Genomic DNA, 115,343 nt, shown 5'->3' on the forward strand with positions numbered 1-115,343 from the left:
TTTAGTTAAGTAAATATAATTAACTGTTAATTTCCGTCATCTCAGCCCGTGCGCACGGTAAGATTTGAGTTAAGGATAATAAAAGCTGATGAATGGACTGTAAACCGGAGGGCCAGTTTGTATCTCTCTAGGATAAGTGACTTAGCGTAAACGGGTTGAAATATCGCTATATAATTCCAGAAAAACACCAAAAACGAATCATAACAAAACAATCATTGAGCAAAAAATAGACCAAACTGCGATAAGCCCAGTAAGTTCTAATGTACATAGAAATAAACTATGTAACCAAATATTTCAGCTTAAGAGGTTATCGCAACCACATGATTTAAAATAAATAAAATAGAGAATTTAAGCTACCCTCTACTAGCAGTGAAATTATCGGTCTAATTCATCAGTGCATTTAACTATTTATCATGTAATTACTAGTTATTAATATTGATAAATATGCTAACCAACTGTAAGTTTTACGTTTTTCCTGTGTGGTACAGGAGCAATATAATGATTTCGTAAAAAAGCAAATACAACAGAAATCACCATATCGTTCAAAAAACACAAAGATCAACAGCCCTAGCGCATTCAAATTTATGTCTTAGGCTCAATTCTTAACTATTTTTAATATTGAGGTTGCGTATGAGCGCCTATTTAGCGTTAACTAGTGGGCTAGAATCGATTCAACTTTTTATGTTATGTGAATTGCAAAATTAAAGGGGTAGATGTGAAATTAAAGGCAAAAGGGTTTCTATTTGATTTAGACGGTACGTTAGCGGATTCACTCGCAGTCGTTGAACGTTGCTGGTGCAAATTTGGTGAGCGTATTGGTAAAAGTGCGGACGAAGTTATTAGCTATATTCATGGTAAACCCGCAATGACCAGTTTGCGCCATTTTTTACCCGAGGCGAGTGATGAAGAAATTATGGAATACTTCCATTGGCTAGAAAAAATGGAAAGCGAAGATGTGGAGGGCGTTGTTGCTCTACCCGGCGCTATTGCTTTGCTGACGCGTTTAAATGAAATTGGTGCACCGTGGGCAATTGTCACCTCTGGTACTGTACCAATTGCTCATGGGCGTCAACAAGCGGCAGGGTTACCAGAGCCTAAACATTGGGTAACATTTGAAAAAGTGTCCAAAGGTAAGCCTGACCCAGAGCCGTTTTTACTTGGTGCCCAAGCACTTTCTTTTCCTGCAAAATCCTGTATTGCCTTTGAAGATGCACAAGCAGGCATCCATTCAGCATTAACAGCCGGTTGCCAAGTGGTGGCAGTCCATGCACCAGAAGGGATGCCTCGTCGTGATGAAATTCAAGTAATTGTGAGTTCATTGGAACAAATTTCCGTTATGGGACCTGACAATAATGGTGATTATGAACTTTTCGTGTCTAATTTGACTTAATGGTGATTTAATCAAAGAAATTCTCCGTAAAACATGCTTAACTAAATAAAATTCTTAGCAATGTTTTTTTTCGTCGAAAGGGGATATTTTGAACGGAGAATTGCTGTGGGTCTTAACCCTTCTATTGATTGCGATAGTTCTATTTACCACAAATAAAATTCGCATGGATGTGGTCGCGTTACTTGTCATTGTCGCGTTTGTGCTGAGCGATACCTTAACGCTAGAACAAGCTACCGCAGGTTTTGCTGACCCCAACGTCCTGCTAATTGCAGCATTGTTTGTTATTGGTGATGGACTTGTTCGCACAGGGATAGCCTATCAAATGGGAGACTGGCTTGTTCGCGTTGCAGGAAGCAGCGAAAGCAAAATGCTGGTTTTCTTAATGCTCACCGTCGCTGGGTTAGGGGCTTTTATGAGTTCCACAGGAGTGGTGGCTATCTTTATCCCCGTCGTATTAAGCGTTGCATCACGCATGAAAACGTCCCCTAGCCGGTTGATGATGCCATTAGGCTTCGCAGGGCTTATCAGTGGAATGATGACACTGGTGGCCACGCCACCGAATATGGTAGTGAATAGTGAGTTAGTACGAGAGGGGATCAAAGGCTTTCAATTTTTCTCTATTACCCCTATAGGCATTCTCATTTTATTAGCCGGTATTGCCTACATGTGGCTAACAAGGCGTTGGCTAGGCAGTAATGAACCCGACAAACTCCCTGAGCGTTATCGACGTACTTTCCGTGATTTAATTCGTGATTACAAATTGACGGGTAGAGCTCGCCGCCTTGCTATCCGAAAAGGTTCGCCACTCATAGGCCATACGCTTGATGAACTGCATCTTCGCTCCCGTTATGAAGCTAACGTGGTTGGGATAGAGCGTTGGCGTAAATTCCGTCGCGTGATGGTGAGTGCAACGGGGGGAACCGAGCTACGCGAGCGGGATGTTTTATTAGTCGATATATCCGTGAGTGATGACGATTTGCGCCAATTTTGTAGCGAGCAACTTCTTGAACCGATGATTTTACGGGGAGATTATTTTTCAGACCAATCACGTGATGTGGGAATGGCTGAAGTGTCGATGAACCCTGATTCCGAACTATTGGGGAAATCGTTGAGGGACATTAAATTTCGTACTCGTTATGGTTTGAACGTTGTTGGTATTCGTCGAGATGGCAAGGCACTGGATGGAAAGCTAGTTGATGAACCGCTTAGGTTAGGTGATATTTTATTAGTTATTGGTGATTGGAAATTGATCCGAATTTTATCGACTAAGCCGCGTAATTTTATTGTATTGAACCTAGCTGCTGAAGTCGAGGCTGTTGCACCCGCTGCGTCTCAGGCTCCTCATGCCTTGTTTTGTTTGGCGCTAATGGTCGCGATGATGGTGACCAATGAAATTCCTAATTTTATTGCAGCACTTATTGCCTGTTTGCTAATGGGGAAATTTCGTTGTATCGATATGGAAAGTGCCTATAAGTCAATTCACTGGCCTAGTATTATCTTAATTGTTGGGATGATGCCTTTTGCGCTAGCATTACAAGAAACAGGGGGGATTGCGCTTGCTGTCGATGCGTTAATGAAAGTGGCTGGTGGGTTAGGGCCGCACGTGATGTTATTGTGCCTGTTTATTTTGTGCGCCACTATTGGCTTATTTATTTCCAATACCGCAACAGCGGTGTTAATGGCGCCGATTGCCATTGCGGCGGCGCGTCAAATGGAGGTTTCACCACTTCCTTTTGCCATGATTGTTGGGATAGCCGCATCCGCTGCCTTTATGACCCCAGTTTCATCACCAGTGAATACCTTAGTTTTAGGGCCTGGTGGGTATAAATTTGCTGATTTTCTAAAAATTGGTGTACCGTTTACTATTATCGTAATGTTAATTAGTATTTTGGTCGTACCGGTATTATTTCCCTTTAATTAATTTTTGTTATTTATAATTTCAAAATTACCATCAATAACGAATGAAAAGCAAATCGTTATTGATGGTTTTCTATTAAAAAAACGTAAGCGTTAATATTTATTCGTTTTTTCATTTGATAAATGAAATGCTAGCTTATTTCTGACAAATCAATGTGAGGAATATATAATATGAATAAAGAAACTGCTACACCGGAAAGGTATTATTTGGGCTTGGCAACATTTGAAAACTTTTGGGGGGAAGACTTAAGTTCTGTTGTCATTGAGCACTATGTTAATAACCTTAGTAATAGCAGAACGAAAAAATATCCCAGTTCACAAACTTTGTCTAATATTGCAAATAAAGCAGTTATGAAAGATATTTTTGCATTTAAATATGAGCTCGGTATTAATGATTCATATGATTACTGGGTAGTTGAAATAACAACTAAAAGTGGCAAAAAATATCGTACAAAATCGAGTTTTTATTGTTCTATTACCTTTGAAGATAAAGGAAAAGTGGTTTTGGGGGTTAATGGGGACTTTAAGCGGCTGTATGTGCATTTTCCGTCATCGTCTGACTGTTCTACGGCATTTAACGAAGTATAATTAATAACTGCTTATGCAGAGTAGGAATATTTATTATTCCTACTAAAAAAATTAATTACTGATTTCATCAAGGGAAAGTTTAAAACCTGGGACAAATTTTTCCATAAAATAGTCCATTTCAGGGCTTTTCCTTTCTTCTAATATTTTCTCTAGGCGTTTTTTTGCAAGTTTAAATTCACTATTACCCGCGGAAAGCTCTTCTAAACATTTTAAATAAGCGCACAATGAGTCAGCTTGTTTAACCAATGAATGTTCTTCATCAGTTTGTAAATCTTCAATAATTAGTTCACGGAAGTCATCTTGCAGTTCTTCTGGTAGCATTTCGAGTAATTTTTGTTGGGCGAACTTCTCTATTTTTTTGTATTCATGAGCAATTTGCTGATTATGATATTTAATCGGAGTTGGTAAATCTCCAGTGATAACTTCGCTCGCATCATGGTACATGGCTAACATGGCTATTCGTTCTGCATTAACCTGACCGCCGAATCGACGATTTTTGATGATAGCAAGAGCATGGGCAACCATAGCCACTTGTAAGCTATGTTCCGAAACGTTTTCAGTTCGTACATTGCGCATTAAAGGCCAGCGGTGAATGAGTTTCATTCTAGCAAGGTGGGCGAAAAAGTAGCTCATAAGTCCTCTTCTGTGGTGTCTGCAAACAACTAAAATTATAACGGAAATAATGTGGTAGTGATATATTTTTATTGTTTTTTAATAAGTTACTAGTTCGTAATTATTTATTAATATTTATTTTCATATTAAGATGATCATAATAATATAATCAGGATTTGACTTTAATTTAACTGTTATTTTAATTGTGTTGAATTATAGAATCAAAAAAATATAATGAATGTTCAATTCAAAAATAAAGAGGCAATATGAAATATTTTCCATTTATATTATTGGGCTTTTTCCTGGTGGCAATTTATTTTATTTCTATTATTTGATTATCAGAATAATACAGTCTATTAATGATGACTCGATTTAGAATAAAAAAGCCTCCGGAGTAGGAGGCTTTTACTTTATGTTTGATAAAATTCTTATTGGCGATAACCTTCAAGGAAACGGCCGAATTTATTAATCGCCATTTCAAGGTCATCTGCATAAGGTAATGTGACAATTCTAAAGTGATCGGGTTCAGGCCAGTTAAATGCGGTACCTTGAACTAATAACACTTTCTCTTGTAACAATAGGTCTAAAATCATTTTCTGGTCGTCATAGATATTAAATCGTTTAATATCTATTTTTGGGAACATATACAGAGCACCTTGTGGTTTGACGCATGAAACGCCCGGTATTTGGTTGATCAACTCCCATGCACGATTACGTTGCTCATATAAACGCCCACCTGGTTGAATAAATTCACTGATACTTTGGTAGCCTCCGAGTGCAGTTTGAATAGCATGCTGCATTGGAACGTTAGCACACAGGCGCATCGAGGCCAGCATTTCTAAACCTTCAATATAGCTTTTAGCATGCTTTTTCGGGCCGTTTAATACCATCCAACCTTGGCGAAAACCAGCGACGCGATAAGTTTTAGATAAACCATTAAATGTGATGGTTAATAAATCTGGAGCGAGGGCGGCAATAGAGTGATGTACAGCATCATCATAAAGAATTTTATCGTAGATCTCATCAGCATAAATAATAAGATTGTGCTGGCGAGCCAATTCGACAATTTCCATTAACAGATCTTTACTGTAGACCGCACCGGTTGGGTTATTTGGGTTTATGACCACAATACCACGCGTTCTTGGGGTGATTTTTTTGCGAATGTCTTCAATATCAGGCATCCAACCTTGTTGCTCATCACACATATAATGAACGGCTTTCCCACCTGAAAGGGAAACCGCAGCGGTCCATAATGGGTAATCAGGCGCAGGCACTAACATTTCATCACCATTATTAAGCAGCGCTTGCATGGCTTGTACGATTAATTCAGAAACGCCATTACCAATGTAGACATCTTCCACGGTCATTTCATGAATACCGCGAGCTTGGTAATGCTGCACAATCGCTTTACGGGCAGAATATAAGCCTTTTGAATCACAATAACCCTGAGAACTAGGCAGATTACGCAAGACATCAACTAGGATTTCATCTGGGGCTTCAAAACCAAATGGGGCCGGGTTACCAATATTGAGCTTGAGGACTTTGTTGCCTTCTTCTTCTAGGCGTTTAGCTTCTTTTAAGACGGGCCCACGAATGTCATAGCAAACATTATCGAGCTTACTGGATTTAGTTAGATTATTCATAGTTTTCTCATTACCCTAAGGGTTATATTGGTCGAGCCGGCGTTATTCCTTTACTCTACTCCTCCCTCAGAAGCTTTTGAAGATGCAAGGTTATTTTTGGTGTAAAAGGTTGGTTTACGCTTAAATGTAATGTTTGGTATCTTATTATATGGTTTAAGTTAGCTGTATGTTCCTAAAATATAGCATTGTGTGGATTATAATTTTAACATTTATTGATGTTTTGGAGTATAAAAAGTAAAAAAGCAGAAAAACAGAGGAAAAAGGAAAATTTGTATCAAAATGTAATATTAAGCATTGAATCATTAAAATAGACATGATTTTTTTGCTGTAATAGCCTTTTTTTATAATAATTAGTGTGATTTTGTTAGTAATATTGATTGTTTCGAGTCATTTTTATTAACAAAAAGTGTTACTTAAAATTGTAACTAATTGATATATATAACTATAGGTAAATAGTGAAACGAATTTTATAATGTGCTTACATTAAAATAATTGTGATTACATTAAATATGTTACTATTTAAGCGTGTTCTAGAAAGCGCTTTGTTAGTTTGTTTTTTAGGAAAACATCCCCTTTTTATTAAAATTATTTGATTTTTGGAAGTATGCTATTTGCACACGTGCTCTATCAATTATAAATGATGAGCAGGGTGGAAAAGTAAAATAATTAGAAGTTATTGCAGATCTATGGATTAGAAATGCACTCGCTTAGTAGTCGCTATAAACTCGCTGATTCTCATGGAGGAGAGCAGAAACACCAGGTAACATAAAATTATATAAGAGAATGAACGATGATAAATTCCAATCGTCCCATCATGAACCTAGATCTTGATTTGCTACGTACTTTCGTTGCTGTCGCAGATCTTAATACATTTGCAGCTGCAGCTGCAGCCGTTTGTCGAACACAATCTGCTGTGAGCCAGCAAATGCAACGTTTAGAACAATTAGTCGGTCGTGAGCTTTTTGCTCGTCATGGACGAAATAAACTGCTTACCGCACATGGATTGCAATTACTTGGCTACGCAAGGCAAATATTGCGCGCCAATGACGATGCAACGGCATCATTAACTTATAATGACGCTGATGGTGAATTGCGCATCGGTGCATCTGATGACACCGTCGATATCCTATTACCTTTCTTGCTTAATCGTATCGCGTCTGTCTATCCAAGAATTGCAATTGAAGTACGCATTAAACGAGCTCAGTTTATTGAGTCAATGCTTGATAACCATGAGATAGATCTTGCATTAACAACGGCAAGAATTAGCCACCATCCTAAAACGGCTTTAAGAACCGTGCCTGTTTTGTGGCATAGCGCACCCGATTTTCAATTGCGTCCGAATGAGCCGATCCCATTAGTTGTTATGGATGAAACTAACCCATATCGTAAACTTTGTACTAGTGCCCTTGATGATGCAGGTTTGTCATGGCATGTTGCTTATGAAGCGGCTTCTCTGCCTGCTGTTCGTGCAGCAGTTAATGCGGAAGTAGGGGTAACTGCAAGGCCAATGGAAATGCAAAATGCAGATTTACGTATTTTGAATGAAGCTGATGGGTTACCACGTTTACCTGATATTCAGTATTGGTTATATAAAAACGCAGACGAACAAAAAGATTTTGTTCTGACGGTATTCGGTGCGATTGAAAACAAAAAAATTCCTTATGTGGCAGCCTCAGCAAGTGAGTTGATGGATAGCAACGAGGAAAGTAATTAAGTTAATCGATTCATCTGGTTGCTTTAATCGCAATATCTAATCGATTTATTGTACTGGCGGTAATTCCAATTATCTTGGGATTGCCGTTTTTTTATATCATTTTTGTTAGTTTATTACTGAATCACTTGTTTGTGATCAATGTGTTATTGGCTGTGTACAAATAAAATCAATGTGTTAATCGCAATCTAAAGAAGGCTCGTGTGGCGACTGAGATAGCTATTTTTGGTTAAATGGTTAACGCACGGGTAGGTTAAGTTGTTAGATAACAGTTTAACGGATTCGTTGGTAATAACTGAAACGATTATTTCATGCAGTGGAACTCAATTTTCAATATTGGGAAACGGTATCGAGAAATTTGTTTTTATGCATGTTTAAATAATGTCCAGTGATATCCTTAGTAGGATATCGAGTTCAAATTTATCGATTTTTTATTAATTTCCGCTCATAAAAAAAGCAAATAACCACTTAATAAGTATGGTTAAATAAGAAAGACCATGAAATAATTGTGATGTAGCTGGCATAACCTGAATTTCATTGTTTGGTTAACAATTTGTTATGTTATTAACAATGTTTTTTTATTGAATAGATAAAATAGCGCTGTAATGTCAGTTAGTTACTTGAAGTAATGCGTTAAAAAGAGTTACAAAGACTTAAAGTTAAATTGAATGCTATGTAAACAAATTGAGTACTTTTTCAATAAAAGTGTGCGTTAGATCAAATAAAAAGAGCAATTTTTCATCTGTTAAGACAGGTTTTTCCTGAGATAATGGTGTAGTAAAAACGAATAATCAGTTAAACTAGTTTGCGTGTTTACTTGAGTATCATTACACTGACACGTTTTAGCAGATTATGAGTACTTTTTGTTGTTCTGTTGTTTTCAAAGTGTGAAGTTTTTGTAACAAATACGGGTTATTTTACTTAGTTTAAGTGAAATAAATTGTAATGAGAGAGGACAAACCAAACGCAGTCAACAGGCTGATTTAAGTTTGGTGATATTTTAGTTTGTGATCAATTTTGGTCTTTCTTCTCGATTAACTGGGCAATTGTGGTGCAATACTGCCGTGATGTAAAAAAGAGCAGCTAACACACCATAAGTAATGAGTAAGCAACGAGTATGTCTACATCAATCCTAGCGTTAGCCCATAACTGGGCGTTTGCGATATTCCTTATCGGCACTATCGGTCTTTGTGCTTTCATGTTGGTCGCAGGTCACTTTCTAGGTAGCCGCGCCAAAGCCAGAACAAAACATGTTCCTTATGAGTCAGGTATCGACTCGGTCGGTAGTGCACGTCTCCGCATGTCTGCTAAGTTTTACTTAGTTGCCATGTTTTTCGTTATCTTCGATGTTGAAGCCATGTTCTTATTTGCATGGTCAGTCGCCATCCGCGAAGCCGGTTGGGTAGGTTTCATCGAAGCCGCGATCTTTATTTTGGTATTGTTGGCGGGACTGTTTTACCTCGTCCGCGTTGGGGCATTGGATTGGACTCCAGTCCGTTCCCGCGGAAAAGTAAAGCATCCTAGTGAAGTTATTAAAATCAGCAATCGTCATCCGCAGTAAAAAGCGAGGCATTATACAATGGATTATACGCTCACCCGCATAGATCCGAACGGTGAGAACGACCGTTACCCACTGCAAACTCAGGAAATCGTTACCGATCCACTGGAGCAGCAAGTTGAAAACAGTGTTTACATGGGAAAACTTTCTCATGCACTTCACGATGTGGTTAATTGGGGGCGCAAAAACTCTCTATGGCCATATAACTTTGGTCTTTCATGTTGCTATGTAGAAATGGTGACTTCGTTCACGGCTGTTCATGACGTTGCCCGCTTTGGTGCAGAAGTACTGCGTGCTTCACCTCGTCAAGCCGATTTCATGGTAGTAGCAGGTACTTGTTTCACAAAAATGGCACCTGTTATTCAACGTCTGTATGACCAAATGCTTGAACCAAAATGGGTAATTTCCATGGGTTCATGTGCCAACTCTGGTGGTATGTATGACATTTACTCTGTTGTACAAGGCGTCGATAAATTTATTCCTGTGGATGTGTATATCCCAGGTTGCCCACCGCGTCCAGAAGCCTATATGCAGGCTCTGCTTCTGTTGCAAGAATCTATCGGTAAAGAGCGTCGACCGCTGTCTTGGGTTGTTGGAGACCAAGGGGTTTACCGTGCCAATATGCAATCAGAAAGAGAAAGAAAGCACGGTGAACGTATTGCAGTGACAAACCTGCGTACACCAGACGAAATTTAAGGCTTAAAGCCATACAGCGTAACAGAGCAATGTTGTTGCGAAATAATAAACCTGATCAAGCGTTATGGTGAAGAATGATGACAGATCAGATAGCGCAAGCGAGTAGTAACCAGCCAGGATGGCAGACACAGGATCACTTAAACGACCCTGTGCTTCTGGAACTGCGCAATCAATTTGGGCCGGATGCCTTTTCTGTTCAAGCAACTCGCACTGGTATGCCAGTGCTTTGGGTGCGTCGTGAACAGTTACTGGAAGTGGTCGATTTCCTAAAGAAATTACCAAAACCGTATGTCATGTTATTTGACTTACATGGGGTAGATGAACGTCAACGAATTCACCGTCAAGGTCTGCCAGAAGCAGACTTTAGTGTTTTCTACCACCTCATCTCTATCGATCGTAACCGCGATATCATGTTAAAAGTCGCTCTTAATGAGAAAGACTTAAATGTGCCTTCTATTGTTTCCCTGTTCCCGAATGCGAATTGGCATGAGCGTGAAGTGTGGGATATGTTCGGCATAACGTTCCAAGGTCACCCGAATTTACGCCGTTTATTAATGTCACCAAGCTGGGAAGGTCACCCACTGCGTAAGGATTATCCTGCGCGTGCGACTGAGTTTGACCCTTTTGTTCTGACTAAGCAGAAACAAGATCTGGAAATGGAAGCCTTGACTTTCAAACCAGAAGAGTGGGGCATGGCACGTGGAAATGAAAACGAAGATTTCATGTTCCTGAACTTGGGGCCAAACCACCCATCCTCACACGGTGCGTTCCGTATCGTGCTGCAATTGGATGGTGAAGAAATTATCGACTGTGTGCCCGATATCGGCTACCACCACCGTGGCGCTGAAAAAATGGGTGAACGCCAGTCGTGGCATAGCTACATTCCTTACACTGACCGTATCGAGTACCTCGGCGGTTGTGTGAATGAAATGCCATATGTGTTGGCCGTTGAAAAACTGGCTGGCATTGAAGTGCCGGATCGCGTGAAAACCATTCGTGTCATGTTGTCTGAATTATTCCGTATCAACAGTCACTTACTGTACATCAGTACGTATATCCAAGACGTTGGTGCGATGACCCCTGTCTTCTTTGCGTTTACCGACCGTCAAAAAGTCTACAACGTCATTGAAGCAATTACCGGTTTCCGTATGCACCCCGCATGGTTCCGTATCGGTGGTGTTGCGCACGACTTACCGCGTGGTTGGGAAAAACTGCTTCGCGAATTATTAGACTGGTTGCCAAAACGTTTAGAGTCTTATGTGACTTCTGCACTGAAAAACTCCATCTTAAAAGGTCGCTCTATTGGGACAGCCATGTACTCAAAAGAAGAGGCGCTGGCATGGGGTGTAACAGGGGCTGGATTACGTGCAACAGGCGTTGATTTTGACGTGCGTAAATGGCGTCCATATTCAGGTTATGAAAACTTTGAGTTCGATATTCCTATCGCTCACAACGGTGACTGTTATGACCGTGTGATGATCAAAGTAGAAGAGATGCGCCAGAGTATTCGTATTCTTGAGCAATGCTATAAGAATATGCCAGAAGGTCCTTTCAAAGCTGACCATCCATTGACAACTCCGCCACCAAAAGAGCGCACGTTGCAGCATATCGAAACCCTGATCAACCACTTCTTACAAGTGTCTTGGGGGCCGGTGATGCCAGCAAATGAGTCATTCCAGATGGTTGAAGCGACGAAAGGTATCAACAGCTACTACTTAACCAGTGATGGCAGCACAATGAGCTACCGTACGCGTATTCGTACGCCAAGCTACGCTCACTTGCAGCAAATTCCTGCCGTGATCAGAGGTAGTTTAGTTTCAGACTTAATCGTCTATCTGGGTAGTATCGATTTTGTAATGTCGGATGTGGATCGCTAACCATGCATAATGAACATAACGAAAATGAGAAGCACAACGAGCTCAATGTCGTGAATGTGTTTGAACCGCAAGTCAATCATGGCTTTGTCTTAACAGAGAAAGAGCGTGAAGAGATTGAAGGTGAGAAACACCATTACGAAGACGCACGTGCTGCCTCAATTGAAGCACTGAAAATTGTGCAAAAAAACCGCGGTTGGGTTGAAGATGGTGCGATCCATGCTATCGCTGACGTCTTAGGTATCCCAGCCAGTGATGTTGAAGGGGTGGCGACATTCTATAGCCAAATCTTCCGCCAACCAGTGGGTCGCCACATTATTCGCTATTGCGACAGTGTTGTTTGCCATATTACAGGTTATCAGGGCTTAGAAGCTGAAATAATTAAACAGCTGAATATTCGCCCTGGTCAAACAACAGCTGATGGCCGCTTTACATTGCTGCCGACCTGTTGCCTAGGTAACTGTGACAAGGGTCCAACGATGATGATCGATGATGACACTCACAGCTACGTGCAGCCTGAAAATATTCAAAAATTACTGGAGCAGTATCCATGACAAATTCTGTTAATCCAGTGATCCGTACTGCTGAAACTCATCCTCTAACATGGCGTTTGCGTGATGACAATCAGCCTGTTTGGTTAGATGAGTATCGCAGTAAAAACGGATACAAAGGTCTTGAGCGCGCGCTCAAAGGCATGGCACCCGATGAAGTTGTGAACCTCGTAAAAGACGCTGGCCTGAAAGGGCGAGGCGGTGCGGGCTTCTCAACAGGTCTGAAATGGAGCCTGATGCCAAAAGACGAAAACATGAAACTGCGTTACTTTTTATGTAATGCGGATGAAATGGAACCGGGCACCTATAAAGACCGTTTATTGATGGAGCAACTCCCTCACTTGTTAGTTGAAGGGATGATCACGGGCGCTTATGCACTTAAGGCCTACCGTGGTTATATCTTCTTACGGGGTGAGTATGTTGAAGCCGCGCAAAACCTGCGCCGTGCCATCGAAGAAGCCAAAGCGGCGGGTTTATTAGGAAAAAATATCCTCGGTTCGGGTTTTGATTTTGAACTGTTTGTCCACACCGGCGCTGGGCGTTATATCTGCGGTGAAGAAACCGCACTGATTAACTCTTTAGAAGGCCGCCGTGCTAACCCGCGTTCTAAACCACCATTTCCTGCAACATCAGGTGCTTGGGGTAAGCCAACTTGCGTTAATAACGTCGAAACCATTTGTAACGTGCCTGCTATTTTAGAGCACGGAGACCAATGGTATATCGATTTAAGCGCCGGTAAGAGTAAAGACGCGGGTACTAAATTAATGGGCTTCTCTGGCCGTGTGAAAAATCCGGGTCTGTGGGAATTGCCATTTGGTACAACGGCACGTGAAGTGTTGGAAGATTACGCAGGTGGTATGCGTGATGGACTGAAATTAAAAGCATGGCAGCCGGGTGGGGCAGGGACAGACTTCCTAACCAACGACCACCTCGACTTACCAATGGATTTCGAAAATATTGCCAAAGCAGGAAGCCGTCTTGGTACTGCATTGGCGATGGCGGTTGATCATGAAATCAACATGGTTTCTTTAGTGCGTAACTTAGAAACCTTCTTTGCTCGTGAATCCTGTGGTTGGTGTACGCCGTGCCGTGATGGTCTGCCATGGAGTGTGAAAATTTTACAAGCGCTGGAAAAAGGAGAAGGGCAGCCGGGGGATATTGAAACCCTAGAGCAGCTGTGCCGTTTCTTAGGACCGGGTAAAACTTTCTGCGCTCACGCACCGGGTGCGGTCGAACCGCTACAAAGTGCCATCAAATATTTCCGTGATGAATTCGAAGCGGGTATCTCGCAAAAAGATCTGCGTAACATCGTGCAGATTGCAGGTATCCAACCCAACCTGCTGAAGCAGCGTTGGTAATTATTTAGCGATTGAGCAACCGCTAAAGAGATTTTTCACGAAGAACGTATTTTTGATTAACGCCTGCTTTATGCGGGCCTTTGGGAAGCATGCTGACTATGGCTACAATATATGTAGACGGCAAAGAATATGACGTAAACGGGTCTGAAAACCTGTTACAAGCCTGTCTTTCTCTCGGGCTAGATATTCCTTATTTTTGCTGGCATCCGGCGCTGGGAAGCGTTGGCGCTTGCCGCCAGTGTGCGGTTAAGCAGTATCAAAACGCAGATGACACACGCGGTCGCCTAGTAATGTCTTGTATGACACCCGCAACGGAAGGTACCTACATCTCAATTGATGATGAAGAAGCCAAACAATTCCGTGAAAGTGTCGTGGAATGGCTGATGACCAACCACCCTCATGACTGCCCAGTCTGTGAGGAAGGGGGGAACTGTCACCTACAAGATATGACGGTAATGACCGGTCATAACATGCGTAAATATCGTTTTACGAAACGGACTCACATTAACCAAGACCTCGGTCCATTTATTAGTCATGAAATGAACCGTTGTATTGCGTGTTATCGCTGTGTTCGTTACTACAAAGATTATGCAGATGGCACGGATTTAGGGGTTTATGGGGCACATAACTATGTGTATTTCGGTCGTACTGAAGACGGTACACTGGAAAGTGAGTTCTCCGGTAACTTAGTTGAAGTTTGTCCTACCGGGGTATTCACCGATAAAACCCACTCTGAGCGCTATAACCGTAAATGGGATATGCAGTTTGCCCCCGGTATCTGCCAGCAGTGCAGTATCGGTTGTAATACTAGCCCCGGTGAGCGTTATGGTGAAATCCGCCGCATCGAAAACCGTTATAACGGCTCGGTAAACCACTATTTCCTGTGTGACCGTGGTCGCTTTGGTTATGGTTACGTCAACCGTAAAGACCGCCCTCGCCAAGCCGTACTCAATAAAAATGGCGTTAAGCAGGTCATTTCGGCTATCGAAGCGATGCAAAGTGGTGCGCAAATTATCAATCAAGCGAAAAAAGTGATTGGTATCGGTTCTCCACGCGCTAGCGTTGAAAGCAACTATGCATTACGCGCATTAGTTGGAGCAGAAAACTTCTATTCCGGTATTTCTGCGGGAGAGCAGCGTCGTTTAGCATTAATGCAAAATATTCTGCAAAACGGCGGTATCTATACGCCAACACTGCGTGAAGTAGAAGGCTATGATGCGGTACTGGTACTGGGTGAAGATTTAACTCAGACAGGTGCACGTATGGCGTTATCTGTACGCCAAGCGGTGAAAGGTAAAGCTCGTGAGATGGCGGCAGCGCAAAAAGTGGCTGACTGGCAAATCGCGGCAATCATGAATATTGGTCAACACGCAAAATACCCACTGTTTATTACCAATGTTGATGATACGCGTTTAGACGATGTGGCTGCCTTCAATTACCGTGCTCCAGTGGCTGACCAAGCGCGCTTCGGTTTTGCTATCGCCAATATGATTAATGGCGAAGCCCCTGCGGTGAATGATTTACCCGCAGACTTAAAAGCCAAAGTTGAAACCATTGCTCAAGCATTAGCCAGTGCGAAAAAACCATTAATTATCAGTGGTAGCCATAGTGCAAGCGAGGCAATGATCCAAGCGGCCGCTAACGTGGCATTCGCATTGAAAGCGAAAGGTGCGAACGTTGGGTTATCTTACTTAGCGTCTCATGCAAATAGTTTCGGTCTGGCAATGATGAATGCACAGCCATTAGACAGCGCTTTAGCTCGCATAGAAGCGAACGAAGCGGATGTGGCTATTGTTATCGAAAACGACCTGTACCGTCACAGCAGCGTGGATGCAGTCAATAGCGCATTAGCGAAATTGAGCCACTTGATTGTAGCGGATCATCAGCAAACCGACATCATGGATAAAGCAACATTAGTTCTGCCAGCAGCAAGTTTTGCTGAAGCAGACGGTACGTTGATTAACCAAGAAGGTCGTGCACAGCGTTTCTTCCAAGTCTTCGACCCAACGTATTACGACAAAGCTATCGTGATGAACGAAAGCTGGCGCTGGATGCATTCACTGCAAACTGAAGCGCAAGAGCGTGATGCGGATTGGTCTCAACTTGATCACGTTATCGCTGATTGTGTTGCCGCAATGCCACAATTCTCAGGTATGGTTGATGCCGCACCAAAAGCGTCTTTCCGTATTCGTGGTCAAAAACTGGCGCGTGAACCACATCGTTACAGTGGCCGTACAGCGATGCTAGCAAATCAATCTGTCCATGAACCTCGTCAACCGCAAGATATTGACTCTCCATTTGCTTTCTCAATGGAAGGGAACAACAGCCCAACCGCGCCGCGCCAGCAAATTCCATTTGCATGGGCACCAGGTTGGAACTCACCGCAAGCCTGGAATAAATTCCAAGCCGAAGTGGGGGGGCACCTGTTATTTGGTGACCCGGGTATCCGTTTGTTCAATTCAACAGAAGGTAAATTGGCTTACTTCACTGAAATTCCAGCGGCTTATCAAGCTAGCGAAGCGCAGTGGGTCGTCGCACCTTATTACCACCTGTTTGGCAGTGATGAAATGTCACAGCGTTCAGAGGTGATCCAAGAGCGTATGCCTGAGCCTTATATCATGCTGAACACGCAAGATGCTGCGGCACTGGGGCTGTCAGCGGGTGCTAAAGCTGAGTTTAGCCATGCAGGTCAAGCGTTTAACTTGACTGTTCGCCTCAGTAATCACCTGTCTACCGGTCAAATTGGCTTACCGCTAGGAATGCCAGGTATCGCACCGTCAATGGCTGGCGTGTCAGTCAATAATCTGCGGAGGGGAGCATGATGGATTGGATTTCTCCTGAAGTGATGGAAGTATTAATTTCCATCCTTAAATCTGTCGTCATTTTATTGGTTGTTGTGACTTGTGGGGCATACATGAGTCTGGGAGAGCGCCGTATTCTCGGTCTATTCCAGAACCGTTATGGTCCAAACCGCGTTGGCCCGTTTGGGATGGGCCAGTTAATCGCCGACATGTTCAAAATGCTTTTTAAAGAAGACTGGATCCCACAGTTCGCGGATAAGAAAATCTTTACGCTAGCACCAGTTATCGCATTTTGTTCATTGTTCCTTGCATTTGCAATCGTGCCTGTCAGCCCGACTTGGCACGTAGCAGACTTGAACATTGGGATTCTATTCTTCCTGATGATGGCGGGTCTAGCGGTCTATGCGGTGTTATTCGCGGGTTGGTCAAGTAATAACAAATACTCATTATTAGGTGCGATGCGTGCGTCAGCACAAACCGTGAGTTACGAAGTATTCTTAGGCCTTTCTTTAATGGGTGTGGTTGCACAAGCAGGTTCATTCAACCTGATTGATATTGTGAACTCCCAAGAAGGCATGTGGAACATTATTCCTCAATTCTTTGGTTTTGTGACTTTTGCGATAGCGGGCGTTGCGGTATGTCACCGTCACCCGTTTGACCAACCAGAAGCAGAACAAGAGATTGCGGATGGTTACCACGTTGAATACTCAGGGATGAAGTTCGGTCTGTTCTTCGTTGGTGAGTATATCGGTATCGTAACGGTTTCTGCACTGATTGTGACGCTGTTCTTTGGTGGCTGGCATGGTCCATTCCTGCCGTCATTCTTGTGGTTTGCTATCAAAACTGGCTTTTTCATGATGATGTTTATCTTGATCCGTGCCTCTTTACCGCGTCCACGTTATGACCAAGTGATGTCTTTCGGTTGGAAAATTTGCCTGCCGCTGACACTGCTTAATCTGCTGGGTACTGCAGCAGTGATTTTATACAACGCTCAGTAAGGGGTGATTGAACCATGACATTGAAAGAGTTATTGGTCGGTTTCGCCACCCAAGTACGTAGTATTTGGATGGTCGGCCTACATGCGTTCGATAAACGCGAAACGCAAATGTATCCAGAAGAGCCGGTTTATCTGCCACCCCGTTACCGTGGTCGTATCGTGTTGACGCGCGATCCAGACGGTGAAGAGCGTTGTGTTGCATGTAACTTGTGTGCGGTAGCTTGCCCTGTGGGTTGTATCTCACTGCAAAAAGCTGAACACGAAGATGGCCGCTGGTACCCTGAATTTTTCCGCGTTAACTTTTCGCGCTGTATTTTCTGTGGTCTGTGTGAAGAGGCTTGCCCTACCACGGCAATCCAATTAACACCTGATTTTGAAATGGCCGATTGGAGACGTCAGGATCTGGTTTACGAGAAAAATGACCTGTTGATTTCAGGTCCGGGTAAATATCCTGATTATAACTTTTACCGTAAATCAGGTATGGCGATTGCAGGTAAAGACAAAGGTGAAGCGGATAACGAAGCGAAACCTATCAACGTCAAAGACCTGTTGCCATAAGGAGCGATATTCATGGAATTTACATTTTATATCGCCGGTCTAGTTGCCATTTTAGCAACTTTAAGGGTGATAACGAATACAAATCCGGTGCATGCACTGTTGTATCTGGTTGTTTCTCTGCTGGCTCTGTCAATGGTGTTTTTCTCCCTCGGCGCGTATTTTGCTGGAGCGTTGGAAATCATCGTTTATGCAGGTGCCATCATGGTCCTGTTCGTGTTCGTCGTGATGATGCTCAACCTAGGACGTTCTGTTCAAGAACAAGAGCGCGCTTGGTTGACGCCGAAAAACTGGATTGGTCCTGCTGTGTTATCCGCAGTTTTATTGGCTATCTTAGTTTACGGCATCACCTCATTGTCATATCAAGAAGGCATTGAGGGCACCATCATTGGGGCGAAAGAAGTGGGTATTAGCTTGTTCGGGCCTTACGTTCTGGCTGTCGAATTGGCGTCACTGTTACTACTAGCTGGTTTAGTTGTCGCATTCCACGTTGGACGTGACCGTAAAGAAAACGGTGCTGATCTTGTCAGTATCGCGAAGGCGGAGGAGCAAAAATGATACCTCTAGAACATGGTCTGATTTTAGCGGCGATTTTATTTGTGATGGGGCTTAGCTGCCTTGTTATTCGCCGCAATCTGCTTTTCATGCTGATCGGACTGGAAATCATGATTAACTCAACTGCACTGGCATTTGTGGTTGCAGGGAGTTTTTGGGGGCAGCCAGACGGCCAAATTATGTATATATTGGCAATTACATTGGCTGCAGCGGAGGCGAGTATTGGATTGGCGTTGTTACTGCAACTCCATCGTCATCGTCAGAACCTGAATATTGATAAAGTCAGTGAGATGCGCGGATGAACCTACTCTATTTAACTATTCTGTTGCCTTTACTGGGGTCGGTGTTGTTAGCCTTCTCCCGTGGACGCTGGTCAGAAAACGTTTCGGCCATTATTGGTGCGGGGTCGGTCGGCTTAGCGGCCATCGTCGCATTCTATGCTGGCAATGAATTTTTAGCTCAAGACGCTGGTAGCGTGTTCATCCAACCTCTGTGGACTTGGATGTCTGTCGGTACCTTTAATATCCCATTCACCCTAATGTTAGATGGTCTATCTCTGACCATGTTAGGTGTGGTAACGGGTGTGGGCTTCCTTATTCATGTATACGCTTCTTGGTATATGCGTGGTGAGGAAGGTTACTCACGTTTCTTCGCTTACACTAACCTGTTTATCGCGAGTATGGTGGTCTTAGTCCTCGCTGATAACATGATGCTGATGTATCTCGGTTGGGAAGGGGTAGGGCTGTGCAGTTACCTGTTGATTGGTTTCTATTATACCAATCCAGAAAACGGTAAAGCCGCAATGAAAGCGTTCTTTGTCACGCGTATCGGTGATGTATTCCTCGCAATTGGTATGTTTATCCTGTGGAATGAGCTCGGCACATTGAATTTCAGCGAAATGGCGGTGTTAGCACCTCAGAAATTTGCTGAAGGTTCGAGTGCGATCAATTGGGCAACCTTAATGTTATTAGGTGGCGCAGTCGGTAAATCAGCACAGTTACCATTGCAAACGTGGTTGGCAGATGCGATGGCGGGTCCTACGCCAGTTTCAGCATTGATCCACGCCGCAACCATGGTAACGGCCGGTGTGTACTTAGTGGCTCGTACCCACGTTCTGTTCTTATTAGCGCCAGAAGTTTTACATCTAGTTGGCGTTGTGGGCGCAGTGACATTAGTACTGGCAGGGTTTGCTGCACTGGTTCAAACCGATATCAAGCGCGTGCTTGCTTATTCCACGATGAGCCAAATCGGTTATATGTTTTTGGCTCTCGGTGTGCAAGCTTGGGATGCTGCGATTTTCCACCTGATGACGCACGCTTTCTTTAAAGCACTGTTGTTCCTGTCAGCAGGTTCTGTCATTTTGGCATGCCACCACGAGCAAAATATCTTCAAAATGGGCGGATTGCGTAAGCAAATTCCATTTATCTACGCTGTGATGTTGATTGGCGGAAGCGCACTGGCAGCATTGCCATTGTTTACTGCTGGTTTCTACAGTAAAGATGCCATTTTGTGGGGTGCGCAGCTTGATGGACAAACTGTATTGTTGTGGGCAGGTATCCTCGGTGCATTAATGACCGCAATTTATACCTTCCGTATGATTTTCATCGTGTTCCACGGTGAAGCAAAAATCAAAGCGCATAAGGTTAAAGGCATCACTCACACATTACCACTGGGCATTTTGGCTATCCTTGCAACGTTTGTTGGTGCATTAATCCATCAACCACTCGAAGGGGTATTCCCTGCAGAAGCGGCTGGCAGTGAAGACGGTAAAGTCTTACTCGAAGCGATTTCTGGCGGGTTTGCTATCGCTGGTCTATTAATTGCGGTATTCCTCTACCTGTTTAGACGTTCAATAGTCGATGCTATCGCGAAAACTGCGGTGGGTCGTTTCTTCAGCGCATGGTGGTACCAAGCGTGGGGCTTCGACTGGCTGTATGACGTAGTCTTTGTAAAACCGTTTAAAGGTATTGCATGGCTACTGGAAAGCGATCCGATTAACTCTCTGATGAATATCCCTGCACATCTTTCACGTTGGGCAAATAAAGGGCTTGCAGTGAGTGAAAACGGCCAAATCCGTTGGTATGTTGCCTCGTTGGGGCTGGGTGCAGTGCTGATTCTTGCTCTGCTGCTTTTGGTTTAATTAAGGGACACATTGCGCCATGCTATTACCCTGGCTAATACTCATTCCCTTCATCGGAGGCCTGCTAAGCTGGCAGGCTGACCGGTTCAGTCATCGCGCACCGCGCTGGATTGCACTGGCGACGATGGGAATAACATTAATACTCTCCGTGCAATTGTGGTTAGAAGGGAATTACTCTCTTGTTAATCCACAAGGGATTCCACAATGGCAATCTGTTTTCTTTATGCCGTGGATCCCTTCACTGGGAATTGACTTTCATTTAGCTATTGACGGTTTATCACTGCTGATGGTCGTATTAACGGCTATCATGGGGGCTTTCTCGATTCTGAGCTCTTGGAGTGAAAACCAGAAGAACCAAGGTGCGTATCACTTTAACCTGCTGTGGATTATCACAGGTGTGATGGGGATTTTCACCGCGGTTGACTTGTTCTTATTCTTCTTCTTCTGGGAGATGATGCTGATCCCAATGTACTTCCTGATTGCCAATTGGGGGCACAAAGGGTCAGAAAACAGACAACATATCAAAGCTGCGACTAAGTTCTTTATCTATACGCAAGCAAGTGGCTTGATCATGTTGGTTTCCATCATTGGATTGGCACTAGCGAATTACAATACTTCAGGCGTATTAACATTCGATTATAACCAACTGTTAGGCGCAGAACTGTCTAGTAACGTTGCGTTTATGTTGATGTTAGGTTTCTTTATCGCCTTTGCCGTTAAAATGCCACTGGTTCCTTTCCATGGTTGGATGGCAGATACCCAAGAACAATCGCCAACAGCGGGTTCCGTGGATATCTCCGGTATCATGCTAAAAACCGCAGCATACGGCCTGTTACGCTTTACTTTGCCTCTGTTCCCTGAAGCCTCTATCCAGTTCACGCCAGTGGCGATGACGCTGGGTGTGATCAGTATCTTCTACGGCGCATGGTTGGCGTTCAAACAAACGGATATCAAACGTTTGGCAGCGTACAGTAGCTTATCCCATATGGGCTTTGTGACAGTCGCTATTTACGCGGGTTCAACCTTGGCTTACCAAGGTGCGGTGATTCAAATGATCACCAACGGTTTGTCCGGTGCGGCACTGATTATCATCAGTGGTCAACTGTATGAACGTACGCAAACGCGTGATATGCGTATGATGGGTGGATTATGGAAACGCATTAAATGGTTACCAGGAATGTCCCTGTTCTTTGCTGCGGCAACGCTAGGAATGCCAGGTACAGGTAACTTCATTGGTGAATTTATGATCCTGTTTGGCAGCTTCAGCCAATTCACGTTAGTGACTTGTATTATGGTCTTTGGTGTGGTGTTTGCGTCTATCTACTCACTGTGGATGATGCAACAGACCTACTACGGTACACCTAAGTCTGAAAAAGAAATGAAAGGGTTAACGGCGCGTGAGTTTGGTGTGCTGCTGGCTCTGGCTGTATTACTGGTTATCATCGGTTTCTACCCGCAACCAATTTTAGATACATCAATTGGTTCGATGGAAACATTGCATAACCTGTATTCTGCTTCACTTACAACATTAGGGCTGTAATTCGCCATGACAATAACTCCTCAAGAACTGATCGCAATACTACCACTGATGATCGTCGGGTTGACGGCGGTGGTTGTGATGCTGTCCATTGCGTGGCGACGCGATCACCTTACCAGTGCCGCGCTGACAGTATCTGGCTTTGTTATTGCGTTGCTTTCACTGATTTGGGTAGCCGACGGCTACCTAATGGATGTGACTTCGCTTATTCGTGTTGATGGCTTTGCGCTGTTCTATAGTGCATTAGTCCTGATTGCAGGTATCGGTACCAGCATCTTTGCCTACCACTGGCTGGAAGGTTTTGGCGACAATAGAGATGAATTCCACTTGTTAGTTGCTATCGCGGTGGCAGGTGGTGTGCTGTTATCTATGTCAAACCATATGGCGTCGATGTTTATCGGTATTGAGCTGATTTCATTGCCACTGTTTGGCTTAGTTGCCTATACCTTTGAGCGCAGTCGCACATTAGAAGCTGGGATCAAGTACATGCTGTTATCTGCAGCAGCGTCTTCATTCCTGTTATTCGGAATTGCGTTACTGTATGCGGAATCGGGTAGCTTAAGCTTCGCAGCTGTTGGTCAAAGTCTTTCTGATAACCAAATTCACGCCCCATTAGTGATGATTGGTTTCGGTATGCTCATTGTTGGTTTTGGCTTTAAACTGTCACTGTTTCCATTCCAACTGTGGACACCAGACGTTTATCAAGGTGCGCCTGCACCTGTATCAGCTTTCTTAGCAACGGGTAGTAAAATCGCTATCTTTGCCGTATTAGTGCGTATCTTTTTGGAAGCACCAATTGCCAACAGCAATACGTTAGCGATTGTGATTTCAGTGATTGCCATAGCATCTATCTTGTTTGGTAATTTACTGGCTATCACACAAAAAAGCGCAAAACGCTTGCTGGGTTACTCATCTATCTCGCATATGGGTTATTTACTCGTTGCCCTTGTTGCGTTACGTATCGACCCAGTAGCGTCACAAGTGACTATCGCAATCTACTTAGTGGGTTACTTGTTTGCAAGCTTAGGCGCATTTGGTGTTGTGAGTATCGTTTCCAGTCCTTATCGTGGTGATGACCAGGATGATTTCAGTGCATTCCGTGGGCTGTTCTGGCATAAACCCGTTCTAGCAACGGTAATGACTGTGATGATGCTGTCGCTGGCGGGTATTCCAATTACATTAGGATTTATTGGTAAATTCTATGTGATTGCATCTGCGGTGAATGCAGAGTTATGGTGGTTAACAGGAGCTGTAGTGGTTGGTAGTGCAATTGGCTTATATTACTACCTAAGCTTTATGGCTAGCCTATATAGCCGCGATGCAGAACATGCAGAACGTTATACAGGCCCTGAAAAAGCAACGTTAGGGACCGTTGTTGCTGTTATTTGCGCCATTGCGGTTATTGTCTTTGGTGTATGGCCACAACCTCTTATTGATATGACATCAACAGCACTTGCTGTGATTAACTAATAGGCTAAAATTTCCTATAGTTGATAAACCGGCTACTTTTGAGTAGCCGGTTTTTTTTAATCAGGTAACTGACGCTGATATTGGTATTCCATATCATCTAAAAAAGACATTAGTACTTGGCTTGCGGTATTGATCTTTTGAATATTTACTGTTTTTTCAGACGATTTTTCATTAATAAAATGGCACCATTCCCACCAATAATTCTTAATGAGGCCTATCTGAGTAATAATTGATAATTTATGTGAATCTATAGCGGTGATTTGTTCTGATAAGAGCATGAGTTGAGAAAGCTTAAATATTGTTTTATCAATGTGATTAACTTCTTCCTTTAATTCTAAAATTTGGTTTCCTAAATCTAGCCTGACCTCTACAAGTTGCGCAAATTCTAAACCATCATCAATGACTGATAATAAATTTTTAATAAAAGCAATGGCTGACTTTAATATTTGCTTTTTATTTGTTGGCATATCAATTGAGTCAATTAACTCATCATTTAACAAATGTTTTTTTAAGAAATCAGTGATTTTAGATTTTAAGATGATATCTTCTGCTGCGGTAATAACGGAGTGTTGCTGATTGATTTCGTTTATTTTTAGCATTTTACTATTTTTGGATGTGACTAGGAGTTCTTTTTGTTCTGCGTATTGCTGTAGTTTATGTTGGTTGCTTTCTTCCACATGAATGAGTGATAGAGAGTCGGTGGTGTAACTGAATTTGGTAATTATTCTTTCTAGCTCTAATTTAAAATCAATTAAATCTTCAATAAAGCTTGTGACTAAAATTCCGTCAGGTATATTTGTATTTTCACTATTTAATTCACTTTTTAAAATATAATTTAATTTTATTTTTAGCTTCGGTATCGAGTTTCTGATTGTTTCATTTATATTGAAAGTCTTACTTGCAATTTTTTGTATCTTTCCGTGTATGATAAAGTCATAATGTATTATATTTTTATTAAATGCGGAAATTTCATTTGACATATGCCTTAACTGATAAATATCAATGGAGGGCAATATCGGTAAATCAAGCTTATCTTGCATATGAGTACCTTTTATTGAGGGGGGGTGCTATTTGGTTGAATTTGGTCAAATAACGTTATTAAATGTGTAGAGTATTCTTGAATGGTATACCAGGATGTAACAATTCGTTTGAAATGAGTAATGAATTTAATAAGTTTATCAGCGTTATTGATTTTTTTGAAAACCTCGATTGATTGGGTTATTTCAGTTAGGAGGACAAGCCACATATAATCTAAATGGTCAACGGCTAACCGTGCATCTTTAAAGAAACCATCGATTTTATGGAGGTTAATTTGAATATCAAAGATAACTTTTTTGATGAGTTCTTCTTTGTTAATTTGATCGTTAATTGATTTTATTTCTGCTAATGTTTCATTTTTTCTTGCTCGAATTTTTTCAGCTTTCGAGCCAAAAATACTACCAGTAATAATGAGACCGATGACACCACCTGCTAAGCCGGTGAAGCTGAGTTTTACAAAATGTGAATACTCTTGTTCTAATTGCTGTAGTTCCTGTTTTTTCGTTTTAAGTAATTCTTGTAAGTAGGTATCTGTAATTTCATTATCAGTAGTTTCAAGTTGATTATATAGCCCTTTAATATTAAACAATAATGATTCAACGTGTTGATAATTAGATAGATACCCACCTGTAATATGTACTCTAAAATCTGAAATGATATTTTTAATATTACTTGTCTTAATGGATTGCTCCTTAATATCATCTTTAATTAATTGTAAGATATTAGTTAGTTCAGTCGCTATTTGTTGGTCATCGCTTTGATAAAATATTTCATCTAACTCACTTTCATTAATATCATTCAAACTGTCTGATACTCTTTTCAATATAGGCATATGGTTTATATATTCAATAATCTGCCCTCCTGTATGTATAATGTTTCGGCTAGCTAGAGATAGGTTGACAGATTGCTCTTTAACATGTTGCTCGACATTATCCCAGGTATTGGCATGATCTCGAATATTGATAATGGTATTAATTAATTCGTCTGTATCTATTGGTAAAGTGGTTGATGAGGTAATACCAAACCATTTTAGAATATCATTTTTTTTCCAAGGCAAAGAAAGAGAGAAGTAAACATGGCGATGTATGCTAATTAAATCGTCTAATGTAAAAATACCGACTTCGCGGGTTGAAAGAGCATCTTGATTCGTTAATAAAGCTAAGGTTGTATGGCCTATATGCTCTTTTTCAATAATTCTGTCGTAATTTTCTTTTGTATTCATTTTAAAATCCATGTTGATTAAGTTAAGGATTGAACACTAATTTGTATTAGCACTATTGTATGGTTGAGTTACCTATTTATTGTAAATGAAAATATAAATTTCATATTTGTTAACCTACTAGAAATTGGCTGAAAGTTTTATACTAAAAAATGAAAAACAGAGCTAAAAAATAGCACTTTGAACAAGTCAATACATGTTTAAAATATTATTTTGTATTATATATATTTAGAAATCATCTATAGTGATACTAAATTAAATAACGCATAACAATATGATGATAATTAAAATTTACGGTGGTTTTACTTTTTAGGGCTAAATAGAATTGTAATGGAATATAGGTTTGCAGATTAAATATAACTATGTTTCAAAATGGAATTCTTATTGGATAAAAATGAAGCAATTTCGAGAGGAAGGAAAGAAGAAAGGGGATAAAATCACATTTTCAATTAATTAAATGAATGGAATGACGTGTAATATATATAATAAGCTATACTATCAACAACCTGAACCTCTATTCGTGTAACAAGGTTGGTTTTGATGTGATTTCTCTTGGCTATCGTCATTTGGGGCATAAGCGATAATTATAGTGATGTACTAAAAACAATTTGTTTATTGCAGATAATCTGTTTTTAGTGCTGAACCGGTGACATAGCATTTACTGTTAGTCATCAATGTATTAAAAAATGGTTTTGCGCTATATAATAACGCGTAGTGAATTTGTGTGATGTAGCAGTGGGAATCTAAAGTGAACTATAAAAAAATTGATCAACTGATAACTGAAATTTTGGATCATTTGTCTACATTGACACTAAAAAACCAAGAGTTTATTCGTTTTGTTTGGCAATTGGATGCGCAGACCGCTTTCCCTGGTCTTTCATGGCTATCAGTGCAAGAAAGCTACCCTCAATTTTACTGGTATCAACGGACGGGAGCTGAAGAATGTAGTGCTCTTGGCATGGTGAAATCTTTTGATTCGATAGATAAGGCTCAAGCTTTTTTATCGCAATACCCTGATATACCAGAAATGCGCCTATGGGGGCTTAATGGGTGGAATGCCGTCGGGGATGGGATCCCTGACGAGATAAAACGTCAAGCAACATTTTGTTTTTTACCTCGTATTGAAATTCATCGACTACGTTCAACGATTAACGTTAGTATCAATATAGAAGGTGAAGAAGATCGCTTAAATGCCATTCATCTTTTACAGCAATTAAAACCCGCTTCTCAAGTGACATTGGCACTGAATGCGGATATTACTGCGCAAGAACATATTCCTACTCATGATGAATGGTGCCGTTTATTAAATTGCGCTATTGATGATATGAAGTCAGGGAAAATGGAAAAAGTGGTTATGGCAAGGGAAACAAAACTCACCCTGTCTAAGCCTATTGCGGTTGCTCAGTTTTTAGCACAAAGCCAGCAAGTGAATCATCATTGCTACCATTTTATGATGGCCTTCAACGCGCATTCTGGTTTTATTTCTTCAACCCCCGAGCGTTTATATTTACGTCAAGATGGCCAATTAAATTCTGAGGCCTTAGCGGGAACCGTCGCTAATGACCCTGATGATGCAGTCGCAGCAGAGTACGCTAAATGGTTGATGGAAGATAAAAAAAACCAACATGAAAACTTAGTGGTTGTTGATGATATTTGTCAACAATTGCAAGGGGCGGTGACTGGGGTAGATGTGTCTTCAGCAAAAGTTATTCGTTTAAGAAAAATTCAACACCTTTATCGTTCAATTGTTGCGACGCTAATCACCCCTTCTGATAGCGATTGTTTACAACGCCTCCAACCTACCGCAGCCGTGTGTGGTTTGCCACGAAAAGTCGCTCGGCAATTTTTAGCCAAAAATGAACCTTTTTCTCGCGGCTGGTATGCAGGAACGGGTGGTTTTATGAGCTTAAATAAAAGTGAATTCGCGGTATCTCTACGTTGTGCGCAAATAGAGGGTGCACAGGTCTCATTATATTCAGGCGCTGGTATTGTCAGTGGCTCAGACCCAGAGCAAGAGTGGATAGAAATTGAAAATAAAGCGGCTGGGCTAAAGTCTTTATTTGAAAATAACGAAAAACCATAAAATAAAAATGGTTATTTTCTTTTTTATTTCAATTAGTTCATCAAAAATTGTCCTGAGATCAAGAAATTTATTTCAGCCAGTCTAAACTAATTGATAACTAATAATTTGCTGAGCATATTATGTCGAATTCTGCTTTTAACCTCCGTTGGGCTGAAGTGATAATCGAAGCACTGTCTCGCCACGGAATGAAACACATCTGTATTGCGCCTGGTTCGCGCTCAACACCCTTGACCCTTGCGGCAATTAACCATGGTAAATTGCATTGCCATACGCATTTTGATGAGCGTGGTTTAGGGCACCTAGCTCTAGGTTTAGCAAAAGCCAGTCATGAGCCTGTAGGGGTTATCGTTACCTCTGGTACAGCTGTTGCAAACCTTTACCCTTCATTAATTGAAGCCGGTTTAACAGGGGAAAAGGTGATTTTTCTTACCGCTGACAGACCGCCAGAATTGATTGATTGCGGTGCTAATCAAGCTATTCGGCAAACACATATTTTTGCGTCTCACCCCTCTCAATCATTAATGTTGCCACGGCCGACGCAAGATATTTCAGCGAAATGGTTGGTCACCGCGATTGATAATGGCATGAACCAGTTACACCATGGTGGCTTTCATATTAATTGTCCATTTGCAGAGCCACTATATGGTGAAATGGATGGGGAATATGAGTGGCAGCAAACACTTGGAGAATGGTGGAATTCTTCTCACCCGTGGTTAACGGAGCCATTAACCCATTCCGTCGCATTGGTTGCGGATTGGTATTTTTGGCGTCAGAAAAAAGGCGTTGTGATTGCAGGGCGAATGACAGCGAGTGAAGGGGAGTTAGTTGCAAAATGGGCACAGGAACTTGGATGGCCAGTACTCGGTGATGTGCTGTCTCAAACCGGACAACCTTTTCCATGTGCCGACTTATGGCTACAACATCCAGAAACTCAGTCTATTTTAAAAGATGCGGAATTAGTCGTTCAGTTTGGTTCAAGCTTAACGGGAAAACGGCTCTTACAATGGCAAGCCAATTGTGAGCCGCAAGAGTATTGGATTATCGACTCAATACCTCAGCGGTTAGACCCAGCCAATCATAAGGGAAGAAAATTAACCTGTTCAATCAAGGGTTGGCTAGATAACCATCCTGCACAGCCGAGAAGCTTGTGGTGTGAGTCGCTGCCCACTTTAGTGCAAAAAACTCAACACCATGTGCGCCAACGCTTACAAGCGCAGTTTTCAGAAGCCGCAGTTGCACACCAATTACCTGAACTGCTACCTCCACGAGGCCAACTATTTGTTGGCAACAGCTTAATTGTCCGTTTGGTAGATGCACTAGCACAACTTCCATTGGGCTATCCTGTTTATAGTAACCGGGGCGCGAGTGGTATTGATGGTTTGATTTCTACCATGGCAGGTGTTCAACGGGCAACAGCACGGCCAACATTGGCTATTGTTGGGGATATTTCTGCATTATATGACTTGAATAGTTTGGCTTTGTTGCGTGAGCCTTCAGCGCCCACCGTTCTGATCGTGGTGAATAACAATGGTGGGCAAATTTTTTCTATGTTACCTACACCAGACGAAGCAAGACAAAACTATTACTGTATGCCGCAAAATGTCAGTTTCGAGCCCGCGGCGAAAATGTTTGGTTTACAATATTGTACGCCGACAGACTGGACAACACTAAAAAATACCGTTCAACAATTTTGGCGCCGTCAACAGGGCACATTGCTGGTGGAATTGCAGGTGGCAAGTGATGAAGGCGCCCGTACGTTAAAACAACTATTGAATGAAGTTGTGGAACTGTAATGTTATCTGCCCATAGACATAATTCAGTCTCATCTGCTCCTTGGGTCATCTGGCTGCATGGCTTGTTAGGTAGTGCCGATGACTGGCTACCAGTGATTGAACAAACACGTGCTTTTCCATCGTTAGCGGTGGATTTACCAGGGCATGGCGGTTCTCACTCAGAGCCATGCCAAGGTTTTTCACATTTTGATCAACAACTCAGCGCTCTTTTACAGTATCATCAAATTAATGAATACTACTTGGTTGGCTATTCACTCGGTGCTCGGTTAGCGATGCATTTTGCCTGTCACTATCAGCCTAACGGATTATTAGGTCTAGTGATTGAGGGGGGCAATGTGGGATTAGTCAATGAACAAGAACGAGTTGCTCGGGCGGCTAATGATAAGGCATGGGCACAACGTTTTCGTTCAGAACCCATCGAAGAAGTGTTAGATGATTGGTATCAACAAGCTGTATTTGCTGATTTGTCGACCACTCAGCGCCAACATTTAATTCAGTTACGTCGGCAAAATAACCCGCACAGTATTGCTGCTATGCTAGAAAATACATCATTAGCAAAGCAACCTTTCTTGGCGGACAAATTGCATCAATTGACCTGTCCTTATCGTTATTTTTGTGGCGAAAAGGATAAAAAATTTCGAAGCGTTTCGCAACAATATGAATTGCCGTTAACGCTAATTGAAAATGCAGGGCATAATGCGCATCGGGAAAACCCAATGGGCTTTGTAGCTGCACTACACCATTTTTTATCACACTGTGGTTAAAGGAATCTGATAATGATTTATCCAAGCGAAGAAAAATTATACGCACCAATTGAATGGCAAGATTGCTCTACAGGGTTTGAAGATATTCGCTATCATAAATCTCCTGAAGGGATTGCAAAAATTACGATTAATCGCCCAGAAGTGCGTAATGCTTTTCGTCCACAAACCGTGAAAGAAATGATCCAAGCTCTATCTGATGCACGCTATGATGACCAAGTTGGAACTATCATTTTAACGGGTGAAGGTGAAAAAGCATTTTGTGCCGGTGGTGACCAAAAAATTCGTGGCGACTACGGCGGGTATCGTGACGAAAGTGGTACTCATCACTTAAATGTATTAGATTTCCAACGTCAAATTCGTACTTGTCCAAAACCTGTGGTGGCAATGGTCGCCGGTTTCTCTATCGGTGGTGGTCATGTGTTACATATGATGTGTGACCTGACTATTGCTGCAGATAACGCAATCTTTGGCCAAACCGGTCCAAAAGTTGGCTCATTTGATGGTGGCTGGGGTGCGTCTTATATGGCACGTATTGTTGGGCAGAAAAAGGCACGTGAAATCTGGTTCCTGTGCCGCCAGTATAATGCACAAGAAGCGTTGGATATGGGGCTGGTTAATACTGTCGTTCCTTATGCTGACTTAGAAAAAGAGACTGTGCGTTGGTGTCGTGAAATGCTAGAGAACAGCCCAATGGCATTACGTTGCTTGAAAGCCGCCTTGAATGCAGATTGTGATGGTCAGGCTGGCCTGCAAGAGCTCGCAGGTAATGCCACTATGTTGTTCTATATGACAGATGAAGGGCAAGAAGGCCGTAACGCCTTTAATGAAAAACGTGCTCCAGACTTCTCTAAATATAAGCGTAATCCATAATGCGTAAAGCCCGTATTTATTCGTTCAGCCTGCCGATGGAGGCAGGCGTTATCCTTCGCTATCAGCGACTAAAAACGCGTGATGGGCTTTTAGTCTGTTTACAAGATGGGGATAATGAAGGTTGGGGAGAAATTTCGCCTCTACCTGAATTCAGTCGTGAAACATTAGAAGAAGCAACCGCAGAAACTATTAAGCGACTGAATGAATGGGTGAAAGAAGGCAAAATTTCTAATAGTTTATTACCCTCTGTGGCTTTTGGGTGCAGCTGTGCTCTAGCGGAGCTGGCAGGGGAGCTTCCTGAACAAGCTGATTACCGCAAAGCGCCTTTATGTAGTGGAGATCCTGACGATTTAATCTTAAGCCTTGATGCAATGGAAGGTGATAAAGTCGCTAAGGTTAAAGTCGGTCTATATGAAGCGGTACGTGATGGTATGGTGGTTAACCTGTTACTAGAGGCAGTTCCAGAACTGAAACTGCGTTTGGATGCGAATCGCAGTTGGACCCGAACAAAAGCCGACGGTTTTGCTAAATATGTTAATCCAGACTACCGTAGTCGTATTGCGTTTTTAGAGGAGCCGTGTAAGACCCGTGAAGAGTCACTGCAATTTGCAGCAGATACTGGCATTAGTATTGCTTGGGATGAAAGTGTACGTGAAGAAGGCTTTATGGTAGAATCGCAGGAAGGGGTTTCTGCGATAGTCATTAAACCGACCCTGACAGGTAGCTTGTCATATTGCCGCTATTTAGTGGAAGAATCACATCGCTTAGGGTTACAAGCTGTGATTAGCTCATCCATTGAAAGTAGTTTTGGTTTAACACAACTTGCTCGTGTAGCGCATTGGCTAACGCCAAATACCATTCCAGGCTTAGACACGGTATCACTTATTCAATCTCAATTGGTACGGCCTTGGCCACAATGTGATATTCCGCTTCAGCAGTTAGATGATTTAACGCTTGTATGGCAGAGTTAACACAATTTAAAGATTGGCCTTGGCAACACTGGGCCAATCTTCGTCCGAACTCAATCGCTCTAGTCACAGAGTCCCAAAGTATGACTTGGGAAAGTGTAAGCCAACAAATTACTGACCTTAGAACTTACTTTTTAATGCAAGGCGTAGAGCAGAGGCAGTGTATTGTTTTACATGGAAAAAATTCAGTTGAATTATTACTGAGTCAGCTGGCACTTATTGCTTGTGGGGCTCGTGTTTTACCATTAAATCCCCGCCTCCCAGAACGGTTGTTAGCAGAATTATTACCTCATCTTAATGTTAGCTCAGTTATTGATTTTACTGATGAATCAAATCTGTTAGCAAATTATCGTAATTTAGATTATCAACTTTATTACCATTTTATTAGTGATGAAGAGGTTGCTCCGGTTATTTTTCAAGAGGTTATTCAGCAGCCCGCTACGTTGATTTTAACATCGGGATCGACAGGCCTACCTAAAGCCGCTGTTCACAGTATCGCTGCGCACTTAAATAGTGCAGCAGGTGTTGTTAATCTGATGAATTACCAGCAAGGAGATTGTTGGTTACTATCGCTGCCGTTATTCCATGTATCTGGTCAGGGGATTGTTTGGCGCTGGCTTCTTAAAGGTGGCTCACTTGCGGTCAAAAACCTTCCTTTGGCTCAAGCATTGCATGAGGTCACTCATGCCTCTTTAGTTCCGACCCAGTTATGGCGTTTATTAAATGATAAATCAGTGACTAATATCGCATTGAAAGCCGTTTTATTGGGAGGAGCGAGTATCCCTTCAACCTTGACGGATCTGGCTCAACAGCATGGTATTGCTTGTTGGAGCGGCTATGGGATGACAGAAATGGCATCTACGGTTTGTGCGAAACGGGCAGACGGTAAAAAAGGTGTCGGTTTACCCTTAAAAGGCAAGCAAGTTCGTCTTGTGGATGATGAAATTCAAATTCAATCAGACAGTCAGGCTCTGGGTTATTGGTTTGATGGGCAACTTCACCCATTAAATTGCCTAGATAACTGGTTTAAAACCAATGATAAAGGGGCTTTTATTGATGGGGAATATCAGGTTGTTGGTCGTCTAGATAATTTATTTATTAGTGGCGGGGAATGTGTTCAACCCGAAGATATCGAATCAGTCATAAATTCACATCCTGATGTCAGCCAAAGTTTTATTATACCTATTGATGATGTGCAATTTGGGCAACGTCCTGTCGCGGTTATTGAAGCAAATGAGTCAGTGGATTTAAATCAGCTGGCGGATTGGTTAAAAGATAAACTCGCTCCATACCAATATCCTATGGCATTTTATTATTTAGACCCTGAATTGAAAGCAGGGGGAATAAAAGTGTCTAGGCAACAAGTGAAGAAGTGGTTGTTAGCGAGAATAAGAGAATAGGGCGAAATAGTGGCGGGGTTATCCCCACCACTTAATGACTTACACTATTTTAGTGCTTTTAACGCTTTTTCAACACCCGCACCGTATTCAGGGTGAACTTGTTTAAATAACTCGATTTGGCGCACTTGTGTGGCTTCAGTCGCGTCAATCAGTTCACCGGCAATACGTTTAAACATACGTTGGTGCTCGGCATCATCTAACAACTCATATAATGCACGTGGCTGGCTGAAATAATCTTGGTCTTCGCGGTGATCCCAATGGTCAGCAGCACCTTCAATAGATAATGGTGGTTCGCTAAAGTCCGGTTTTTCTTGGAATAATCCGGCTTCATTTGGCTCATAGGTCACATGGTTGCCGCTATTACCGTCAACACGCATTGCCCCATCACGGTGGTAATTATGGAACGGGCAACGTGGGGCGTTTACTGGGATTTGGTGATGGTTGACACCAAGACGATAACGATGAGCATCGCCATAAGAGAACAGGCGGCCTTGTAACATTCTATCTGGCGAGAAACCAATACCCGGAACCACGTTAGCAGGGCTAAAAGCGGCTTGTTCTACGTCAGCAAAATAGTTGTCTGGGTTACGATTAAGTTCAAAATAACCGACATCAATTAATGGATAATCTTTGTGTGGCCATACTTTGGTTAAGTCAAATGGGTTATAAGGAACTTGAGAAGCTTCTTTTTCTGGCATAATTTGCACTTGCAAATTCCAGCGTGGGAAATCCCCTTTCTCGATGGATTCAAACAGATCTCGCTGTGAACTTTCTCTATCTTTACCCACTAACTGCTCAGCTTGTTCATCAGACAGATTTTGAATACCTTGTTGGCAACGGAAATGGAATTTGACCCAGAAACGTTCATTGTTACTGTTGATGAAACTATATGTATGGCTACCAAAACCATGCATATGACGGTAACTTTGTGGGATACCACGGTCACTAGCATCAATGGTTAACTGGTGTAAAGATTCAGGTAATTGGGAGAAAAAGGCCCATTTATGTTCCATTGTACGCAGGTTAGAGCGAGGGTCACGTTTAACTACGTGGTTTAAATCAGGGAATTTTAATGGGTCACGGAAATAGAATACAGGGGTGTTGTTACCCACCATATCCCAGTTACCTTCTTCAGTATAAAACTTTAATGCGAAGCCACGAATATCACGTTCTGCGTCGGCAGCTCCACGTTCGCCTGCAACGGTAGAGAACCGAGCGAACATTTCTGTTTTTTTCCCTACTTCAGAGAAAATTTTTGCACGAGTATAGCGGCTAATATCATGGGTTACGGTAAAGGTACCGAAAGCACCAGAACCTTTTGCGTGCATACGTCTTTCAGGGATTACTTCACGGTCAAAATGGGCAAGTTTTTCTAAAAACCAAACATCCTGTAATAACATTGGGCCACGTTTACCCGCTGTCATGACATTATTATTATTGGCGACTGGGGCGCCTGAGGCGGTAGTAAGGCCTTTCTTTTTCATCACAATGCTCCTTTGTTTGGATTAAATGACTACACAAACCTAACTAATAAGTTAATATTTTGTAAAAAATAAAAAACACGACTACAATAAACTTGTAATTCAGTATAGTTATTATGGAATTGATTATCTAATTAATATAACCAATTACTGTGATTACAAGTAAAAAATACGTATTTATCGCACTTTTTTGCACTAAAATTTTTGATGCGTGAAATTTTGTAATGAATAACGAGGGCTTTTATCGAGGCTATAGCGTAAATCTAGGTAAGAATGGCTGAAAATAGGGTGAGATTCGCGTAATATCCATAGGTAATAATATCAAGAGGATAAAATAATGCGCAAATTATTATTATTGGCAGCAGCGATGTCACCATTATTCGTAGGTACTGCACATGCAGTTTCAGTTAGTGCACAAGCAGGTGAACATTTTACTGAGCTGTCTGCAGGGTTAGGTAACCAAAATGCAGGATTGGCATTTAACGGCTCTTGGGCTCGTAGTGACCATGATGGGCAAATGGGTAGTATTGGTGCGACATTTGGCTTACCTATTGGGCCTTTTTCTGCATTTGTAGGGGGTAAAGGGCTATATCTATCACCTGATCACAATAGTAATGGTGCTGCATTAGCTGTTGGTGGTGGGTTAAATTGGCAGGCTTTGCCTTCACTCAATATTTACGGTGAAGCTTATGGTGCTCCAGAGCAACTGACTTCAGGCAGCAAATCGTACGTCGAAGCTAAAGCCGGTGCACGTTATACGGTATTTAAGCCTTTATCTATTGATGCGGGATATCGCTTAATTGAAATGAAAGGGACACATGGTCATAGTAGCGATAAAGTTGCTGATGGCTGGTATGTAGGGGCTGGCCTTTCATTCTAACAGGGTTATCTTGTTCATAATGCCCCTAGGCGTACATTATGTGTACGCCTAGGGCGAATTTGATGATGTAAACTTAGTTGAGTATTTTTTAAAATAATTGGTTAAACTTTTAGCTGCTTATCCATAGCTATTTACTTCAGTTTTTATTGCATTACTTTAATGACGTCAGCTCATCACGGCTCAATCCGGTGCTTTTCATAATAATTTCAGGGCTAACACCGTTTATCAATAAGTTGCGAGCTAAGGTGGTTTTAGTTTTTTGAACGCCTTCTTGAAGCCCTTTTTGAAGCCCTTCCTGTTTGCCTTTTTGCAGCCCCTCGAGAAGGCCCTCTTGATGACCCTTATTATGTAAGCGTTGTGCGATATTCATAATCGTCTCCTTGTGCTTTTCTGTTTGCGCTTCTAATGTGTAGATAAATTTTTCAAAATCAGTTGAGTCTAAAGCAGAAAATAGGTAATTGATGATAGTGACCACATCATTGTCGCTATTATAGTGTTGATTGAGTGCTTGCGCCAATAAAGGAAGCACATGGTGAAACTCATCTCGCAAACGTTTATGTTTCATCGCTAATTCCATAACAGCAATTTTGCGATGATTTACTAATTCATTATCGTCTATTACAGTGATATCAACCAACGGGAATGATTGTGTATATAACGTATTTGCCAGCTTGGGCTGAGGAAAACAATCTGTCCATAACTGAGTGTAAGGGTAAGGTGAACGAGTACCGTGGTAGAAAAGAATAGGAACAACTAGAGGTAATACAGTGCTTCCTTGCTGCATATGCTGATTCATTGCTAAAAACGCATAATGCATTAAGCGCCACGCCATCAGTTTATCTGGGGTTGACTGGTGCTCGACTAATAAATAAATATAGCCTGTTCCATGTGAGGTCTGTACTGAATACAGAACATCAGATAGCCGAGAGCGAAGCTGTTTATCAATAAATGATGAGTTAGTCAGCTTTAGCGTAGTGAAATCACATAATGATTTTATGTGTTTTGGTAAGTGAATTTCAAAAAAGTCACGTGCGCTGTCTATGTTTGACATAAACCTCTTAAATGCTGCATCGTGGACAGCAGAAATATTTTTCCTTTTCATTCAACCTAATTCCTTATTTACCTCTCAATAACTGTAAAGCAAGAGGGGTAGGGTTGTCTTTTCGGAATTATTTTCTGCCAAATGACGTAATTAAAGAAATATATATTAAATTATATGCAAATAATATATATGTGGAGATAGAGTAGGAATGCTAGGGGATTATTGATTGCGGATATCAAACGATGGCCACCTTGATTGGGAGTGAGGATAGTTAATTTCAGATAAACAAAAGCCGTAATTTGAAGTTATCCGAATTACGGCTTAATTTATCAATTTGTTAGCCGACGTTCGGTAAGAAGCCGGCAACAATCGAAAATTGGATAGCGATTACTGCCACACCACATGCCAACACTAAGGCTAAAATAGGTGTACCACCTTTAACTTGATACCCACCTTGAGATTCTAATTTACGTACACGTAATGTTAGCAATGCAGGAATAATCAGCGCTAAGACCGAGAGTGCAACAGCTGCATAAGTTAATGCTTGTACGAAACTACTAAAGAATAGGGCAGCCAATAATGGCGGAACAAAGGTGAGTAAGCCTGTTTGCACTCGACCGATAAAATGATTACTCCGTTTGAATAAGTCGGCGAGGTAATCAAATAAGCCTAATGCGACACCTAAGAAAGATGTGGCCAACGCTAAATCCATAAACAAGCTGACGGCGATATTAACGCGAGGTGTAGCGACAACATCGCGGATCGCGGTGAGTAACCCATTTAGACCTGATTCCTGCGCTAGTATTCCGAGAAAAGTATGTGATGGAATAGACCCTAACGTCGCAATCTGCCATAGAATATAAGCAACTAAAGGAATTGCGCTTCCGGTAATGAAAATCATACGTAATTTACGTACATCCCCATTCATATAGTTAACTAAACTTGGGACGCTGCCATGGAAACCAAAAGAGGTAAAAATAACGGGTACTGCGGCAAGGATAAGGCCTTTTTCAATTGGCATGGTGCTTAAGTTTACGGCTTCCGCGTGTGGCATCATTACAACTAACATGATGACTAAAAAAATCGTTTTTGCTGTGAATAAAATTCGGTTAATAAAATCGACGGAATGCGTACCAATACAGACAACTGCACCACCAATAATAGTAAATGCAATAATGGCAGTGTCAGTTGAAATTTTAAAGCACCACCATGAAGACAGACTATCTGAAATTAATACGCCAGCTCCACCAATATAAGCGGTTGTTAATGCGTACATTAATAGCAGCATACTTAGCCCAGTCACTATCTGGCCAATTGGGCCAAGATATTTTTTAGCAACGGAGCCTAAGCCCATATTTGCAGGGTTATGCTGATACACTTCAACTAACAGTAATGAGGTATAACTCATTAACATCCATAATCCAACAAGCAAACAAACGATGCCTGTGAAACCGACTCCTGCAGCGGCAAGTGGCATTGCCAACATCCCTGCACCTATTGTTGTCCCTGCAACGATTAACACACTGCCAAGCGTACGATTCTTCACAAGTTCCTCTAATTGAATTTGAATAATTAATAAGTGATGCAGATTATGCGATTGCAAGTTCGCTGTCAAATGTAAATTACAGCTAGTGTAATGTTAAGTTTACGCCAATAATCAAGTAGATAGAGAGACTCAAGACAATGAGCAGAGTTAATAAAGTAAAGAAAAAATGATGATTTAAAGTGACTAAAGGTAAATTTAAATGGAGTGAGTTGTTAAAATTGGTGTAGTAGTTGATTGATTTTTATCAAAATGGTAGGTAACGGAATAGTATGTCAGTTACTTAATTAAAATTATGTGATGAGGTCAAAATAAAAGCATAAAAAATAAAACTAAATTGATTTTGAAGTTATCATAAATCAAATTAATGCTTGAAAATCATCCCGATAATATATGTAAACATATATATAAAGGATGGAACTATGGACTTTATGATTCAACTCGCCATTATCCTTGTTTGCTTATTCTATGGAGCAAAAAAAGGGGGAATGGCACTCGGGCTATTAGGTGGTGTTGGTCTAGTTATCTTAGTTTTTGGCTTTGGTTTACCGCCTGGAAAACCGCCTGTTGATGTAATGCTTGTTATCATTGCTGTTGTTGCCGCATCAGCAACGTTACAAGCATCAGGCGGTTTGGATGTCATGCTGCAAATTGCAGAACGACTACTGCGGAAAAACCCTAAGTACATTTCTATTGTGGCACCTTTTGTGACATGTATCTTAACCATTTTGTGTGGTACAGGGCATGTGGTGTATACAATTTTACCTATCATTTACGATGCGGCGATTAAAAATAATATTCGCCCTGAAAGGCCAATGGCTGCGAGTAGTATTGGCGCGCAAATGGGGATTATCGCTAGCCCAGTTTCAGTTGCCGTTGTTTCATTAGTCGCAATGCTAAATGGTGTGACAATCAATGGTAAGTCACTCGAATTTTTGGATTTATTAGCAATTACTATTCCATCAACATTAATTGGTATTTTAGCTATTGGTATTTTCAGTTGGTTTAGAGGTAAAGATCTCGATAAAGACCCTGTATTCCAAGAGTTTATCTCAGTCCCTGAAAACCATGATTATGTCTATGGTGACAGTGTGACACTGCTAAATACCAAATTACCGAAAATTAATTGGGTCGCGATGTGGATTTTTTTAGCTTCCATCGCAGTTGTGGCATTACTTGGCGCATTTTCTGAACTTAGACCGCTAGTTAACGGTAAGCCACTATCCATGGTTTTAGTCATCCAGATGTTTATGTTATTAGCAGGTGCGCTAATTATCATTATTTGTAAGACTAATCCAGGACAAATTTCAAAGAATGAAGTATTCCGTTCAGGGATGATTGCGATTGTTGCAGTATATGGTATCGCATGGATGGCAGAAACCATGTTCGGTGCTCATATGGATGAAATTAAAGGAACTTTAGGTTCTTTAGTGAAAGATTTCCCTTGGGCTTATGCAGTTATCTTATTATTAGTCTCTAAGTTTGTTAACTCACAAGCAGCTGCTCTGGCCGCTGTAGTACCAATTGCACTAGGGATTGGTGTTGACCCGGCTTATATTATCGCTTCTGCACCTGCGTGTTATGGGTATTACATTTTACCAACTTACCCTAGTGACCTTGCGGCAATTCAATTTGACCGTTCTGGAACAACGCGTATTGGTAAATTTGTTATCAACCACAGCTTCATTCTACCGGGGTTAATTGGGGTGGGTGTTTCTTGTGTATTTGGTTGGATATTTGCGGGATTATATGGTTATTTATAATCAATAAAGCAAGTGAATAAAAAGTGATTGCACAGGTAACTGATAGACAGCTGTGCAATCACCTATTTTAGATTAACCAATTTCAATATCTGAAAGTGGATGACAGCAACAAGGCAGAATTTCTCCATCTTGCACAAATGCAATAGGTTTTTGCTTATAGCCCACTTTCCCATGTAATAACGTCACTCGGCATGAACCGCAGTAGCCTTCACGGCATTGATATTCTACAGGAATACGGCTGTCTTCTAAGGCTTCCAACAAACACGAATGGACTTCAGTATGGAAGGGGACTTGAACACCCTGCGTTAACCGCAGGGTGATTTTATGGCTTGCCATGCTTATAGTTCGAAGTCGCTCAAATCGTCGGTATCGACTTGAGAGTCAATTTGGCCGACTAAATAAGAACTGACTTCAACCTCTTGAGGCGCAACTTGTACGTTGTCAGACACCAACCATGCGTTGATCCATGGAATTGGGTTTGAACGCGTTTCAAATGGCAATTTCAGACCGACAGCTTGCATGCGAATATTAGTAATATATTCAACATATTGGCATAAAATATCTTTATTTAAACCAATCATAGAGCCTTCGCTGAATAGGTAGTCAGCCCACTCTTTCTCTTGCTCTGCCGCTTGAACGAATAAGTCATAACATTCTTGCTCGCACTCTGCCGCGATTTCTGCCATTTCTGGGTCATCTTGCCCCGAACGTAACAGGTTCAACATGTGTTGTGTACCAGTTAAGTGCAGTGCTTCATCACGTGCGATCAGTTTGATGATTTTAGCATTTCCTTCCATTAGCTCGCGTTCAGCAAACGCAAATGAACAGGCGAAGCTAACATAGAAACGAATTGCTTCGAGCGCATTAACGCTCATTAGGCACAGGTACAGCTGCTTCTTCAACTGACGCAGAGAAACAGTAACTTGCTTACCGTTGCAAGTATGCGTGCCTTCACCAAACATATGATAGTAATTGGTCATTTCGATCAGGTCATCGTAAAAACCAGAAATATCTTTAGCACGTTTTAAAATTTCTTCATTTTCAACGATATCGTCAAAAATAATGGCAGGGTCATTCACAATATTACGAATAATATGTGTATACGAACGTGAGTGGATAGTTTCAGAAAACGCCCACGTTTCAACCCAAGTTTCCAGTTCAGGAATCGAAATCAGTGGCAATAATGCCACATTAGGGCTGCGGCCCTGAATAGAGTCCAGCAGCGTTTGGTATTTCAGATTACTGATAAAGATATGCTTTTCGTGATCTGGCAGCGCATTATAGTCAATACGGTCGCGAGAGACATCAACCTCTTCAGGGCGCCAGAAAAACGACAGTTGTTTTTCAATCAGCTTTTCAAAAATAGGGTACTTTTGCTGATCATAACGCGCCACGTTAACGGGTTGGCCGAAAAACATCGGCTCCAGCATTTGGTCATTTTTTTTCTGTGAAAACGTTGTATATGTGTGTGACATAACAATTCCTATTAAATTTTACACGCGCCGCCTTCGCAATCGGAATCCGCTGACTCAACAACTTCTTCCAGATCGCCCTGAACATCTTCCGCCCCATCGCGAGTGTTATGGTAGTAAAGTGTTTTCACACCAAACTTATAGGCGAGCAATAAATCTTTTAGCAATTGGTTCATTGGCACTTTACCGCTCTCAAAACGAGTTGGGTCATAGTTTGTGTTAGCAGAAATCGACTGGTCGATAAATTTCTGCATGATACCAACGAGTTGTAAGTAGCCACTATTTGAAGGCATTTGCCACAGTAGCTCATAAGCACCTTTCAGATTTTCGTAATCAGGCACCACTTGGCGCAAGATACCATCTTTAGAGGCTTTAATACTGATATAACCACGCGGTGGTTCAATACCATTGGTTGCGTTAGAAATCTGTGATGATGTCTCTGAAGGCATCAATGCAGACAGTGTCGAGTTACGCAGACCATGTTGTTTAATTTCTTGGCGTAACGCTTCCCAATCGTAATGCAAAGGTTCATTAGTTAACTTATCGAGCTCTTTTTTATAGGTATCGATAGGTAAAACGCCTTGTGCATAAGTTGTTTCATTGAACCATGGGCAAGCACCTTGCTCTTTTGCTAACTCATTCGAGGCTTTTAATAGATAATACTGAATGGCTTCGAATGTTTTATGCGTTAAGTTGTTTGCACTGCCATCAGAATAACGAACGCCGTGCTTCGCGAGATAATAAGCGTAGTTAATCACGCCAATACCTAATGTACGACGGCCCATTGAGCCTTGTTTAGCCGCAATGATTGGGTAATCTTGGTAATCAAGTAGCGCATCGAGTGCACGAACAGCTAATATTGCTAGCTCTTCTAATTCATCTAGGCTATCAATAGCCCCTAAGTTAAATGCCGATAATGTACACAGCGCAATTTCACCATTTTCGTCATTTATATTATTTAATGGCTTAGTTGGCAGCGCAATTTCTAAACATAAGTTCGATTGACGAACAGGCGCAATCTGCGGGTCAAATGGGCTATGTGTATTACAGTGGTCAACGTTTTGAATATAAATACGGCCAGTAGACGCACGCTCTTGCATCATTAATGAAAATAGCTCAACCGCTTTAACGCTCGATTTACGAATATTTTCATCTTGCTCATATTTCACATATAGACGTTCAAATTCGTCTTGATCTGCGAAAAAGGCGTCATAAAGACCCGGAACGTCCGATGGGCTGAATAATGTAATGTCTTGGTTTTTAATCAGACGCTCATACATTAACTTGTTTAATTGCACACCGTAATCCATATGGCGAACACGGTTACCTTCAACCCCACGGTTATTCTTTAGAACCAGTAAGCTTTCTACTTCAAGGTGCCAAATAGGGTAGAACAAGGTTGCAGCGCCACCGCGAACACCACCTTGCGAACATGATTTAACCGCAGTTTGGAAGTGTTTATAGAATGGAATACAACCCGTATGGAAAGCTTCTCCACCACGAATTGGGCTGCCTAATGCACGGATACGGCCTGCATTTACCCCAATCCCTGCACGTTGTGAGACATATTTCACAATTGCGCTTGAGGTTGCATTGATAGAATCTAAGCTGTCACCACACTCAATCAGTACGCAAGAGCTGAATTGACGTGTAGGCGTACGTACCCCCGCCATAATCGGCGTAGGTAATGAAATTTTGAATGTTGAAACGGCATCATAGAAACGACGGATATAATCAAGGCGTGTTTCTTTTGGATAATGTGAAAATAGGCAAGCTGCAACTAAAATATATAAAAACTGTGCGCTTTCATAGATTTCACCCGTTACACGGTTTTGAACTAAATATTTCCCTTCAAGCTGTTTTACCGCAGCATAGGAAAAATTCATATCACGCCAATGATCAATAAAGCTATCCATTTGCTCGAACTCTGCTTCAGAGTAGTCTTCCAGCAAATGCTTGTCATATTTCCCCATTTCAACGAGGTGTTTAACATGCTTATATAATGCAGGCGGTTCAAACTGGCCATAGGCTTTCTTGCGTAAGTTAAAAATAGCAAGACGCGCAGCTAGGTATTGGTAATCAGGGGTATCACCCGTAATTAAATCTGCTGCTGCTTTGATCATCGTTTCGTGAATATCAGAAGTTCTGATCCCATCATAAAACTGAATCTGTGAACGTAACTCCACTTGAGAAACGGATACGTTACTTAGGCCTTCAGCAGCCCAGGTGATTACCTTGTGGATTTTATCAAGATCAATGCGTTCTTTATGTCCATCACGCTTTGTGACTAACAGACTCTGGTTCATGAGCAAGTACACCTTGGTTGAACTACAAATAGTTTAAAATAAACATAAAAAAGCTCATGGTGTAATGCCATGAGACTAGTTGTATTATGTTTTGTTGTACCACTATATGTAGTAGTTTGTTTAGAATACCATAACAAGATAATGTTAATATGTGATTTTATCAAGTGAACAAATTAGAGGGATCTTGTGGATAACTGGTTGGATAAGAAAAGTGATCATGTCGGTAAGCTGCATGGTAAAAGGCATTAATAAAAAAAATGCTTCCGACATGAGGACTAAAATAAATTTTGTAAAATGCGATCGTTTGCTGCTTTCTTAAACGTAGTGCTTGTGATTTATTCTTTTCACGACTAAATGACTATTCGTTTACCGTATGCAGCATATAGTTTACATCAACATTTGGCCCAAGCCAGAACTTGTCTGTTAATGGATTATAATGCAACCCTATGATATGTTTGTCTTTTAATGGTGTGCCGTCAATCCAATTAATTAACTCAGAAGGGCGAATAAACTTGTTTGCGTCATGAGTGCCTTTTGGGACGATTTTCATTATATATTCAGCAGCAACAACAGCCATTAGCCATGCTTTTTTATTACGGTTGATGGTTGAAAAAATTACGTGTCCACCCGGTTTGACTAATTTTGCGCAAGCCCTAACGACAGACTGAGGGTCCGGAACATGTTCAAGCATCTCCATACACGTGACAACATCATAGGCTTGAGGGTGCTTGTCTGCATGTTGTTCAACGGTTTCTTGTACATATTCAACTGGAATGCCGGACTCAAGAGAATGTAAGCGAGCAACCATTAAAGGCTCGGCACCCATATCAAGACCGGTGACTTCTGCACCTTCACGCGCCATACTTTCCGATAAAATGCCACCGCCGCAGCCAACATCAAGAATTTTTTTACCGAAAATACCGTCTACACGCTGCATAATATAACCTAAGCGTAATGGATTGATGCGGTGTAGTGGGGCAAATTCCCCTTCTAAGTCCCACCAACGTGAGGCAATGGACTCGAATTTTTCGATTTCTTGCTTATCGACGTTAAGGTAGGTTGGGGTTTGGGTGTCATTCATACAAAGAAGCTCCTATTTTTAACCTATTACCCGAAAGCCTATTAACGATAGTTATATTTAAACTGTATTTAAACTATGTTTAATAGGGGGAATAGTAGCCCGACAAGCATTGATGGCTAAAATGTAAACAACAATGTAATTATTGCAGTTATTAATTGATAAACCTTCAAGTTTCGGACACATAAACTTAATTTTCCGCTATTATACATAGCTTGGAAGACAAATACCCGTCTCTTATTTTTATTAAATTGGCGAATTGTGGTATAGTTCTACTCTTTGAATCCGAAGTTATGAGGGACAGTGGTTCCATGAGCGAGATTGCCAGAGAAATCACACCAGTTAATATCGAAGAAGAGCTTAAAAGTTCGTATTTGGATTATGCAATGTCCGTTATTGTCGGCCGTGCGCTTCCAGATGTTCGAGATGGACTGAAGCCAGTACACCGCAGAGTACTGTATGCGATGAATGTATTGGGAAATGATTGGAATAAACCCTATAAAAAATCTGCCCGTATTGTTGGGGACGTCATCGGTAAATACCATCCACATGGTGATAGCGCTGTTTACGAGACAATTGTTCGTCTTGCACAGCCTTTCTCAATGCGTTACATGCTGGTTGATGGTCAGGGAAACTTCGGTTCAGTTGACGGAGACTCCGCTGCGGCAATGCGTTATACGGAAATCCGTATGGCGAAAATTGCCCATGAGCTACTTGCTGACCTTGAAAAAGAAACCGTTGATTTCGTTCCAAACTATGACGGAACAGAGCAAATTCCTGAAGTCATGCCAACGAAAATTCCAAACCTTTTGGTTAATGGGTCGTCTGGTATTGCGGTTGGGATGGCAACCAATATTCCTCCTCACAATTTAGGGGAAGTGATTAATGGTTGTCTTGCTTATATAGAAGATGAAGACATCAGTATTGAAGGTTTAATGGAACACATTCCAGGGCCTGATTTCCCAACAGCGGCTATTATCAACGGCCGTCGTGGGATTATTGATGCATATCGTACAGGACGTGGCAAGGTCTATATCCGTGCAAGCGCTGAAGTGGAAGTCGATGAGAAAAATGGTCGCGAAACCATTATTGTCAGCGAAATCCCTTATCAAGTGAATAAAGCTCGCTTGATTGAAAAAATTGCAGAGTTAGTTAAAGACAAACGTGTTGAAGGAATCAGTGCACTGCGTGACGAGTCGGATAAAGACGGTATGCGCATTGTTATTGAAGTTAAGCGCGATGCAGTGGGTGAAGTTGTCCTGAACAACTTATATTCCTTGACTCAATTGCAAGTTTCTTTTGGTATCAATATGGTGGCTCTACATCAAGGGCAACCGAAAATACTGAATTTAAAAGATATCATTGCTGCTTTTGTGCGTCACCGTCGTGAAGTTGTCACTCGTCGTACGATTTTCGAATTGCGTAAAGCGCGTGACCGTGCTCATATCCTTGAAGCACTGGCAATCGCACTTGCTAATATTGACCCAATTATTGAATTGATCCGTAAAGCACCAACACCAGCTGAAGCTAAAGCAGGGTTGATTGCACGTTCTTGGGATCTGGGTAATGTAGCGGCAATGCTAGAGCGTGCAGGTGATGACGCAGCTCGTCCTGAGTGGTTAGAACTACAGTTCGGTGTTCATGAGGGGCAATATTTCCTGACTGAGCAACAAGCCCAAGCTATTTTGGATTTACGTCTCCAAAAATTAACCGGTCTTGAGCACGAAAAACTACTGGAAGAGTACCGTGATCTTCTAGTACAAATTGAAGCTTTACTGTTTATTTTACGTAGTCCTGAACGTTTGATGGAAGTGATTCGCGAAGAGTTAGAAATTATTCGTGATACTTATAATGATCCTCGTCGTACAGAAATTACAGAAAATACCGCAGACATCAATATTGAAGATTTGATCAATCAAGAAGATGTGGTAGTGACATTATCTCACCAAGGTTATGTGAAATATCAGCCTCTGTCTGATTACGAAGCACAGCGCCGTGGTGGTAAAGGTAAATCTGCTGCACGAACAAAAGACGAAGACTTCATTGAACGCTTATTGGTCGCCAATACGCACGACACCATCTTGTGTTTCTCAAGTCGTGGGCGTTTGTATTGGATGAAAGTTTATCAGTTGCCAGAAGCGAGTCGTGGTGCTCGTGGTCGTCCAATTGTTAACTTATTGCCACTTGAGCAAGATGAACGCATTACTGCTATCTTACCTGTACGTGAATATGAAGAGGGTTATAACGTCTTCATGGCAACGGCGAGTGGTACTGTGAAGAAAACACCTTTACAAGAGTTTAGCCGCCCAAGAAGTGCCGGTATTATTGCAGTGAACTTGAATGAAGGTGATGAACTGATTGGGGTTGATTTAACCGATGGTTCAAATGAAGTCATGCTGTTCTCTGCACAAGGTAAAGTTGTGCGCTTCGCTGAAGATGCTGTTCGCCCAATGGGACGTACTGCAACGGGTGTTCGTGGAATTAAATTAATGGATAACGATAAAGTCGTATCCTTGATCATTCCACGTGGTGAAGGCCATATCTTAACTGTCACAGAAAATGGTTATGGTAAACGTACTGAAGAAGCAGAATACCCAACTAAATCGCGTGCAACTCAAGGGGTTATCTCTATCAAAGTGAGTGAGCGAAACGGTAATGTTGTTGGAGCTATTCAAGTTGATGAAACTGACCAAATCATGATGATTACGGATGCCGGCACATTAGTTCGTACCCGTGTATCTGAAGTGAGCGTCGTTGGCCGTAATACGCAAGGTGTGACCTTGATTAGAACAGCTGAAGATGAAAAAGTGGTTGGTTTACAACGTGTTGCTGAAACAGATGATGATGAAAATAATGATGATGAGAATGCGATTGAAAACACTGAAGAAAACGGTGTTGATGATGCAAATATCGACGATCAAGAGTAATTATCGCGTTTAATTTAATGAACGGGTAGCATATTAGCTGCCCGTTTTAGTTTCTAGTCTAAATTTCTTAGTTTTATTACTTTTCATGTCTGTCGCTTTTTTATTATGTAATCGAGTATAATTAGCGATCATCGTATCGAATATACAGGAAAACGCTTGAGATACTTACCCTCGTTTAAAACATCACTTAGACTTTCTCGGGATTTATTTCGTATCCTCGGCTTGATGTTGTGGGGCATGGGTGCTTTTATCACTTTATTTTTCCTTTATTCGCAATTTAATGAATACAAATCTGATCTTCGCCAGCAGTTCTATTCTGGGTATGAAAACCTACAAGTCTATATACAGCAAACGGCGGCGACACTGAATTCTATTCAGTCGATGACTGATCTGTACCAAATAAAGCTGCAAGAATCGACAGAGGAAAATACTTTTACGAGTAAATTTATGGAATTGCCAAATGCCTCTAATTACTCGTTCTATAAATTAACTCCGAATACGGATTGTGATCATTTTAGGGATAAAGCTGAAAACTATTTGCAGGCTTTTGAACAACTGAATTATTTTTGGAAAGAGAGTATTGCAGCGCCTCAAGCTTTAAACCATGTCTTTTTAGTGGGTTCGAAAAGTTATTGTCTGGTGGATTATCCTATTCGTTCTACAATATCGGATATAGAAATACTAAAAAAAGTTAGCTACGAAAGTGTGCGAACTTATCAAGGTTTAAGGCTACAAGGTAAAGAGCGTAAGCTATTTACCATTACGCATGGTGCTCAGCCGGATTATGGGCAGGTTTACTTAATTCAAGCAATCAAGCACGATAATCTGCTCCCCGCATTTATTGGGTTAGAACGTTCAATTAATTTAAATCAGTTTAATATACGGCGAAATAAGGCTATCGAAATATTGATAATTAACGACTATAACCAGCCTGTTTTATATTCACCTACAGATATCAATCCTAAGAGCTCTGCATTGCTCAATATTTCTGAGCCTTCATTTTTCGGTTTTAACTCAGATTACTCAAAATTAATCTTCAAAAAAAGGTTAGCACCTTCTCAAATTACGGTCATTTTCTCAATTGCGACGTCGGAAATATTAGCGAGTTTAGAAAACACCATTTTTTACGGTATCCTCCTAAATATTTTTACGGGTGGGCTGATTTTCTTTTTAATTTGGTTACTTGAAAGGAAAATGCTAGAACCCGCAGAGAACACTGCGATACGGCTTGAGGAACATGAACAATTCAACCACAAAATTGTGGCATCAGCACCGGTCGGTATCATCATTTTAAGATTAACAGATGGTGGTAATATTCTCAGTAATGAATTAGCTCACGACTATTTTCGGCTGTTAAATGATGATGATAAACAGCGAATATTGACAATTATTCGCCAAAAATCGAGCAATTATATAGATGTGGTGACAACCAACGGCACACACTTACAAATTAGCTTTGTAAACTCTCGATACCAAAATGAAGATGTCGCTATTTGTGTATTAGTCGACATTAGCATTCGTGTTCAAATGGAAAAATCGCTGCAAGATGTAGCCGATGCGGCGGAACAAGCAAACCATGCTAAGTCAATGTTTTTAGCGACAGTTAGTCATGAATTAAGAACGCCGTTATATGGAATTATTGGTAATATAGAATTACTACAACGTTATGAATTACCTGAGAAAGCAACACGCTTAGTCTCAACTATGGATAATTCATCTTCACTTTTATTGCAGATTATTAGTGATATTTTAGACTTTTCGAAAATTGAATCTAAGCAATTGAAAATAGAAAGCAAATTGTTTAATTGTCGAGAGGTTTTTGCGTTTGTATTAGCAAACTACCTGCCATTAGTCACGAAGAAAAAAATATCTTTATATTCCTTTATTGAGCCAAATATACCTGATCTCATTTTGAATGACCCTGTTCGTTTACAACAAGTGATTTCTAACATTGTTAATAATAGTATTAAGTTTACAGAATCAGGTTTTGTATTGCTTTATGTATGGAAAGATGAGAATTATTTAAAGATTGAAATACGTGATTCAGGGATTGGAATGACACATGCGGTGGTCATGAAGTTGTTTGATCCATTCTTTCAAGTTTATGACCAAAATAATATGGGCCATAAAGGAACTGGTTTAGGTCTAGCTATTTGCGAAAAACTGGTTAACCTCATGGATGGTGACATTGAGGTCAGTTCCCAAATTGGACTTGGTAGTTCATTTACTATTCGAATTCCTTTATATGGTCAAGAATATCTTAAGAAAAATATTCCAGAATACCGGGCTCATTATCGGATTGCAGTTTCGTGTCGAAATGAATTTTTAATGAACTTTCTTTTGCGTTTATTAAGCCAAGAACAATTTTCTGTTGTCCGCCATAATGCAACGGATAAGACACAACATTATGATCTCTTAATAACTGATTATGAGCAGGCTGAAAGGGGCATTTGTGAACATCATATCCAATTATCAAGTATTTATGCCGGTGAACTCCATCAAATAAAACAAAACCAGTGGATTTATAATACATATCAATTAGATAAATTACCTATCTTAATTGATAAAGCCATCATGAAAACGGCCGAACAATCGCTGAAAAATAGTACAGTAAATCCATCATTGGTTGCTGACCATTCGTTAAGTGAACATCATGTATTAATTGTCGATGACCATCCAATTAATAGAGCATTATTGAGTGAACAATTAGCGACTATCGGTTTTACTACAGGCACAGCGATAGATGGGCTAGATGCATTAAAATATTTAGATAATCATCATGTTGATATTGTTTTAACGGATGTAAATATGCCAAATATGGATGGCTACCAGTTGGCAAAGGAACTGCGTCGTTTAGAGTTCAATTTACCCGTTATCGCATTAACTGCTAATGCAATGGCAGAAGAAAAGCAACGCTGTATTAACGCAGGAATGAATGATTGTTTATCAAAACCGACAACAATTGCAATTTTACGTGAGACTTTGACGCGCTATTGTTGAATGTGAGTAAAAAAGGACGCAAAAATAAAAACCCATAACTGGGTTTTTATTGGCGTAGTCTTATAGTTAAAATGAAATTTACTCTGAAGGCGAGTTATCAATACTGACAGAAGAAAGGTAATTCAGTAGCGCTATATCATTCTCAACACCTAATTTCAGCATAGCTGATTTTTTCTGGCTACTGATTGTTTTTATACTGCGGTTAAGTTTCTTTGCAATTTCAGTGACCAAAAAACCTTCAGCAAACAAACGTAGCACTTCACTTTCTTTTGGTGATAAACGTTTATCGCCATAGCCGCTTGCATTGACTTTTTCTAACAGTTTGCTCACGCTTTCTGGTGTGAATTTTTTGCCTTTCTGTAAAGCCGCTAAAGCTTTAGGTAAATCAGCTGGCGCACCTTGTTTTAACACAATTCCTTCAATATCCAGCTCTAAAATAGCGCTAAGAATGGCAGGGTTATTGTTCATAGTGAGAACAATAATTGACAGGTCAGGATAATGCCGCTTGATGTATTTGATTAAAGTAATACCATCGCCATATTTGTCACCTGGCATAGATAAATCAGTAACTAGTACGTCTGCGTTTAAACGTGCTAAGTTATTAATCAAAGAGGTTGAGTCCTCAAATTCCCCTACGATATTCACCCATTCAATTTGTTCAAGTGATTTTCTGATGCCGAAAAGAACGATAGGGTGATCATCGGCAACAATGACATTTAGGTTATTCATATTATTGGTTACCTTCTGGCATTAGTTTTTTGACTGAATTATCCAGCACGCTAATGCAATTTTTTATTTCCAATCCGTTTTCATCTGCTATGTAACGCTCCAAATCTTCACAAAGTTCATGAAGATAAGTAAATTCGAGCATAGCAAAAACTCCTTTTAAACGATGTGCAGTGTTTTTCAATTCGGTCAAATCCTCAACACTTTCACTATTATACAGTTTATTAATATCTATCGGTACTGTTGTGATAAACAAATCTCGATATCCGCTATTTGCCAGTGCTAATTGATAACTTGTAATTGCATTTTCAATTGATTCATTCGAGTTCTGTGAAAGCGCTTGAGTACTAACATGGTCTGGAGGCAAAATATCAGCATGCTCATGCTCTGCGTTTTCGATCAATAATGAGATAGCATCAATTAATTCATCAGCAAAATTGTAGTTAGTTTCGATATAATGAGGTTGTAATTGATTAATCCCTAAAAGAGTACCATTTACTTTAACAATATTTTCAAAACATTCCTCATTATTATCAGTTATCAAAAGATCCCAGTCGGTGTGAGGGGAGCTTTCACTTAAGTCCAAATATTCTGCTCCATAATTTGTTAATATGTTCCTAACAATCCGTGAGATATCTGCATTATGTATATTTAAGCGTATACAAACATCTTCCAATAAAGCTGGGAAGTCTTTGACGAGCATTTCTTTAGCTGCAGGAAGCGTAATTTCATAATGAGTGCCTATTGCATCACTAGAACGAATAGAAAAAGTACCATTCATTTTTTTAACCAGTAACTTACATAAATAAAATGTTATGCCTGAACGCGTAAAGTTAGAAGCATTCAAAATTTGCCCAGTAAAAGGACTGTGTAAATTACTAAGCTCAAGATTACTGACCCCAGTTCCACTGTCTTTAATACTCAATAAAATTACATTTTTATTGGCATCATAAGATAACGCGAATGAAATTTTTCCAAAAGAGGTTGTCGCAATAGAATAATCCCAAATTAGTTGTATTAACTGTTTTAAATAATCAGGGTTTGCCATGATCAGTGAATCTGGATTGAGATTATTATGAAAATAAAGTGCTAACCCCTTGTTATTGCATTGGGATAAATTTTGTTTCAAAAACTCGCTAACAAGATTACTGATAGAAACGTTTTCAGTTTTTACTGAGCTAGCTTGAGACTCAAGCTGATTTAATAAGTTAATGTTTTTAAACCAGCGATTGATATAAAAAAGCTGACTTTCAATTTCTAAAATAAATGCGCGGTTATTTACGCTGACTATTTCGGATAATTTAGTTAATTGTTCATCCACCTTAATTAGTGAGGGTAATATCTCAGTACACATATTCTCAAATACAATCTTACGCATGTGAATATTTTTTTTGTACTCACGATTCGCTAATTCTTGACGTTTTTGGGTCAAGGCTTCTTTGTCTTTGTCGATAATAATAAAGAGAACGGTATTGGGTTTTGTCATGCTATTGACAAGAATAACTTCATAGATAATATTCTCGATAGAAACTTGGATAACATCATGGTTTTCTATCGCCATTTCTTTAATGTGAATAAGATCCATAGAAGGTAATAACTGGTTAGCAATATCATTGCTCAGAATCTTTTTGTTAGTATTAAAGTCATAAACCAAAATACCGTATGAAATATGGCTGATAATATCGCTTGTCAATGATTCATTAAAACTCAGCTCTTGCAACATATTTGTATTGGGTGAAATAAGGCGCTTACGAATGAATAGCATGATCAGTAAAGCGAAGAAGATCATAATAAGCATGCCTGTCATTAGCCATAAGTTATAGCCAATAACATTAAAGATAATGCTTTTTAATGAGACATGGTAATAAAGTTGATAGCTGGTGCCATCAATAGGGTGGGAGAAAATGAGGTTAGTTCCGACCCAAGTTGTATGAGGTTCATTGCTTCCTGTGCTTGCAGGGCGTGTATTAATCGTAAAAAAATCCCCATTTAAATTTGGAGGGATCAGTGAATTGATAGAAATATCAAAGGATATGACACTCGTTAGCTGCCCTGGAGAATTAAACATTAGCCGGTAAGTATAGTAAAAAAGGTTATCGGGGGAGTACTTTTGAATATTTGAAATTATTTCCCGTCGGTCTAATAATGTTGATTGAGTCAACATATCAGCACGTTTTTCTTCAGCAGTTAATGTGAGATAACTTTCTTTAAAGCGTAGCTCAGGTTTAAGAATTGAATGAGTGGTCACTAAGACTAGGGTATTGTCTAAGCCATTGAGATAATACATTGAGTTATATTCATTACGGGCTCCCCAGACAATCTCCATATAATTTGCAAGTTTAGATGCTAAAACATTACTACTTTGCTTATTATTGCCAAATACAATAGCATCGATGGATTGGTTGGCACTACTTAGCCAAAAAATATCATGGCGTATTCCTGTCACGGCAAGCTGATCAGCGGATGGGGTAGAGGATTTATTATTGGCAATTTTGTAGATATGGCTTGCTTGATAACGATAATCTTCGATTTGATACGCTAACCGACTAGCCATACTGTTCAAACTAGCCTGACGGCTTTGAACCAATGCTTGATAGTAGTTAAATAGTGATAAACAAAGCATCACTATCAGCAGTAAAATAAATGCTGCGAAAATACGAAAAAGAGTGTTTGGCTTTAATAATGATTGTTTGTACATACTGTAGCAAGTCATCCCATCGGCAAAAGTATTATTAGGTTAAAAATCATACGCCTAGAGAAAGGATAGACACCGATTTTGCACAGATATTACCATTTTTCTTGGAAAAGAGAGAGCAATTGAGTGAAGATTAGCCAAACGAAGTAAAAAAATCAATTTTTTTACTTTCAGGGGTAGACAAGTTGCTGGGATTCCTCCATAATCGCGCCCCATGGAGAGATGGCCGAGCGGTCGAAGGCAGCGGTCTTGAAAACCGCCGATGGGAAACCATCCTAGAGTTCGAATCTCTATCTCTCCGCCATATTCGCCGGCTTAGCTCAGTTGGTAGAGCAACTGACTTGTAATCAGTAGGTCACCAGTTCGACTCCGGTAGCCGGCACCAAATAAGAACCCGTTACATTTCATAGATGTAGCGGGTTTTTTCTTTTTATTTGTGTGCATAATTACAATGCTCTAAGTAGTGGTTGTGCCATATTTGTGTCATCGTGTGACATTAGCTCGTCGATCTTCATAGCATGTTCAGTTAGATGATTTGGCGCTAAATGAGCATACCTTCTCACCATTTCTATTGATTCCCACCCTCCCATTTCTTGAAGTGCAGATAATGGAACTCCTGACTGAACAAGCCAACTAGCCCAAGTGTGCCTCAAGTCATGAAATCGAAAGTTTTCTATACCAGCTCTACGTAATCCTGTTTTCCAAGCTGTATTATCGTCAACTCTCATTTTTCTAACTTTAGCCGTTGGCGTTCCATCTGACCTATGCCATGCTTCAGTATGAACAAATACAAAGCGCTGGTGTTTTCCTATTTGGTCTTTCAATACCTTGCAGGCGGTATTATTTAGGGCAACACCTATCGCTTTTCCTCCTTTTGCATCTTCAGGGTGTATCCAAGCCACTTTCCTTTGAAGGTTTATTTGCGACCATTCAAGATTTAGTATGTTTGAACGCCTTAACCCAGTAGCCAGTGCAAAGATAACCACCGGTTTAAATATTTCAGGCATACATTTAATTAGTGTTGCCGCTTCTTCCTTTGTAAGCCAGCGAACTCTAATTTCGCTTTTCTGCCGAATCTTTATTGTTGGTGACTTACCTATCCATTTCCATTCTTCAACTGCGGCTTTAAATAGCGACCTAAGAAATGCCAAGTATCTTGCCTTTGTTGCTTGTGATGCTGGCTTTGGTTGATACTTTTCTATCCTAGTTCCGTTACTTTTGGCTGCCGCTGTTTTTATCTCCCAAACTTCCTTGTGCTTCCTGTTGATCATCCCTGACGTTGACTTCAAGATATCGTTTTCAGTAATTGACGATAGTTGCTTTCCTGAAAAGAACTCCAAGAAATATTCAATTTTTGTTTTGTCATCATCAATTGATTTCTTGTGTTCTTTCTCTTGTAACCATCTCAAGCACGCATCATCAAAAGTGACAGAAGGGTAGTCGCCTAACTTTTCCACCCTCCATGCTTCAGCTTTTAACTGGTCATGTAACTCTTGCGCTTGCCGCTTGTCTGACGTTTCAAGGCTGCGTCTAATGCGCTTGCCGTTTGGCGAAACGAAATCACAGTGCCAAATTCCGTTCCTTTGTTTGATGGACATCCTTTAAATCCCTCCGTAGATTTATCAGCATTGTCACCATTCGCTTGCTGATTTTGATGGTTATTGTGTACATATTCAAGGCACGAGGATTTAAGAATTTCCCAACAACCTTTTTTACCGTCACTTCTAGCCGCTCTAATTCGTCCTGACTTAAGCAATGCGTAGACCGTTCTTTCGGACTTGCAAAGGAAATCAGCGGCTTTTTTTACATCGAAAACTTCGTCATTAAGATCCACTGTTAATCTCCTTATCTATGCTATTGACGTACCAAGTTAGCCACATGATTGGTGGAAACTTTTTGTGTTCTTTTGTGAGTGTTAATTGAAATTTCGGTAGGTAATCTTTGAGTATTGCTGTGCTTTGTTTATCGCTGAGTTTTTTGAGTTGCTTTAATTTGTCACGGCATTCCCTTGCAATCTTTCGACGTCCGTTTTCTAATATCTGCTCATTCATATCCTCTGCCTTTTATTTCTCATTGTTACCATATAAGACTTTTGACAGTTTTGAATTTCGACAGGGTAGATATTCTTTCCTATCTTTATTTTGTGATTAACGATTATTCCTGTTCTGTTGTGATTCTTTTTGTGGGCTTCCAATGCCGCATTAATAGCAATCCTTTCTGTGGGCGTAACTTCGCCGCGAATTATTAATTTCATAATTCACCTATGCTATTTTCCATTCATGTAATATTCGATTGCCTATATTCATTAATTCATCTCTATCGACAGTGCTAATTATCTTTCGTGGTTTAATGTAAGGTCGCCATATTAAAAGCATTGAGCCTTTATTATTTCCGTTAACTGGTTTATTTGTACCAGCGTTAATAAATGAAATTCTTCCTCCTGTAATTAATCTCACTTCATCAACTGTTTCCAGTGCAGAATTAAACCAGCCAACAGAGGTATCAGACGGAATTAACATCACGACAGGCTGTAATTGCTTTTTGCATTGTTCAGCGGCTTTATTAATCCAAGGCTGAATATCTGAATAGGGCGGGTTAATCCAAATAGCGCCATAACTTTCCCAATCGCAATTTAGTGAGTCATCTTGTTCGGTGAGGTAATGAGTGCAAAGGTGGTTATTTTTATCTGCGGCGGCATCTAAATAGAAACCAAATTCAGCGTCCAATGCTGTAAATAAAGGTAGGGGGGTTTGCCATCTATCACGCAATTCCTTTGGTGTATGGCTACCTCCGTAGTCAGACTTCATTCTCCGCATCCTTCACCTCGAATTTAATACCGACGTCTTTGTTAATTGATATTCTGATGCACGTACTGTCGTAATAAGGGCTAAGTTGGTCACGCTCACGTTGTAGGTCGATAGAAGTATTATTATCGTGGTAATAAAAATAGCGACAGCGAAACCAGTTATCACCAAGCTTAATTATGTCATTTGGTTTTAATTCACTTACCCATTTATTCATTGATTAACTCCAGTTCGTTAGGTTTAAAATTAGCCGTAGTACCATATTTATCTTGAACTATGACACTGTGGATATAATCATTATTATTTTCAATTACTGTGAATGTTATATTTTTAAACCTTGCTAAATCATCACTCTGCTTTACTTTAACTTTATCGCCAATTATGAATTTCACGAATCACCTCCCCACAAATTATCTCAACATCCCGCACCGCCATTATTTGGTTGACACGGCTCTCGTATTCTTGCTGTGTGTATATTTTCTCTGTAACAGGCACAGCAGAACCCTGTATTAGCATGAGTAATACATATCCGATTATTTGCATGAATTGTTTCTATGGATTTTAGGTATAAAAAACCCTGCTAGTGCAGGGTGGTAGATTATCGTGATAGTATTGTTATGACTTTATTTTTCTATCTACATGCTTTTTCATACACAAAGCAATTGTAGGAGCGATAATAAAAATGACAAGAGTTATTATCGCAACAACAATTAACTGAAGAATGCCAGAGCATGAAAGATTGTACTCTTTTATAATATCTTTCATCAAATTAGCTCCGCTAATAACGATAAAAGAAAGACTTAAAATTCCATCGAGATTTATTTCTTCATCACCACGATTTCTTACCGATGCAATATATAAAATCATTGATCCAGTAAGAATTATACCACTAGACCATAGCGTGTTTACTAAATAAATTATTGAAGCAAGGATTGTTAATAATACAATAGCTATAATAATTGCGTTTTTAAAACTGATTTTTGGTTTTTTGAACCATCCCATTTTCATCCTCCAATAAATATGTATTATTTAATTATACAACAAAACACTTAAATACTATTTTTTAAATTGAATGACCCACACCCATTCGTTATTACTCCAGCTATCTTCGCCGTAAATATCTATCCATGTATCAGCGAATTTATCGTATGGTGTGAATGTCTCTCCGCCACTGTCTGGGTCACTATAAGTAGGTCGCCACCCAGTAAGCTCAAATCCTTCGGCGTACGCATCATCCTGTGATATTTCCTGAACTTGCTGCAACCAAACATCAGTAATTTCAATTTTCCCTTTGATATTACCGTCTTTATCCGAAATGTTGATGATGTCGCCAACTTCGCCATACGGGCAATCAGGGTCAATAAATCCATGTCGCCATGCTGCACATACTTGCTCTGATAGTGTATAGCCTTCTTGCCATGCGCCTAACTTGCGTAACTCTTCCTCGGTTACTTTAGGTTGTGGATTAATCGGTCTGCGTGTCTGAGTTTTTCTGCCGTCAATGACAGCTGCTAACATTGCATCGTTGAACTTAATTCTGTCTTTCATAATTACCTCTATTGATATGTTTTGAGCAAAATATGTAATCTGTAAAGCTATGTTTTAAAAGATTTATTTATTTAATTGTTGGTGGTATGATCGATTTTCAACCGTTAACGAGGAAGGAACATGAGCACTAAAATCTATTTATCCAATGTTGTTGATAAAAGTAATTATGATATAAAGCGCCGGCAACTATTTAAAGTTACTGAAATAGAGAATGGGATTTCATTTCCATTTCATGGAAATAGTTCTTTATTTAACATGCTAAATAAAGGGGATATTATTGAAGTGTTTTCTCCTTCTGAACCAGCTAGAAAGGCGACTGTGAGCAATATAAGAATGAATGACATTTACTTTAAGTTTTCTTAAAGATACAAGCCAAGGATAGGCTTCTTTTAATTCACACCTATTTGTTTTAATGCCTCACGAACTGCATTTAAGCGCGATTCCATTCTTAGATATTTAGGGTTGGGAATAGAAGGCCAATCGTTATACCAAGCATCATCGCCAAACAAACTAAGCAACTTACTTCCTATATAGCAATTGCAACAATCACTCTTAACATCATCGGATGATTCAATTAAATCCCAATACTCCCTTGCTTCGTATTGGTCTATTTCATCATCTTTGCGCAGTTCGATAACTTGCTTTTTAGCATATTCAGCATTTGCATCGTTATCATCATCTATCTCAGAGTTTAAATTAGAATCTAGCTTACCTATCCAGTAGTGGTTATTAATCCTATGAATAAACTCAACTAGTGAGCTGCCCATAGAGCCCCAAAAACAAGACCATGAATCGCCACTTTCGCTAATAGTAACTCTGCCATTTTTGTTATCACCGTAATCTTCAAGGTAAACATGAATGGGGTCGTGACGCTCTATGCCTGTTATCACCAGTTTAGTCACTTGAGATTGTTCAACCTTCATATTCATTCCTCTTATTGCATCTATTTAATCGCTAGGATTAAAATAATTCATCATTGTTTTTAATTTATGACCTATAGTTAATTTGAACTTTCTAATTATTTTTGTAGTCCTCGCCGATGCTTCCTGTGTCGGCATTTTTTTATTCATTGCATCCATTTAATCGCTAGGATTAAAACGTTTCATGGCAAACACTTATTTACCTTCTACACTTAACCCCGAAAGAGTAGTAACAAGCTGTGCAATTTTCGCCGACCTCCCTGTGTCGGCATTTTTTTATCTACTTCCTTGCTAAATTCCATGGCTTAACTATTCTTAAATTGCTTACACAGAGAAACTACAAATATATCTAGACAACCTCTTGCCGTCCGTTCCGTGGCGGCTTTTTTTTATTCATTGCATCCCTGCGAGTTAAACGGCCAATTGAAGTTGGTAATCAAAGCGATCCTTTTCTTCACAATAATCAAGTGAACTTGCGCTATTGTGAGATTCAATTCTTTCTACCAAAATCGCCGCTCTTGTTTCTTTCGATGAAGGTGAATACGCACCTTTCCACGCCTTATCTATTCCTATATTTCTTGCTACGTTTGTACTGTCTGCTGAAGCTAACGGCAGTTGAGTGAATATTTGTGGGTTAAGCATTCTGAGTCCGTGAAGCTTTGTTACTGGATACCCGTTATCATCAACAACATGACGTATCAAATCTTTCATTCTCGCGACAGCTGCGCGTGGGCGTTTAACGTCATATTCACCGCAGCTACCGATAGCAACGCGGGGGTACTCATTGCATAAACGAATAAATCGCTCGTCTGATTCATTCATATGCCAAACAGGAACGCCGAAAAATTCACCGTGTGGCCATTCATCCAGAAGCGCTTCGTTTTCTTCCTCTCCACCGTCAATAACATCGGGAATGATTGCGAAATCGAAACGAGGGTGATTTTTCCATTTGCTCACAAAATCATAGTAATCAGACCAATCAATTTTGTTTTTGCCAGCGGCTTTCCACGCTGTAAACGCTCCATTGTCTACAGCAAAAGACTGGCAAATTTCAGATGCTAAATTTAGTTGGGAGGGGTGGGCAAAACTGACAAATGCATGACGAGCTTTCCATGCTTTAATCGCGCAAGTATCAGGTGTAATAGGTCCACCGTGATAGTGAATCATATTTACTCCTTTATTGTTTGCATCCTTGCAAATATATCCTTTGGTTAAATCACATAAATAGCGTGGCGTTGGTAGGGGAGTCCGATAGGAGCGAAAGGTATTGGATCATCCCAATCCATCGACTGCTCGTTCTGCGACGCTTGTTGCTGTGGCTGCTGAGGTTGTCTCGATGGTTGCTGGCTTCCTGCCTGATTGCTGTTGCTTTCTTTTCTATTGCCTAGAATTTGGATTTCTTTGGCCTTAAAAATAGTAGAGCTACGCTTTTGCCCTGTTTGTTTATCTTCCCACTCCTTAACTTCTACTTTGGCAGTGATACGCACTTGAGTTCCTTTCTGTGCGTTCCTATCCATGTATTCCGCTGAACCTCCCCAAGCTTCACAGCGAACCCAAGTGGTTTTATCAATCCATTGCCCGCTGTCGTCTTTTCGCGATTCGCCAATAGCTAGTGAAAATTGCATTATTGCTGAGCCATTAGGAATGTAGCGCAATTCCAACCCGCCAATCCTGCCAGTAAAGTTGCATTGGTTCATATCAGCCATTTATGCTGCCTCTTGTTTAGTTAGTTCTTCTTTTCTTAGCTCATATATCTTCTGAGCTTCCGCTTGCCCATATTCAGATTTAGATAACTGCTACAAAAACTTTGAGATGTTAGTTGATAGCAGACAATGGGTAAATCAACTACTCGTAGATATTTCGTCCAATCCAATCAAAAAGAAAACCACTCAGCTAAATAGAAAAATGGACAGGTGTTTTCCAAGAGGCAAGGCATACATGCGAGTTAGTAAGCGTGAGTTTATGGCGGGCAATTAAGCGAGGTGTTGAGTGATGAAAGGAACAACGTTAACAGAGCTATTGGCGGCGTGGAAAAATCACAAGAACATCATTACAGCTAGGGCGCATGCAGCTGCTGGATATCCAGATAGAAAGCGATGGCGTGAAATAATGACTGCTCGCAAAAGGAGGCTTAATAGAAGCCGAATATTTATTAGAGCTAGTGTCGTAGCTAGAGTGTTAGAAAATCATGAGATTTTTCAATATATGAATGAGATTCGCGGCAGTAACGGGCTACCTAAAATGATTCACTCACTAGCTTGTTATCTGCAAGCCAGTTACTAAACAAAGTAACCCAATCTGCTATCACTCTTCACTATCAAGTATCACTCGACAACATCAAGGCAAAGCAATTAGAGGACTCAGAACATGTCAAAGTTAAGACTGTTATCAAAACAGTGCTCAAAGACAATGAGTGCGCTAATACTGCTGTGCCCGATGATGTTGTTAGTGAGTTGCGGAACTACAAAAGAGGTATTGATTCCCGTTCAGTCACCACCGATACCGGCTCACTTAACCGCTGACTGTCCTCAGCCTGATATCCCTGAAAAAGTAGATTGGGGTGATTTCCCTCAATTACTGGCTGATGCTATGAACTCAATAGCAAAGTGCAACTTGGACAAGAAAGCAATACGGGAAATTGAACAACAAAGAAATGCCCCAGATATCGGGGCGAAGCGAGAATAGTAGTTCATGAATGTAACGCAACTATACGTTAATCGTGAATGACCACAACCTTAAAAAGGTAGTAATCTCAAACGGATATTACAAATATGAGCCTCCAATTAGGGGGCTTTTTAATGGCAACAAAAAAGCCGCCAAGGAACTAGGCGGCAAAGCTTGGAGTAGTACTATGAAAGATACCATGTAGGAGGCAGTAATGCTTGGAATTGCTTATGGCTTTGCAAGAATACAAATCAAATGCGTAACAATCAAGTAACCATTTGTTTCTAAATGGTAATATTCTCTAACAGCGAGTAAATCATGACTGAATTAGAATCACACCAAAAAATCCGCTTAGGCTTACTTAAGCTAACAGGCAACAACACCGCAGCAACCGCAAAGGCAATTAAACTCATCAAGGATGACCCACTTGAGTATGAGTTATTTTTCCAACTGTGGAGTAATAACAACGGCAACTTTGATAACGGCAGCGTCGATACATTAACGAAAGTTGATTCCGTCTATCAGCGAGTGCAGGAAACAAAGAAAACGTTATTCAACGATGAAGTAGCAGAATAACCAATCACAAAGCCAGTTCGAGTGAGCCGGCTTTTTAATTTGTTATGAGGATATGAATATATGGCTAGGCTGGACTGGAGCGAGCTACAAAAACAGTTCCTGTCTGACCATGCCGCTACAGGGATATCACCGAAAGAGTGGTGTGAGTCTCAGGGATTAAAATACACAACTGCGAAGCGACACATTAAAACTGCGAACAAAACTGCGAATTCGCAAATTGAAAGTGACGCAAAACTATTAGCAGAAGATAGGGAGCTAACAGCGCAGCAAAAGAAATTTGTTGTTGAATATCTGATAGATGGGAATGCAACGCAAGCAGCAATAAGAGCTGGTTATAGTGATGATAGTTATGGCCGTCAGCTCCTCACGATTCCTCACGTTGCTAACGAAATTGCGAATCAACAAAAGCAATCACTTTCACGCACACTCATCGACGCTGATGACGTTCTGGCTAAAGCATGGGGGCTGGCAACATTTGACGCTAATGAGCTCTCACAGTATCGCATAGGCTGTTGTCATCACTGCTGGGGTGTTGACCATAATTACCAGTGGACTAAAGCCGAATATCAAAAGGCTTTGGCTAAAGCGATGGCGCGAGGTCAGGATGAGCCAGATTGTTCAGGGGGTACTGATTTCAATAGAACGCTTGACCCTAACCCTGAATGTCCAGTTTGTGGCGGTGAGGGGGAGGGCCGAGTATTCATTCAAGATACCCGCAAGCTTTCATCATCAGCTCGTCTAGCTTACTCAGGAACAAAAGTCACTCAGAATGGTATCGAGATACTTTCTATCAGCCGTGAAAAAATGTTTGAACTCATTATGCGTAGAGTTGGCCTTGCGGATAGTGAGACGGCGCAAAAATTACAGAAGTTAGAAATTGAACGCAGACAACTTGAGATAGAAAAACTTCGCAGAGAAATCGATACCGAGAAAGAGCAGCCTATAACACGAATGGAGGTGGTAATTGTCGGGGAGAACGATACGAACGACACTGACACCACCACAGGGTAAGTTTTTTAGCCTAACGTGCAAATATCCAGCATTTGTCGGTGGTTTCGGTACTGGCAAAACAGAAACAATGGCGGTATCTGCATTCAGGGATGCTTCTCATTCATCTAGCGCACTGATCGCAATGTATGAACCAACCTATGACTTGATTAGGCTTATTCTTGCCCCGCGTATGGAGGAAAAGCTATCTGAGTTTGGGGTTAGGTACAAGTACAACAAATCAGAAAACATTATTTACACAGCAACGTCAGGTATCGGTGATTTCGTTCTGAGGACACTAGATAACCCAGCTAGGATTGTCGGTTATGAGTCATACCGTTCTCACATTGATGAAATCGACACGCTAAAAGAGCAGCACGCCTCTGCTGTATGGGTAAAAGTTATCGCCCGTAATCGTCAGCGACCTAATGGAGTGCCTGACCCTAGTATTTTAGACAGGCTCATTCAGTCGCGTGATGAGTGGGAAGAAAATCGACAGGAATCAACAAGCAATCCATAAAGAGGTCAACACATGAAGCTATCCAGCATTCATGTTAAAGCTAAATTCGGCATGTCCGACATCGCTGTTAATGCGCTAAGTGGCGACCCACTGAAAGAGTTATACGCGCAGTGCAATGTATCACATGGCCTGAATGGTTCATTCCAACAAGTCAATTCCTCTCAATCAGTTTCAGATATGCCGGAGTAAAACATGGCGAATAAAAAACGTGTAATTCATGCGGGTGGTGTATTTCCTAATCCGCTATTAAATCGTGAAGGTGCGGCTGCGGCTGACACTAAAGCGGGTGTTATCGGTTTCTATGATGAGACCACTGCTAAATTCACGCCATCAGTCGATGGTAAAGAAGCGAGCATTTTGTATGTGGCCAACTTTGATTATCTGCGCTGCCAGACAGTTGACGATGTAATCAAGGCTGGTGATTGGGTTGTCGCAATTCAGCCAATGCAAAGCCTGTTCCTAAACGTGCGTGCCGCCGCCGGAACTTACAAGAAAGGTCAAGCGGTTATTGTTGCTAATGGTCAAATCACACTGGCAACAGGCGCAGAAGGCGAAGCAGTATTTGCCTATGTCGAAGAAGATACAGCATTAACCGCGGAAGCGGGTGATCTGGTTCGTGTTGTGTTCAAGTAAGGAGAACTGAATGTTTTATTTTTCAACTAAGAAGGCAACCGAAACGGGGAACCTTGAAGCCAACCAAGCGCAATTCGGTGCGTTGAGTTTGGAGCGTAACTCATCTGCTCAGGCTGTGGCTGACTTTATTTCTCGTGCTCGTAATGTGCCTGTTTTAGACGCTGCCAATGCGGTGGACGACATTAAACGTTTGTACAAAGCGTATGACCAGACTGTGTTAGCTGAATTCCAGCCAAACACTGAATTCACTTTGTTAAACGACCTTATGGGGCTATCTCGCTCAGTTCGTATTGATGAGTCGGTCTATGAATATGCTCGTAAAGGCGGTGGCGGTGTGGCTCACACGTCAATGAGTGGTCAGGTCGGTGCGTTACTTGAGGCTAGCGCTTATAGCTTCGATGGAACAATGGTGCCAATTCATGACACTGGCTTTAAGTTCACATGGCGTGACCCGATTTTCGGCAAAGGCTCTGCACTGGCTTCGTTATCTGATGCTCAGAAAGACTCTGTTGATACTGTTCGTCGGAAGTACCTCGATTTTATCTGGAATGGTTTCCGTGACCCGTTGGTGCTGGTCAAATGTATCAAGTCGGCGAGCATGGCAGGCCTGAAATCTTCAAAGCCAGCACCGGAAAGCAATACATGATACCGGGTGACAATGGGCGAGTTATTTCGAATAAGGATATGCAGGGGAGTGGTAGCGCAGGCGTGACGGTGATTATTGAACATCACGGAACTCCGATGCAAGTCTTGAGCCAAAGTAATGAAAAAGGATTATCAGGAGAGGATGTAGTAAGGCTTATTACTCAAGATGCTCATGAAAAAGGCCCTATCCTACAGTCAATAATGGCTAACACATCAGCAACAGCAAGAATCAGATAGAGGTAACGATGGACGAAATTATTGACTACCCATCATGGATAACTCCACCGCAAAAAGCCAATAAAAATATGACGTTTGATACTGGCTTTCGAACTGACCAACCGCAAGTAGGCCCACCTATATTCCAGAAATTAACTGATGACATAAAAACAGTTTGGAACTTAACGTGGATATTTACACTGGCAGAAGATAGGGCTTTCAATCAGTGGCTAAGAAGCCCTAATTACCTAGACAATTGCAATAGATGGTTTCGATTAGCAATCAATCTCGGTGGCTCTGGTCAGCAAATGCAGGAGTTACACTTCACTAGCTTTCCTGTGCAAACGTCTATCGATGGCAACTCAACTAAATGGACCGGTACTGTTATCTGCCGCAAACTGTTTAACGAAGATGACGAGTTTGGCGATTTAATCGTTGAGATACCTCCAAGAGATTGGGGCTTGCTCGATATCGTCGTCACCGAGCGATTACCACGATGTAAGGGGGGAGAATGAAGTTAAGAGAGTACCGAGCGCAACGACCGATGCGCACATTCTACGAGACCATCCAGTTCTACCATCCCTCATTCGGAAACATTCATTTAGTCAGCTTGCAGATAGAGCCTAAAGTCTTAGGCGGCGTTGAGTATCAACCGTGCAACTTCGAGCTAGCAGAGAGTCAGCAGAGCAAAACGCCGATTATCGATGCATCAGTTAAGTTTAGTCGAGTCGCACAGGACTTTAAGCAGCAACTGAAAAAGTGGAAGTCGAACAATAGAATGAAACCGATAACGGCCACATTCAGACTGTTTGACTCTGCTAATAAAGATACCCCAATGAGCGAATGGTCGCTATACACAAAAGATTGTTCTCTGGATTTTGAGTCAGTAACAACAACTCTATCCATGAATAATCCGCTCAACAAAAATATCGCCAAAATATACACAATGGAAGAATTCACAGGCTTGGAGACGGTTTAATGAAAATAAACTGGCATGAATATTTCGAATATATAGATGGACACTTATTTTGGCTACTAAATCGCAGAGGCCCCGTTAAAAAAGGAGATAGGGTAAAAAATATAGATGGGAAAGGTTATGTTCGAGTGATGGTTAATAGAAAATTTTACTTGGCACATAGGGTTATTTATGAAATGCACCATGGTGAAATACAAGAAGGACACACGATAGACCATATTGATGGCGATAGGTTAAATAATAGAATAGAGAATCTAAGGTCAGTAACAATGTCTGTAAATTTAAGGAATCGCGGAATGCAATCTAATAATAAATCTGGATTTACAGGGGTTTATTACGCCGAGAGTCTAGGAAAATGGATTGCATCTATAGGCAAGACAAGGCTGGGGAAATTTACCAGCTTCGATGAAGCCAAGCGAGCTAGACTTTCAGCCATAAAATCGGACCCGTCTTATACTAGTAGGCATGGTGTTTAAAATGACCAGAATAGAGTTTATTAATAAGACAATAGGGAAACCATGGAAAAACAGGTCCTGCACATTTGATGCAATGGATTGCTGGGCGCTGGTTGTACTTTACTATAGGTACGTACTAGGTACGGAAATTCATCATGAGGCTGGCTACGAATCGGATCATGATTTTGTAACTTGCTATGAGAATGAGGTCGAATTCTGGCGGCGTACCGAGCATCCAGTAGATGACGGGATATTCATTGGTTATCGCGGCTCTCAGCCAGCCCACATCGGATTAATCATCGATGGTAATGCATTTCATAGCCGAGGTGAAAACGGGGCTGTACGCATGGACAGGCTCATTGTGCTTGAGAAGAAATTCACGAAATTGGAGTTTATGAAATATGCCGATAGTTGAAATTCAGCGAATAGCGGGAACGCCTAAAGAAAGAGTCGATTTAACAGTCGGCTCTTTTTTTTATAGCGATTTTCTAGTGCATCAAAAGTTGCATACCGATGTGGTGATTATCGTTAACGGCCGTGAACTGCAAGACGATGACGAGTTAGATTTCGAGATAACACCGACTCACTTTATTCAAGTGCTTGACCAACCAAAGGGTGTTATTGGCGATATTCTGAATCCAGTGTTTAATCTTGTTACGAAAGTATTCTCGTTTCTTGCACCAAAAACGCCGTCATTTTCTGCGGCTGAGTCGAATGTTAAAGATAGCCCAAATAACCGACTCACAGGGCAAACAAACGTTGCAAGGGCATATCAGGCAAGACCAGAGATACACGGGCAAGTGAGGGCGTTTCCTGACCTCATCCAGCAGTCGATGTTTGAGTATAACAACAACCTTAAAACGGTTACCGAGTGGCTAAACATCGGCATTGGAGAATATAAAACGGAAAGTATCCGATTTGCTGAGTCTGATTTTACAGCAATGGCAGGGGCTAGCTACAAGATATACAGGCCCAAAGAAGTTATCCCGCTAATCAACGAGGGATTTGAGTTTCCCGACATCGATGGGCAAGAATTACCGGGCCCTAATGAAAGTAAAGATATCCCGCAGCAAACAGCGACAGCAAACGAAGTGGTTTCTGGTGAGATAAAAGGTGGTGAAGCAGCGATAAAAATCGTTAAGCAAGATGAATTTGAGTACTTCTACGAACTAACAAAGCCTCGCTCAATATCAATGACAGTGAATGTTAGCTATGACACTCCGCAGGGTTCTGTTAACAAAGATGTGAGAATCGATGCTCAGTTAGTTGATGTGCAAGTTAGCGATGACGGCTCATTGATTAACCCTGTTGAATATTACGAATTCTTCTTTACAAACCTAAGCGGAACAGATTTAGCACAACTCCCACCGAATGCAGTAGTGAATACGACGAAATTCATTCTGTATGACAACCAGTTTTTAACAGTTGGCCCGTTCTTTTCTCCTGTTGACGGTGACCAGATGTGGGTGCATTTACAGGCGCAACTTGGCGGAGGTGATAACTGCAATGCAACTGTCGAAATCTGGAAGATAAACACGGATAACGAGGAAATAGCTGGCACTCGTCAAAGCTTCAATACTGCACTAAGTGCTAATAACGGCGCGCGGGTTTATTACAAAACTGACAAGGTGACACTTAACTCAGGCCGTGGACGTTACGCTGTACAACTCACTCGGCGCAATAACAGTAGCGACCAGAGCATCATGAAAATCGAAAACGCTCACATTGTCCGAGTTCGTGAGAATGTCGTTTTTGAGAATGACACGATTGTTAATGTGTCAGTGAGAGCAACGGAAGCGCCAACGGGAGCAAGAGAGCGCAAATACAATCTGCTGGCTACTCGCATGGTTATTTCATATGACCGAGCATCGAAGCAAGTTGATTATACACTCAGGCCATCACGGAGTTTTGCTGATGCAGTGCTGCATACGTGGCTAATTACTGCAGGCGAAAGTGAGAAAAATATCGACATTGATGGGCTATATCGAATATACGATAGCTTGCCTGATGAGCGATTGGGCTATTTCGATTACACCTTTGACGATGAAGATATTTCACTTGGTCAACGCATTGAGACTATCTGTAATGTAGCTCGAGTAACCGCTTATTTCGATAATGCAGTCCTCACATTCTCCCGTGAACAGTCCAGTGAATTCCCAATGACAACTTTCAACCGTTCAAACATCACAGGTAACGACATGAAGATAACCGATAAGCGTCCACTCGGAGGAGAGCGGTACACAATAACCGCAACCGAATATTTCGACGCAAAACCAGACTATAACGCATAACAGCAATCATTAACCAACAAGCCAGCCATTAGAGCTGGCTTTTTTATTGGAAAAAATAAGCATGAGAGAAGTTAAACCAACACAAAAGCCAGTTCCAAGTAGTGATATCAAAGACCTTTTCTTTAACTCCGGATTATTGGATATATGGGCTACGTCATTAGAGCGTAAGTATATTGACCGCTTTGGAAATTGCCATTTAACGGCGGCTGGCATGGAGTGGCTATTCAAAGAATTAGTCGATAAATTCAAAGTCGACATGAATATCGCTATTGTCGCTGCTGGCTATATTACTATCGATAGCTTCCAGCAAGGTGCTGATTTACCAAATAATGAATTAACTCAACGTAATCAGATTCTTCGAGATAAAACCACAGGTGAATATTACCGCTGGGATGGTGACCTACCTAAACAAATCCCAGCAGGCTCAACCCCACAATCTACAGGTGGTATTGGTAAAGGTGCGTGGATTAGTGTTGGTGATGCGAGCTTGCGTTCAGAGATCAATGTTGTAGTTAAAAAATTTAATAGTGTTAGTGATGCTGTTGGTGATATTGGATTAAAAGTAGGGGGAAAAATATCGGTAGAAAACTACTACGAAAATGGTAACTCTGGTGAGTTATTTTTTACAGTTGTCCCTGCTGGCACAGGAATTGAAGATGGTGGTAAGTTTATAAACTTACAAAACGGCTTGCAGATAATGCAAAATATTAAACACCCTTGCGATCCAAGAGCTTGGGGCGCGGTCGGTGATGGAAATATCGCTAATGCAGCAAAAGATACAAAAGGTGTTCAGGGGGCAATTAATTACGGGGCTACTTACATTAATGACGGCAGTTATTACATTAATAAAACGACAAAAATTAAAACAAATAAAGGTGTTAATTCTAGCCGCGGAGCTGTCCTTCATTACATTAATGAAGTCGGAGAGTGCATGTATATCAACGACGGAAATAATGAGCTTGGTGACACTGAATTTAGAGTTCGTATAGTAGACGGTGGTAAAGACAGAAAAAATACATGGTCAGTTGTATGTGAAAAAGTACCAAGATCTGTTTTAGCGTTTGAGATTTCACCCAGCGAAGATTATTTAAACATATATGGTGATTTGTCAGAAGAGGAGCGACTTGATTTAAAATTTGGGATGCATATTTTTAATAATTCTTATACTAACTCAATTGAGAGCCATTTGTACCAGTGTTCATTATTACTTGAATCTCCTGATAACAGCATTGTAGAACCGTGCGTGGTCTGGTCAAGCAATAGGCGTCATTCTGTTATTTTAAATGCAGCATCAAATCTTTTTCAGGGGGTTCAAATGGTTCCCGGTAAAGAAGCAGGGATTTATTCTGAAGCGAATGACATTACGAACATTCAAGTTATTGGGTGTTATTTTGATGGAAACAGACGCCTTCAATCAGTTATTCCTACTGGTGATTGTATTAAGCTGAAGGGGAATTTACGTAGAAGCACTATTCTTGGTAATAGATTTTTTATACCAGCTAAAGCAAGCATAGCAATTGATGGTCAATTGCAGGGGTCAAGCATTGGTAATAACTTTTTTGAGAATGGCGATTCTGCTGATACAGGAATTGGTGACATTGTCATTGGGTCATCAACAGGTTCAACTATATCTAGCAATAATTTTTTCAGAAGTAATTTAGCAGAAAAAATTGGAGCTGCTAGAACAAAGCCTATGCAATCTCCTATCACAATAAAAACAGCGAATGAATATGATGAGCCAACATATATATCGTTAAACTCAATCCAAGGTAATAACTATTATGCTAACTCAAGCTATCCTACGGAAAGCGCAATATTCACAAGCAAAAATCACATCAAGATAAACAACCCAAATAAGATTAAGTCAAGATATGACGATAAAGGAGATATAAAATGTTACAAAGCTGTCCTTACGCTTGAGCAAATAAAAAATCTTCCAACAAGTGAAGTCTATGTTAGTGATCTTAGCGTAATAGGTTTGTCTGGCGCTGGATATATAAAGACTTTACTGGTTCAGGATTATGCGACCGGATCAGTAACTGATTTCGGAAAGCAAGAAATAACAATGCAGGCAAATGGGGATATCTACATTAGAATGAAAGATGCTGGGGTGTGGGGGTCTTTCAGAAAGATTTAAATAACTGTGACGAGCTGTGCCGAAATTGTGACACAAAAATAAGAGGGGATTTGATGTGTGTGCCATATTTGTGACACATAAAAAGGAAAGGATCCGACATTGAATATCAAAGATTGCAAGCATGGCACGTTTGCGAATGGTGAAATGCTTTTAAATCATATGGTTAATGCTTAACTTACTGACTTGTAATCAGTAGGTCACCAGTTCGACTCCGGTAGCCGGCACCAAATAAGAACCCGTTACATTTCATAGATGTAGCGGGTTTTTTCTTGCTTGTAATCCATATTATTTAACTACCTTAAGTCGCTGATGTGACAAACTTCTGGCTCCATCACCAAAAGAACATCAATTTTTCTTTCCATCGCTGATTGTGGTGGCTTCTTGAAAGCACCAATAAAAAGTAACGATTAAATTGACAAAAATCAGCAAAAAAATTCGCAAAATGACAAAAGTGCATATTAATAGTGAGATTAATTAAGCCATATATGTGATAATTTTACCTGTTCCTTGCAGTTTAAGTGATTATGTTGTTGGCCTAACCGATGCATAGTTTTGATGAATAGAAAACGAACTTCACAGAGCTATTTATTAATTAGCCATATTAAAAATCAAATATTGCTTAATGGCTTGGAAAGATTATTCGGCTGTTATCTACTCGGAAGGGAGATGAACTGCAAGGTATTCAGATAGTTATGGGTGAAAACCCATCTTGTTGTAGTAATCATGTTGAATTTAAAAGACTAAATATTGTCTAAAATAGCGTGCATTCTGCAAAGGCGAAGTATTGGGAGATATAATGTACGCCAAAAACCCATTTTCACTGAAATTGGTCCACCCGAAGTATGTAGTAACTTGGGTGGGAGTTTTTATCTTATTTTTATTAGTTCAATTGCCGTATAAATGGCAAATGTGGCTTGGTGCTTTTTTAGGCAGTAATTCACGGTATTTTATTAAAAGAAGAGTATCAATCATTAAGCGAAATTTAGAATTGTGTTTCCCAAATAAAAACAAAAATGAAATAGATACTTTGGTGAATGATAACTTAAAATCTTTAGGTATCGCATTATTTGAAACTGGGATAGCCTGGTTTTGGAGTGATAAAAAAGTTAAAAAATTATTTCAAGTAAAAGGAATGTCCAATTACTTAGATGCTATTGCTAAAAATAAAGGTGTGATTATTGTTGGGGTCCATTTTATGTCACTTGAACTCGGTGGCCGGATTATGGGGCTTTGTTTTCCTGTTAATGCAATGTATCGTCCTCATAACAATAAAGCGATGGAATATATTCAGACAAAAGGACGGTGTCGTTCTGGTAAAGGAATGATTGATCGTAAAAATTTAAAATTTATGGTTCAAGAGTTAAAAAGTGGTAAATCCATATGGTTTGCACCGGACCAAGATTTTGGAAGAAAAGGCACGATATTTGCGCCGTTTTTTTCTGTCAAAAATAGTTCCACGTCAAAAGGAACCTCAATACTTGCTCAATTATCTAAATCTCCAACACTCACGGTAACATTATTGAGAAATAAGAGCGGTGCTAATTATGATTTGGTACTGGGAAAAGAAATACTAGAATACCCAAGCTCTGATGCATTACAGGATGCAACAATAATTAACTCTATCTTAGAGGTTGAAATAATGAAAGCGCCCGAGCAGTACCTTTGGGCTCATCGACGGTTTAAAACCCGGCCTGAAGGGGAAGTGTCGCTTTATAGCTAGTTTTATATTTATCTTATGGCACTTTAAAGTTCATAATAAAAAACGAGATAAACACATGTTTTATCTCGTCTATTAATAATTTATAGCCTTGTTTAGCACAAGGTTATCGTTATAACCAGCTGTGTAGCATAAAGTATGATAATGAAAATATAAAAATTACCATTAGGTGTTGGAGCACCTTTAAAAACAAAAGAAATCTTCTTACTTGATTCATTGTTTCCTGCTTTGGCGAATATAATAAACGGCTAATTAAAACTCTTTTTTAGTGTAGTTCCACTAATAATAAAATACCAATTTCCATTAAAAAAATTAAAAAAATGTGAAATAAATTACACTTAATAAGTAAAAATAACTAAGTTAATGAGTAATTAATAAATAATAAAATATCTGGTCATTTATCACGTAAAATATGTAAAAATCGAATAGCCTTCAATAACGATGTTAATCGAAGGCTATTCTAATATAGAGTTACTTTAGAATAAACTAAAAACTTTCTTCATATTCACGAGCTTTTTTATCGTCATAGTTATGTTCCCATTTGGCAATAACAAGTGCGGCTAGGGCGTTGCCTACAACGTTAAGTGCAGTACGTGCCATATCAAGAATTCTGTCAACACCCGCAATGAATGCTAACCCTTCTAGTGGGATACCGACACTTCCTAATGTGGCAAGGAGAACAACAAATGAAACTCCAGGGACACCCGCAATGCCTTTAGATGTGATCATAAGGGTAAATACTAAGATTAGTTCTTGCCCAATGGAAAGTTCAATACCATAGAGTTGGGCAATAAAAATAGCAGCAATACTTTGGTATAATGTAGAGCCATCTAAGTTAAATGAATAGCCAATTGGAATAACAAAGCTTGTTACGGATTTAGGAGCACCATATTTTTCCATTTTATCCATAATACGAGGAAGTACGGTTTCAGAACTGGCTGTTGAGTAAGCGAGCAATAACTCATCTTTTAATATTTTCATTAAAGTGAAAATATTTATTCGACAATAACGAGCGACTAATCCTAGTACAACTACAGCAAAAAATATAATTGCACAATGGACGAGGATAACAAGTTTTAATAAAGGAACTAATGATGAAAAGCCGAAGTTAGCGACGGTAACGGATATTAATGCGAAAACCCCGATTGGGGCATACATCATAATCATATTTGTTACACGGAACATTGTTTCAGAGAAAGTCTGTAATACATTGAGTAACGGTTGTTTCTTCTCTGATGGTAAAGAAGAGAGCCCCAAGCCAAATAATACAGCAAAAAAGATGACTGGTAGCATATCACCACTTGCCATCGCTGCGAAAATATTACTCGGAACTAAAGTTAAGATCGTATTAATGATCCCCGAAGGGTGGCTTTCGACTTCTTGAGTGGTTTTTTCATATTGAGAAATATCGACTTGCGTTAATTGCGACATATCGATACCAACACCAGGTTGGAATATATTGGCAAAAGAGATACCGACGATAATGGCAATTGTAGTGATAATTTCGAAATAAAGGATAGTTTTAAAGCCGAGAGAACCTAATTGCTTAGTATTACCAACCCCGGCTATTCCAACAATTAGAGTCGATATAACAATAGGAACAACAATCATTTTGATTAACTGAATAAATATTTTACCTGCCGGGGAAAGAATATTTAGAATCAACCAATCTTTGTACTCTGTATTATCATGTAAAAGTGCACCAGCAATAACACCTAAAATAAGAGCAACCAGTATTTGCCATCCTAGGCCAAATTTAAACAGTTTCTTTTTAGTCACTTGGTTTAATGTCATAATGAAATCTCATTTTATATTAATAATTTTTATGTATGTGTTGTTATTATCATAAATTTTATATCGAATATTCGAGAAAACTACAACTATTAACTCGATAAATTTGAGTAATTTCAATATGTAATTTATATCAATATGTTTATTATGTTAAATTTAAATAGTAAAATAGCGATATGTGTTAAATATTATGGATTTTTGTTAATTATTAGTGGATTTTAAGGTGAAGTTGTCATTTTAATTAAATGTAAGCAATTGTTTTAGATTGTTAATGATATTGCTTTTTTGTTACTTATTTTTTCGCGAATAAAACTAGATAGAGTGAAAAACAACCTCTAAAAATAATCTTTTTATTGAAAAGTCAGCAGAATATAATTTTCTGTATAACTCATTCAATTTAATAAGTTAATAAAAAAAGAATTTAATTTGAGCTAATCATTATTAGAAGAATAGGAATTATTAAAATATCAAGGTATGACTATAAATGACCACCTACTAAAGTTTATGTAATGAAATTAGTAAGGGATGAGCGAGTTAAATAAGAAAACTATTAATATTAAAGCAACTCAAAGTGCAGATTGTTTCCGTTTAAATGCAGCGAGTAATGTGCGTTCAGAAAGGTCTAAGTAATCACGTAACATATTAGAGGCATCTAAATTTTGGCCAGACTCTAATAATCTAAGAATAGAATGGTTTTTATCAATATAGGGAGCATATAAAATTTTAGGGTCATTAAGATGACCAAAGGCCAGCCGTAATTCAGCGGACACATTACGGTATAATTTAATTAAGCGTTCGCTGTCAGATAGCTCAACAATGGCAGTATGAAATTTCATATTTGCAGTTCCTACACCCACCCAATTTTCTGTCTTTTCATGTTCACGAGCTTCTTGAACAGCATCTTTCATTTTTTGAACTGATGGATGCAAGGCATATGCATGAGTTAATGCATCACATTCAATGAGTCGGCGAACTTGATAAATATCGATAATGGCAGCCATATCAGGCACTGAGACAAATACGCCCTTATTTGGGGCATAAGTTAATAAACCTTCCTGTGTGAGTACGCGAAAAACTTCTCGCAATGTATTTCGAGAAATATCGAGCTCCTCACTTAATGCTGCTTCAGATAAGCGTTGACCTGGTGTGATCTCCCCAACTGTTATCTTATGGCGTATAACTTCTGCAATAGTGACAGATAAAGTTTGTACAACAGGTTGTTTTTTCATAATAAAGGCTAATTTTAGTCTCAGGGGTGATAAGGCGTTATATTCCCATATTCAAGTTATAGCAGCAAGTTTCCTTTCTCTTTTACTTATTCCATTCCATGTATTTGCACAAGAATAGTGAAATTTAAATTTATTGCATCAATTTGGTGCAATTTACTCGATAAACATTATGGTTTGTCAGCCAAAATTGTTAAAAAAGTGATCTCGTCTTGATTTTTAAACCAGCAATTACGATTTTTATTGATTGTTTATTCATCATTCAATACTAATTGTTCAACAATCCATTAAAAATGAATTAACAATATAGCTAACAAGTAGAACAATGGCACGATAATTGCCTTAGTGATTGTGACATCAACAACTACATCAATAATTAAAACAATAACTATTAGAGGAGTATTCATATGGCAGCTCAAGAAAGTGCACCAAGTACTGCTGAATATGTGAAAAGCCGCCGTTCATCACTGATAAGCGCAATTTTTTTAATGGCAACCTCAGCCATTGGGCCTGGGTTTATCACACAAACTGCGACTTTTACCGTGACATTAGGAGCCGCTTTTGCCTTCGGGATATTAGCGTCTATTGTGATTGACTTCATTGTGCAGCAAAACATATGGCGGGTTGTTACCCTGACTAAAATGCACTCATCCGAAATTGCGAATGCCACAATTCCTGGGAGTGGCTATTTATTAGCGATATTAGTTATTTTTGGTGGGCTAATATTTAATGTTGGCAATATAGCTGGTGCAGGTTTAGGGCTTAATGCGTTAGTCGGATTAGACCCGAAATGGGGCGGTTTGATTAGTGCATTATTGGCAATTTATATTTTTTCTTCTCGTAAGGCCAGTACCTTTATCGACAGGTTAATCATTGGGTTAGGTGTAGTGATGATTGGCTTAACTTTATTTGTCGCTATCGCATCAAACCCACCTGTTGGAGAAGCATTACGTCAAAGCGTATTACCTGACACAGTTGATTTTGCCATGATAACCACTATTGTTGGGGGCACTGTTGGGGGATATATTTGTTATGCAGGCGCTCATCGCTTATTGGATAAAGGCGCAGTAGGTATTGAAAACATTAAAGTTGTTTCTAGCGCAGCCACAAAAGGCATCTTAGTTGTTGGGTTGATGCGTTACATTTTGTTCTTGGCTATCTTAGGTGTGGTAGCCAGTGGTGTGACTATTGATATTTCAGGGCAGGCTGCAAACCCTGCATCTCAAGCATTTCAGGCTGCCGCTGGTAATTTTGGTTTACGTATTTTTGGTTTAATTCTATGGGCTGCTGCACTCACCAGTGTGATTGGTGCAGCGTATACCTCAATGAGCTTCTTAACGGCATTTAAGTCCTCTATTACAGAAAGGCAGCGTAATGTTGCAACTATTATATTCATCGCAGTTTCTCTGATTGTTTATTTATCCATGGGAACAGCCCCCGCTGCATTATTAGTTTTTGCTGGTGGTTTCAATGGGTTAATTTTACCTATTGGTTTAACTTTATTTGTTTATATCGGCTGGAAGCGTTCAGATTTAATGTCGGGTTACCATTATCCACGTTGGTTATTATGGTCAGGTGTCGTGACATGTGCGCTAACTTGGTATATGGGCGCGATGTCTGTCGGTGCAATCTTTAATTATCTGAAATAACTCAAGGAGTAGCCATGAAAAAGCAAATTGATTTAAATAGCGACCTTGGGGAGAGTTTTGGACAATGGGAAATGGGCAATGATACCGCCATTCTTCCCGTTGTTAGTAGTGCGAACATTGCCTGCGGTTTTCATGCAGGCTCACCTGAAGGGATATTAAAAACCCTTAACGCGGCGAAGGAAAATGGTGTTGCTGTTGGTGCTCATGTTGGTTATCCCGACTTAGTGGGATTTGGTCGACGTAATATGGATATTGCATCGAGTGAATTAACTGCAGACGTGATTTATCAAATTGGTGCATTACAAGGGTTAGCAACCGCAGCAGGGGCACAAGTTTTATATGTTAAGCCTCATGGTGCACTGTATAACACGATTGCTCATGATAAACGCCAAGCAATGGCCGTTATTGATGCGATATTAGCCATTGATAAGCAATTGATATTAGTGGCATTAGCAGGGTCACCATTAATTGAATGGGCAAGAGAATGTGGCTTAAATGTGGTCGCAGAAGCTTTTGCTGATAGAGCTTATAACAGTGATGGCACATTAGTATCTCGAAAATTAGCTGGTTCAGTATTACATGACCCACAGATAGTTGCAGACCGCATGTTGCAGCTGGTCATGGAAGGCGGTGTGATGTCAATTGATGGAAAATTTACACCTGTTGATGCGGGGTCAATTTGTGTTCATGGCGATAGCCCTGGTGCTCTTGAAATGGCAAAACAGGTGCGTGCCGTACTAGAAAAACAAGGTATTGAAATTTATGGTTTTGCTCACAAAGGAGACCACGAATGACACAGCTAATGAAGGCATCACTGCAGGCCATTGAAGCCGCTCGCCATGCACGCCAAGCCATCCGTGAGGGATATGACAAACCAACAGCAGGCCTTGCCCCGGGCATGACCCAAGCCAATATGATTGCATTGCCACGTGACTGGGCATTTGACTTCTTATTATACGCTCAGCGTAACCCAAAGAGCTGCCCTGTTCTTGATGTATGTGAGGCAGGGAGCTGGCAAACGGTTTTAGCTGAAGGTGCTGATTTACGTACTGATATTCCACGTTACCGTGTGTGGGAGAAAGGACAGCTAGTAGATGAAATTACGGATGCGACAGAAATTTATCAGCAACATCCTGATTTAGTAACTTTTTTAATTGGTTGTAGCTTTACATTCGAAACGCCAATGATTGAAGCGGGTATTGATGTACGGCATATCACGGATAAATCCAATGTTCCTATGTATAAAACCAATCGCTTATGTCGTCCAGCAGGGCGTTTACAAGGTGAATTAGTGGTTTCAATGCGACCAATACCCGCACATCGCGTTGCTGATGCAGTAAGTATCACTGGCCGGTTTCCCGCAGTGCATGGCACTCCTGTTCATATTGGTGCGCCAGAACAATTAGGTATTGCTGACATTATGCAGCCTGACTTCGGTGATGCGGTTCGTATTGAAGAGGGCGAAATTCCCGTTTTTTGGGCTTGCGGTGTAACGCCTCAAGCGGCAGTAATGAAATCTGGGGTTCCATTCGCATTAAGCCATGCACCCGGTTACATGTTTATTACGGATGTACCTGATGCCGCATATCACATATAGAGGTGCCAATTGAGATTTTTACCCGTCAATTTAAGTGCTTTTATGGTGGAGTTGGAAAGTCTTGAACAAACAATGGCATTGACTGATTCTTTAACAGAAATGCCCATTTATGGGATTGATGAAATAACACCAGCAGCAAGGACGATTTTAATTCGTTACAACCCGTTCAGGATTGATGTAAATGAGTTGGTTGAAAAGATATCGGTTAGGGATGTGTCGAGAAGAGTTGGTAAGGCCAGTAAATTGGTCACTATCCCTGTTCATTACAATGGAGAGGATCTTTCGGATGTTGCAGCGCATTTAGGGATATCCACTGCAGAAGTGATACGTCGTCACACAGAAAATGAATTTCAGGTTGCATTTAGCGGTTTTGCTCCGGGTTTTGGTTACATGGTGTCGAAAGGCGCTAATCTGAATGTTCCAAGGCGTCAATCACCAAGAGTGCGTATCCCTGCGGGATCTGTTGCCTTAGCCGGGGAGTTTAGCAGTGTTTATCCACAAGCTAGCCCAGGGGGATGGCAGTTAATCGGTGTGACTGAGCTATTAATGTGGGATATCAATCGACCAGAACCCGCACTCGTTCAGGCAGGCATGCGGGTAAACTTTGTTGATGCAACAAAAAGCCAGATTAGCTATAGCTTGCCAACTAAAGTAAGTATTGAAAAAAATGCTGAGAATGTCAGTGCTGATTTAACCGTTTTAGCGACAGGATTACAGGTTTTATTCCAAGATTTAGGGCGTATTGGCCAATCAGCATTAGGTATTTCAGAATCTGGCAGTATGGATAAATCGGCATTGCGTAGTGCAAACCGTATTGTGGGGAATAAATCAGACTCGGCCGTTTTAGAGATAACGCAAGGTGGGTTTAAGGCACAAGTGCACAAAGACCTTATTGTTGCAGTGACTGGTGCGCCTTGTTCTATTGAGGTTATTACGAAAGAACACCAACAATATCAAGTTAATACTTATCAACCGATTCATTTAGCAAAAGGCGACACCATTAAATTAAGCCGTCCGAACAAAGGGGTACGTAGTTATTTCGCTGTGCGGGGTGGTTTTAATATTGAACCTATTTTATCGAGTTGCTCGTTTGATACGCTGGCGCAAGTTGGCCCAGCCCCAATCAAGGTAGGTCAAACATTAACGGTTAGCACTAATTCGTCTCTATTAGCCGTTTCATTAAATGAGACACCTGCTTTTGATTACCCAGCAGAAAATGATGTTGTGGTTTTGGATGTGACATTGGGACCTCGAACGGATTGGTTTACAAAACAAGCCGTTGGCCAACTAACAAAGCAATTATGGCAAGTCACTGCGTCATCAAACCGAATAGGCCTGCGCTTATCTAGTGACAAACCGTTAGAGCGCGAACAACTACAGGAGCTACCAAGTGAAGGGACTTGCATTGGGGCTATTCAAGTGCCAGCAAATGGCCAGCCCGTTTTGTTTCTCAATGACCACCCTTTAACCGGCGGTTATCCCGTCATTGGCGCGGTATGTGAATACCATTTGGATTTAGCAGGGCAAATCCCTGTGAATGCCAAAATACGTTTTAATCCACTTGGTGAATTTAAAGTATTACAAGGGAGCCATTGTGCTTATGAAAATGAATAACAACAAAAAACATAAAGTATTGATTGCTAATCGAGGCGAAATTGCAGTTCGTATTATCCGTGCATGTCGTGATTATGGTTTCCAGTCTGTTGCGGTTTATGCGGACAGTGACATTGAAGCTCTCCACGTCAAAATGGCTGATGAAGCCTACGGGCTTGGAGGAAACTCGCCAGCAGAAAGTTATTTAAATATTGAAAAGTTGATTAGTATCGCTCAGCAGTCTGGTTCAACCATGGTGCATCCGGGGTATGGTTTTTTATCTGAACGCGCTGAATTTGCCCGTGCAGTTGAAGCCGCAGGGTTAATCTGGATTGGGCCTAGCGCAAACAGCATAGATATACTAGGGGATAAGGTTCAAGCTCGCCATATTGCAATGCAAGTCGGTGCACCGCTAGTGGTTGGTACAAAAGACCCTGTGAATAGTGCACAGGAAGTACTAGAATTTGCTCATCAACATGGTTTACCTATTGCCATTAAAGCGGCATTTGGTGGTGGTGGCCGAGGGCTAAAAGTAGCTTGGCAACTCCATGAAGTTGAAGAACTTTATCATTCAGCTGTGCGTGAAGCGACCGCGGCATTTGGACGAGGTGAATGTTTTATTGAACAATTTTTGCATAACCCTCGGCACATTGAAGCCCAAGTTATTGCAGATACGCATGGTAATGTGCTGGTGGTGGGAACACGTGACTGTTCACTACAACGGCGTAATCAAAAACTGGTTGAAGAGTCACCAGCCCCTTTTTTATCTGAGAACCAACAACAGCAAATTGTCCAAGCCTCAACGGATATTTGCCGCAAAGCGGGCTATGTGGGAGCAGGAACCGTTGAGTTTTTGCTAAGCCAAGATGGAACGCTGTCATTTTTAGAAGTGAATACGCGCTTACAAGTTGAGCACCCAGTCACAGAGGAAACCGCAGGGATTGACTTAGTGATTGAGCAGTTACGTATTGCGGAAGGTTTACCTTTAAGTATTAATGAGATGCCGACTCCTCGAGGGCATGCGTTTGAATTTCGTATTAATGCCGAAGATGCTGGGAATGGTTTTTTACCGACCCCCGGCACTATTACTGTTTTTGATGCACCAACGGGGCCGGGAGTCCGTGTTGATAGTGGCGTAACTGCAGGGACTACAATACCGGGTACCTTTGATTCATTAATGGCTAAATTAATTGTCGTGGGGAGTACTCGTGACCAAGCCATTTTGCGTGCACGTCGAGCACTGGCAGAATTTAATATTGAAGGTGTTGCATCCGTATTACCATTCCATCGTGCAGTAATAGAACAAGCTGATTTTTGTGATAATTTTAGTGTACATACGCGTTGGATAGAGACTGAATTTAATGTGGAAATTCCACCAGCAAAACGGCAAATTCCATTATCGGATCCTGCGATGACTCGTACTTTTATTGAAATTGATGGGAAGCGTTGTGAGTTAGGTTTGCCCACTCAACTTTTTTCTGGTTTCTCAGTCAATAATTCAGCGGCATCCCATTCAGCCCCTCAATTAGTTGATAATCCTGATGCGGTCAACGCACCTATTTCCGGGATATTATTTAACTGGCTGATCCCTCAAGGAAATAATGTTTCTGAAGGGGATGTCATTGGTGTAATGGAAGCCATGAAAATGGAAGTGCAAATTGTTGCACACCGAACAGGAACGTTGAAGTATTGCGCTACTAAAGGGGATTTTGTTGAAGCAGAAAGCCCAATAGCTGAAATTATTTAGTTTGATGCCAATTAAGTTTGAGCTAAAGGAGTTAGCTCAAACTAACGGGAAATTCGCTCTGGCAGCGTTCTTAGAGGAAGATGAGGCGCAGGAATAGCATGTTTTTCTTCAGCGGTCATTTCATTGCTATCGCGGTAAACCTCACCACAGAGAAAGTAGAGATTCGGTCGTTTTGATTCTAGGTATTTTTTTCGGCTCATGCATTGTTCTTGTGTAAAAATAGTTTCAGTCACCGGTAATGCATCGCATGAATCCGTACCACAAGGGCTAACCCATAACGCCCAACCAATGAGTACCATATGTCCTGCCATTTACATTGCCTTCCTTAATAAGAACCAATATGAACCGCTGAAAGTGATGACTGCAAGTAACTATCTAATTCACATACGCATTATAGGTTAAATTCTAACATTGAGTTAACCAAATGTATGTATTTAGGCATGATGAATTGTTTCATTCACACTAAAAAGCAAATCGTTATAAATTAAAAAGTTGGGAATTATCATAAGTAGAAAATAAATGATTTGATAATAAATAAAGTAGTATATTGTTAAAATTACACTATCAATATTGCATGTTTTTTTGGTGTCAGATCGCAAAAAAACAAAATAATTATCTACAAACAGCCGATATTAGAGCTCAAGCCTGTCAATTAAGGCTATTTTTAACTAGGATTATGACAACCTCTAATAAGAAAATAGATAGGAATAAATCATGAATGCCATGGAAGAAGTGCTTTCATTTTGGTTTGAGGAATCGACACCAAAACAATGGTTTGAAAAAAGCGCTAAGTTTGATTTGACGATAGCACAACGGTTTGCTCATATCTGTGAACGCGCAGCTAAGGGAGAATTAGCTTATTGGCGGGCATCTATTCGTGGACGTTTAGCGGAAATTATTGTTCTAGACCAGTTTTCACGTAACTTATGGCGTGATACACCACGGTCTTTTGCTCAAGATGGGATGGCTTTAGCATTAGCGCAAGAGGCGATTAAGCAACATGATTATAACCTTCTGACGCTGTCACAGCGCAAGTTTGTTTTAATGCCATTTATGCACTCTGAATCCAGTTTTATACATTTACAGGCGGTTGAGCTATTTCGCATGCTGGGTGATGACGGTACATTAGATTTTGAAATGAGACATAAAGCGATTATTGATAAATTTGGCCGTTATCCTCACCGTAATGAAATTTTAGGTCGGCCATCAACACAAGAAGAAATTGCATTTTTACAAGAGCCAAACTCTTCTTTTTAGACTAAAACCAAATGAGCCCATATTTTGTTTAACTAGCTCATTTGGTTTAGTTTTTATTTAGCGAAATAATTCAGCCCTGACTGGCGATAATTCTAATTTCAATTGTAGTGATTTGAGGTAAATTTCAGTGATCTGTGCAAGGCTAGGGTAAAAAGTGGACTCTGTTTTGCTTTGCTGCACTAGCTCTAAATAGCGATACGCCCAAGGTAACAAATGTTGCTCAAATAGAGCAATAACAGCGCTGTCGTCCTCTTGCTCTGCTAACGCAGAAACTGCCATCATCATTAAGCCAAATTGGTCTTCAGGTTCACGGATTCCAGTATCAGTGACTAAACCTTTCGCTTGCAAAAAGTCGCGATAAGCCGCAGTTGACTCACCCATAACAGTATTATCATGCTCTAAGTACACAGAGCCCCAAGGCGGAGCAGGCATACTGCCTTGTCCTTCGAATAAGATGGAATAATCATAAGAGATATCATCAGGTTGTGTTTGTGACAACGAAGTACAAATAGCCTGAATTCTCTCTGGATCATCCCATGTACATAACTGTGGTAGTTCACCCAAGACAGAGTAAACGTTACGTAAAGTGTCCGATTGCGGAGGGTAGTAGAAAAACGCACCAAGGATGCGGATCATTGTCGTGTCAATCATATTATTTTATCCGTCTTATTTCGCGCTAAAGCATGACATCATTATTTAATTTCCTGCTACTGTATCAATGCAGGTGGTGTTGAAGATATCTAAACAAAGAACCCCAAATGGGGTTCTTTTATGAAACACTATAACATAGTAATAACAATGCCTTACATGGTTATTTGCCACAAATTATAGAATGCAATGCGGCCAGCCAGTTCAGCTAATAATACTGCGGCGGCACAAGTTGCTAATGTCGCTTTTGGTGCGCGGTGCTTTAACGCCATACCAACGAAAGCAGCTAAAGCAATAGCTAAAACAACAACTTGGAAGCCCCAGAAGCCTGTTTGTTCACCGCTAAGAGCGGGACCTGTTTCTGCTAAAAAGGCTTGATAACCCGCACGGCTTGCAAAAATAGCAAAAGTACCAATTAAGAACGAAGCAATACCTAAGCCACGAGCACCGATTGCAATGGCGAGTGCACCGCCACCGACTAACATCGTCATCCACATTTGCAGTGTGGTATAACCGGTGTCCCAGTTAGCAATAGTGGCGATGTTGTACACTTGAGGTATTGACCAAACAAATGCAAGTCCAGAAACTACCGCGGCAATATTAGCCAGCTCACGTAATAACGTATGTTTGAAAAACAAAGTAAAAAATAACGTTGCAGCAGCGCATCCAACAAATACGCCACTCAAGAACGCTTCATTACTCATTGGCGAACGGCCTACACCTAATAACATATTAAAGAAGCGTAGTGGCTGGCCAACGTGTAACCCACCGATCCCTAAACCAATTATCATAATGATAAAGGCCACGATATTGGCAGTTTTTAGCTGACTATCGTCAATAGAACCCATTCTACGGCTAATATAAGCGAGTAAGAAAAGCCCAGCAGCGGACTGTCCTAAGACGGTGAAAAAAACGAGTGGTAATTCATGCATCTTACACCTCCGCAGGGTTTTTTAATTCGCCACTTTTATCGCCAAATGGCTTCGCATCTTTATGTGGTTTGATGACAATATTCGGGTTCGTCAGGCTTGGGTCTGGCATTGGAGCAATGCCACACTCTGTGCCGTGTAACTCACGAAGAACATTAATGTCATCAAAATCTAAAGCACGCTGCGGGCAAGATTCAACACAAACCGGTTTCATCCCTTTTGCGACGCGCTCATAGCAGCCGTCGCATTTACTCATTAGTTTCTTCTTCTCATCAAATTGTGGGGCGCCATACGGGCAGCGCAACTCACAATAACGGCAACCAACACAAATAGATTGGTCAACCACGACTAAACCATCTTCTTCTCGTTTATGCATTGCACCGGTTGGACAACCCGCGACACATGTCGGGTTTGAACAGTGGTTACATGAAATAGAAAGATAGTAACTAAAGACATTTTGCTGCCAAATACCATCTTGTTTTTGCCAACTACCGCCACCGAACTCGTAGACACGACGGAATTTTGGGCCTAAATCTAAATCTTTTTCATCCTTACAACTGACTTGGCATGTTTTACAGCCAGTGCATTTTGTGGAGTCAAAGTAAAAGCCATATTGTTTCATCATTCAACTCCTTAAGCGCGTTTAACTTCAACAAGGTTAGTATGTTGTGGGGTACCTTTAGCCAATGGCGAAGGAACATGCGAAGTCAGTGTATTGATACAACCACCGATATCTAGCCCATCATTATTAAGAGTACGCCATGCACCTTGTGGAACGGCGATAACACCGGGTAATACACGCTCTGTCACTTTCACTTTAATTTGAATACGACCACGATCATTAAATATTTCAGCCATATCACCATTATTCAAGCCGCGTTGCTGGGCATCGACTGGGTTGAGCCAAAACTGATGTGGAATGGCTTCACGTAGCATAGCAACATTGTAATATGATGAATGCACATGGCCTTTATCATGAAAGCCGGTCATTAATAGCGGATGCTTTTGTTGGCTTGCTTGGGCTTCAACACCTTCTTTATTGACGCAATACTCAGGAATGGCAGGAATACGTTGGCCTTCTGGTAATTCCCAATTTTTAACACGTTCAGCTAGTTGTTCTGAATAGATTTCCACTTTACCTGACGGCGTTTTCAATGGGTTATTGATTGGGTCGTCACGGAATTTCTTCAATGCAATATTTTCTGAACTGTTCAGGAACTTACGGTCGATAATACCCGCACCGTCGGTTTCGCTGAATTCAGGTAAATGAGGCATTTTTTCACGTGTTTTGTTATAACAGAACTCAATCCATTCAGCGTAGGTACGGCCTTCGGTGAATTGTTCTTTTACACCCATTTTTTCAGCAATTTCTGCTAACACATCGTAATTAGGGCGATTTTCCCACAGTGGCTCAATGGCATTTTGTAGGCGAACTAAATAATGATACGCACCACTTGCATAGGAGTTATTGATTAAATCGTTAGTTTCTACAGTTGTGACATCCGGTAACAATAAGTCTGCATATTTTGCGGATGGGGTATCATGGTTATCCCATACTAGAATGAATTCACATTTGGATTCATCTGCAAGTATTTCATGGGTTTTATTTAAATCGCCATGTTGGTTACCAATGACATTACTGGAGTAGCACCACATAAACTTGATGTCGTTGTTTAGTTTATCAACACCTTTAATGCCACCATTCTCTGCGGTCAATTCTTTCCCGCGAACAATTGCTTCTGACCACATATAAGTCGGAATCAAGGCTTTTACTGGGTTAGGTAAAGCAAAACCTGCAACAGGATAAGCGTAGCTGTTACCCCACAGCCCAGTGTTAGTTCCTGCACGACCAATGTTCCCAGACATCAACGGTAACATCATAATAGAACGACAGGCTTGCTCGCCATTTTCTGTGCGCTGTAAGCCCCAGCCTTGTGAGATCCATGCTCTATTTGCATTACCGATTTCACGTGCAAGTTGTTTAATACGTGCGACTGAGATACCCGTTAATTTGCTCGCCCACTCAGGGGTTTTTGCGATGCCATCAGGGCCATTACCTAAAATATAATCTTTATATGATGCATTGCGTGGTGCAGAAGCAGGTAAGGTAGACTCATCCCAACCAACACAATAGTTGTTTAGGAATTCTTCGTCAGTCAGGCCTTCTTCGATCATGACATAACCGAGAGCAGCAACTAATGCAGCGTCAGTACCTGGGTAAATAGGTATCCATTCTGCGCCAAGCGTTGTGACGCTATCAGTGCGACGCGGGTCAATAATGATAACTTTTGCTTTGCTTTTATCTAACGCATTGAGGGTTTCGTAAAATTGACCGCCCCCAGACATACGCGTTTCAGCAAGGTTGTGACCAAACATGACGACTAAATCTGAGTTTTGGATTTCAGATAAATATGATTCTTCAATACTGCCATATACGTAAGGCGTGATTTCCATTAATTGCGCATATGAATATGTGCCATAATCGCCCAAGAAACCACCGGTTAAGCTTAATAAACGTTTACAAGCAGCACGACCGTGTAAGTTTGCGCCTGTTGAACCCGAGCCATATTGATAGTAAATGGCATCACTTCCATATTTATCAATAGTATACTGCAGTTTTTCGGCGATAATGGTTGTTGCCTCATCCCATGAGATCTTTTTAAATTTACCTTCACCGCGTTTACCAACTCGTACCATTGGGTATTTTAAACGGTCTGGGTTATAGGTTTTCCAGCGCACTGAACGGCCACGCAAACATGGGCGGATTTGGTGTTCACCTAACGTTGAGTCGTCATACATTGTTTCATTGGAAATGCGGCTGATAACACCGTCTTTCACATGAACTTTTAATGGACAGCGGCTACCACAGTTTACTAAGCATGCGCTATAGCTGATTTTTTCGCTGACTTCGTCAGGCATGATCGCTGGTGTTTTTGCTTGAGCAGCAAAAGGAAGAGTGATTGAGCCAGCAACAGCAGCGATACCCGCAACGGTTGCAGAGGTTTGTATAAACTCCCTCCTGCTCAGTTCTCCAAATTGAGTATTTATTTTATTTTTATGCATTGACATTGCCTATATGTAAATAACAACATTATTTTCTTGTTTTATATGTTAAAAAAAGTTTCTGTTGAGTTACATGACTTACATCAATGTTATCCCTGATAAGATAAATGTATTTATTTAATTTATAAGGATTTTTTGTTCGCTATAACATAGATTAGTTCTATTTCTATTAACTATCGAAGTATTAATTATTATATAACGATTGGGTCAAAAGTAAGGAAAAAGAGGGATATCTCCCTCTTTGAAATACTACTTTAGGTGTAGATGGATAAGAAAATTTAACTAATCACTTAGTATTAATTATTTTTCTGGGGAATAGCCTATCATCCTAACATCATTTCCGGTAGGTGATTGATGTACCATCAGATTAAATTGCGGAAGGATGGAAAAGATATGGTCAAAAATGTCTGACTGTATTCTTTCATACTCCACCCATACGGTTGTATTCGTAAACGCATATATTTCGATTGGGATACCATTTGAGTCAGATTCTAGCTGTCTGACCATAATCGTCATATTTTTGTGAATATTAGGGTGTGATTTTAAATAAGCTTCAATGTAAGCCCGGAAAGTCCCTATATTTGTCAGACGACGTTGATTTAAAGGGATTGCTTTATCATCAGGTAGGCTAGAATTAAAGACTTGAATCTCAGATATTTTTTGCTCGATATAGGGCTCAAGTAAATTTGCTTTAATGCAGTAGGCTATTTCTTCAGATGTTAAAAAATGCACACTGCTAGCATCTAAGCGGACACTACGCTTAATTCGGCGCCCACCAGATTCTGTCATTCCTTTCCAGTTTTTGAAGGAATCAGAAATAAGTGCATAGGTAGGAATAGTGGTTACTGTGTTATCCCAATTACGGACTTTTACCGTAGTTAAACCAATATCGACCACCGCGCCATCAGCACCGTATTTAGGCATTTCTAACCAATCGCCAATGTTAACCATGTTGTTGGCTGAAAGTTGTATACCAGCAACTAACCCCATGATAGGGTCTTTGAACACTAGCATCATGACCGCTGTCATTGCACCAAGACCGCTGAGAATAATCAGAGGCGATTTGCCTATTAATAGCGCAATGATCATGATGCCAATTAGAATTGTGGCAATCAGTTTAAGACTTTGAAATATTCCTCTAAGAGGTAAATGCGCGGTTTTAGCCGCACGTTGGAGTACACCCAGTATAATATCAAGAACAGAGTAAAGGGTTAGTAAGCCAAATAATAGGCACCAAGCCTGTGAGCCGACCTTTAGAACGGCTTGTGCAGTCGAGCCTGAATGTAACCATAGCGTAGCTTGGATATTGACAACAACACCTTGTATAACAAATGCAAAGCGATTAAAAAGATTATGTTGAGTTATTAAATGAATCCAAGTTCCTGCACTTTTTTGCCCGTGCTTTTCGAGTTGAGGAAGTAATATTTTATGCAGAATTAAGTGTAATACGCAGGCGACGATTAGAATTAAACCGAGCACCATAAGTAAAGAGGCGAGGTTAGCGTAATCTTGGTTGAACTGACGTACCCAGTCTAGCAGTTGCTGCTGCATGGTTTCTCCTTCTTGAGGGTGTTAGGAACAATGGTTTATAAAAATATTCGGTTTATAAAAATATTCGATAGTTTAAAGACCTTATCATATTCACAATGAAAATTCATGGCGAACAATATTAAACTCCGTCTTAATTCTTATTGTTAGTTCTAAGTATTGTGCAGTATATGAATGCAATATTAATGACAATAAAGTCATTATAAAGGAGCGGGTTCGTTAATTTGATTAGTTATGTAACATTTACATAACATTACATGTGATAAGGATTTTCTGATTGCGAGTCTTCATAACTAAGCATAATGTTCTACAAACTTCCTAATGTTATATTAACTTTGCAGGAATTTATTATGAGCGTATTTAAAAAGCCGACTTATTCTGTTCTTTTGCAGTATATCTTATTACCCGTTATTGCCTGCACTCCATTTCTCGCTAATTCATCTCCTAATGGCAATCAAGGCCAAGGGAATGGTAAAGGAAATCAACAAATTCATGGAAACAAAGGAAATCAGAATAAAGATAAATCGAATAAAGGGGATGGTAATCAACAGCTAAAATATGCCAAAGCAAGCGAATATTACGATAAGAAACGAGGTTCTAATATTAGTTTTAATGTGAGTTTTGGTAATGTAAGGCCTTTGGCCATTGAATATGGTTTGACGGGTTATCAAGGGTTGCCGCCAGGCATTGCAAAGCAAGTTGGTCGGGGTAAACCGCTTCCTCCAGGTATTGCCAAAAAAGCGTTACCTTCAGCTTTTTTAGCTCAATTACCCGTTTATGTTGGGTATGAATGGAAAATCAGTGGCCAAGATCTTGTCTTGGTTGCGATAGGAACAGCGATAGTCGCAGAAATTATTGAAAATGTTTTCGAATAAAAAAAACGACCTTGATTTCAAGGTCGTTGTGCAAAATAAATGCAATTAACGCTAATGATTAGGTAACTAAAAGGTCTGATTGACTAGAAAATGATTAACTTGCTTACATAAAACGTTTAGACAGTAATTCAACAACTTCTTGCACACTACTGATAAATTCTTTGATGCTGTTCATCGATAACTCCAAATTAAAATGTGATCCAGATCACGTGAGAGCATTTTAGCCATTAACATGTTAATGTCAAGTTAATATTAAAAATAATTTTAAATATTAAATTATTTTTTAAAAGAATATCTGGCACTTGTTTTTGACTGCAAGTTGTTACCACAAGACATGCAAAAATCCATAAGTGGGCACAAAAAGTGTGAAGAATTGAAAGGTAATTTTTATAATATGGCGTATGGTTAATTAGAGGTTAGGTAATGATTTGATTGATAAAGGAATATAACTCATGATTGCTTATGTGAACGGCCAGTTTTTACCTGAGGAAGACGCATCAGTATCTATTTTTGACCGTGGGTTTCTATTTGCGGATGCAGTATATGAAGTGACAGCAATAATTAACGGTAAGCTCGTTGACTTTGATCGTCATATGGCTCGTTTACAGCTTTCTTGTGCTGAATTACAGTTATCACTACCTTATGATTTAGCTGAATTAAAACAAATTCATCTTCAATTAGTTCAGAAAAATAATATCGAGGAAGGGCTTGTATATCTTCAGTTGACCCGTGGTAATGCACACCAACGTAGTTTTTTATATCCGGATAAACAGACGAAGCCAACATTAGTCTTATTTGCACAAAAGACACAGATTGTTGAAAATGAAAAATCAAAATATGGAATAAAAGTTGTCACTGTAGATGATATTCGTTGGCAGCGTTGTGATATTAAAACAGTTGCTTTATTAGCAGCTTCGATGGCAAAAGAATACGCTAAACAGCAAGGTGCAGACGACGCTATATTTGTTAAAAACGGCTATATTACTGAAGGAAGTTCCAGTAATTGTTTTATTATTAATCAACAAAACCAAATACAAACACGGGGGTTAAATAATGAAATATTGTCAGGTATTACTCGCCAAGCGATATTACAACTTGCTAGAGAACAACAAATAGACATTGTTGAAAAGCCATTTAGTATTGATGAAATGTTAGAAGCCAAGGAAGTCTTTATTACCTCGGCGACAACATTAGTTTGGCCAGTTATTATGGCGAATAACCAATTCATTGGGGAAGGTAAGCCGGGGAAACTAGCTATCCGGCTACGAGAGATATACTTGCAAAAATTAAAATAATCACATGAGATATCTAAATGTTATTTTAATTGCATAAATTCTTTAACTGAAGAAATGGTTACCATGCCATCCAATGCCTGGATACTTTGCTGGTGGAGTTCTGGCGTTGGAGCGGCACATAAATCCTCAAGTACTGTAACAAAATACCCTAAATCATGAGCCTGTCTAGCCGTGCTTTGAATGGCCTTTACGGTACTAACTCCGCCAATAAACAACTCGGTAATATCATTATCGGTAAGCCATTTATGGAAATGATTTCCTGCAAATGCAGAAACCCCTTTTTTAATCATTACTGGGTCACGAAATGCCACTTCAAGGTCATGAGCCCAATGACACCCAGTGCCACTTAATTTTAAGGCTCCAAGTTTTTTAGCTTGCTGAAACATAGGGGAGCCAGCAGGAACATCGTGATAATTGTCTGAAAACCCAACCTTAACCCAAATCACGGGAATATGATGGTTTCTTGCATATTGTGCCGCTTGATTAGCTTTTTCAACGATTTTTCGCGAGCAAGTTTGCTGGTAACTTGAATTAGATAAGCCATTTTTACCAATTATCTCTTCAATGAGATCAATAATTACTAATGCCTTGGACATTATTGCCTCTTTTAGGTGTAAGTATATTAACGTATAACGGCGTATACTATCTGGAAAAAAGCGTGAATGCTGTTAACTCAATAACATTATTCGATTTAGGGTAAGTCAATAATAAAACCAATACCTTGATTGTCTAATCCATCAGTAACTCTAATTACAGCACCGATTTTATGGGCTAAATTCTGGGCGATAGATAAACCTAAACCGCTTCCGGTTTCCATTGTTCCAGGTACTCGATAAAAGCGAGAAAATATAAGCTGGCGACTGTCTTCTGGAATTCCTCGGCCGTTATCTTGAACAGAAATAGTCCCACCAAATGGGGTAAGGTCTTTTAAAATGACCTTGATTTTCCCTTTTTCAGGGCAATATTTAATCGCATTTTCAAGCAGATTAGTAAAAATATTACTTAATGCGAGTTTATCTGTGAGGATATAAAAAGATTTTGGGCTTTGGAGTTCGACATCAATATCTTTGTTAATGGCGTAAGGTATGTGTGAAGATATTAAATGGCTGATTAATGCAGGCAGGTCAACTTGTTCTTTATTTAGCAAGAAATCTTCAGTTTCTAAACGAGCTAAGTCAATTAATTGATGTGATAGAGAGGCCGCACGATTTAAAGTTTCTTGCATATCATTAATAATTTCGCCTTTTTCTTTTGGATTATCAATTTGCATTAACAAATGCAATTGAGCAATAACAGCCGCAATCGGCGTCCGTAATTCATGTGCGGCGTCTGCCATGAAGCGCTTTTCACGTTGATTCGCAGCATCAACACGAGACATAAGGTTATTTATTGCAGCAATAATAGGCCGAATTTCTTTATATTGCTCTTTTGTTTCTATAGGGGTTAAATTACCCGGCTGACGGCTGGAAATGAGTTTTGCTGATTGTCTTAAAGGCCGCAAACTAAAATAAGCGGTAATTAAAATTGCTAGCAACATAATACCTAAAATGAAAGCGAGGGGGATGGCTGTCCCTTCGGCTGGATTACCTAATAAGGATTTACGATCACTATAAGATTCAGCAATGACAACCTCAAAGGTTTTTTGATCATTCCATGCAGAAGTAAAGTGCCAGTCTTTATGTAATGCCGCGAGCTCAGAAACGGATTTAAGGGAGGGAACATGTAATTTGTCACTGTTCCGGTAATAGACATTCCCTTGTTTATCTCTGACAACCATAAAAGGCCGATAACTAATATTATCGCCACTTTCCATTGCGCTAGAATAAAGTTCTTGTAGGTTATCGGCTATTTTATTGAAATATTCAGGTTTATCAGCAACCACATCAAGTGTTTTAGCAAACCCTTGAGTGACGATATTCTGTTGTGCATTTAACTCATCATGAATTGATGGCCAATAAAAAAACTGGAGCCAGCCAACTAATAATAACCAAAGAAAAATAACAGAACTGATTTGTAGCCCGAATGTATAAATAAAAAATGATTTAACTTTCACTTAGTGGCACTTCTTTTTTTAATAGATAACCAATGCCACGGATAGTAATTATACGGTCTTTACCTATCTTTCGGCGTAAATTATGAATATGAACCTCTAAAGAGTTACTTTCTACATCATCCAATCCGAATAGACGCTGCTCTAAATCCGTTTTTCTGACAACATTATCTGCATTTTTTATTAATTCATAGAGTAATAGGTATTCTTTCCCGGATAGCAGTAGCAATTGCTCATTAAGGGTTACTTGATGATTAAGTGGATTTAATTGCAGGTTACCCAATTGCCATATTTCAGATGAAAACCCAGCCATACGGCGACTAACGGCTTTCACTCGGGAAATAAGTTCAGGCATAGCAAATGGTTTTGTTAAAAAGTCATCAGCACCTGAATCTAAACTAGAAACTAAGTTATCCATTTGGTTTCTTGCCGTGAGAATGATTATTGGAATAGTTTCGCCCATATTACGCCAAGCTATGAGCTCGTCATGACCATCGCCATCAGGTAAGCCCAAATCTAAGAGCATTAGGTCAAAATTGCGAGATGCGAGTTGTAACTTTGCATCAGCAAGTAGCCTTACCCAACAAGGATTAAAACCTGCAAGCTCCAGCCCACGACATAGTGCTTTTCCCAATTGAAGATCATCTTCGACTAATAGGATATTCATATTATCACCTCTACTAGCCAGTATAAGCAGGCAGTGAGCGTCAGACAATATGAACAGTTCAAGTTTGAAGCGTATTTAAGCATATCTTAAGGTTGGTTTAACCCATCTTTAAGGTACAAAAAAATAGACTGTTTATTATCGTTTTATCATTCAAGCAATAAGAGCATTGATAATGAAACACGCATTTTATGAGGTGCCATTGTTTATAGTCGCAATCGCGCTTGCTTTAATCTTTATTGGAAAAGATTTTAATAATACGTCCACAGTTAGTTTATCACCCCTAAAACTAAATGAAATTTCTACTTGTGCAAATATTACTAACTGTATTTCGCAGGTTAGAACAACTAATGAAGAGAATGAAAAGTTGAATCCAGTGAAACAAATTAAAACCTTTCTTAGGCATAAAATCTATTAATTAAAAATGAGTAAAATTTAGATATAAGAAATTTAAAACAACTAGCTGCTTTAATAATCAGTGTGTTACCTTGCAGTTGTTCTCTGGCTGATGAAAGTACTTTTGTTGTTGGAGGGGGGAGTCAATATTGCGCCAGTTTATGAAGGTGTAAAAAGCCTCACGTATTAGTAAAAAAGGAATGTCATAGGGTAAAACATTCCTTTTAAGTATTTGGTTAATCCTCTGTTGTTTCTTCTGGGACCCAACCATCATCCATCCATATTTCTTCCAGTATTTCTTCAATACGAGTTTTATCCTCCGCTATTTTTGTTCCTGAAATATTAACGCGTTGTTGTGAGCTAAACCCAACCCGAGTTACCATATCAGGATATTGGTTCTGAAGTTTGCGTAAAATCTCAGTTTCAAGAGCTTGTAAAACCACTGAACTGGGTTTTTGCGGAGCGTTTTTATCAAATAATACTTCGATACGTAACATGATAGCCTCTAGTAAAGACTGTATTAATATACAGTATTTTTAGAACTATTAGACAAAAAAGTCAATATAGAGCTGCAAATATTTTTATCAGTAAATTAAGTGAAAAAATAATATCAATATAAAACAAAAAGTTAATCTTATGAGCGCTTGATAAAATAATTGTCAGAAAATTAAAAATAGGTATTCTATAAAATATATTTGATGAAGGTGAGTTTCGATTAAATGTTACATGCTTTAAGAATTAAAAGTGAAGATAGCCAAGCGATAGCTATGATTAACCAGTTATATGACACCGCTTTTCCGTTATATGAACAAAGAAGTTATCAGGGAAGAAAGGCAATATTGAATCATAGCGATTATTATTTGTTCAATTTCAAAGAAAATGACATTTTTATTGGTTTTATTGGTTGTTGGAAAATCGAAGGTTATTATTATATTGAACATTTTGCCATTTCCCCTGCATTAAGAGGGCAAGGTTATGGGCAAAAGGTACTAAAACAGTTTTGTCATGATGTAGGCAAAGTGATTCTAGAAATAGACCCTATTATTGATGAAATCAGCCAAAAACGTTGGTCTTTTTATCAGCATTGTGGTTTTCAACAAAATGAATACGCCCATGCTCATCCAAGTTATTACCCAGAAAATAAGCCGCATGAGCTTAGGGTGCTAAGTTATCCAGAAGAGATTGCTCAAGAAGCTTATCAGCAATTTAATCACATCTTACAAACGGTTGTGATGGATAAAACGCTATTATAGTTCATCATATCGATGGTATTAATCAGGTATATAGCAATAGATAAGTTCGGGATCATTATCATCTAAATTTTCTATGTAGCCACTAGGAACAAAGCCAGCTTTTGTAAAGAGCTGTTGAGTGGCAGTATTCGATTGATTTGTAGAAGTAAAAATTTTGGGAGTTTTGCTCTGCATTTTTAGTTTATTAATTAAAATGAGGCCAAGGCCTTGTCGACGATGGTTTTTATTTACCATTAATAGCTCTATAAAGGCATGGGAATAGAAATGATAATGTAGAACGCCATAAGCCAATATTTCGTTGTTGGATTCCAGTACATAACATATTCCTTGCTCGCTCCATTGGGTAATGTCTTTATAGCGTTCTGCGGTCGCAATGGTATCTATGGAAAATATAGCATTTATATCAATTGGTGTTGCTACTCTAAAGTTAGTTTTCATTATTAATCAGTTATTTGTCAATGCTAAATGTATTAATTCAAAAATATTACAGTATAGGATGGTTTAAATAAAAGGTTAATATGAAAACTTAAAATAAGTTCATTACAATTATTTTTTTTAACCTATTGAATTAAAATAATTTTAATCTTATGGGCAGTTAACTAAAAATCTACCATAAAGCTCGCTCTTTGCTATCATTGAGTCGTTGTTAATCTATACAGTGGTAATTCTTATCAAATTTAAGAAATATAGAATATGATTAGCCTAATTTTCTTATTATTGGGGAATAAACCATGTCTCAAAATATTTATGATGACCCTGATTTTTTTGCAGGCTATGCAACATTGCCTCGCTCAGTCGAAGGGCTAAGTGGTGCACCAGAGTGGGATGCAATACAACGGTTATTACCAGATTTAAATGGGAAATCTATTATAGATTTAGGTTGTGGTTATGGCTGGTTTTGTCGGTGGGCAAGTGCTCAAGGGGCAACACAGGTAACAGGCGTTGACCTCTCAGAAAAAATGTTAACAAAGGCGATTTCAATGACAGATGATTCCGCTATAACATACTTACGTGCTGATTTGGAAAAGTTGAGCTTACCTACTGAACAGTATGATTTGATCTATAGCTCGCTGGCTCTACATTATGTGGTCGATATTTATTCTCTATTAACTAAGTTATATCAAGCTCTAAATCAAGGTGGGAGGGTAATTTTTTCTGCAGAACATCCAATATACACCGCACCACTTATTCAAGAATGGTGTATAGATAAGTATGGTAATAAAGCCTGGCCGGTTAATCAGTACCAGCAAGAAGGCAATAGAATTAGCCATTGGTTTGCTGATGGTGTCGTGAAGCAACACAGAAAATTATCCACTTGGATTAACTTATTAATTTCTGCTGGGTTTGAAATAATTGAACTGGACGAGTGGGGGCCATCGTGCGAGCAAATTATAGAAAATCCAACATTAGATGAGGAAAAAGAGAGACCAATGATATTTATTATTAGTGCTCAAAAGCCATAATTAAAACCTTATGTTTTGGTAAAGTTTAATACACATCACAAGGCGATTTATTATGGTTCAATGAATCGTTAAAGACTGTTGTTGGCATAATGCACACAATGGCTTATGACTAGTTATTATGAGAAATATAGTCATGGGTAGTAATTGACAGGTATGTGTAATGATTGTTTGTTAGTAAGAGTAGTAATAGCGGATATAAAATGAAAAGAGAAATGTTGTCACCTGCCTACACGACAAATTTTGATGAATTAGCAGTGGTTAAAGTTAGAAAATAAGTTGGATTTTTACCCGACTTTTGCCCACCTAAAATTTCATGCATAAAAAAACCAACCTTAACAGGTTGGTTTCTCTAGAAAAAGTTGGTCGGCATGATAGGATTTGAACCTACGACCCCCGACACCCCATGACGGTGCGCTACCAAGCTGCGCTACATGCCGAACTTTGATTAATACTACTCAATTTGCTTCTAAAAGCAATAGACTTATGATGCGACTGGTTGATATTTAAGCACTAATTTTCATTAAAACGCTTTAATTCAGTAAAGATTTTCAACAACTCAGCCAAATCAGGTTTTTCATTTCGTTCTATGGCACCTTGTTTATCGTAGATATTAAACTGGCCATTTTGATCCATGTAGAGGGTGGCATTATCTGTGGTAATGACAACATCGTCGTTGTCACCCGTGATCACCCATGGGTAAGTACGTTTAACACTAAATAAATCTTCACCTTGGCTGTAATCATCAGGTGGATTACTGACATGTAATAAACGCTGCATCAGTGTTGTCATCACATCTTGATGGCTTGTTAGCTTATCTATCTGCTGTGCAGGTGTGTTTGGCCAATAAATAAACAGTGGTACCTGCATATTATCACGGTTGAAGCGTTTACCATCTAACCATTCGTTTTCTGCTTTTCCTTGGTTATTGTAATTTGCCGTCACAATAACAATGGTATTTTGCAAGCGATTATCACGCTGTAATGCGGCCATTACGCGATTGATTTGTTCATTCGTTTTTGCACTTCCAGGTGTTCCTTTAATATTCAGGAAAGAGAACCAAGGCGAGCCGTTCTTAAGGTTATCTAGCCAGTTATTCCACTGTGTAACGGTTAAGTTGTCATTATCTGCAGTTTTTGCAGGTAATGAGTAATCAGCTAAAATAGCTTGTCTGAATAATGGAGAATTAAAGCCATCTGTTGAGAATAAACCAAACTGATACCCTTGATGTTGTAAGGCTTCAATTAGCGCTGATGGATGGCGGCCATTGAGAATATTATCGAAATAAGTCGATGAAATACCATAGAATAGGCCAAATAGCGCAGTATCGTTACGTAGCCCAGCTGTGTAGTGATTCGTAAACTGCGTACTGATTTCTTTAAATTCGTTTAACGCCCCCATAGAATCTTGTTGAGATTTATTCCCTAGATCATCAATGACCAACAATAATAAGTTGTAATCAGCGCCTTGGTCATAATAACTTAAAGGTTTCAATGGGTAATTTAATTTAAGTGCCGTTGGGCTACCTTGTTGGAATACACGATTTTGATGTTCGGTTAAGTCTAATAGGCCATACCTATCAAGTAGCTTGCGAGCTGTCATGGGTTGCGACAATGGATAATTGTAGCGTTGCATGGTGATAGGGCGATAAAAATTAGCATCGGCCCATGCATACATCAGGTGTGACATAATAAAAGTCACAATAAAAATAGCCGCCAGAGGTTTGCCGAATGTTTGACGGTTTAAACTACGTAGTTTTTGCCAACTCCAAGTCGCAAATAACATTTCAACAAGAAAGATAATGGGAATACTGATAAACATCAGTTGCCACTCACGAGCCATTTCCCCCTTAGTTGGGTTGATGACCAAGTCCCAAACTTGCGGTGTTAAATGCAAACCGAATTGACTAAAAACACGGATATCAAAGATTAATAGTGTTATTCCTGCCGTTGCAAGGGCAACACAAAGTAGCCTCAGCAACCGCTGAGACATAACAATAAAGGTCAGTGGAAAAATAATTAGCAAGTAAGTCGCAAAGACCACAAAACTAAAGTGACCTAACCAACTGACGAAAGCATAAATTCGGCCAGTTAAGGTATCTGGCCAATCAAAAATAAACAGATAGCTGCTACTTAACACGAGGCTAAGCAGTATATTGAATAGTGCAAACCAGTGCCCCCAACCAATCATGTTAGAGACTTTGTCACGGTAGCGCAGGTGGGTGACCATACTGTTTATTTCATTAATCAATTAGTGTGATTGATCTTCTTTAACAGAAGAAAGTAATGCATTTGCGAATGATTCTGCAATCATTTTACGTTGCGCAGGCGCAACCGACGTATTCAGCAGATTCGTTACCATATTACCTAACACCATGAGGGAAAGGTCAACAGGGGTGTGATTTTTTTCTAACACACTCACGAGGTCAGAAAGTAAACCTTCAACTTTTTCATCACTATAGCGAGATGATTGTGGCATAAATTGAGACATCCTAAATTAATGAAAGCTACATATCATAGCGTATCACAGTTGGTTTTTCTTCTTTCTTCGCAACAAATTTTTGTTTAAATGGGAATAATGTTAATTCAGATTCGTAAAGTGCGTATTAGTTCAGCGTAATCAGGCTAAAAATAGAACAAATGATGGTTTCTGTTGCAGATGAATAATATCAATGTTTGAATACGCGCAACATTATTTTCGCTATAACGAAGGAGCCAACAATGAGTCTGGAAATTAACCAGATAGCTTTACACCAGCTAATTAAAAGAGATGAGCAGACCCTAGAGGTGATGTTGCGGGATTCTCTATTGACAGCAGATGGTGTCGTACAAGACATGATGGCAGAATTGCACCGCGTCTATAGTGCTAAAAGTAAAGCATTTGGTGAATTTAACGAAGAAAGTGAACTTGCTGATGCGTTAAAGTTATTGCGTAAGGGCGAAGAAGAATTTTTAGGTTTCAGCCGCGCGATGACGGTTCGCTTAAAAGATGAATTAGCCAAATATCCTTTTGCGGAAGGGGGCGTGGTTCTCTTTTGTCAATACCGTTACCTCGCGGTCGAATACTTATTAATTGCGGTGCTCAATAGTTGTGACAGCATGTTTGTCACAGAATCATTGGATTTAGGCACGACACATTATTTAGATATTCCTCATGCAGATATTGTCGCACGTATTGATTTAACCGAATGGGAAACCAATCCTGAGTCAAAACGCTATTTAACTTTCTTAAAAGGCAGAGTAGGGCGGAAAGTTTCTGATTTTTTTATGGATTTTCTGGCTGCATCTGAAGGGTTAAACGCAAAAGTTCAGAATAAAGGCTTGGTTCAGGCACTTGATGATTTTTGTGACAATGCACAAATGGACAAAAATACGCGCCAAGCTTATCGCCAGCAAGTACATAGTTATTGCACAGAACAATTACAGTCTGGAGAGGAAATAGAGCTACAGGCGTTGGCAAAAGAGCTGCCAATGGTTGAAGAACAAAGCTTTGACGATTTCGCTCGCCAAAATGATTATCAACTCGAAGAAAGTTTCCCTGCCGATAGAGGAACGTTAAAGCAATTAACGAAGTTTTCGGGGAGTGGTGGCGGGATCACGATTAGCTTTGATGCGATGCTCATGGGGGAGCGTATCTTTTGGGACCCTGTCACTGATACGTTAACCATTCGTGGCACACCACCTAATTTGCGTGATCAATTACAACGCCGTGGTACTAAATAGGTTGTGGTGTTGAAGAGGTAGAAATAAATAACGCCGCAATTGCGGCGTTATTTACTCGGCGTCCCGAAAATTTCTAAAGCTCGGCTGTGGGCTTTAATTAAGCGCGCAGGAAGTCAATGTGCGTCACTTTTGGCTTAAATGGGTGACGTTGAACAGCCTGAACTTTTACTTTTGTTTCTTTACCATCGATAACCAGATTCAGAACTTCGTAAAATTCTGCTTTGCTTTCTTGGTTGATGATTTCATCGTGGTTAAGAGTTACAGAGATAGCTTCTTGGTTGCCACCGTAAACGATAGCTGGAAGCTGGTTATCTCTGCGCAGGCGGCGGCTCGCACCCTTACCCTGCTCTTTACGTTCAATTGCATTGATAGTTAACATTACTATTTCTCTATAAAAAGAAAATATAAATTCCTGCTACAGGCGACCCAGCAGCAGGTTCGAGATTTGGCCTAGGATAATCTATTCATAGAACAAGATATCGGAAGGCGGGCGGCATTTTAACGAAAAATCGGCCATCCAGCAATCATTATGATCATTTTCGCGTTATGACAGGGGAGCAGCAACGCGAAAACGCCCTTGATAATCGAAGATTTTCTCTCGAATTTCCCAAAAGCGTTCTTTTTTGCGCGCGACAATAAATTGGGGATATCGTAATAAAGATTGTTGCACTAATATATCATTTGCATTATTCCACTTAAACGGAACACCTGGGGCACGCTGATGCTCACGTAAAAAACGATATTCGAACACGCGTTTTTGTGCGGGTGTGGCTAGGCGAAAACGTTCTGAAACAGAAGTTCCGTCTTCATCATAATAATTGATTTTAATCCATTCACCTTTGTTATCACTCCCTGTAATGAATTGCATACCACCACAACGAATAATTAACGCATCTTTGAGTTTTAAGGCGGCTTTTAGCATATCGTCAGGGTCGGTAAGCACTTCTTGGCATTTTTGACAGCGACGAGCCGCTATATCATTTTCTGTACCACAGTGTGGACATTGTTTAAACCGAAAACGAAATTCACATTGTTTTTTCTGCTTATTTTCATCTTCTTCCCAGCCTTGGCAGCGCCGGCCGTAATGTTCAATAATTTGCCCATCAGAGGTACATTTTCCCCAAAAAATATTCGCAAATTGGCATAATGGGCAAAAAACTTGCACAGGCACACTGGTTGAATTTGGTTGACTTGAACCCACTTCAGGCCGAAATAAATCGTGTGGATTACCTGCGTAATCTAAGATTAAACAGCGTGTTTTTCCCTCATAAAGGCGTAATCCTCTGCCAACAATTTGTTGGTATAAGCTGACTGACTCTGTTGGCCGCAAAATAGCAATCACGTCGACATGAGGTGCATCAAACCCTGTTGTTAATACTGAAACGTTAACGAGATAATGTAATTCTTTATTTTTAAATTGCTTAATAATTGCTTGCCTATCAATTGCTGGGGTTTCAGCCGTCACTAATGCCGCACTATTCTTCGGTAGATAACTCAGAATTTCTTTGGCATGCTCGACCGTCGCAGCAAAGATCATGCAGCCTTGTAACGGTGTTGCATATTCAATAACTTGCTCAATAATTTTAGGCGTAATGCGTTGTTGTTTTTTTAATGACAAATTAAGTTCTTGTTCGTTAAAAATACCCGATGATGTTAGTGAAACTTGGCTAAAATCATATTGTAAAACAGGCATGTCTAAGCGTTCAGGTGGAACTAAGAATTTGTTTTTAATCATATAGTGTAGGGGGAGTTCATAAATACACTCTCGGAAAAAACAATTTTCATCACCACGTACCATGCCATGGTAATGGTATTGGTAAATCCAGCCACTGTTGAGGCGGTAAGGGGTGGCTGTTAATCCTAAAATACGTAATGAAGGGTTATTAGCTTGTAAAACTTGAATAATTTGTTGGTATTGGCTCTTATCATTCAAACTTATACGGTGACACTCATCAATAATTACTAGGGAAAAATGTGCGTCAAATGCCTTAAGATTGCGAGCAACAGATTGCACACTACCGAAAACCACTTTGCTTTGAGATTCTTTGCGGTTCAGGCCAGCGGCAAATATATCGGCTTGTAGGCCATATGCGAGGTACTTAGCATGGTTCTGCTCAACTAATTCTTTCACATGGGCTAATACCAACACTCGCCCGCGAGCAAGCCGAGCCAATTCGGCAATCACTAAGCTTTTACCTGCTCCTGTTGGTAAGACAATCACGGCAGGGGCAGTCTGCTTGCGGAAATAATCAACCGTCGCATTGACAGCTTCTTGTTGGTAAGGGCGTAATACAAAAGGCATATTATTCAGTATTATGTAATTAAATCAGGTGAATGACGTTAAATTTAATTTAAAACGATGACTCTGTCTAAAGATGTAAGTTGCTGCGGTGAAACTATCACTTCACAGGGGTTATTGTTATAATGAATTATGTGATAGCAATCACAACAACCTTTCACTCTATATTCTGACAGTTGAGCGTTATTGTACGCTTCGCTGGCATTCCATCAAGTTAAGAGAATCTATGCGACTGGATAAATTTTTGTCCCAGCAATTAGGGATAAGCCGAAGTTTGGTAGCGCGAGAATTGCGCGCAGGGCTCGTAACGGTTGATGATGAAATCGTTAAGTCAGGGGCCTTTCAAGTTACGATTGATCATGAAGTCGCTTATGATGGTAATGTCCTCGTGCAAGTTACTGGGCCGCGTTATTTTATGTTACATAAGCCACAAGGCTATATTTGCTCAACAGATGACCCAACACATCCAACAATTCTTTTTTTTATTGATGAGCCTCTCGCACAAAAACTGCATTCAGCAGGGCGTTTAGATATCGACACAACGGGTCTTGTCTTATTAACTGATGATGGTCAGTGGTCACATCGCATTACTTCACCGAAGCATCATTGTGAAAAAACATACCGAGTTCAATTGAGTGACGATATCGCCAATGATGTTGCCGAGCAGTTTGCTCAGGGCGTTATGCTTAACGGGGAAAAACACCTAACTAAACCAGCAAAACTGGAAATTATCAGTCCTAGAGATGTCAGGTTGACGATTAGTGAAGGGCGTTATCATCAAGTGAAACGCATGTTTGCTGCGGTGGGGAACCATGTTTGTGGGTTACACCGTGAACGCGTTGGTGAAATTTGGCTCGATGAGACTCTTGAGCCCGGAGAATACCGTCCACTGACGGAAGAAGAGATCAACAGTATTAACGTACCACGTAAATAAATAGCAGGAGTTTAAAGAGTGCAACAGCAGCGTTCATCCTATTTGGGGCTGATACTAATTCTAGGTTTATTATCGATGTTAATGCCGTTGGCCATCGACATGTACCTGCCAAGCTTTCCGACGATGATGCATTATTTTAATGTAGATGAAGGGCGCATTCAAATGACGCTCAATAGCTACATTTTTGGTTTTGCTATAGGGCAATTATTTTATGGGCCGATGGCAGATAGCATTGGTCGTAAACCTGTTATCTTGGGTGGAGTCGTTGTTTTTGCAATTGCTTCAGCGGCTTGTGCTATCACTGAATCGATTGACTCACTGATTTGGTTGCGTTTTTTACATGGTTTTGCCGCGGCAGCTGCAAGTGTTGTGATTAATGCACTTATGCGGGATATGTTTACCCGTGATGAATTCTCAAGAAGTATGTCTTTTGTTGTCTTAGTGATGACAATCGCACCGTTATTAGCCCCTATTTTAGGGGGAGAGCTAATGCGCTGGTTCTCATGGCATGCAATTTTTTGGAGCATCGCTATTGCTGCGGTTATCGCCGTTATTTTAGTGAGCTGTTTTGTGCGGGAAACACTCCCCGTTGCCAAAAGGCAAAAATTTCATGTTGGAACAACATTAAGGCAATTTGCGACTTTATTTAGAGCAAAACAAGTATTGTTCTATATATTAGCGAGCTCATTTTCCTTTGCAGGGATGTTTTCGTTCTTAAATGCAGGCGCTTTTGTGTATATCGATTTAAATGGGGTATCTCCACAGAATTTCGGCTACTATTTTGGTATCAATATCATCTTCCTGTTTATTATGACGACCATTAATAGCCGTTATGTAAGGCATTTCGGCGCGGAGAAAATGCTTTACTTTGGTATTATTATCCAATTTGTGATGGGCGTGTGGTTGCTTGTTACAACGGCATTTGCATTAGATTTTTGGACATTGGTTATCGGTGTTGCAGTCTATGTTAGTGGAATAGCGATGATCACTTCTAACGCAATGGCAGTGATCTTGGATAATTATCCACATATTGCAGGAACTGTTTCTTCATTGGCAGGAACAATAAGGTTTTCAATTGGCGCACTCGTTGGAACTTTGTTATCACTAATACCTGCTCAGAGCGCATGGCCAATGGTCGGCTCTATGGTTGCTTGCGTGGCGCTCTCAATGTTATTTGTTTTACTAGCCAAAAAAATAAAATAAATCATATGTTTTCAAGTTTCATGGATGAAACTGAGAACACTCAATTCTCTTCTTCATTATTTATAACGGACTAATCAAAGTTTGTTCTAGTTACTTTCCCATATAATTCATTTATCTATTAGAGATAAAAGTGATTGCTCGATAAAATCGAGTGATAACGCAGTGGTATTAATAATCTTTAGTGAAAAATGATCTAAATCAATTATCATTACAGCTGAATTTGTTAAATTTATGTTTTGTGATTTGATATGCATTGCAACATTATTCATTAATAAAAATTTGGATTTACTTCAAAAATAAACTGTTTTTTACTATTTTCTTTTCACAAATGTAAAAAAAAGTTAAGTGTTTTATGCAAGATGTTAGGATGTAGCGATCAAAATTAGTTTATATTTTAAGATATTTGCTATTAAAATGAATATGCAATGATTTATGTCACAAAAATTTAACGACATTTTGTTTTTTTAATGTTATATTTAAGATTCGGTATTTAACATTCATGTTACTTTTTGGATAACTTTAAGTTCGGTTTGAACGATGAATGAGTGGCTTAAGCCCATGTTAGGTCAAGTAAGAAATTAAATATCAATACTTGGCAAAATACTAGAATGTATCAATAGGATATCTTTGTGGAAAAATTAGGTCTTTCGGTGGTGCACAGGCTACCGCAAAGCTACCGCTGGTTATCAGGCAAAATAGGTACGGATGTTGAAGTTGTACCTATGAATGATGCCGATAGCGATAAGCTTGTGGGGCTGAAATTACTTAGCCATGACTGTGCGACAGATTGTATTGCAATGCAACAATTGTCTGAATCATTATCAGATATGCAGATTGCCAACGCGATCTTAGAGTGGCAAAAAGAAATTTGCCTATTTATTCATGCTAATGATGAGTTGGCAGCTATGTGCCGTTTAAAAGCCTCTGGCGTTGCTATTGCAGAACTTTCTTCTGGTTTTTATAGTGCTTAGTTTTGAGTATATTTAATATTTTATTAGTTGTTATAGTGGCTTGATTACTTATTATTATTTTAGTTACAGGTTTTATTCGGTTACGTGTTTAAAGCTTGTTTTTGAATGAGTATTATCGCGAGGTGGGCTTGGTGTTTTAGTTGTTTTTTACCTAAAAATCAAATGGCTATCACTAAGTTTAGTCAAAAAATTCCCAATAAAAAAGCTTCCATCAAATGGAAGCTTTTTTATTGGGAAGGGATATAGGATATTATAAAAACTTATGAGCCATTAATAATGCGCCTGCTGGCATAATATCTTTTGCTCCAGTATGAGTTAGTCATTTCAGAAACGATAACACCACTACTGGTTGATGCATGGACAAATTTTTGGTCACCAATATAAATGCCAACATGCTTCATAGTACGGCCTGTTTTAAATAAAACAATATCACCGACTTTTAGATTATTACGTTTTACGCTTTTGCCGGAGGATTCTTGTTCAGAGGTCGTACGAGGGAGTTCAACACCAAATTGTTCAAGAAATGTTCTCTGTACGAAACTTGAGCAATCAACACCTTTCTTTGTTGTGCCGCCAAGACGATAAGCTACGCCTTTCCAGCTTGCGTATTGATCCATTATTTTAGATTTAGTATCAACACTTTGTACTAACTCTTCGAATTCATCTTGAGATGCCATCGTCAACGAGTCACCCGCAGAACCATTTAGCATACGAGTATCTGATTTAGCAGTATATTGTGTGTTTTTAGCTGACTTTGGGTTGGTACATGCTGTGAGCGTTACGGCGATTGCAATTGCCGGAACAATGCGCCAAGCATAGCGCTTAAGTTTTTCAGAGGTTAGCATTCTTATATATATCCCTTACCATTTTTCTTTTTAGTACTTTATTGTGTAAAAAGACACAAAAAAACTAAACTTATCCCTGTGAAAAACGCATTATAGATGGCAAAACTGTGTTTTTCGCAGAAAGTGTTTATCGTAGTACCACTAAACTTCGAGTGTACTAGTCATATTTAGTGACTTATTGAGTATAGGAGATATATCAATATTTACTAAATTTACTAAGACATTCTTTACATTTTTTTGTTTAGAAGATTCAGCATCGTAGTAGTACCAAATCAAACCTTTAAGAGCATACATAAACAAAAGCAAAATGGCGAGTTAATAGGGGTGAAATTTACAAAACATTAGATAAAAGTGCCTATTTGCCATTGGTTTATGTGACAATTGTCTACAATGAAGGATATTACTTATAAAGATGGTATTTTTAACTAGTAAAATATGAACTAAATCACACTTTTCTATGTGTTATTTCAGTGAATTTGCATAATTAAGGAGTTTTCAAACTAGAAGTGTAAAGAAGTTTAAGTTTTTATTTAGAGGGAGTGTGTTTGTACTCAAATAAACAGCTTAATTTTTGTTAAGAAAGTCCATTAGAATAAAAAACGCTCAGAAAATAATTTAAAAAATAAAAGTACTGTATGTATATCAGTATTTTTTGGTTGTATTTATTAGCAATTCTCCACAATATTAATATCGACTAGTGAGTAGCATTCTACCATAACCATTCATAACCAATGTATTGTTAGAGCAACTCTAATAATACGTCAATATAACTAGATATTTAATGGTGACAGCAAAATAGGGGGCGAGGAATGTGTCTATATCTTAAGATTATAGTCACGATAAAGTCGTTGTTCGAAATCAGCAAACCGGCGATTTAGGGTGGAACGAGCAATTCTAGTTGAGAAATAATCAATGGGGATTAGGTTAGATGAGCCAAGGTTATCTATAATAATAAATTGACCATAAGGTTTATAGCCTAGTTGATAAACGATGTTATAAGTTTTGAGCGCCATCGTGGTAATAGCCTCTTTGTATATGTTCTTTTTAAATTGCTCATAAGCAATTTTCATGTTTCTTTTATGTTTCAAAAAAACTTGTTTATTTTTTAGATAATAATCTAAAGTATTTGAAACATTTCCTGTCTTATCTTTGATTAATTGGAATACGTACCCTAGCCCCCGATCAGTTTGCTGGGTGCCATAGTAATGAGAAATCGTTTTTACGGTAAGATTCCTTTTATACAAGCGTTTATAATAGCGAACCTCTCTTAATGTTTCTTTATCATCTCGCCCACTTAAATGAACTTTTACACATAGGTGATTATACTCAGGATGCTGATAACAAGCACGTTGCCTGCCTGATGCGATCAAGTTTTCAGAAGGTAATAAAATTTTTTTATCTAAGTTCATATTAATGATAATAAACACTTTTTTTAACAAGTTTAAGGTGTTTGATATATAGATATACCTAAAATGGCATAGCGACGATTTTTATAAATTAATTGACCAATGCTAATAGATTATATTTATAAAGTGTTGCATTTTGTGTGGTTAATTAAGTGTGAGGCAAGTCATATATTTTGTTTTGATAAATAATAAAACAAAAAATAAAAAACTACGGCTATAAATGAAATTATTAATATCCCTTTGGAATTAGTATGTCGTCCTCAGGCAATTCAGCCAAATAAATACTTTAACTGTAAATAAATTACAGGAAGTGACGATAACATAATTTTAAACGGGAATTTCGTTATGAATAGCTCAGTAAAAAAAATGGTAATGGCTTTTTTAGCAGTAACAGCATTGAACTCAAGCTTTTCAGTATTTGCATCTGAAAACAGTGAGGTAAAACGCAGCAATACAGGCGTTATTCGATTTACTGGAGCTATTGTAGCAGCGCCTTGTATTGTCGAAGCCAATGCGAATAAAGTAGAAACCAAATGCTGGAATGATAGTGGTAAGTTGGAAACCGCATCTGCAGATATTCGTAAACTAAAGAATCAAGAAATGTTGCTTCCGAATCAAAAAGGTACTCAACAATTCAACTGGATTAATAAAGATAAAACCCTAGGTATTTACACAATAAAATACGATTAATTTTGAGACGAACACAAATTGAATATAGCAAACTAAGATGAGAAGGTATGCAATGTTTAATTTTAATGACATATGCCTATGAACAATAAATTCATAGGCATATAAAGGCTTATTTCTTTCAAATCAAAAGCAGAAATTAATCACAACGGCCCATATAACGACGCTCAGCGATATGAATACGAATTTTTTCACCGGTTGTTAAATATTCAGGAACTTGAACTGTTAACCCTGTAGCCATCGTTGCAGGCTTAGTTCGTGCGCTAGCCGAAGCCCCTTTAATTGCTGGGGTTGTCTCAATAATGACCATATCAACCGTTTGCGGTAACTCTAAAGCAAGAACTTGCCCATCCATTGTTAACACTTGCATTCCTGGTAACCCTTCTTCAGGAATGAAAAGTAATTCTTCTTCAATATCGGCTTTTTTGAAAAGGTAGGGAGTATAGTCTTCATTGTCCATAAAGACATATTCATCACCATCAATATAAGAAAAGCTCACTCCACGACGGGTTAGGGAAATTGTTTCTAAAATATCATCGCCTTTGAAACGCTCTTCAACTTTCTGGCCCGTTTTGATATCAGTAAAGCGCATTTTATATAATGTACTCGCTCCACGAGCACTAGGTGCTTGAATATCAATGTCTTTTACAAGTAATAATTTGCCATTGTAGTTAATTGCTAAACCACGTTTGATTTCGTTGGCCTTGGCCATAAATAACCTTCTTTAGGGTTGTCAAAAAGAGTGCGACAAAATTACTCGCAGATAAAGAATTAGGCAAGATGCTGAAGTCAATTTTCAGTGAAAAATTTTTAGGTGACATATCAGTGTGGATATAACCAGAGGGCGATATCCACACTGAAAGGGTTAATAAATAGGTAGTAAGCCAGATAGTGACAATAAATGAGCAACCGCATTAATTAATCCAAAGAGGATCACAAAGCCAATAATAAAGCTCCCACCTGGTGCTTTGTAGCTGTTGTTAGGGTAACGTTTACGACTTGCTTTCGCCATCAGCGCAGGGACAATGACTGCCCAAATAGTAGCTGCCAACCCTGCAAAACCAATCGCATAAATAAACCCATTAGGAAAAATCAGTGCGAGTATTGTTGGTGGTAAAAAAGTGACTAAGACAGATTTAAGGCGCCCAAATTTGTTATCTGCAAATTTGAAAAAATCAGCAATAAAATCAAATAACCCTAAAGACACGCCTAAGAAAGAACTCGCTAGAGCCATATAAGAAAACAGGTTCAAAAATTGAGATATAAAGCTGCTCTGGGTAGAAATATTCATTTGAGCCAGTAATGCATCAATATTGTTGCCATTTTCTCTGATTTCAATAAATGACGTTCTTGGAATATTTCCTTGGATCGCATACTGCCACAAAATATAGATAACAACGGTAATGGTAGCCCCATAAACTAGGCTCTTAACAACACTACGGCTATCTTTATTATAATATTTAACTAATCCAGGAACATTACCGTGATAACCAAATGAGGTTAATAAATAGGGTAATGCGGCTAAGGCATAAGGAAGATATTGGCTTTCACCATGCTCAGTTTGGTTGAATAGGATAGCTGGTGATGCGGTTGAAATCATTCCACCGATTGACATAACAAAGGTGATGACCATCCCGCCAATTAAAATGGTACTTAACCTATCGACAGCACGAGTAGAAAGCCACACAAAAAAAGCCACAATAAATGCAAAAATAAAGCCTGCACCCGCTTGTGGTATTTGTATTTTTTCTGACAAATTCGCGGTGATGATAGAGCTTCCTGCAGAAATATAGGCGTAAGTAAGAATATAAAGCACAAAAGTAACGGATAAACTGTTAATAGAATTCCATGTCGTGCCTAATAAGTCTTTGACCATAGTATGGAAACTGGCGCCAGCTGGGTAATTCATATTGGCTTCTAAAATCATTAACCCAGAAAGTAACATGCAAATAAAGGTATAAATTAACAGTATGACAGAGCCTGTGAACCATACGCCGGAAGTCACCATAGGAATTGAAAACATACCTGCACCCACCGCAGTACCGGCAATGATCATCGCACCTCCTAATATAGAAGGATTTTTTTGTTGTGTTGTTCCATCAATAGCCATGGTGGCTCCTAAATATATCGTTTTACTGTACTAGCTAAATGATACGGTAAGAGTGCAGTATTGTAAATATAGTAAATGGAATAAAATAGGGAAAAATGAGTAATTAGAAAGGGATGGATGATAAACGTACAAAAAGAGGATGTTGTACGTTTACACTTGATTAGGCTTTGTGGTGATAGAAACGTTGTGTAAGCCAGAGGTCAACAGCATTGCGGCTAGCTTCAAAATGAGGCTCTGGGAGCTTATCAGGTGAAACCCACATTAAGTTTTCACATTTATCTGCTTCCATAATTCGAGGTTCAACCTCACCGTTATATTCAACATGCATACAAATAGAAACGGTATGTTTACCTTCTTGTTGATAAGTCTGTAAATTATTGCTGATACCAAAAACAGTCGGAGCTTGGATATCAATACCAATTTCTTCTTTTATTTCACGAATGGCACAATCTTCAAAGGACTCACCAGGGTCCACATGTCCCCCGAAAATGGACCAATAGGGCGCATGTTTACTACTGCGTTTGCCCATCAAAATTTGTCCCTGTTTATTAGTGATTAGAACACCAACACCGGCGACGACATGAGTATGCTGAGACATATATTCTCCTTATTATTTTATTTTTCAGCGCGCTGATCCTGACATAATCTTGTAGAAAAACAAGCAGGAAAAAGTACAAATATCACTGAAAACAATATGCTTTAATGTTATAACTATAATTAAATTTAAAGACACGATAATCATGATAAGGGAGATTAGTGGTTATGACTCGCCGGGTTGCTACAATTACATTAAATCCTGCTTACGACCTTGTGGGCTTATGCTCTACTATCGAAGTTGGTGAAGTCAATTTAGTCAAAACCGCTAGCCTCAACGCGGGTGGTAAAGGTGTCAATGTCGCAAAAGTGCTCCGTGACTTAGGTATTGATATCACTGTTAGTGGTTTTATGGGAAAGGATAACCAAGAAGAGTTTCAACATTTTTTCAGTGAAAATGGCATGGCGAACCGTTTTAGTATGGTGCCAGGGCGTACACGGATTAACGTGAAACTCACGGAAAATAATGGGGAGTCAACGGATTTCAACTTTTCAGGCTTTGAGGTCAGTAAAGACGATTGGAACCGTTTCTCCACAGAGTCACTTAATTGGTTAGGCCATTTCGATATGGTCGTTGTCAGTGGAAGTTTACCAAGTGGTATTGACCCAGAAGAATTCACTCGTTGGATGACTCGCCTTCGCCAATTATGCCCATGTATTATTTTCGATAGTAGCCGAGAAGCCTTAAAGGCAGGTTTGAAAGCGTCACCATGGCTAGTAAAACCTAATCGTCATGAATTAGAAAGTTGGGTTGGCCGAAAACTGCCAGATTTACAAGATGTTGTAGCCGCAGCGCATGAGTTAAGAGACAAAGGAATTTCTCATGTTGTTATTTCATTAGGAGAAGAAGGGGCTCTGTGGGTTAATGCTTCGGGTTCTTGGCTGGCGAAACCGCCACATTGTGAAGTGATAAGCACGGTTGGGGCTGGTGACTCGATGGTAGCAGGGCTAGCTTATGGGTTACTCAATGGTGAGTCCAGCGAGCATACATTACGTATGGCGACCGCAATTTCTGCACTATCCGTTTCTCAGCCAGATGTCGGTTTAAAAAATAGAAACAAATTAGCGGATATGATGGCAAAAATTGAAATGAAATCGTTATAGTTAATGAATTTCAAACGACCCCCACATGATAATGCGGGGGTTTTTATATTAGAAAGCCAATAATTAGCTACTTTGCTGTGCTTTCAACCATGCAATTTCTTGCGGCCAAATATCGGGGTTAATGGTTTCTAAAATCAAGGGGATACCATCGAAACGGCTATCTTGCATAATATACGTGAATGGGACAAAACCAATATTCCCTTCACCTAAACTATGGTGGCGGTCAACACGACTGGCAAATTCACTTTTAGCATCATTAAGGTGCATTCCCTTTAGAAACTCAAAACCAACAATATCTGCAAATTGGCTAAATGTGTTGTCACAATCTTCGGCTGTG

At 39.9% G+C, this 115,343-nt stretch carries 109 protein-coding genes, 3 tRNA genes and 1 pseudogene (1 of these 113 running past the window's edge); 63 read left to right on the plus strand and 50 right to left on the minus strand.

What is annotated here, in order from left to right:
- The first annotated feature begins 715 nt into the window (after positions 1–715).
- The 3 genes from PR834_RS00005 (at position 716) to PR834_RS00015 (ending at position 3,895) form a co-directional block, all read left to right on the plus strand.
- Entirely contained in the window at positions 716–1,390 is a 675-nt protein-coding gene (locus PR834_RS00005; protein WP_036958082.1) for a sugar phosphatase, read from the plus strand.
- Positions 1,391–1,478: 88 nt separating this feature from the next.
- On the plus strand, positions 1,479–3,311 hold the full coding sequence (locus PR834_RS00010) for an SLC13 family permease (protein ID WP_004259790.1): 1,833 nt from the start codon (positions 1,479–1,481) through the stop codon (positions 3,309–3,311).
- Positions 3,312–3,478: 167 nt separating this feature from the next.
- Positions 3,479–3,895: a hypothetical protein gene (locus tag PR834_RS00015; protein ID WP_232062784.1), complete on the plus strand. Its 417-nt coding sequence runs from the start codon at positions 3,479–3,481 to the stop codon at positions 3,893–3,895.
- Positions 3,896–3,946: 51 nt separating this feature from the next.
- On the opposite strand, the gene yfbR is transcribed toward PR834_RS00015, so the two are convergent.
- Both yfbR and PR834_RS00025 read right to left on the minus strand, forming a co-directional pair.
- Complete coding sequence (gene yfbR / locus PR834_RS00020) at positions 3,947–4,528, minus strand: 5'-deoxynucleotidase (RefSeq protein ID WP_004259798.1); 582 nt, start codon at positions 4,526–4,528, stop codon at positions 3,947–3,949.
- 407 nt (positions 4,529–4,935) lie between these two features.
- Entirely contained in the window at positions 4,936–6,150 is a 1,215-nt protein-coding gene (locus PR834_RS00025) for a pyridoxal phosphate-dependent aminotransferase (RefSeq protein WP_004259802.1), read from the minus strand.
- 790 nt (positions 6,151–6,940) lie between these two features.
- Here PR834_RS00025 and PR834_RS00030 point away from each other — a divergent pair.
- The 14 genes from PR834_RS00030 to nuoN all read left to right on the plus strand — a co-directional run bounded on the left by PR834_RS00030 (position 6,941) and on the right by nuoN (position 23,953).
- Positions 6,941–7,864 carry a LysR family transcriptional regulator gene (locus tag PR834_RS00030; RefSeq protein ID WP_036958083.1) on the plus strand — a complete coding sequence of 308 codons (924 nt, stop codon included), beginning with the start codon at positions 6,941–6,943 and terminating at the stop codon, positions 7,862–7,864.
- Between the two features lie 1,114 nt (positions 7,865–8,978).
- Positions 8,979–9,422: an NADH-quinone oxidoreductase subunit A gene (locus PR834_RS00035; RefSeq protein ID WP_004259806.1), complete on the plus strand. Its 444-nt coding sequence runs from the start codon at positions 8,979–8,981 to the stop codon at positions 9,420–9,422.
- A gap of 18 nt (positions 9,423–9,440) precedes the next feature.
- Positions 9,441–10,115: a NuoB/complex I 20 kDa subunit family protein gene (locus PR834_RS00040; protein ID WP_004912254.1), complete on the plus strand. Its 675-nt coding sequence runs from the start codon at positions 9,441–9,443 to the stop codon at positions 10,113–10,115.
- A 74-nt stretch (positions 10,116–10,189) separates the two neighbouring features.
- Positions 10,190–11,992, plus strand: coding sequence for an NADH-quinone oxidoreductase subunit C/D (gene nuoC / locus PR834_RS00045; RefSeq protein WP_004259810.1), 1,803 nt, complete (start codon positions 10,190–10,192; stop codon positions 11,990–11,992).
- A 2-nt stretch (positions 11,993–11,994) separates the two neighbouring features.
- A complete protein-coding gene (gene nuoE / locus PR834_RS00050) occupies positions 11,995–12,543 on the plus strand; it encodes an NADH-quinone oxidoreductase subunit NuoE (RefSeq protein ID WP_036958085.1) in 549 nt (182 codons plus the stop codon).
- Positions 12,540–13,898 (plus strand): NADH-quinone oxidoreductase subunit NuoF, encoded by a 1,359-nt coding sequence (gene nuoF / locus PR834_RS00055; protein ID WP_004259820.1) that lies wholly within the window; start codon positions 12,540–12,542, stop codon positions 13,896–13,898. Before nuoE ends, nuoF begins: the two co-directional genes overlap by 4 nt.
- Positions 13,899–13,996: 98 nt before the next feature.
- Positions 13,997–16,720 carry an NADH-quinone oxidoreductase subunit NuoG gene (gene nuoG, locus PR834_RS00060; RefSeq protein ID WP_272536265.1) on the plus strand — a complete coding sequence of 908 codons (2,724 nt, stop codon included), beginning with the start codon at positions 13,997–13,999 and terminating at the stop codon, positions 16,718–16,720.
- Positions 16,720–17,697, plus strand: coding sequence for an NADH-quinone oxidoreductase subunit NuoH (gene nuoH, locus PR834_RS00065; RefSeq protein WP_004912244.1), 978 nt, complete (start codon positions 16,720–16,722; stop codon positions 17,695–17,697). The genes nuoG and nuoH overlap by 1 nt, the downstream gene beginning before the upstream one ends.
- Before the next feature lie 14 nt (positions 17,698–17,711).
- A complete protein-coding gene (gene nuoI / locus PR834_RS00070) occupies positions 17,712–18,254 on the plus strand; it encodes an NADH-quinone oxidoreductase subunit NuoI (protein WP_004259834.1) in 543 nt (180 codons plus the stop codon).
- Between the two features lie 12 nt (positions 18,255–18,266).
- Positions 18,267–18,809 (plus strand): NADH-quinone oxidoreductase subunit J, encoded by a 543-nt coding sequence (gene nuoJ / locus PR834_RS00075; RefSeq protein ID WP_004259837.1) that lies wholly within the window; start codon positions 18,267–18,269, stop codon positions 18,807–18,809.
- Positions 18,806–19,108 (plus strand): NADH-quinone oxidoreductase subunit NuoK, encoded by a 303-nt coding sequence (nuoK, locus tag PR834_RS00080; RefSeq protein WP_004259841.1) that lies wholly within the window; start codon positions 18,806–18,808, stop codon positions 19,106–19,108. The genes nuoJ and nuoK overlap by 4 nt, the downstream gene beginning before the upstream one ends.
- A complete protein-coding gene (nuoL, locus tag PR834_RS00085) occupies positions 19,105–20,946 on the plus strand; it encodes an NADH-quinone oxidoreductase subunit L (protein WP_004259845.1) in 1,842 nt (613 codons plus the stop codon). Before nuoK ends, nuoL begins: the two co-directional genes overlap by 4 nt.
- A gap of 19 nt (positions 20,947–20,965) precedes the next feature.
- Complete coding sequence (gene nuoM / locus PR834_RS00090) at positions 20,966–22,486, plus strand: NADH-quinone oxidoreductase subunit M (protein ID WP_153673325.1); 1,521 nt, start codon at positions 20,966–20,968, stop codon at positions 22,484–22,486.
- 6 nt (positions 22,487–22,492) lie between these two features.
- Entirely contained in the window at positions 22,493–23,953 is a 1,461-nt protein-coding gene (gene nuoN / locus PR834_RS00095; RefSeq protein WP_004259851.1) for an NADH-quinone oxidoreductase subunit NuoN, read from the plus strand.
- Positions 23,954–24,009: 56 nt separating this feature from the next.
- Here the strand turns inward: nuoN and PR834_RS00100 are convergent, their stop codons facing one another.
- Complete coding sequence (locus PR834_RS00100; RefSeq protein ID WP_004259854.1) at positions 24,010–24,993, minus strand: alpha-xenorhabdolysin family binary toxin subunit B; 984 nt, start codon at positions 24,991–24,993, stop codon at positions 24,010–24,012.
- Positions 24,994–25,004: 11 nt separating this feature from the next.
- On the minus strand, positions 25,005–26,213 hold the full coding sequence (locus tag PR834_RS00105) for an alpha-xenorhabdolysin family binary toxin subunit A (protein ID WP_164561087.1): 1,209 nt from the start codon (positions 26,211–26,213) through the stop codon (positions 25,005–25,007).
- A 745-nt stretch (positions 26,214–26,958) separates the two neighbouring features.
- Between PR834_RS00105 and PR834_RS00110 the strand changes: the two genes are divergently transcribed.
- The 6 genes from PR834_RS00110 to menE all read left to right on the plus strand — a co-directional run bounded on the left by PR834_RS00110 (position 26,959) and on the right by menE (position 34,088).
- The gene (locus PR834_RS00110; protein WP_136134376.1) at positions 26,959–28,293 is read left to right on the plus strand and encodes an isochorismate synthase; all 1,335 of its coding nucleotides are present in this window, start codon (positions 26,959–26,961) and stop codon (positions 28,291–28,293) included.
- Between the two features lie 119 nt (positions 28,294–28,412).
- Entirely contained in the window at positions 28,413–30,086 is a 1,674-nt protein-coding gene (gene menD, locus PR834_RS00115) for a 2-succinyl-5-enolpyruvyl-6-hydroxy-3-cyclohexene-1-carboxylic-acid synthase (protein ID WP_164455517.1), read from the plus strand.
- Positions 30,086–30,850: a 2-succinyl-6-hydroxy-2,4-cyclohexadiene-1-carboxylate synthase gene (gene menH / locus PR834_RS00120; protein ID WP_196725015.1), complete on the plus strand. Its 765-nt coding sequence runs from the start codon at positions 30,086–30,088 to the stop codon at positions 30,848–30,850. Before menD ends, menH begins: the two co-directional genes overlap by 1 nt.
- Before the next feature lie 12 nt (positions 30,851–30,862).
- Complete coding sequence (gene menB, locus PR834_RS00125) at positions 30,863–31,720, plus strand: 1,4-dihydroxy-2-naphthoyl-CoA synthase (protein ID WP_004259866.1); 858 nt, start codon at positions 30,863–30,865, stop codon at positions 31,718–31,720.
- Positions 31,720–32,691, plus strand: a complete 972-nt coding sequence (menC, locus tag PR834_RS00130) for an o-succinylbenzoate synthase (RefSeq protein ID WP_272536267.1) — start codon at positions 31,720–31,722, stop codon at positions 32,689–32,691. Before menB ends, menC begins: the two co-directional genes overlap by 1 nt.
- The gene (gene menE, locus PR834_RS00135; protein WP_272536268.1) at positions 32,679–34,088 is read left to right on the plus strand and encodes an o-succinylbenzoate--CoA ligase; all 1,410 of its coding nucleotides are present in this window, start codon (positions 32,679–32,681) and stop codon (positions 34,086–34,088) included. Before menC ends, menE begins: the two co-directional genes overlap by 13 nt.
- Before the next feature lie 44 nt (positions 34,089–34,132).
- Here the strand turns inward: menE and PR834_RS00140 are convergent, their stop codons facing one another.
- Positions 34,133–35,572, minus strand: coding sequence for a catalase (locus tag PR834_RS00140; protein ID WP_272536269.1), 1,440 nt, complete (start codon positions 35,570–35,572; stop codon positions 34,133–34,135).
- 334 nt (positions 35,573–35,906) lie between these two features.
- On the opposite strand from PR834_RS00140, the gene PR834_RS00145 reads away from it, so the two are divergent.
- The gene (locus PR834_RS00145; RefSeq protein ID WP_096864878.1) at positions 35,907–36,449 is read left to right on the plus strand and encodes a YfaZ family outer membrane protein; all 543 of its coding nucleotides are present in this window, start codon (positions 35,907–35,909) and stop codon (positions 36,447–36,449) included.
- A gap of 151 nt (positions 36,450–36,600) precedes the next feature.
- Here the strand turns inward: PR834_RS00145 and PR834_RS00150 are convergent, their stop codons facing one another.
- Together PR834_RS00150 and tyrP are read right to left on the minus strand one after the other, a co-directional pair.
- On the minus strand, positions 36,601–37,551 hold the full coding sequence (locus PR834_RS00150) for an Rpn family recombination-promoting nuclease/putative transposase (protein WP_004259881.1): 951 nt from the start codon (positions 37,549–37,551) through the stop codon (positions 36,601–36,603).
- A gap of 277 nt (positions 37,552–37,828) precedes the next feature.
- On the minus strand, positions 37,829–39,037 hold the full coding sequence (gene tyrP / locus PR834_RS00155; protein ID WP_442959639.1) for a tyrosine transporter TyrP: 1,209 nt from the start codon (positions 39,035–39,037) through the stop codon (positions 37,829–37,831).
- Positions 39,038–39,456: 419 nt separating this feature from the next.
- Between tyrP and PR834_RS00160 the strand changes: the two genes are divergently transcribed.
- Positions 39,457–40,797, plus strand: a complete 1,341-nt coding sequence (locus PR834_RS00160) for an anaerobic C4-dicarboxylate transporter (protein WP_096864880.1) — start codon at positions 39,457–39,459, stop codon at positions 40,795–40,797.
- 72 nt (positions 40,798–40,869) lie between these two features.
- Here the strand turns inward: PR834_RS00160 and yfaE are convergent, their stop codons facing one another.
- The 4 genes from yfaE to ubiG all read right to left on the minus strand — a co-directional run bounded on the left by yfaE (position 40,870) and on the right by ubiG (position 45,656).
- Complete coding sequence (yfaE, locus tag PR834_RS00165) at positions 40,870–41,133, minus strand: class I ribonucleotide reductase maintenance protein YfaE (protein WP_004259896.1); 264 nt, start codon at positions 41,131–41,133, stop codon at positions 40,870–40,872.
- 2 nt (positions 41,134–41,135) lie between these two features.
- Positions 41,136–42,272 (minus strand): class Ia ribonucleoside-diphosphate reductase subunit beta, encoded by a 1,137-nt coding sequence (nrdB, locus tag PR834_RS00170; protein ID WP_004259897.1) that lies wholly within the window; start codon positions 42,270–42,272, stop codon positions 41,136–41,138.
- Between the two features lie 11 nt (positions 42,273–42,283).
- Positions 42,284–44,575: a class 1a ribonucleoside-diphosphate reductase subunit alpha gene (nrdA, locus tag PR834_RS00175; protein WP_004259904.1), complete on the minus strand. Its 2,292-nt coding sequence runs from the start codon at positions 44,573–44,575 to the stop codon at positions 42,284–42,286.
- A gap of 358 nt (positions 44,576–44,933) precedes the next feature.
- On the minus strand, positions 44,934–45,656 hold the full coding sequence (ubiG, locus tag PR834_RS00180; protein WP_136134372.1) for a bifunctional 2-polyprenyl-6-hydroxyphenol methylase/3-demethylubiquinol 3-O-methyltransferase UbiG: 723 nt from the start codon (positions 45,654–45,656) through the stop codon (positions 44,934–44,936).
- Between the two features lie 308 nt (positions 45,657–45,964).
- Here ubiG and gyrA point away from each other — a divergent pair, with 308 nt between their 5' ends.
- Both gyrA and rcsC read left to right on the plus strand, forming a co-directional pair.
- Positions 45,965–48,580, plus strand: a complete 2,616-nt coding sequence (gene gyrA / locus PR834_RS00185; protein WP_272525614.1) for a DNA topoisomerase (ATP-hydrolyzing) subunit A — start codon at positions 45,965–45,967, stop codon at positions 48,578–48,580.
- Between the two features lie 213 nt (positions 48,581–48,793).
- A complete protein-coding gene (gene rcsC / locus PR834_RS00190) occupies positions 48,794–51,580 on the plus strand; it encodes a two-component system sensor histidine kinase RcsC (RefSeq protein WP_232062974.1) in 2,787 nt (928 codons plus the stop codon).
- A 78-nt stretch (positions 51,581–51,658) separates the two neighbouring features.
- Here rcsC and rcsB read toward each other — a convergent pair whose 3' ends face one another.
- Positions 51,659–52,309, minus strand: coding sequence for a response regulator transcription factor RcsB (rcsB, locus tag PR834_RS00195; protein WP_004259923.1), 651 nt, complete (start codon positions 52,307–52,309; stop codon positions 51,659–51,661).
- A gap of 1 nt (position 52,310) precedes the next feature.
- Positions 52,311–55,004: a phosphotransferase RcsD gene (gene rcsD, locus PR834_RS00200; protein ID WP_112307750.1), complete on the minus strand. Its 2,694-nt coding sequence runs from the start codon at positions 55,002–55,004 to the stop codon at positions 52,311–52,313.
- A gap of 213 nt (positions 55,005–55,217) precedes the next feature.
- Between rcsD and PR834_RS00205 the strand changes: the two genes are divergently transcribed.
- Both PR834_RS00205 and PR834_RS00210 read left to right on the plus strand, forming a co-directional pair.
- Positions 55,218–55,305 (plus strand) — tRNA-Ser (locus tag PR834_RS00205).
- 5 nt (positions 55,306–55,310) lie between these two features.
- Positions 55,311–55,386 (plus strand) — tRNA-Thr (locus PR834_RS00210).
- A gap of 61 nt (positions 55,387–55,447) precedes the next feature.
- On the opposite strand, the gene PR834_RS00215 is transcribed toward PR834_RS00210, so the two are convergent.
- From PR834_RS00215 to PR834_RS00255, 10 genes are all read right to left on the minus strand, one after another.
- On the minus strand, positions 55,448–56,593 hold the full coding sequence (locus PR834_RS00215; RefSeq protein WP_442959642.1) for a tyrosine-type recombinase/integrase: 1,146 nt from the start codon (positions 56,591–56,593) through the stop codon (positions 55,448–55,450).
- The gene (locus PR834_RS20405; RefSeq protein WP_442959640.1) at positions 56,476–56,835 is read right to left on the minus strand and encodes a helix-turn-helix domain-containing protein; all 360 of its coding nucleotides are present in this window, start codon (positions 56,833–56,835) and stop codon (positions 56,476–56,478) included. Before PR834_RS20405 ends, PR834_RS00215 begins: the two co-directional genes overlap by 118 nt.
- Positions 56,825–57,052, minus strand: coding sequence for a hypothetical protein (locus PR834_RS00220; RefSeq protein ID WP_272536275.1), 228 nt, complete (start codon positions 57,050–57,052; stop codon positions 56,825–56,827). Before PR834_RS00220 ends, PR834_RS20405 begins: the two co-directional genes overlap by 11 nt.
- Positions 57,049–57,255, minus strand: a complete 207-nt coding sequence (locus tag PR834_RS00225; RefSeq protein ID WP_210848370.1) for a DUF4060 family protein — start codon at positions 57,253–57,255, stop codon at positions 57,049–57,051. The genes PR834_RS00220 and PR834_RS00225 overlap by 4 nt, the downstream gene beginning before the upstream one ends.
- A gap of 7 nt (positions 57,256–57,262) precedes the next feature.
- Entirely contained in the window at positions 57,263–57,808 is a 546-nt protein-coding gene (locus PR834_RS00230) for a phage N-6-adenine-methyltransferase (protein WP_272536277.1), read from the minus strand.
- Positions 57,798–58,022 (minus strand): hypothetical protein, encoded by a 225-nt coding sequence (locus tag PR834_RS00235; RefSeq protein WP_272536279.1) that lies wholly within the window; start codon positions 58,020–58,022, stop codon positions 57,798–57,800. Before PR834_RS00235 ends, PR834_RS00230 begins: the two co-directional genes overlap by 11 nt.
- Positions 58,015–58,197, minus strand: coding sequence for a hypothetical protein (locus PR834_RS00240; protein ID WP_272536281.1), 183 nt, complete (start codon positions 58,195–58,197; stop codon positions 58,015–58,017). The genes PR834_RS00235 and PR834_RS00240 overlap by 8 nt, the downstream gene beginning before the upstream one ends.
- Positions 58,175–58,348, minus strand: coding sequence for a hypothetical protein (locus PR834_RS00245; protein ID WP_272536283.1), 174 nt, complete (start codon positions 58,346–58,348; stop codon positions 58,175–58,177). Before PR834_RS00245 ends, PR834_RS00240 begins: the two co-directional genes overlap by 23 nt.
- A gap of 72 nt (positions 58,349–58,420) precedes the next feature.
- Positions 58,421–58,807, minus strand: coding sequence for a hypothetical protein (locus tag PR834_RS00250; protein ID WP_209102062.1), 387 nt, complete (start codon positions 58,805–58,807; stop codon positions 58,421–58,423).
- Positions 58,808–58,861: 54 nt separating this feature from the next.
- Entirely contained in the window at positions 58,862–59,353 is a 492-nt protein-coding gene (locus tag PR834_RS00255) for an ASCH domain-containing protein (protein WP_272536285.1), read from the minus strand.
- A gap of 120 nt (positions 59,354–59,473) precedes the next feature.
- On the opposite strand from PR834_RS00255, the gene PR834_RS00260 reads away from it, so the two are divergent.
- Positions 59,474–59,716, plus strand: coding sequence for a hypothetical protein (locus tag PR834_RS00260; protein WP_036964105.1), 243 nt, complete (start codon positions 59,474–59,476; stop codon positions 59,714–59,716).
- A gap of 26 nt (positions 59,717–59,742) precedes the next feature.
- Here the strand turns inward: PR834_RS00260 and PR834_RS00265 are convergent, their stop codons facing one another.
- The 3 genes from PR834_RS00265 to PR834_RS00275 form a co-directional block, all read right to left on the minus strand.
- The gene (locus tag PR834_RS00265; RefSeq protein ID WP_272536286.1) at positions 59,743–60,276 is read right to left on the minus strand and encodes a hypothetical protein; all 534 of its coding nucleotides are present in this window, start codon (positions 60,274–60,276) and stop codon (positions 59,743–59,745) included.
- 408 nt (positions 60,277–60,684) lie between these two features.
- Positions 60,685–61,440 (minus strand): hypothetical protein, encoded by a 756-nt coding sequence (locus tag PR834_RS00270; protein WP_272536287.1) that lies wholly within the window; start codon positions 61,438–61,440, stop codon positions 60,685–60,687.
- Positions 61,441–61,484: 44 nt separating this feature from the next.
- The gene (locus tag PR834_RS00275; protein ID WP_210854880.1) at positions 61,485–61,979 is read right to left on the minus strand and encodes a single-stranded DNA-binding protein; all 495 of its coding nucleotides are present in this window, start codon (positions 61,977–61,979) and stop codon (positions 61,485–61,487) included.
- A gap of 286 nt (positions 61,980–62,265) precedes the next feature.
- On the opposite strand from PR834_RS00275, the gene PR834_RS00280 reads away from it, so the two are divergent.
- The 16 genes and pseudogenes from PR834_RS00280 to lpxL all read left to right on the plus strand — a co-directional run bounded on the left by PR834_RS00280 (position 62,266) and on the right by lpxL (position 74,093).
- Positions 62,266–62,556: a hypothetical protein gene (locus tag PR834_RS00280; RefSeq protein WP_272536290.1), complete on the plus strand. Its 291-nt coding sequence runs from the start codon at positions 62,266–62,268 to the stop codon at positions 62,554–62,556.
- An 84-nt stretch (positions 62,557–62,640) separates the two neighbouring features.
- Positions 62,641–62,958: an Rz1-like lysis system protein LysC gene (gene lysC / locus PR834_RS00285; RefSeq protein WP_272536292.1), complete on the plus strand. Its 318-nt coding sequence runs from the start codon at positions 62,641–62,643 to the stop codon at positions 62,956–62,958.
- A 297-nt stretch (positions 62,959–63,255) separates the two neighbouring features.
- The gene (locus tag PR834_RS00290; protein ID WP_136135533.1) at positions 63,256–63,513 is read left to right on the plus strand and encodes a DUF2560 family protein; all 258 of its coding nucleotides are present in this window, start codon (positions 63,256–63,258) and stop codon (positions 63,511–63,513) included.
- Positions 63,514–63,573: 60 nt separating this feature from the next.
- Complete coding sequence (locus PR834_RS00295; RefSeq protein WP_272536293.1) at positions 63,574–64,524, plus strand: terminase small subunit; 951 nt, start codon at positions 63,574–63,576, stop codon at positions 64,522–64,524.
- The gene (locus tag PR834_RS00300; protein ID WP_272536294.1) at positions 64,478–65,020 is read left to right on the plus strand and encodes a hypothetical protein; all 543 of its coding nucleotides are present in this window, start codon (positions 64,478–64,480) and stop codon (positions 65,018–65,020) included. Before PR834_RS00295 ends, PR834_RS00300 begins: the two co-directional genes overlap by 47 nt.
- 12 nt (positions 65,021–65,032) lie before the next feature.
- Positions 65,033–65,209, plus strand: a complete 177-nt coding sequence (locus tag PR834_RS00305; RefSeq protein ID WP_272536295.1) for a hypothetical protein — start codon at positions 65,033–65,035, stop codon at positions 65,207–65,209.
- Positions 65,210–65,212: 3 nt separating this feature from the next.
- Complete coding sequence (locus PR834_RS00310) at positions 65,213–65,653, plus strand: hypothetical protein (RefSeq protein ID WP_272536296.1); 441 nt, start codon at positions 65,213–65,215, stop codon at positions 65,651–65,653.
- 10 nt (positions 65,654–65,663) lie between these two features.
- Positions 65,664–66,215 (plus strand): annotated as a pseudogene (locus PR834_RS00315) (major capsid protein); the annotation flags it as partial.
- 80 nt (positions 66,216–66,295) lie between these two features.
- Positions 66,296–66,535 carry a hypothetical protein gene (locus PR834_RS20380; RefSeq protein ID WP_336298229.1) on the plus strand — a complete coding sequence of 80 codons (240 nt, stop codon included), beginning with the start codon at positions 66,296–66,298 and terminating at the stop codon, positions 66,533–66,535.
- A gap of 8 nt (positions 66,536–66,543) precedes the next feature.
- The gene (locus PR834_RS00325) at positions 66,544–67,029 is read left to right on the plus strand and encodes a hypothetical protein (protein ID WP_221078470.1); all 486 of its coding nucleotides are present in this window, start codon (positions 66,544–66,546) and stop codon (positions 67,027–67,029) included.
- The gene (locus PR834_RS00330) at positions 67,026–67,493 is read left to right on the plus strand and encodes a DUF1833 family protein (RefSeq protein ID WP_272536297.1); all 468 of its coding nucleotides are present in this window, start codon (positions 67,026–67,028) and stop codon (positions 67,491–67,493) included. The genes PR834_RS00325 and PR834_RS00330 overlap by 4 nt, the downstream gene beginning before the upstream one ends.
- Positions 67,493–67,966 (plus strand): HNH endonuclease signature motif containing protein, encoded by a 474-nt coding sequence (locus PR834_RS00335; protein ID WP_272536299.1) that lies wholly within the window; start codon positions 67,493–67,495, stop codon positions 67,964–67,966. Before PR834_RS00330 ends, PR834_RS00335 begins: the two co-directional genes overlap by 1 nt.
- Position 67,967: 1 nt before the next feature.
- A complete protein-coding gene (locus PR834_RS00340) occupies positions 67,968–68,360 on the plus strand; it encodes an NlpC/P60 family protein (RefSeq protein ID WP_272536300.1) in 393 nt (130 codons plus the stop codon).
- Positions 68,347–70,236 (plus strand): host specificity factor TipJ family phage tail protein, encoded by a 1,890-nt coding sequence (locus tag PR834_RS00345; protein WP_272536302.1) that lies wholly within the window; start codon positions 68,347–68,349, stop codon positions 70,234–70,236. Before PR834_RS00340 ends, PR834_RS00345 begins: the two co-directional genes overlap by 14 nt.
- 61 nt (positions 70,237–70,297) lie before the next feature.
- The gene (locus PR834_RS00350; RefSeq protein ID WP_272536303.1) at positions 70,298–72,373 is read left to right on the plus strand and encodes a hypothetical protein; all 2,076 of its coding nucleotides are present in this window, start codon (positions 70,298–70,300) and stop codon (positions 72,371–72,373) included.
- A gap of 796 nt (positions 72,374–73,169) precedes the next feature.
- Positions 73,170–74,093, plus strand: a complete 924-nt coding sequence (lpxL, locus tag PR834_RS00355) for an LpxL/LpxP family Kdo(2)-lipid IV(A) lauroyl/palmitoleoyl acyltransferase (protein WP_004259939.1) — start codon at positions 73,170–73,172, stop codon at positions 74,091–74,093.
- A 483-nt stretch (positions 74,094–74,576) separates the two neighbouring features.
- On the opposite strand, the gene gltP is transcribed toward lpxL, so the two are convergent.
- Both gltP and PR834_RS00365 read right to left on the minus strand, forming a co-directional pair.
- Positions 74,577–75,884, minus strand: a complete 1,308-nt coding sequence (gene gltP / locus PR834_RS00360) for a glutamate/aspartate:proton symporter GltP (RefSeq protein WP_004259943.1) — start codon at positions 75,882–75,884, stop codon at positions 74,577–74,579.
- Between the two features lie 563 nt (positions 75,885–76,447).
- The gene (locus tag PR834_RS00365; RefSeq protein WP_262960411.1) at positions 76,448–77,110 is read right to left on the minus strand and encodes a GntR family transcriptional regulator; all 663 of its coding nucleotides are present in this window, start codon (positions 77,108–77,110) and stop codon (positions 76,448–76,450) included.
- Positions 77,111–77,514: 404 nt separating this feature from the next.
- Here PR834_RS00365 and PR834_RS00370 point away from each other — a divergent pair, with 404 nt between their 5' ends.
- Genes PR834_RS00370 through PR834_RS00390 form a run of 5 tightly spaced genes read left to right on the plus strand, consistent with a single transcriptional unit; the run spans position 77,515 to position 83,693 of the window.
- Complete coding sequence (locus tag PR834_RS00370; protein ID WP_112307748.1) at positions 77,515–78,756, plus strand: NRAMP family divalent metal transporter; 1,242 nt, start codon at positions 77,515–77,517, stop codon at positions 78,754–78,756.
- Positions 78,757–78,770: 14 nt separating this feature from the next.
- On the plus strand, positions 78,771–79,550 hold the full coding sequence (locus PR834_RS00375) for a LamB/YcsF family protein (RefSeq protein ID WP_110591900.1): 780 nt from the start codon (positions 78,771–78,773) through the stop codon (positions 79,548–79,550).
- On the plus strand, positions 79,547–80,353 hold the full coding sequence (locus PR834_RS00380; protein WP_094962314.1) for a putative hydro-lyase: 807 nt from the start codon (positions 79,547–79,549) through the stop codon (positions 80,351–80,353). The genes PR834_RS00375 and PR834_RS00380 overlap by 4 nt, the downstream gene beginning before the upstream one ends.
- 9 nt (positions 80,354–80,362) lie before the next feature.
- Positions 80,363–81,967 carry a 5-oxoprolinase/urea amidolyase family protein gene (locus PR834_RS00385; protein WP_272525617.1) on the plus strand — a complete coding sequence of 535 codons (1,605 nt, stop codon included), beginning with the start codon at positions 80,363–80,365 and terminating at the stop codon, positions 81,965–81,967.
- Positions 81,954–83,693, plus strand: coding sequence for an acetyl/propionyl/methylcrotonyl-CoA carboxylase subunit alpha (locus tag PR834_RS00390; protein ID WP_272525618.1), 1,740 nt, complete (start codon positions 81,954–81,956; stop codon positions 83,691–83,693). Before PR834_RS00385 ends, PR834_RS00390 begins: the two co-directional genes overlap by 14 nt.
- 41 nt (positions 83,694–83,734) lie before the next feature.
- Here the strand turns inward: PR834_RS00390 and PR834_RS00395 are convergent, their stop codons facing one another.
- Complete coding sequence (locus tag PR834_RS00395; protein WP_004259979.1) at positions 83,735–84,004, minus strand: hypothetical protein; 270 nt, start codon at positions 84,002–84,004, stop codon at positions 83,735–83,737.
- A 403-nt stretch (positions 84,005–84,407) separates the two neighbouring features.
- Here PR834_RS00395 and PR834_RS00400 point away from each other — a divergent pair, with 403 nt between their 5' ends.
- A complete protein-coding gene (locus PR834_RS00400; protein WP_004259983.1) occupies positions 84,408–84,950 on the plus strand; it encodes a DUF924 family protein in 543 nt (180 codons plus the stop codon).
- Positions 84,951–85,007: 57 nt separating this feature from the next.
- Here the strand turns inward: PR834_RS00400 and PR834_RS00405 are convergent, their stop codons facing one another.
- The 5 genes from PR834_RS00405 to PR834_RS00425 all read right to left on the minus strand — a co-directional run bounded on the left by PR834_RS00405 (position 85,008) and on the right by PR834_RS00425 (position 91,141).
- Positions 85,008–85,601, minus strand: coding sequence for a TorD/DmsD family molecular chaperone (locus tag PR834_RS00405; protein WP_272536304.1), 594 nt, complete (start codon positions 85,599–85,601; stop codon positions 85,008–85,010).
- A gap of 152 nt (positions 85,602–85,753) precedes the next feature.
- The gene (locus tag PR834_RS00410; RefSeq protein WP_172767053.1) at positions 85,754–86,530 is read right to left on the minus strand and encodes a dimethyl sulfoxide reductase anchor subunit family protein; all 777 of its coding nucleotides are present in this window, start codon (positions 86,528–86,530) and stop codon (positions 85,754–85,756) included.
- A 1-nt stretch (position 86,531) separates the two neighbouring features.
- Positions 86,532–87,149 (minus strand): DMSO/selenate family reductase complex B subunit, encoded by a 618-nt coding sequence (locus PR834_RS00415; protein ID WP_036958092.1) that lies wholly within the window; start codon positions 87,147–87,149, stop codon positions 86,532–86,534.
- Positions 87,150–87,160: 11 nt separating this feature from the next.
- Entirely contained in the window at positions 87,161–89,590 is a 2,430-nt protein-coding gene (locus PR834_RS00420; protein ID WP_272536305.1) for a DMSO/selenate family reductase complex A subunit, read from the minus strand.
- 300 nt (positions 89,591–89,890) lie between these two features.
- Entirely contained in the window at positions 89,891–91,141 is a 1,251-nt protein-coding gene (locus PR834_RS00425) for a mechanosensitive ion channel family protein (protein ID WP_004260006.1), read from the minus strand.
- Between the two features lie 347 nt (positions 91,142–91,488).
- Between PR834_RS00425 and PR834_RS00430 the strand changes: the two genes are divergently transcribed.
- Both PR834_RS00430 and PR834_RS00435 read left to right on the plus strand, forming a co-directional pair.
- A complete protein-coding gene (locus PR834_RS00430; protein WP_165119703.1) occupies positions 91,489–92,013 on the plus strand; it encodes an anti-virulence regulator CigR family protein in 525 nt (174 codons plus the stop codon).
- Positions 92,014–92,465: 452 nt separating this feature from the next.
- Positions 92,466–93,308, plus strand: a complete 843-nt coding sequence (locus PR834_RS00435) for a D-amino-acid transaminase (RefSeq protein ID WP_272536306.1) — start codon at positions 92,466–92,468, stop codon at positions 93,306–93,308.
- 20 nt (positions 93,309–93,328) lie between these two features.
- Here PR834_RS00435 and PR834_RS00440 read toward each other — a convergent pair whose 3' ends face one another.
- The 4 genes from PR834_RS00440 to PR834_RS00455 all read right to left on the minus strand — a co-directional run bounded on the left by PR834_RS00440 (position 93,329) and on the right by PR834_RS00455 (position 96,915).
- Positions 93,329–93,904: a cysteine hydrolase family protein gene (locus PR834_RS00440; RefSeq protein WP_004260017.1), complete on the minus strand. Its 576-nt coding sequence runs from the start codon at positions 93,902–93,904 to the stop codon at positions 93,329–93,331.
- A gap of 95 nt (positions 93,905–93,999) precedes the next feature.
- Complete coding sequence (locus tag PR834_RS00445; RefSeq protein WP_004260020.1) at positions 94,000–95,361, minus strand: sensor histidine kinase; 1,362 nt, start codon at positions 95,359–95,361, stop codon at positions 94,000–94,002.
- Positions 95,351–96,025 carry a response regulator gene (locus tag PR834_RS00450; RefSeq protein WP_004260024.1) on the minus strand — a complete coding sequence of 225 codons (675 nt, stop codon included), beginning with the start codon at positions 96,023–96,025 and terminating at the stop codon, positions 95,351–95,353. The genes PR834_RS00445 and PR834_RS00450 overlap by 11 nt, the downstream gene beginning before the upstream one ends.
- Positions 96,026–96,654: 629 nt before the next feature.
- Positions 96,655–96,915, minus strand: a complete 261-nt coding sequence (locus tag PR834_RS00455) for a DinI-like family protein (RefSeq protein ID WP_004260032.1) — start codon at positions 96,913–96,915, stop codon at positions 96,655–96,657.
- A gap of 222 nt (positions 96,916–97,137) precedes the next feature.
- Here PR834_RS00455 and PR834_RS00460 point away from each other — a divergent pair, with 222 nt between their 5' ends.
- Positions 97,138–97,671: a GNAT family N-acetyltransferase gene (locus PR834_RS00460; protein ID WP_164455532.1), complete on the plus strand. Its 534-nt coding sequence runs from the start codon at positions 97,138–97,140 to the stop codon at positions 97,669–97,671.
- An 18-nt stretch (positions 97,672–97,689) separates the two neighbouring features.
- Here the strand turns inward: PR834_RS00460 and PR834_RS00465 are convergent, their stop codons facing one another.
- On the minus strand, positions 97,690–98,109 hold the full coding sequence (locus PR834_RS00465) for a GNAT family N-acetyltransferase (RefSeq protein ID WP_196725009.1): 420 nt from the start codon (positions 98,107–98,109) through the stop codon (positions 97,690–97,692).
- Positions 98,110–98,402: 293 nt separating this feature from the next.
- Between PR834_RS00465 and PR834_RS00470 the strand changes: the two genes are divergently transcribed.
- Positions 98,403–99,134, plus strand: coding sequence for a class I SAM-dependent methyltransferase (locus PR834_RS00470; protein WP_096864892.1), 732 nt, complete (start codon positions 98,403–98,405; stop codon positions 99,132–99,134).
- Between the two features lie 164 nt (positions 99,135–99,298).
- On the plus strand, positions 99,299–99,409 hold the full coding sequence (locus PR834_RS00475; RefSeq protein WP_226616964.1) for a DUF4113 domain-containing protein: 111 nt from the start codon (positions 99,299–99,301) through the stop codon (positions 99,407–99,409).
- 85 nt (positions 99,410–99,494) lie between these two features.
- Here PR834_RS00475 and PR834_RS00480 read toward each other — a convergent pair.
- The 3 genes from PR834_RS00480 to PR834_RS00490 form a co-directional block, all read right to left on the minus strand.
- Positions 99,495–99,571: transfer RNA gene (locus PR834_RS00480), tRNA-Pro, on the minus strand.
- A gap of 73 nt (positions 99,572–99,644) precedes the next feature.
- The gene (gene yejM / locus PR834_RS00485) at positions 99,645–101,360 is read right to left on the minus strand and encodes an LPS biosynthesis-modulating metalloenzyme YejM (RefSeq protein WP_110591854.1); all 1,716 of its coding nucleotides are present in this window, start codon (positions 101,358–101,360) and stop codon (positions 99,645–99,647) included.
- Between the two features lie 21 nt (positions 101,361–101,381).
- Positions 101,382–101,609, minus strand: coding sequence for a YejL family protein (locus PR834_RS00490; RefSeq protein ID WP_004911940.1), 228 nt, complete (start codon positions 101,607–101,609; stop codon positions 101,382–101,384).
- Between the two features lie 242 nt (positions 101,610–101,851).
- Here PR834_RS00490 and yejK point away from each other — a divergent pair, with 242 nt between their 5' ends.
- Positions 101,852–102,853, plus strand: a complete 1,002-nt coding sequence (gene yejK, locus PR834_RS00495) for a nucleoid-associated protein YejK (protein ID WP_004260056.1) — start codon at positions 101,852–101,854, stop codon at positions 102,851–102,853.
- Positions 102,854–102,950: 97 nt separating this feature from the next.
- Here yejK and rplY read toward each other — a convergent pair whose 3' ends face one another.
- Both rplY and PR834_RS00505 read right to left on the minus strand, forming a co-directional pair.
- Positions 102,951–103,232: a 50S ribosomal protein L25 gene (rplY, locus tag PR834_RS00500; RefSeq protein WP_004260060.1), complete on the minus strand. Its 282-nt coding sequence runs from the start codon at positions 103,230–103,232 to the stop codon at positions 102,951–102,953.
- A 165-nt stretch (positions 103,233–103,397) separates the two neighbouring features.
- Positions 103,398–105,155, minus strand: coding sequence for a DEAD/DEAH box helicase (locus PR834_RS00505; protein ID WP_196724966.1), 1,758 nt, complete (start codon positions 105,153–105,155; stop codon positions 103,398–103,400).
- A 223-nt stretch (positions 105,156–105,378) separates the two neighbouring features.
- On the opposite strand from PR834_RS00505, the gene rsuA reads away from it, so the two are divergent.
- From rsuA to PR834_RS00520, 3 genes are all read left to right on the plus strand, one after another.
- Positions 105,379–106,086 (plus strand): 16S rRNA pseudouridine(516) synthase RsuA, encoded by a 708-nt coding sequence (rsuA, locus tag PR834_RS00510; RefSeq protein ID WP_094960408.1) that lies wholly within the window; start codon positions 105,379–105,381, stop codon positions 106,084–106,086.
- Between the two features lie 18 nt (positions 106,087–106,104).
- Positions 106,105–107,289, plus strand: coding sequence for a Bcr/CflA family multidrug efflux MFS transporter (locus tag PR834_RS00515; RefSeq protein WP_272536307.1), 1,185 nt, complete (start codon positions 106,105–106,107; stop codon positions 107,287–107,289).
- Between the two features lie 629 nt (positions 107,290–107,918).
- Entirely contained in the window at positions 107,919–108,260 is a 342-nt protein-coding gene (locus tag PR834_RS00520) for a hypothetical protein (RefSeq protein ID WP_004260080.1), read from the plus strand.
- Between the two features lie 260 nt (positions 108,261–108,520).
- On the opposite strand, the gene mepS is transcribed toward PR834_RS00520, so the two are convergent.
- Both mepS and PR834_RS00530 read right to left on the minus strand, forming a co-directional pair.
- The gene (mepS, locus tag PR834_RS00525; protein ID WP_004253117.1) at positions 108,521–109,105 is read right to left on the minus strand and encodes a bifunctional murein DD-endopeptidase/murein LD-carboxypeptidase; all 585 of its coding nucleotides are present in this window, start codon (positions 109,103–109,105) and stop codon (positions 108,521–108,523) included.
- Between the two features lie 815 nt (positions 109,106–109,920).
- Positions 109,921–110,514, minus strand: coding sequence for a YrbL family protein (locus PR834_RS00530; RefSeq protein ID WP_210044577.1), 594 nt, complete (start codon positions 110,512–110,514; stop codon positions 109,921–109,923).
- Between the two features lie 342 nt (positions 110,515–110,856).
- On the opposite strand from PR834_RS00530, the gene PR834_RS00535 reads away from it, so the two are divergent.
- Positions 110,857–111,201, plus strand: coding sequence for a hypothetical protein (locus PR834_RS00535; RefSeq protein WP_004253122.1), 345 nt, complete (start codon positions 110,857–110,859; stop codon positions 111,199–111,201).
- Between the two features lie 136 nt (positions 111,202–111,337).
- Here the strand turns inward: PR834_RS00535 and yeiP are convergent, their stop codons facing one another.
- The 3 genes from yeiP to PR834_RS00550 form a co-directional block, all read right to left on the minus strand.
- A complete protein-coding gene (yeiP, locus tag PR834_RS00540) occupies positions 111,338–111,910 on the minus strand; it encodes an elongation factor P-like protein YeiP (protein WP_004253124.1) in 573 nt (190 codons plus the stop codon).
- A gap of 153 nt (positions 111,911–112,063) precedes the next feature.
- Positions 112,064–113,308, minus strand: coding sequence for a tryptophan permease (gene mtr / locus PR834_RS00545; RefSeq protein WP_196724964.1), 1,245 nt, complete (start codon positions 113,306–113,308; stop codon positions 112,064–112,066).
- Between the two features lie 160 nt (positions 113,309–113,468).
- Positions 113,469–113,906: a nucleotide triphosphate diphosphatase NUDT15 gene (locus tag PR834_RS00550; protein ID WP_096863847.1), complete on the minus strand. Its 438-nt coding sequence runs from the start codon at positions 113,904–113,906 to the stop codon at positions 113,469–113,471.
- A 164-nt stretch (positions 113,907–114,070) separates the two neighbouring features.
- On the opposite strand from PR834_RS00550, the gene fruK reads away from it, so the two are divergent.
- Positions 114,071–115,006 (plus strand): 1-phosphofructokinase, encoded by a 936-nt coding sequence (gene fruK, locus PR834_RS00555; protein WP_094960617.1) that lies wholly within the window; start codon positions 114,071–114,073, stop codon positions 115,004–115,006.
- Between the two features lie 63 nt (positions 115,007–115,069).
- On the opposite strand, the gene nfo is transcribed toward fruK, so the two are convergent.
- Positions 115,070–115,343, minus strand: partial view of a deoxyribonuclease IV gene (gene nfo, locus PR834_RS00560; RefSeq protein ID WP_036957604.1) — the 3' end only. It continues 572 nt past the right edge of the window; the window shows 274 of its 846 coding nt (coding positions 573–846); the start codon falls outside the window, past its right edge; the stop codon is at positions 115,070–115,072.

Source organism: Providencia sp. PROV182 (genome assembly GCF_028480325.1).
Taxonomy (GTDB): Bacteria; Pseudomonadota; Gammaproteobacteria; order Enterobacterales; family Enterobacteriaceae; genus Providencia; species Providencia hangzhouensis.

Excerpts from the sequence above, each read along its gene's own strand:
- PR834_RS00015 (WP_232062784.1), top strand. The coding sequence starts at position 3,479 with ATGAATAAAGAAACTGCTACACCGGAAAGGTATTATTTGGGCTTGGCA.
- yfbR (WP_004259798.1), bottom strand. The coding sequence starts at position 4,528 with ATGAGCTACTTTTTCGCCCACCTTGCTAGAATGAAACTCATTCACCGC.
- PR834_RS00025 (WP_004259802.1), bottom strand. The coding sequence starts at position 6,150 with ATGAATAATCTAACTAAATCCAGTAAGCTCGATAATGTTTGCTATGAC.
- PR834_RS00030 (WP_036958083.1), top strand. The coding sequence starts at position 6,941 with ATGATAAATTCCAATCGTCCCATCATGAACCTAGATCTTGATTTGCTA.
- PR834_RS00035 (WP_004259806.1), top strand. The coding sequence starts at position 8,979 with ATGTCTACATCAATCCTAGCGTTAGCCCATAACTGGGCGTTTGCGATA.
- PR834_RS00040 (WP_004912254.1), top strand. The coding sequence starts at position 9,441 with ATGGATTATACGCTCACCCGCATAGATCCGAACGGTGAGAACGACCGT.
- nuoC (WP_004259810.1), top strand. The coding sequence starts at position 10,190 with ATGATGACAGATCAGATAGCGCAAGCGAGTAGTAACCAGCCAGGATGG.
- nuoE (WP_036958085.1), top strand. The coding sequence starts at position 11,995 with ATGCATAATGAACATAACGAAAATGAGAAGCACAACGAGCTCAATGTC.
- nuoF (WP_004259820.1), top strand. The coding sequence starts at position 12,540 with ATGACAAATTCTGTTAATCCAGTGATCCGTACTGCTGAAACTCATCCT.
- nuoG (WP_272536265.1), top strand. The coding sequence starts at position 13,997 with ATGGCTACAATATATGTAGACGGCAAAGAATATGACGTAAACGGGTCT.
- nuoH (WP_004912244.1), top strand. The coding sequence starts at position 16,720 with ATGGATTGGATTTCTCCTGAAGTGATGGAAGTATTAATTTCCATCCTT.
- nuoI (WP_004259834.1), top strand. The coding sequence starts at position 17,712 with ATGACATTGAAAGAGTTATTGGTCGGTTTCGCCACCCAAGTACGTAGT.
- nuoJ (WP_004259837.1), top strand. The coding sequence starts at position 18,267 with ATGGAATTTACATTTTATATCGCCGGTCTAGTTGCCATTTTAGCAACT.
- nuoK (WP_004259841.1), top strand. The coding sequence starts at position 18,806 with ATGATACCTCTAGAACATGGTCTGATTTTAGCGGCGATTTTATTTGTG.
- nuoL (WP_004259845.1), top strand. The coding sequence starts at position 19,105 with ATGAACCTACTCTATTTAACTATTCTGTTGCCTTTACTGGGGTCGGTG.
- nuoM (WP_153673325.1), top strand. The coding sequence starts at position 20,966 with ATGCTATTACCCTGGCTAATACTCATTCCCTTCATCGGAGGCCTGCTA.
- nuoN (WP_004259851.1), top strand. The coding sequence starts at position 22,493 with ATGACAATAACTCCTCAAGAACTGATCGCAATACTACCACTGATGATC.
- PR834_RS00100 (WP_004259854.1), bottom strand. The coding sequence starts at position 24,993 with ATGCAAGATAAGCTTGATTTACCGATATTGCCCTCCATTGATATTTAT.
- PR834_RS00105 (WP_164561087.1), bottom strand. The coding sequence starts at position 26,213 with ATGAATACAAAAGAAAATTACGACAGAATTATTGAAAAAGAGCATATA.
- menD (WP_164455517.1), top strand. The coding sequence starts at position 28,413 with ATGTCGAATTCTGCTTTTAACCTCCGTTGGGCTGAAGTGATAATCGAA.
- menH (WP_196725015.1), top strand. The coding sequence starts at position 30,086 with ATGTTATCTGCCCATAGACATAATTCAGTCTCATCTGCTCCTTGGGTC.
- menB (WP_004259866.1), top strand. The coding sequence starts at position 30,863 with ATGATTTATCCAAGCGAAGAAAAATTATACGCACCAATTGAATGGCAA.
- menC (WP_272536267.1), top strand. The coding sequence starts at position 31,720 with ATGCGTAAAGCCCGTATTTATTCGTTCAGCCTGCCGATGGAGGCAGGC.
- menE (WP_272536268.1), top strand. The coding sequence starts at position 32,679 with ATGGCAGAGTTAACACAATTTAAAGATTGGCCTTGGCAACACTGGGCC.
- PR834_RS00140 (WP_272536269.1), bottom strand. The coding sequence starts at position 35,572 with ATGAAAAAGAAAGGCCTTACTACCGCCTCAGGCGCCCCAGTCGCCAAT.
- PR834_RS00145 (WP_096864878.1), top strand. The coding sequence starts at position 35,907 with ATGCGCAAATTATTATTATTGGCAGCAGCGATGTCACCATTATTCGTA.
- PR834_RS00150 (WP_004259881.1), bottom strand. The coding sequence starts at position 37,551 with ATGAAAAGGAAAAATATTTCTGCTGTCCACGATGCAGCATTTAAGAGG.
- PR834_RS00160 (WP_096864880.1), top strand. The coding sequence starts at position 39,457 with ATGGACTTTATGATTCAACTCGCCATTATCCTTGTTTGCTTATTCTAT.
- yfaE (WP_004259896.1), bottom strand. The coding sequence starts at position 41,133 with ATGGCAAGCCATAAAATCACCCTGCGGTTAACGCAGGGTGTTCAAGTC.
- nrdB (WP_004259897.1), bottom strand. The coding sequence starts at position 42,272 with ATGTCACACACATATACAACGTTTTCACAGAAAAAAAATGACCAAATG.
- nrdA (WP_004259904.1), bottom strand. The coding sequence starts at position 44,575 with ATGAACCAGAGTCTGTTAGTCACAAAGCGTGATGGACATAAAGAACGC.
- ubiG (WP_136134372.1), bottom strand. The coding sequence starts at position 45,656 with ATGAATGACACCCAAACCCCAACCTACCTTAACGTCGATAAGCAAGAA.
- gyrA (WP_272525614.1), top strand. The coding sequence starts at position 45,965 with ATGAGCGAGATTGCCAGAGAAATCACACCAGTTAATATCGAAGAAGAG.
- rcsB (WP_004259923.1), bottom strand. The coding sequence starts at position 52,309 with ATGAATAACCTAAATGTCATTGTTGCCGATGATCACCCTATCGTTCTT.
- rcsD (WP_112307750.1), bottom strand. The coding sequence starts at position 55,004 with ATGTACAAACAATCATTATTAAAGCCAAACACTCTTTTTCGTATTTTC.
- PR834_RS00220 (WP_272536275.1), bottom strand. The coding sequence starts at position 57,052 with ATGAATGAGCAGATATTAGAAAACGGACGTCGAAAGATTGCAAGGGAA.
- PR834_RS00225 (WP_210848370.1), bottom strand. The coding sequence starts at position 57,255 with ATGAAATTAATAATTCGCGGCGAAGTTACGCCCACAGAAAGGATTGCT.
- PR834_RS00230 (WP_272536277.1), bottom strand. The coding sequence starts at position 57,808 with ATGAAGTCTGACTACGGAGGTAGCCATACACCAAAGGAATTGCGTGAT.
- PR834_RS00235 (WP_272536279.1), bottom strand. The coding sequence starts at position 58,022 with ATGAATAAATGGGTAAGTGAATTAAAACCAAATGACATAATTAAGCTT.
- PR834_RS00245 (WP_272536283.1), bottom strand. The coding sequence starts at position 58,348 with ATGCAAATAATCGGATATGTATTACTCATGCTAATACAGGGTTCTGCT.
- PR834_RS00250 (WP_209102062.1), bottom strand. The coding sequence starts at position 58,807 with ATGGGATGGTTCAAAAAACCAAAAATCAGTTTTAAAAACGCAATTATT.
- PR834_RS00255 (WP_272536285.1), bottom strand. The coding sequence starts at position 59,353 with ATGAAAGACAGAATTAAGTTCAACGATGCAATGTTAGCAGCTGTCATT.
- PR834_RS00260 (WP_036964105.1), top strand. The coding sequence starts at position 59,474 with ATGAGCACTAAAATCTATTTATCCAATGTTGTTGATAAAAGTAATTAT.
- PR834_RS00265 (WP_272536286.1), bottom strand. The coding sequence starts at position 60,276 with ATGAAGGTTGAACAATCTCAAGTGACTAAACTGGTGATAACAGGCATA.
- PR834_RS00270 (WP_272536287.1), bottom strand. The coding sequence starts at position 61,440 with ATGATTCACTATCACGGTGGACCTATTACACCTGATACTTGCGCGATT.
- PR834_RS00275 (WP_210854880.1), bottom strand. The coding sequence starts at position 61,979 with ATGGCTGATATGAACCAATGCAACTTTACTGGCAGGATTGGCGGGTTG.
- PR834_RS00280 (WP_272536290.1), top strand. The coding sequence starts at position 62,266 with ATGAAAGGAACAACGTTAACAGAGCTATTGGCGGCGTGGAAAAATCAC.
- lysC (WP_272536292.1), top strand. The coding sequence starts at position 62,641 with ATGTCAAAGTTAAGACTGTTATCAAAACAGTGCTCAAAGACAATGAGT.
- PR834_RS00290 (WP_136135533.1), top strand. The coding sequence starts at position 63,256 with ATGACTGAATTAGAATCACACCAAAAAATCCGCTTAGGCTTACTTAAG.
- PR834_RS00295 (WP_272536293.1), top strand. The coding sequence starts at position 63,574 with ATGGCTAGGCTGGACTGGAGCGAGCTACAAAAACAGTTCCTGTCTGAC.
- PR834_RS00305 (WP_272536295.1), top strand. The coding sequence starts at position 65,033 with ATGAAGCTATCCAGCATTCATGTTAAAGCTAAATTCGGCATGTCCGAC.
- PR834_RS00310 (WP_272536296.1), top strand. The coding sequence starts at position 65,213 with ATGGCGAATAAAAAACGTGTAATTCATGCGGGTGGTGTATTTCCTAAT.
- PR834_RS20380 (WP_336298229.1), top strand. The coding sequence starts at position 66,296 with ATGATACCGGGTGACAATGGGCGAGTTATTTCGAATAAGGATATGCAG.
- PR834_RS00325 (WP_221078470.1), top strand. The coding sequence starts at position 66,544 with ATGGACGAAATTATTGACTACCCATCATGGATAACTCCACCGCAAAAA.
- PR834_RS00330 (WP_272536297.1), top strand. The coding sequence starts at position 67,026 with ATGAAGTTAAGAGAGTACCGAGCGCAACGACCGATGCGCACATTCTAC.
- PR834_RS00335 (WP_272536299.1), top strand. The coding sequence starts at position 67,493 with ATGAAAATAAACTGGCATGAATATTTCGAATATATAGATGGACACTTA.
- PR834_RS00340 (WP_272536300.1), top strand. The coding sequence starts at position 67,968 with ATGACCAGAATAGAGTTTATTAATAAGACAATAGGGAAACCATGGAAA.
- PR834_RS00345 (WP_272536302.1), top strand. The coding sequence starts at position 68,347 with ATGCCGATAGTTGAAATTCAGCGAATAGCGGGAACGCCTAAAGAAAGA.
- PR834_RS00350 (WP_272536303.1), top strand. The coding sequence starts at position 70,298 with ATGAGAGAAGTTAAACCAACACAAAAGCCAGTTCCAAGTAGTGATATC.
- lpxL (WP_004259939.1), top strand. The coding sequence starts at position 73,170 with ATGTACGCCAAAAACCCATTTTCACTGAAATTGGTCCACCCGAAGTAT.
- gltP (WP_004259943.1), bottom strand. The coding sequence starts at position 75,884 with ATGACATTAAACCAAGTGACTAAAAAGAAACTGTTTAAATTTGGCCTA.
- PR834_RS00365 (WP_262960411.1), bottom strand. The coding sequence starts at position 77,110 with ATGAAAAAACAACCTGTTGTACAAACTTTATCTGTCACTATTGCAGAA.
- PR834_RS00370 (WP_112307748.1), top strand. The coding sequence starts at position 77,515 with ATGGCAGCTCAAGAAAGTGCACCAAGTACTGCTGAATATGTGAAAAGC.
- PR834_RS00375 (WP_110591900.1), top strand. The coding sequence starts at position 78,771 with ATGAAAAAGCAAATTGATTTAAATAGCGACCTTGGGGAGAGTTTTGGA.
- PR834_RS00380 (WP_094962314.1), top strand. The coding sequence starts at position 79,547 with ATGACACAGCTAATGAAGGCATCACTGCAGGCCATTGAAGCCGCTCGC.
- PR834_RS00390 (WP_272525618.1), top strand. The coding sequence starts at position 81,954 with ATGAAAATGAATAACAACAAAAAACATAAAGTATTGATTGCTAATCGA.
- PR834_RS00395 (WP_004259979.1), bottom strand. The coding sequence starts at position 84,004 with ATGGCAGGACATATGGTACTCATTGGTTGGGCGTTATGGGTTAGCCCT.
- PR834_RS00400 (WP_004259983.1), top strand. The coding sequence starts at position 84,408 with ATGAATGCCATGGAAGAAGTGCTTTCATTTTGGTTTGAGGAATCGACA.
- PR834_RS00405 (WP_272536304.1), bottom strand. The coding sequence starts at position 85,601 with ATGATTGACACGACAATGATCCGCATCCTTGGTGCGTTTTTCTACTAC.
- PR834_RS00410 (WP_172767053.1), bottom strand. The coding sequence starts at position 86,530 with ATGCATGAATTACCACTCGTTTTTTTCACCGTCTTAGGACAGTCCGCT.
- PR834_RS00415 (WP_036958092.1), bottom strand. The coding sequence starts at position 87,149 with ATGAAACAATATGGCTTTTACTTTGACTCCACAAAATGCACTGGCTGT.
- PR834_RS00420 (WP_272536305.1), bottom strand. The coding sequence starts at position 89,590 with ATGCATAAAAATAAAATAAATACTCAATTTGGAGAACTGAGCAGGAGG.
- PR834_RS00425 (WP_004260006.1), bottom strand. The coding sequence starts at position 91,141 with ATGCAGCAGCAACTGCTAGACTGGGTACGTCAGTTCAACCAAGATTAC.
- PR834_RS00430 (WP_165119703.1), top strand. The coding sequence starts at position 91,489 with ATGAGCGTATTTAAAAAGCCGACTTATTCTGTTCTTTTGCAGTATATC.
- PR834_RS00435 (WP_272536306.1), top strand. The coding sequence starts at position 92,466 with ATGATTGCTTATGTGAACGGCCAGTTTTTACCTGAGGAAGACGCATCA.
- PR834_RS00440 (WP_004260017.1), bottom strand. The coding sequence starts at position 93,904 with ATGTCCAAGGCATTAGTAATTATTGATCTCATTGAAGAGATAATTGGT.
- PR834_RS00450 (WP_004260024.1), bottom strand. The coding sequence starts at position 96,025 with ATGAATATCCTATTAGTCGAAGATGATCTTCAATTGGGAAAAGCACTA.
- PR834_RS00455 (WP_004260032.1), bottom strand. The coding sequence starts at position 96,915 with ATGTTACGTATCGAAGTATTATTTGATAAAAACGCTCCGCAAAAACCC.
- PR834_RS00460 (WP_164455532.1), top strand. The coding sequence starts at position 97,138 with ATGTTACATGCTTTAAGAATTAAAAGTGAAGATAGCCAAGCGATAGCT.
- PR834_RS00465 (WP_196725009.1), bottom strand. The coding sequence starts at position 98,109 with ATGAAAACTAACTTTAGAGTAGCAACACCAATTGATATAAATGCTATA.
- PR834_RS00470 (WP_096864892.1), top strand. The coding sequence starts at position 98,403 with ATGTCTCAAAATATTTATGATGACCCTGATTTTTTTGCAGGCTATGCA.
- yejM (WP_110591854.1), bottom strand. The coding sequence starts at position 101,360 with ATGGTCACCCACCTGCGCTACCGTGACAAAGTCTCTAACATGATTGGT.
- PR834_RS00490 (WP_004911940.1), bottom strand. The coding sequence starts at position 101,609 with ATGCCACAATCATCTCGCTATAGTGATGAAAAAGTTGAAGGTTTACTT.
- yejK (WP_004260056.1), top strand. The coding sequence starts at position 101,852 with ATGAGTCTGGAAATTAACCAGATAGCTTTACACCAGCTAATTAAAAGA.
- rplY (WP_004260060.1), bottom strand. The coding sequence starts at position 103,232 with ATGTTAACTATCAATGCAATTGAACGTAAAGAGCAGGGTAAGGGTGCG.
- PR834_RS00505 (WP_196724966.1), bottom strand. The coding sequence starts at position 105,155 with ATGCCTTTTGTATTACGCCCTTACCAACAAGAAGCTGTCAATGCGACG.
- rsuA (WP_094960408.1), top strand. The coding sequence starts at position 105,379 with ATGCGACTGGATAAATTTTTGTCCCAGCAATTAGGGATAAGCCGAAGT.
- mepS (WP_004253117.1), bottom strand. The coding sequence starts at position 109,105 with ATGCTAACCTCTGAAAAACTTAAGCGCTATGCTTGGCGCATTGTTCCG.
- PR834_RS00530 (WP_210044577.1), bottom strand. The coding sequence starts at position 110,514 with ATGAACTTAGATAAAAAAATTTTATTACCTTCTGAAAACTTGATCGCA.
- PR834_RS00535 (WP_004253122.1), top strand. The coding sequence starts at position 110,857 with ATGAATAGCTCAGTAAAAAAAATGGTAATGGCTTTTTTAGCAGTAACA.
- yeiP (WP_004253124.1), bottom strand. The coding sequence starts at position 111,910 with ATGGCCAAGGCCAACGAAATCAAACGTGGTTTAGCAATTAACTACAAT.
- mtr (WP_196724964.1), bottom strand. The coding sequence starts at position 113,308 with ATGGCTATTGATGGAACAACACAACAAAAAAATCCTTCTATATTAGGA.
- PR834_RS00550 (WP_096863847.1), bottom strand. The coding sequence starts at position 113,906 with ATGTCTCAGCATACTCATGTCGTCGCCGGTGTTGGTGTTCTAATCACT.
- fruK (WP_094960617.1), top strand. The coding sequence starts at position 114,071 with ATGACTCGCCGGGTTGCTACAATTACATTAAATCCTGCTTACGACCTT.